Raw genomic sequence first — 115343 nt, 5'->3', positions numbered from 1 at the left:
CCGTACGCGAGGTCGAGCTCGATGTCCACCACCGGGTGGGTGATGACGGCCTCGGAGAGGTCCAGCTCGACGCCGCCGTACTTGGAGGCCACCCGCAGCCGCCGGGGGACGGCCCAGTCGCCGGCGCGCTTGATCTGGCCGTTCTTGGACTCCAGATCGACCACGTCGTCGACCTGCGGCTGGTCGGTGGGGAGATCCTCGATCAGGCCCAGCAGTTCGCCGTAGGTCCTCGCGGTGAGGGCGATCTCAAGGCGGTCTTCGAGCTCCAGCTGGGTGAGCCGGCCTTCGGCGAAGGCGTGCTGGAGCTGTTGCGCGGTGCGCTCTCGGTCCTCGTCGGACACTCGCATCTGCAATTGCGACATATCTTGAGCATAGAGTCGCAGCGCTCAGAACGGGAGTTGTCGGCCGGAAGGGGTGCGGAGATCAAGGGGGAGCGGCCCTCGGACGAGGCGGGGGCGGCGAACGACCCGGATTCGCTTCACGCCAATTACGTACCCACCGGATTGCTGTGAAGTCATCTTCCTTGGGTAGCGTGAATTCTGATGTTGGCGGAACCGTTCACGCACCCGGCGCTCCTCTATCGGGGCGACCGGGAATATGTGGCTGCCACCAGCGCATTCGTCCGCGCGGGGCTGGCCCTGGACGAGCCTGTCGCGATCGCGGTGCCGGCCCGCAATCTGGCCCTGATCGAGGCCGAGCTCGGCGACGACGCCAAGTCCGTGCACCTGCTCGACATGCAGGAGGCCGGGCGCAATCCGGGGCGGATCATCCCCGCCGTGCTGCGCGACTTCGCCGACCGGCATACCGGCGGGCACGTGCGGATCATCGGAGAGCCGCTCTGGCCGGGGCGCACCAGGACGGAATACGGGGCCGCCGCGCAGCACGAGGCGCTGATCAACCTGTCGTTCGCGGGACGGCGGGTCACGATCCTGTGCCCGTACGACGCCGACGGGCTCGCTCCCGAGGTCCTCCAGGAGGCGGAGCGCACCCACCCCGTGCTGTGCGACCTCTCGGGGGAGTGGGCCAGCGCCGAATACGCGCCCGAGCTGGTGGTCTCCGCGCACAACCGGCCGCTCGACGAGCCCGCCGACTTCGTCTCGCTGCGCTTCGACCGCACCAGCCTGTCGGCGGCCCGCGGCCTGGCCGCGCGGAGGGCGGCGGAGATGGGATTCTCCGGCGACCGGCTCGACGACATCCAGCTGACGGTGGCCGAGCTGGGCGCCAACAGCCTCGACCACGGCGGCGGCTCGGGCACGATCCGGGCCTGGGCCGAGGACGGGCGGCTGGTGTGCGAGGTCAGCGACGCCGGGCACATCACCGACCCGCTGGTGGGCCGCCGCCCGGTCGACCCGCGCCACGCGGGGTCGCGCGGGCTGCTGATCGTCAACCTCCTGAGCGACCTCGTACGCGTGCACACCCGCCCGGGGGCGACCGCCATCCGCGTCTACTTCGACGCGCCCGGCCCCGTCGCCTGAGCCCGGCTGGCTACCCCTCGATCTCTGACATATCCGGATAACGGGTGCCGGCGACGGCGTCCGCCGGGACGGCGCGGGCCAGGGCGGCGAGCTGGTCGGCGGTCAGCGTGATGTCGGCCGCCGCCGCGTTCTCCTCCAGGTACGTCAGCCGTTTCGTCCCCGGGATCGGCACGACGTCGTCCCCCTGGGCCAGCACCCAGGCCAGCGCGAGCTGCGCGGCGGTGATCCCGGCGGCGTCGGCGATCTTCCGTACCTCCGCGACCAGCCCGGCGTTGCGCTCGGCGTTCTCGCCCGCGAGGCGCGGCATCCACCGGCGGACATCGTCCTCGGACAGCTCCTCCACGGGCGGCAGCGCGCCGGACAGGAAGCCGCGGCTGATCGGCGAGTACGCCACCAGCGCCACGCCCAGTTCCCTGGCCGTGGGCAGGATCTCCGCCTCCAGCCCCCGGGTGAACAGCGAGTACTCGCTCTGCAGGGCCGCGATCGGGTGGACGGCCGAGGCCCTGCGCAGGGTGTCCGCGCTCACCTCCGACAGCCCGAGATGGCCTACCTTGCCCTGCTCGACCAGCTCGGCCATCGCGCCGACCGACTCCTCGACGGGGACGTTCCTGTTGCGGCGGTGCATGTAGTACAGGTCGATGTGGTCCACGCCGAGGCGCCGGAGCGAGGCGTCGCAGGCGGCCCTGATGTACGCCGGGCTGTTCTCGACGGAGCGGGTGCCGCCGCCGCGCTTGACGCCGAACTTGGTGGCCAGCACCACCTCGTCCCGCCGGTCCTTGACGGCCCGGCCGACGAGCTCCTCGTTGGCCCCGAGCCCGTACGTGTCGGCCGTGTCCAGAAAATTCATGCCCAGGTCGAGTGCGCGGTGGATGACGGCGATCGACTCCTTCTCGTCGCCCGGGCCGTAGAAGTCGGACATGCCCATGCAGCCGAGGCCCAGCGCCGAGACCTGAGGCCCGCCGTTCCCGAGAGTGCGCTTCTTCATGTTTCCAGGTTCACCCCTGGAGTGCGTTCCAGGTCAAACCGGGTCAGGCGCCCGGGACCCACCCTGAGGGGGGAGTCCCTACTCAGGGTCACGTCTGCGCAGGTGGCCGGGTGTTCTCAGGGTCGTTTCCGACCAAGGTATTAAGGGATCGTTCAGGTCACTTCAGGGTCGATCTCCGATATTCCGCGAGGCCGCGTTCCACGAGCTTTGAGGCATGAAGGCATTGCTTGTCAGCGGATTCGCGGCCATCGGCACCGGAAGCGGCGCCATGCTCACCCTCCACGCGGAATCCGACCTCGACCCGTTGCACAGCGTCATCAGCGAGTACGCCTTCCAGGCGTCCGGCTGGTTGCTGCCCGCCTCGCTGACGTTGTTCGCGGTGGGCTCCGCGTTGATCGCCGAGGCGATGCGCCGGGCCGGGATGAGCCGCTGGGTCGTCGCGCTGCTGCTGGCGTGGGGGGCGAGCATGTTCCTGATCGGCGCCTTTCCCACCGACCGGCCGGGAGTGCCGCTGTCGTTGTCGGGTGGCATCCACCGGTACGCCGCCTTCGCCGCGTTCCTGGTGATGCCCGCAGCGGGGATGCTGCTGGCCAAGGCCAGGATCCGGTACGCCAGGGCGGTGCGGATCCTCAGCGGGGTGGCGCTCGGAGCCCTGCTGCTGGTCGTGGTCCCGTACGTGGTGCGGATGTTCGGCATCCCGCTGACCAACGACGAGATCCCGGCCGGGCTGACCCAGCGGGCCGTGGTCGTCACCGAAATCGGCGTGCTGGCGCTGGCCGGGCTGTCGATGCTCAAGCCGCTGGCTCAGCGCTCCCAGGGTGGCTCCTCGCCCAGCTTGGCGTAGTAGTGCGCCAGGTGCTCCTTGACGCGTTCGATGTCCTTCTTCGGCAGATCGACCCCGCCCCTGGCGCCCTCCATGACCGCGGCCGCCGCGAACACCGCCCGGGGCACCGCCTTCAGTTCCCCGTTCACGACGTCGGCGATCGGCAGCTTGTACGCTCCGAACTCGTCGGCGTCGTCGGCGTCGTACCAGCTGAAGGCCTCGCGGTATTTCGCGTTCGGCTTGTCCTCGGCGTCCGCCCACTTGCGCACCCGCTTGTCCGCCGCGGCGGCGTCCCACTCGCGATCGCGCTGGGCGAGGGGCAGGTCGTGGAATCGCGTAACGGTCATATGAGGCGGCTACCCCTGCCGTAGGCGTGAAACGGCTTGCCCGGGATAGAGGTACGGGCCCGATCACGATGTGGGAGTGCTGAGATGGCGATTTTGATTGCGTATGACGGTTCCGACGACGCCAAGGCCGCGATCGCCTTCGCGGGCGAGCTCCTGAAGGGGGAGTCCGCCGTCGTGCTGACGGTGTGGGAGCGGGCGGCGATGGCCTCGGCCAGGGCCTCCGCCGGGCTCATGATGGCGATCGACCAGCTGGGCACGGAGGACGCGGCGATCGAGGGGGCGATGCGGGAGCTCGCCGAGCACGGCGCGGACCTCGCCCGCAAGGCCGGCCTGGACGCGACCCCGCGGTGCGATGCGGACTCGGTGGCGGTGTGGTCGACGATCGTGGACGTGGCCGACGAGATCGACGCCAGGCTCGTCGTGACGGGGACGCGGGGGTTCGGCGGGGTCCGTTCGCTGCTGCTCGGCAGCACGTCCGACCGGGTGTTGCACAACGCGGGCCGGCCGGTGCTGGTCGTGCCCGCCCCCGCCCCCGCCACCGACGCCGCCGCTGACGACGCGGAGATCTGACAGCGGGCGTTCACCCCGCCGTCGGCCGGGTTGTCGGTGCGATACGGCAGAGTGGGAGCCTCCTGAGGCGGGAGAGGAGGCGGGCGCGTGCCGGAGGAGCTGTCGCGGCGGCTCGGCACCACCGACGCGGTCGTGGTGGGGCTGAGCGCGATGATCGGCGCGGGCGTGTTCGCGGCCTTCGCGCCCGCCGCGGCCGCCGCGGGCGCCTGGCTGCCGGTGGCGCTCGTGCTGGCCGGCGTCGTGGCGTACTGCAACGCCACCTCCTCGGCCCGCCTGGCCGCGCTCTACCCCGAGTCCGGCGGCACCTACGTCTACGGCAGGCGGCGGCTCGGCCCGCTCTGGGGCTACCTGGCGGGCTGGGGCTTCACGGTCGGCAAGACGGCCTCGTGCGCGGCGATGGCGCTCACGTTCGGCGCCTACGTCGCCCCCGCGCTGGCCAGGCCGCTGGCCGTCGGCGCGGTCGCCGCGCTGACGGCGGTCAGCCTGTACGGCGTGCGGCGCTCGGCCGGGGTGGCCCGGGTGATCGTCGTGTTCGTGCTGGCCGTGCTCGCCGCGGTGGTGGTCACGGGGCTGCTCGGCGACGACACGGTGACGTTCGGCTGGTTCGCCTACGAGCCCCTGCCCGGGTCACAGGTCGAGGTCTGGGGCGTGTTGCAGGCGGCCGGGCTGCTGTTCTTCGCGTTCGCCGGTTATGCCCGGATCGCCACCCTCGGCGAGGAGGTGCGCGACCCCGCCCGCACCATCCCCCGGGCGGTCGGCATCGCGCTGGGCGTCACGTTCGTCGTCTACGCGCTGGTCGCGGTGGCCGCGCTGCGCGCGCTCGGGCCGGAGCTGCTGGCCAGGTCCCCGGCGCCGCTGGCCGGCGTCGTCAGGGCGGCCGGGGCCCCGTGGCTGGTGCCGGTGGTGGGCGCCGGGGCCGCGGTGGCGGCGCTGGGCGCGCTGATGGCGCTGCTGCTGGGCGTCTCGCGCACGGTCCTGGCCATGGCGCGCGAGCGCGACCTGCCCGGCGCGCTGGCCGTGGTGGATCCGGCGCGGCAGGTGCCGCGCCGGGCCGAGCTGGCCGTCGGGGCCGCGGTGATCGTGCTGCTGCTGGTCGCCGACCTGCGGGGGGCGATCGGGTTCTCGTCGTTCGGCGTGCTGGTCTACTACGGCATCGCCAACGCGTGCGCGCTCACGCTCGGCCGCGCGGAAGGCGCGCCGCCCCGGCCGGTCGCCGGGCTGGGGCTGGGCCTGTGCGTGCTGCTGGCCGCCACGCTCCCGCCGGCGTCGGTGCTGGCGGGCCTGGCGGTCTTCGCGGTCGGCCTGGCCGTCTGGCTGGTCCGCCACCGCGCCGGGCGTTAACGGGTGGCCCGGGCGGGTGCACGTCGTTAGCATGGGCGGCATGACGATCTCGCCGAAGATGATGGCCCCTTAGGGGGTTTCGTCGGCGACGTCTTGTCGAGGCCCTGCGAGCGGGGCCTCTCGTCGTGTTCGGGGCCCCTTGGAGGCACCTGATGTATCTCACGACGACCATCCCGTACGTCAACGCCCGCCCTCACCTCGGGCACGCTCTGGAGCTCGTGCAGGCCGACGTGCTGGCCAGGCACCACCGGCGGCGCGGCGAGCGGGTGCGGTTCCAGACCGGGACCGACGACAACTCGCTGAAGAACGTGCTGGCCGCCGAGGCGGCGGGCGTGCCGGTGCGGGAGCTGGTGGACCGGAACGCGGCCGCGTTCGAAGGGCTGCGGGGGCCGCTGGACCTGTCGTTCGACTCGTTCATCCGGACGAGCGTCCACCCCGGGCACCGGGCCGGGGTCGAGCGGATCTGGGAGGCGACCGGGCACGACCTCTACCAGCGGCACTACGAGGGGCTCTACTGCGTGGGCTGCGAGCAGTTCTACCCGGAAGGCCCCTGTCCCGACGGGCACGAGGCGCCGCTGCAGCGCGTCTCCGAGCACAACTGGTTCTTCCGGCTCTCCCGCTACCAGGACGCCCTGAGCGAGCTCATCCGCGGCGGGCGGCTCAGGATCGAGCCGGTCGCGCGGCGGAACGAGGTGCTGGCGTTCATCGAGGCCGGGCTGGACGACATCAGCGTCTCGCGCTCCGCCGCCCGCGCCCGCGGGTGGGGCATCCCCGTGCCCGGCGACCCGGACCAGGTGGTGTACGTGTGGTGGGACGCGCTGGCCAACTACGTCACCGCGCTCGAAGGCGACGACTACGACCGCTGGTGGGTCTCCGAGCGGCGCAAGGTGCACCTGATGGGCAAGGGCGTGATCCGGTTCCACGCGGTGTACTGGCCGGCGATGCTTCTCTCCGCGGGCGAGCCGCTGCCCACGGAGATCTTCGTGCACGACTACCTCACGGTGGGCGGCCGCAAGATCAGCAAGTCGTCGGGCGGCGCGGCCGATCCGGTGGCGCTCGTGGACGCGTACGGGGTCGATGCCGTGCGGTGGTGGCTGCTGCGCGAGGTGCCGCGCGTGGGCGACGCCGACTTCACCGAGGAACGGCTGGTCGCCCGGGCGGACGAGGACCTGGCCAACGGCCTGGGGAACCTGGTCAACCGGGTCGTCACCATGGTCCACCGCTTCCTGGACGGCCACGTGCCCCCGGCCGGGGAGGAACTGGCCGCGGTGCCGGTGGACGAGGCGCTGGAGGCATTCGATTTCCGGCGGGCGGCGACGGCCGTCTGGGCGCTCGTCGAGGAGGCCAACAGGTACGTCGAGCGGACTCAACCGTGGCGGCAGCCCCGGGCCGGGCAGGAGGCCGCGCTGGGGACGCTGGTGCACGCGTGCCGGACGCTGGCCGTACAGCTGGAGCCCTTCCTGCCGACGGCGGCGGCTCGGGTGGCGGCTGCGGTCGCCGGCGAGCGGCTGCCCCGGCCCGAGCCGCTGTTCCGCCGCCTCGCCACGGCCGGAGTGGCTGGTTGACGGAGGTCCGGAGGGAGCCTACGGTGGCGCACACCGACCAGCCGGTATGGAGGCGCCCATGGCCACCGTCCCCACCATTCGCGGCCCCGTAGACGTCGAGGAGCTCGGGCAGACGCTCATGCACGAGCACGTGTTCGTCCTCGCCACCGAGCACCTCGACAACTACGGCAGAGGTGCCTGGTGGGACGAGGAGGCCCGGGTGGCGGATGCGGTCGCCAAGCTGAACGCGGTGGCCGCGAAGGGCGTGCGGACGATCGTCGACCCGACGGTGTGGGGCCTCGGCCGCTACATCCCGCGCATCCAGCGCGTCGCCGAGCAGGTGCCCGGCCTGAACATCGTGGTCGCCACCGGCATCTACTCCTTCGAGGAGCTGCCCCACCAGTACGAGCACCGCGGCCCCGGCCTGTTCATCGACATGCCGGACCCGATGATCGACGACTTCGTCCGCGACCTCACCGAGGGCATCGCCGACACCGGCGTGAAGGCGGCGTTCCTGAAGTGCGTGGTCGAGCAGAAGGGCCTGACGCCCGGCGTCGAGCGCATCTGCCGGGCCGTCGCGCAGGCGCACCTGCGCACCGGCGCGCCGATCACCATCCACACGAACTCCTTCACGCAGAGCGGGCTGATAGCGCTCGACCTGTTCGCCAAGGAGGGCGTCGACCTGGCGAAGGTGGTCGTCGGGCACGCGGGCGACAGCAACGACCTCGACTACCTCATGCGCCTGGCCGACACGGGCGCGACGCTGGGGATGGACCGGTTCGGGCTGGATCCGTACAACCCGACCGCGCAGCGGGTGGCCACGGTGGCGCAGCTGTGCCGGCGCGGATACGCCGATCGCATGGTCCTCAGCCACGACACGGCGTGCTTCATGGACTACTTCGGCGGCGCCTGGGACGAGGCCCGCTCAACGCTCGCGCCGAACTGGCGCTACGATCACATCCACGACGACGTCTTGGCCGCACTCCTGGACTCGGGTGTGACCGACGACCAGATTGAGCAGATGCTGGTGTTCAACCCGAAGCGCTACTTCTCGTAAAGTAGGTGGATCGGGCAAGCAATGCAGGTAGGTGGAGCTGGGTGACTTCGGAGCAGGCCTTGTCGATAAGCCTCGGGCTCCAGGGACCCTGTGTCATCGCGCGACTGACGGGGGACTTCGACTTCGGGTCTGCCGCCGAGGTCCGTGACCGTGTCACCAAGGCCCTCGATCTCACCCAGCCCCCGATGCTCGTCATCGACATGCAGGCGGTCAGCGTCTGTGACTCCTCCGGCCTGTCCGTGCTGGTCTACCTGCACAAGGCCGTCACCGCCTCGGGCGGCCGGCTGCTGCTGGCGGGGCTGAACGGCCGGTGCAAGCACCTGTTCGCGATCACCGCGCTCGACAAGTTCTTCGACATCCGCACCACGGCCGAGCTGGCCATCGCCGAGCTCAACGAGCCCGGGAGCTTCACCGGGTAGCCCGCTGGCCTTGTGGGAGAACGGATAACCGTTTCGTATCGGATCTTCTTTGCCGCCGCCACCACCACACTCATGGCGGCGCCCGCCGGCGCCCAGCTCATCCGCACCAAGGTCTACTTCGGCCGGTGCAGAGACACGTGCCGGATCAAGGTCCGGGTCCGGAACATCTCGTACAGGACGCTCTACAACGTCAAGCCCAACGCGCGGCTCCGTGTCAAGCGGCCGCCAGGGGCCGGGCCGACCCCCGGCTGGGCCCCTGGCTCACGCGGTGACGAGGAGTGCCACCCCGATCAGCACCGCGACCGGAACGAGCCACATCACGGCCTCGACAGCGAACTCCTTGTACATCGCGCAAATCTCCTAACAACGACTCGAGTACGTCACTGCGCAGCATAGCGGCCCGCGCCGCCTGCTCGACCCGGATCAGGCGGTGACGGCGCCGTCCGAGGCGGAGGCCACCGTCGCCATGTACTTGGTCAGCACCCCCCGCTCGACCTCTCTCTCGGGCCGCTTCCACGAGGCGCGGCGCAGCGCCAGCTCCTCCTCCGGCACCACCAGCTCGATCGCCCCCGCCGCGCTGTCGATGACCACCGTGTCACCGTCGCGCACCAGCGCGATCGGTCCGCCGTGGTACGCCTCCGGCGCCACGTGCCCGACGACGCGCCCGTGCGAGACCCCGCTGAAGCGCCCGTCGGTGACCAGCGCCACCGAGGCGCCGAGGCCGCGGCCGACGAGCGGACCCGTGATCGAGAGCATCTCCTGCATGCCGGGACCACCCGCGGGGCCCTCGTAACGCAGGACGATGACGTCGCCCGGCACGATGTGACCCTCCTGGATGGCGACGTAGCAGTCGTGCTCCGAGTCGAACACCTTGGCCGGGCCCTCGTGGCGGAAGTCGTCCTTGCCGCCCAGCTTGAGCACGCAGCCGTCGGGCGCCAGCGAGCCCCGGAGGATGGCCAGCGCGCCGCGAGGCTTGAACGGCTCGGCCACGCTCGCCACCACCTCCTGCCCCGGCGTCTCCTCGGCGTCGGCCGCGACCTCCGCCAGCGTGCGGCCGTCCACCAGCGTGGCGTTCTCGCGCAGCAGCCCGGCCTCCAGCAGGCGGCGCACCACCAGCGAGGTGCCGCCGGCCCGCCACAGGTCCAGGGCCGTGTGGTCGCCGCCGCTCGGCTTGAGCCCCGTGATGATCGGGACCCGGCGGCAGACCTCGCCGATCTCGTCGATGCGCAGCGGCAGCCCCGCCTCGCGGGCGATGGCCAGCAGGTGCAGGACGGCGTTGGTGGAGCCGCCCATGGCGGCGACCGAGACGATCGCGTTGTGCAGGGCGTCCGCGGTCAGCACCCGCGAGGGGCGGGCGTCGCGGGCCAGCGCCTCCATGGCGATCTCGCCGACCCGCCGGGCCGCGGCGTTCTTCTCCTCCGCCACCGCCGGGATGTCACCCACCCCGAACGGCGCCAGGCCGAGGAAGTCGGCGACGCTGGCCATGGTGTTGGCGGTGTACTGGGCGGCGCAGGTGCCGGCGCCCGGGCAGGCGTGCTTGGCCAGGTCGTCCAGCTCCGCCTGGTCGAGGCGGCCGACGGCGCGCTCGCCGAGGGCCTCCCACATGTCCTGGATCGTGACGTCTCGTCCGCGCCACCTGCCGGGCATCATCGTGCCGCTGTAGAGGATGACGGCGGGCACGTCCAGGCGGGCGAGCGCCATGATCCCGGCCGGCACGGTCTTGTCGCAGCCCACGATGACCACCAGCGCGTCGAAGCCGTGCGCGCGGCCCATGAGCTCGATCGAGTCGGCGATGACCTCGCGGCTGACCAGCGACGTGCGCATTCCGGGGGTGTGCATCGTGAGGTTGTCGGAGACCGCGATCGTGTTGAACTCCATCGGCGTGCCGCCCGCCGCGCGCACCCCCTCGGCCACGTGGGCGGCCAGCTCACGGTGGGTGAGGTTGCACGGCATCGTGCCGGTCCAGGTGGAGGCGATGCCGACCACCGGGCGGCGCATGTCCTCCTCCGACCAGCCCATGGCGTACAAGTGGGAGCGGGCCGGTGCGCGGTCGGGGTCGTCGGCGATGCTCAAGGCGCTGCCCTTCGTCGTGCGGGTCGTTACGCCTCCATGATCTCGCGCTCACTGTTCGCGCATGCGCCAGGGTGACCCGTACTCCACCAGGAGGTCCAGGAACGGGCCCGGCTCGAACGCCTCGGGCCCCAGCACGCCCGTGCCCTTCCAGACCCCGTTCGCCATCAGTTCCAGGGCCACGACCGGGTTCACGGCGGTCTGCCAGACCACTGCCTGGGAGCCGTACTCGCGCATCGACCACTGGTTGTCCACCACGTGGTAGAGGTACACCTCGCGGGGCCGCCCGTCCTTGACGCCCTTCACCCAGGTCCCGGCGCAGGTCTTGCCCCGCATACGGTCGCCGAGGCCCGCCGGGTCGGGCAGCACGGCGGCCACCACGTCGCGCGGCGACACCCTGGCGGTGCCGTCGTCGGTCCGGACCGCGACCGGCTCGGTGCGGTCCACGCCGAGCGCGTGCAGGGTCTTGAGCTTGCCGATGAAGTCCTCGCCGAGCCCGTACTTGAAGGTGACCCGCTGCGCCGGGATCCACCGGGGGACCAGCATGACCTCCTCGTGCTCGACGTTGACGCACTCCACGGGGCCGATCCCGTCGGGGAAGTCGAAGATCTCGGGCTCGCTGAACGGCTCGGTGGTGTACCAGCCGCGGTCCTTCTCGTAGATGACCGGCGGGTTGAGGCACTCCTCGATGGTGGTCCAGATGCTGAACGACGGGGCGAACTCGTAGCCGTCGACGGTCAGGTTGGCGCCGTCCCTGATGCCGATCTCCTCGATCTCGTCGAAGAGCTCGTCGGCGGCGTAGCGCGCGAACACGTCGGCCAGGCCGGGCTCCACGCCCATGCCGACCAGCGCCAGCCGGCCCTGCGCGGCCCACTCGCCGGCGCGGGCGAACTGGTCGTCGCCCAGCTTGACCCCCACCTCCTCGTACGGGCGGTCGGGGTGCGGCCTGGACATCGACATGGCCATGTCGAGGTAGTCGGCGTCGGCCGCGAGGGCCGCGTCGAACAGCGGCAACACGAATCGGGGGTCGGTGGCGTTCAGGAGGACGTCGCACCGGTGCTCTTTCAGCAGCGCGGTGACCGCGGCCCGGTCGGCCGCGTCGATCTTGACAGGGGTGAACCGGTCCGCCTGCTCGCCCAGCGCGGCGACGGCGGCCTTGGCGCGGGGGAGATCGTAGTCGGCGACCACCATGTGGTCGAGAAAAGGGCGGCGGGCGGCGATCCGGGTGATGGCGGTTCCCACACCGCCGGCTCCAACGAGAAGGATACGCATGACGATAAGTCCCCTTTTAATGCTGTTTTGGGGGGTGTGTCGAGAATTTAACTTGGGTAGGCTCGTCAACGTCAATGGCGTTGGCATAAGGAGGCCGTACTCGTGGCCAAGCGAGTGGTGCCGGAGACGGCGCGCAGGCGGCGCCGCCCCACCAAACACGGGCAGGTCCTCACCCATCAGCTCATCGTGGAGACCTCGCTCCGCATGCTCCGCGAGCACGGGGCCGCGGGGCTGTCCGCCCGCCGCCTGGGCTTGGCCCTGGGCGCGGACGCCAGCACGGTCTACCGCTATTTCCGCGGCATGGACGACCTGGTGCTGGCGATCGCGGACGAGCTGTTCGGCACGGCGATGGCCGACTGGCGGCCTACTGGCGACTGGCGCGCCGACCTGCGCGAGCTGGGCCTGCGCATCCACCACGCGTACCTGGCGCACCCGCAGGCCGCGGTGCTGACCGCCAGCCGGGTCACCGGCCGGCCGAACGAGGTGGCGGGGGACGAGACCATCATCGGCATCCTGCGCGGTGCCGGATTCGCGGACGGGGACGCGGTGCGGATCTATCACGCGTTCATCGACCAGAGCCTGGCCTTCGCCATCCTCGACGCCGCCACGCTGGCCCTGCCCAAGGCGGCGCGGGAGGCGGACGAGGAGGTGTGGCAGGCCACGTACGCGCGGCTGCCCGCCCGTACGCACCCGAACATCGCCGCGACGGCGCCGCTGCTGGTGGCCGAGATGAACGACAGCGCCTACCCCACGGCCCTCGACATGCTCCTGTCGAGCGCGTCCGCGCAGCTCAGGTGAGCAGGGCCCGGATCTGCTCGGTGCCGCCGTCCCGGAGCCAGGTGCGGAAGTCCAGGAGACCGGGGTGGCGTTCGCGCAACGCCGCGATGTCGGCGCGCCACAGTCCGCGCTCGTCCGCGAAGGCGCTCTCGGCGTCCGGACCGAGCCCGAGAGAGCCGATGGGCAGCTGCCGGTAGGTGATCTCGCGCCCGAGGCTCCGGCTGATCAGCTCCACCGTCCACCTGGGGGTCAGCTCGTCCCCGGCGATCTCGATCGCCTGCCCGAGGTAGTCCCGCGGGTGGGAGAAGGCGAGGCGGGCGAAGACGCCGATGTCGGCGGCGGCGATGAGCTGCACCGGCGTGTCCGGGCCGAAGAGGTGCCTGAGCTCGCCGCCTGCGATCCCGCCGACGGGCAGGCCGGGAATGGTGTGGTTCTCCATGAACCGGACCGGCCGCAGGATCGTCGCGGGCAGGCCGGACGCGCGTAGGTGCTGCTCGATCTGCCACTTGCTGTCCCAGTAGGGCAGGCCGGCGCCTCGGTCGGCGCCGCCGACCGAGGTGAACACGAAGTGGGAGGTTCCAGCCGCGGCGGCGGCGTCGACGAGGGCGCGGCCACGGCGGATCTCCCGGTCGAGGTCGTCGTCGTCGGGCGTGACGCCGAAGACGCCGTACGCGCCGGCCGCCGCTTCCGCGAGCGAGCCGGTGTCGTCGAGGTCTCCAACGCGTAGCTCGGCGCCCTTCGCCTTCAGCGCCTGGGCCGCCGGGGCGTCCGGGTCGCGGACGAGGGCGCGGACCGGCCGGCCGGAGGCCAACCTCCTCGACCACCCGGACGCTCACGAGGCGATCAGCTGGGCGCGCGCGGGGATCGCGCATGCGGCGATGGACCGGGGGCTGGCCACCTCGCTCATGCGCAGCATCGAGGACGAGACCTCGGAGCTGCACGCCGCCTGCCAGGCCGTGCTGACCGCCGGCGAACGGCTGCTCGAACGCGCGCAGGCGGCCGGCGCCGTACGCCCCGCCACCGCCGCCACCGCCACCGCCACCGCCACCGCCTCGGACTTCTACCTCGATGCGGGCCAGTGCTCCCACTCTTAGGTGGGAGGTGAAGGCCCGCGCGGGAAGGCCCCTCCGGGGCCTGAGCACGCCCTGGACTGAGCGTGACCACGCGCCCGGTCTTGTGTCATTTCTGGGGTCGGTCCTGGGACTGGATGTACGCGCGGACGGTGGTCAGGTTCGCGGCGCCGGTCGCGCCCGCGTAGTAGGAGCGGGACCAGAAGTGCCCGCCCCACAAGTATGTGCGGACGTGAGCGGCGTATTCCTGGCGCAGGTAGCGGACCGACACCCCTTTGAGGCTGTTAACGAGGACGCTCAGAGCCACCTTGGGCGGGTAGCGGACGAGAAGGTGCACATGGTCGTCCTCGCCGTTGAACTTGGCAAGTTCGCATGCGAACTTCTCACACACCTCCTTCATGATCTGCTCGCAGCGGGTGAGCATCTCATCGGTGACGAAGTTACGCCGATATTTGGTGACGAACACCAAATGCGCGGTGAGCTCGTGAACGCTATGGCGACCCGTTCTGATTTCGGGATTCGGTTTCCACCTCGGTGACATACACCAAACGATAAAATGTGGTTTGTGGAGCTGGATAAACGCAACCGCGCTCATGCGGCGCGCCTGGAGCTGGACAGTCACCAGTCGGCCATCCTGGATGGCCAGGCGCACAACGCGCGGGCGTTGTGGAACCTGCTGCACGAGTACTACACCTTCCGGCAGGGCCGCTTCGCCACACTAAAAGACTGCGATGAGGCGATCCGACAGGCGCGCAGGGACATCGACTGGTTGAAGGACCTGCCCGCGCAAGCTTCCCAAGCTGTGCTCAAGACCTATCGGCAGGCGTGGGCGAACTTCTTCAACCCCGACCATCCCGCTGAGCGGCCGAAGTTCAAAGGGCGTTTTCGGTCCCGGATGGCCGTGGATGTTCCGCAGGGGCGGGATCTGCACATCACCCGGGTCAACCGGCGGTGGGGCGAGGTCAACATCCCCAAACTGGGCCGGGTCCGGTTCCGGTGGACCAAGGACCTGCCCGGCATCACCAGGTCCTCCGCCGACGGGAAGATCACCGGTGCTCGGCTGGTCAAGGAGAGCGACGGCTGGCACATCATCTTCCGCACCCAGACGATGGAAATGCCTCCGGTCCCGCATGCGGGGCCGGTGACCGCGATCGACCGGGGTATCACCGTCCCCCTGGCCCTGGCTTCAGGGGAGAAGATCCGCCACCGCGAGCAGTGGCTGTCGCACAAGGAGGCCGAGCGTCTGCTCCGGCTGGAACGCAAGGCCGCCCGCCAGAAACGGGCCGCCAAGCCGGGCCGGCCGACCTCGAACCGGTTGAAGAGAACCTATGACCAGATCGCCAGCCTGCGCGCGAGAGCCAAGCGCCGGGTGATCGACTGGCAACACCAGACCACCGCGGAACTCACCGACCGCTACAGCGTGATCGTGCTCGAGGACCTCAAGGTCAAGAACATGATGGCCGCCGCATCGGGCACCGTGGAGGAACCGGGGACGAACGTCGCCCAAAAACGTGGCCTGAACCGGGCCATCGCCGGTGAGGCATGGTCGCGCACCGCCGAGTTCCTCACCTACAAAGCCCTCGACAAGGGCGGAAAAGTCGCCTGCATCCCGGCGGTGAACACCAGCCGGGAATGCCACCAGTGCCACACGATCACCCGGGGATCACGGCAATCCCAGGCCAGGTTCGTGTGCAAAAACCCAGCTTGCGGGTGGATCGGCAACGCCGACACCAATGCCGCCCGTACCCAGGTGTACCGGTACAACTCAGCCGTCGGACAGGCGGTAAACGGACGTGGAGGCCTTGCGGTACTGGGGCCTGTGAAGCGTCAAGCCACTCATAGTGAGACCACGCCCGCCCCGCGAGGGGTGGCCGCGTAGCGGCCATGAGAATTCTCCCCGCTCACGGGGAGGAGCATGTCAAACCTTGATCAACGCGCTCGCTCTCGCGTGGGGCGAGCAGACGACGCCCGTGCAGGGCGAACGGCTGCTGACCTTTGCCATCCATGGACTACGCCCCTTCGCGCAACCGTAGCCGTGGATCACCGGAACGTCGGCGTCAGAGGCGGTTCTTGGCGATGCGCTTGCCGAGGCTCGCCAAGGACTCGTCGGCCATGAGGGCGGGCAGCCGCGGCGCGTCCGCCTCGACCTGGGCGAGCACCGCGGGATGCGCTCCGCAGAACCGGCTCCAGGCCCGCACCACCTCCGGCATCGCCGCGATCCCCGCCTCCGACAGGATGGCCTCCCTGGGCAACCAGGACGACAGGAACTGGGTGACCCGCGCCGGGCTCCACCACAGAGGACGATCGCCCACGAACTCGGCAAGCTTCTCGAACGCTTCCCGCGCCCCGGGCAGGTCCGGCAGTTCGCGGAACCGGCTCACGGTGTCGTCGGGCGCCGGGCGTACGAGATCGGGCACCGCGCGGGCCCTGGAGAGCGCGACCGGCCGCACGGCGGGCAGCGTGTCGGCGACCAGCGCCCCCATGATCCGGTCGCCCAGCTCGAACGCGTCCAGCACCCGCCCCGCGACCGCCCCCGGCTCCTCGGCCCGCAGGCCCAGGTCATCGAGGAACTTCACCTCCTCGACCACCGCGTCCACCGCCAGACCGCCGTTCACCTGGTCGATGGCGACGACGAGGAGGTGCGGCTCCTTGCCGTTCTCGTACCGGAACGACAGGGCCGCGAGGGCCTGCTCGCCGTACGGGTCCGCCTTGCCGTACCAGCCGCCCTCACATGCCACCCGCCCCATCCGCCGCACCCACCCGGGCAGCGTCGCCACGACGCCGTCAGCGGCCCTCACGTACACGCTCGCCACCGCCTGGCCCTGAGACCCCACCCCGCCCCGAGCACCTGCTCCGGACTCCGGGCTCACATCGGCCGCAGGACCTTCGCCGGACGCGGGCCGTGCATCGGATGCGAGGGGTGTATCGGATACGGGTCCTGCATCGGACGCGAGTTGCGCGTCGGACGCCGGGCGTGCCTCGGCGGCCGGGTCGACCGCCGCCAGGGCCGCGAGCGCGAGCCGCGCCTCCGTCCTGCCGTCCCCGGACAGTTGCCGCAGGAAGGGCTCCACCTGGTCCGGCTCGAGATCGGCGGCGAGCCGCGCCGCCCACAGCTCGGTCCTCAGCGGCGAGCACCATCGGAGGAGGTCGCGGGCCTGGGCGATCGCTGTGGTGAAGGCTGTCGTGCTCACACTTCGACCGTATCGCCCCGGCCGGCCCTCAGCGCGCGTCGGCACACTGCCCGGTCGCCCGGCCCAGGTCATCGACTCGCGCCGCACACGGCACCTCCACGCGAACGGCCCAGGTGGCCGCATCGGCGGTCCGCGTGCGGGTACGGCGCGCGCGGGGGATGTCCGGCGGGTGTGCGCGAGGCGGCGAGTCAGCTGCGCCGACGGGAGGACGGTGGGGTGGCACGCTCGTGGCCCCTTGCGCGGGTGGTGTCGGGTGGTGGGTGTGTGTGCGGCGGTGCGTCGGCTGCGTGGGAGGGAGGGCGGGTGGGTGGGACGCCGTGGCCCTTGCGCGGGTGGTGTCCGGTGGTGGGTGTGTGTGCGGCGGCTGCGCTGGCGGGAGGGGTGTGGGTAGGACGCGGTGGCCCCTCGCGCGGAGTGGTTCCGCGGAGGGGCCGGTGGGTTGGCGGTGGGTTAGTCGGTGAGGCCTGCCTTGCGGAGGGCTTCGGCCATGGCGCCGGTCGGGGCCGGGCGGTCCTGGCGGCGCTGGCCGCCGCGCTGGCCGTCTCCGCGACCGCGCTGGTCGCCTCCGCCGCCTCCGCCGCCTCCGCCGCGACGGCCGCCGTCCCCACGGCCGCCGTCTCCCCGGCCGCGCTGGTCGTCGCCGCGGCCCTGGGTGCGGTCGCGCTGGCCGCCGTTGCCCTTCCCGTCGCCGCGCCCGCCGTCACCGCGTGCACCATCGCCACGTGCACCGTCACCGCGTGCGCCGTCTCTGCGGCCGCCCTCGCCGCGACCCCCGTCACCGCGGTTGCCCTCTCCGCGGCCGCCGCCTCGGCGGGAGCCGTCGCCCGGTGACTGGGCGGGGGTCTCGTCGTCCAGGCGCAGGGTCAGGGAGATGCGCTTGCGGGGGATGTCGACGTCGAGGACCTTGACGCGGACGATGTCGCCGGGCTTGGCCACGTCACGCGGGTCCTTGACGAAGGTTCGCGACATGGCCGAGACGTGGACCAGGCCGTCCTGGTGGACGCCGATGTCCACGAAGGCGCCGAAGGCGGCGACGTTGGTGACCACGCCCTCCAGGATCATGCCCGAGGACAGGTCGGAGAGCTTCTCGACGCCCTCCTTGAAGACGGCGGTCTTGAAGGCGGGACGCGGGTCGCGGCCGGGCTTCTCCAGCTCGCGCAGGATGTCCGTGACCGTCGGCAGGCCGAACGTCTCGTCGGTGAAGGTCTCGGGCTTCATCGAGCGCAGGGCCGCGGTGTTGCCGATCAGCGACTTGAGGTCGGTCTTGGCCGAGGTGAGGATCCGGCGGACCACCGGGTAGGCCTCCGGGTGCACGCTCGACACGTCGAGCGGGTCGTCGCCCTCGCGGATGCGCAGGAAGCCCGCGCACTGCTCGAACGCCTTGGGCCCGAGCCGGGGCACCTGCTTGAGCGCGGCGCGCGTACGGAAGGGGCCGTTGGAGTCGCGGTGGCGGACGATGCTCTCGGCCAGCGTGGAGCCGATGCCGGACACGCGCGTGAGCAGGGGCGCCGAGGCGGTGTTGACGTCGACCCCGACGGCGTTGACGCAGTCTTCGACCACCGCGTCGAGCGAGCGGGAGAGCTTGGACTCCGCCAGGTCGTGCTGATATTGGCCGACGCCGATGGACTTGGGGTCGATCTTGACCAGCTCGGCCAGCGGATCCTGGAGCCGGCGGGCGATCGACACCGCACCGCGCAGGGACACGTCGAGCTCGGGCAGTTCCTGCGACGCGTACGGCGAGGCCGAGTAGACCGAGGCCCCGGCCTCGGAGACGACGATCTTGGTGATCGACGGCATGTGCTTGACCAGGTCACCGGCCAGCTTGTCGGTCTCGCGGGAGGCGGTGCCGTTGCCGATGGCGATCAGCTCGACCCCGTGGCGCTGCGCGAGCGCGCCCAGGACGGCCAGCGACTGGTCCCACTGCCGCTTGGGCTCGTGGGGGTAGATGGTCGCGGTCTCGACGACCTTGCCCGTTGCGTCGACCACGGCGACCTTGACCCCCGTACGCAGACCGGGGTCGAGGCCCATGGTCGCCCGGCTCCCGGCGGGGGCGGCGAGCAGCAGGTCGCGCAGGTTGGCCGCGAAGACCCGCACCGCCTCCTCCTCGGCCGCCTGCCACAGCCGCATCCGCAGGTCGATGCCGAGGTGCACGAGGATGCGGGTGCGCCAGGCCCAGCGCACGGTCTCGCCCAGCCACTTGTCGGCCGGCCGCCCCTGGTCGGAGACGCCGAACCGGGACGCGATGCGCATCTCGTATTCGGGGCTGTCGTCCGGCTCCAGCGCGACCGACAGCACCTCCTCCTTCTCGCCCCTGAACATCGCCAGGATCCGGTGCGAGGGCAGCTTCGTGAACGGCTCGCCGAACTCGAAGTAGTCGGAGAACTTGGCCCCCGCCTCCTCCTTGCCCTCGCGAACGTTCGACACCAGCTGCCCGCGGCTCCAGAGCTGCTCGCGCAGGCCGCCGATCAGGTCGGCGTCCTCGGCGAACCGCTCGATCAGGATCGCCCTGGCCCCCTCCAGCGCCGCGCCCGCGTCGGCCACGCCCTCGGTGACGAAGCCCTCGGCCGTGGCGGCGGGGTCGAGCGCCGGGTCGCCGAGCAGCTGGTCGGCCAGCGGCTCCAGGCCGAGCTCGCGGGCGATCTGCGCCTTGGTGCGCCGCTTGGGTTTGTACGGCAGATAGATGTCCTCGAGCCGGGCCTTGGTCTCGGCCGCCATGATCTGCTCGCGCAGCTCGTCGTCGAGCTTGCCCTGAGACTCGATCGACTCAAGGATCGCCGCCCGCCGCTCCTCCAGCTCGCGCAGGTAGCGCAGGCGCTCTTCGAGCGTGCGCAGCTGCGCGTCGTCGAGGGTGCCGGTGACCTCTTTGCGGTATCGCGCGATGAACGGCACGGTGGCGCCGCCGTCGAGCAGCTCGACGGCCGCCTGCACCTGGCCGTCGCGTACGCCCAGCTCTGCCGCGATCCGCTGGTGAATAGAGAGCACTTGCCTGCCTTTCGATGGTCCCGCCGGTCAATTGTGCAGGACGACGCCGTCTTTCATGACCAGAGTGCGCGCAGGGTGAACGACCACGGCCTCCGCCGCGCCCCCGCACGGCACCACGACCAGGTCGGCCCGGTCGCCCGGGGACAGGCCGTACGACTCCAGCCCGAGCGCGCGGGCGCCGCCGTAGGTGGCGGCCTCCAGCGCCAGTTCGATGTCCTCGTCCCTGCGGAACGTGCTGCGGTAGGCGACGTGCATCGCCCGCTCCAGCATGTCGCCGCTGCCGTAGGGCCCCCACAGGTCGCGGATGCCGTCGTGGCCGCAGGCCACGGTGACGCCCGCGGCCCGCAGCTTCTTGATCGGTGGCACGGGGAAGCTGTAGACGGCCGCGGTCGCGATGGCGACGCCCGCCTCGGCGAACCCCTGGACCAGGCGGTCCTGGCAGGCGTCGTCGAGCTGGCCGAGCGCGTAAGCGTGGCTGACCGTCACCCGGCCGCCCAGCCCCAGCGCCCTGGTGCGCTCGGTGATGAGCTCGAGCTCCCACCCGCCGAGCGAGCCGCCGTCGTGCAGATGGAGGTCGAGGTGGGCGCCGTAGCGCTCGGCCAGGCCGAAGACCAGGTCGAGGTGGCGTACGGGGTCGCGGTCGATGCCCGCCGGGTCGAGGCCGCCGACCGCCTCCACGCCGCTCTTCAGCGCCTCTTCGAGCAGCTCGGCCGTGCCGGGGTTGATCAGCACGCCGTGCTGGGGGAAGGCCACCTGCCGAACGTCGACGGGGGAGGAGGCGGCCGCCTCGAGCACGGCCTCCACGCCCCGCAGCCCCACCTGGGGGTCGATGTCGGTGTGGGTGCGGACGTGGGCCGTGCCCGCCGCGCTCATGCGCGCCAGCAGCGCGCCGATCCGCTCGGCGCTCGGCACGCCCAGCTCCGCGCGGCGGCCGAGATCGTTTCCGATGCGCCCGGCCAGCGTGTCGTCGGCCGAGTGGGGCACCCACGGGCCGCCGTAGAGGGTCTTGTCGAGGTGACAGTGCGCCTCGACGAGACCGGGCAGCACGAGCTGCCCGGCGATGTCCACGATCCGGGCGTCCGGCGCCTCGACGCCTGGGGCGACGAGGTGGATCCGGCCGTCACGGACGAGGATGTCGGCGGGGGCGTCGCGCCCCCAGGGGTGCCCGCCGCGGAGCAGCACGTCGGTCATGGCAAGCACCCTAAACGGCGATGCCGACGATTTCCGCCTCCCGGCCGGGATCGGCCGAGACTGGTCACGTTCACGGGCGGCGCCGCGCGGAAGATCTTGCCGTTTCTCGGCCGCGACCGGTCACGTTAAGTCACGGCCGGTCATGGACGGTCGCGCTCAGTCGCGGCGGGCCGCGAAAAGCTCCACGTGGTAGCAGTATCGGCAGCGGTAGGCGTCGATCTCCCACTTCGGCCGGCCCATCAGCTTGGCGCCGCCGAAGATCCCGCGCTCCAGCGCGCCCTCGACCCATCTGGCGAAGCCAGGAGAGTTCTCGCCCGAGTCTCGGATGAACCCGGCCTCGAGCCCCTCCTCACCGCAGTGCGTACAGTGTAAGTTCGGCATGCCTATACAGATTAGTCAGATCTCGTCCAGGTGGGAGATGTTCGCCACGTCGGCGGACTCGGCGCTCGGCCGTCCCGCCAGCCAGGCGTCGAGGATCTCGTCGAGCACCACCTCGGACGTGAGCCGCAGACTGAGCGCCAGCACGTTGGCGTCGTTCCACTTCCTGGCCCCGTCGGCCGTGTAGGCGTCCACGCACAGCGCCGCGCGGATCCCGGGCACCTTGTTCGCCGCGATCGAGGCGCCCGTGCCGGTCCAGCAGCAGACCACCGCCTGGTCGGCCCGCCCCTCGCGCACGTCGCGGGCGGCCAGCTCGGAGGCCCACGCCCAGTCGTCGCGCTCCTCCTCGCTGAGCGCGCCGTGGGTGACCACCTCGTGCCCCCGCCTGCGCAGCTCCGACACGACCCGCTCGGCCACCCCGTCCTTGCTGTCGGCGGCCACCGAAATCCGCATGTGCCCTCCCGTTCCGACCTCAGATGTATCAAGGGCCGTGGCCCAGGCGCCAGCACATGCCCTGGACTGGCTAAATGAGATGAAGTGTGCTTGGTTGTGTCGCCATATGAATATTGACGAGAGCGATATTCCGGCGCTCGCCCGCGGGTGCGCCGTCCTGGGCACCGGGGGCGGTGGTGACGTGCGTACCGGATCGCTGGCGGCGATCGGGGCCGTCCGCGAGTACGGCGAGGTCCCGCTGATCGGCCTGGACGACCTGGACGACGACGCGCTGATCGTGCCGCTGTCGGGCATCGGGGCTCCGACCGTGAGCCACGAGATGATCCACAGCGCGGACGAGCCCAAGCGCATCGCCGAGGAGATCGAACGCCTCTTCGGCCGTCCCCCGAGCGCGATCATGTCCTCCGAGATCGGCGGCTCCAACGGGGTCGCGCCCGTCGCCTGGGCCGCCCGGCTCGGCCTGCCGCTGCTCGACGCCGACGGCATGGGGCGGGCGTTCCCCGAGGTCCAGATGGTGTCGATGTACGTGGCGGGGCTCCCGGCCGACCTGGTGATCATGTCTGACATCGTCGGCAACGTGGTGACCATCCGCCCGGTCGACGGCCTCTGGTCGGAACGGCTGGCCAGGGCCGTCTGCGTGGCCGCGGGCTCGTCCGCGCTCATGGCCGACTACGTGCTCACCACCGTACGGGCCAGAGGCGCGGTCATCGAGGGCACGGTGACCCGCGCCATCGAGATCGGCAGGGCCACGGAGGGTGCGGCGGACCCGCTCGGCGCGCTCCAGGGGAGCCTGGGCGCCGCCCGGCTGATCACCGGCAAGCTGACGGACGTGGAGCGGCGCACCACGGGCGGGTTCGTCCGGGGGACGGCCACGATCGAGGGCACCGGCGAGGACCGGGGCCGCCGCCTCACCCTGGAGTTGCAGAACGAGAACCTGGTCGCCCTGGAGGACGGCCGGGTGCGGGCCATCGTGCCCGACCTCATCACCGTCGTGGACACCGAGACGGCCGCCGCCGTCCAGACCGAGGGGCTCAGGTACGGCCAGCGCGTCACGGTGCTCGCCTGGCCGTGCGACCCGCTCTGGCGCACCCCCAAGGGCCTGGAGACGGCCGGGCCGCGGGCGTTCGGCTACGACCTGGACTACGTTCCCGTCGAGGAGCTGACGGCGCATGGCTGACCTGCGGGTGGGGATCGACGTCGGCGGCACGAACACGGACGCGGTGGTGCTCGACGCCGACGGCAGAGTGATCGCCAAGGCCAAGCGGCCGACCACGCCGGACGTGACGGAAGGGCTGCGGGCCGCCCTGGACGCGGTCCTCGGCGAGCTCGGCGAGGACGGAGAGGGCCGAACGCGGATCGGCCGGGTCATGCTCGGCACCACGCACGCGACCAACGCCCTCCTCGAGCGGCGCAACCTCGGTCGCGTCGCCGTGCTGCGGCTCGGCGCGCCCGCCACCACCTCCGTCCCGCCGCTGTCCGGCTGGCCCGGCGACCTGCGCGCGGCCGTCTCGGCGGGGGAGGCGATCGTGCCCGGCGGCCACTACGTGGACGGCCGCGAGATCGGCCCGCCGGGGCTCGACGCCGTGCGCCGTTTCCTGGACGGCCTGGAGGCCGACGCCGTGGCGGTCACCGGCGTGTTCAGCCCGGCCAGCGGCGATCACGAGCGCGTCGTCGAGGAGCTGATCAAGGCCGAGTACGGCCTGCCGGTCTCGGTGAGCCACGAGATCGGCTCGCTCGGGCTGCTGGAGCGCGAGAACGCCACCGTGCTCAACGCCGCCCTGTACGGCGTCGCCGCCCACGTGACCGAGGCCCTGGTCACCGCGCTGGCCGAACGGGGCCTGGGCGCGAAGCCGTACCTGGCGCAGAACGACGGCACGCTCATGACGCTGGAGCACGCCGCCCGGCTGCCGGTCTCCACGATCGGCTCAGGTCCGGCGAACTCCCTGCGCGGCGCCGCGTACCTGTCGGGGGTCGCCGACGCGATCGTGGTGGACGTCGGCGGCACCTCCACCGATCTCGGCGTGCTGGTGGGCGGCTTCCCGAGGGAGTCGGCGGCGGCGGTCGAGATCGGCGGGGTGCTGACCAACTTCCGCATGCCCGACATCCTGGCCATCGCGCTCGGCGGCGGCACGGTTGTCCGCAATCCGGGCATCGGCCCCGACTCGGTGGGTTACCGGATCGTCAGGGAGGCGCTCGTGTTCGGCGGCTCCACGGTGACGATGACCGACGCGGCGGTGGCGGCGGGCCGGACCCCGGACGAGGCGGCCGGCTGGCGCGAGCGCCTCGAGGCCGCCGTCCGGGCGCGCGACTCGGGTGACATGTCGGAAAGAATGGCAGACACCCTGCAAAGAGCGGTGGCCGTCGCGGACGAGATGATCATCGACGCGGTGGACCGGATGGCGCTCGGCAAAACGGACAGACCGCTGGTCGCGGTGGGTGGCGGGGCCTTCCTGCTGCCCGACGCCATCCCCGGCGCGAGCCGGGTCGTCCGTCCCGAGCACGCCGAAGTGGCCAACGCCGTGGGCGCCGCCATCGCACTCGCGAGTGGCAGAGTGGATACGATCTTGCCTGCGGGAGATAGCCGGTCAAAAGCGATCGAAAGGGCCAAGGAGGAGGCGGCGGCGCGAGCCGTCGCGGCGGGGGCGGATCCCTCCGGCGTAGAGATCGTGGACCTCCTCGAGGTGCCGCTGAGCTACCTCTCCGAGCCCGCCGTGCGGGTACACGTCAAAGCAGCCGGACCACTCGCCCGGTGACAGACCGAAAGGATCCCCCCTTCATGAGCTGGCACAAGCGTCTGCTCGTCGCCGGGGTCACCGGTGTCCTGGCCTTGACCGCATCCGCGTGCGCGGGCGGTCAGGTGCGCGGGGCCGGCGGAACCCCCAAGCCGGCCGAGAGCAGCGGCAGCAGCCAACCGGCGGCCTCCCCGGCCGCGCAGGCCAACGACAGCACGTTCGTGTACGTGCCGAACCTCGACGTGGTCACCGACTGGGACCCCGCGACCTCGTACTCCAACGAGATCGTCGCCATGCAGAACATCTACGAGGGCCTGACCAGGTACAACTCCCAGGAGAAGAAGGCCGAGCCGCGCCTGGCCACCGAGTGGACCTCGGCGAACGAGGGCAAGGAGTGGACGTTCAAGCTGCGGCAGGGCGTCAAGTTCCACTCCGGCGCCGCGCTCGACGCCGAGGCCGCCAAGAAGGCCATCGAGCGGACGATCGAGAAGAAGGGCGGCGCCGCCTACATCTGGGACGCGGTCAAGACGATCGACGCGGTGGACGCGTCCACGCTGAAGTTCACGCTCAAGTACGCCACCCCGCTCGACCTGGTGGCCTCCTCCGGCTACGCGGCCTACATCTACGACGTGAACGCCGTGGACAAGGACGGCAAGTCGGACGCCGGCACCGGCCCGTACACGATCGGCTCCTGGCAGAAGGGCAAGGAGACCGAGCTCACGCTGAAGGCGTACGAGGGCTACTGGGGCGGCTGGAAGCCGGAGCAGTACAAGAAGGTCGCCTACCGCGTCACCCCCGAGATCACCACGGCCTGGCAACTGCTGCAGAAGGGCGAGGTCAACTTCGTCCAGCGGCTGAACCCGCAGCTCTTCCAGCAGGCCGGGACGACCCCGAACGTGCAGACCTCCGCCTCGCCGTCGTTCCAGAACCTGCTGGTGCTGTTCAACACCGCGAGCGGGCCCGCGAAGGACGTCAGGATCCGGCAGGCCCTGCAGTACGCGATCGACTACGACGGCCTGGTGGCGGCGCTGAAGGGCTCCGGCCAGAAGGCCAACGGCCTGGTGCCGCAGGGGCTGCTCGGCCACGCCAACGACATGGAGCCCAAGCAGGACCTCGCCAAGGCGCAGGCGCTGCTCGCCGAGGCCGGCTACGGCCCGGACAACCCCGAGCTCAAGCTCACCATGACCTACGCGCAGGGCGACGACGACCAGAAGTTGCTGGTCACGCTGCTCAGCTCGGCGCTGAAGGGCATGAACGTGTCGCTGCAGGCCAAGCCGATGACCTGGAGCGCGCAGTGGGACCTGGGCAAGAAGCAGGGCCAGGACATCTTCGTCATGTACTGGTACCCGGACTATCCGGACGCCTACTCCTGGTACGTCAACGTGTTCAAGAGCGCCGACAAACCGCAGTTCAACCTGTCGTACCTGAAGGACTCCGCCATCGACACGGCGATCGACGCGCTGCCGCAGCTCACGGCCACTGACCAGCTCAAGGCCGACCAGGCGTACAAGGACCTGCAGAAGAAGATCATCCAGGACCAGGCGGCGGTGGCCGTGCCGTACGTGCAGACCTACCAGCGCGCGCTGACGTCCGACGTCGAGGGATACGTGGACAACCCCGCCTATCCGAACGTGGTCTTCTTCTACGACCTCAAGAAGCGCGCAAGCTGACGATGTCGCGTTATCTGACCCGCCGGCTCGGCCAGGCCCTCCTGGTCGTGTCCGGCGTGGTCGTGCTCACGTTCGTCGTGATGCGGCTGGTGCCGGGGGATCCGGCGGTCGCGTTCGCCGGGCCGAAGGCCACGCCCGAGGAGCTCGCGGCGGCGCGCGCGCGGTTCGGGCTCGACGACCCGATCCCCGTGCAGCTCCTCAACTACGTGCGCGACCTGCTCACCGGCGACTGGGGCGTCAGCCTGCGCACCCGGCAACCGGTGCTCGACGACCTCTACGTGGCGTTCCCCGCCTCGCTGGAGCTGGTCGGCACGGCCCTGCTCATCGCGGTCGTCGTGGGCATTCCGGTCGGAGTGCTCGCCGCCCGCTACAAGGCGAAATTTCCGGATTTGGGGGTTCGGGTCGGCAGCATGCTGGCCGTCTCCGTCCCCGTCTTCTGGCTGGCCCTGGCCCTCCAGACGGTCTTCGCCAGCAACCTCGGCTGGTTCCCGATCGCGGGCGAGTACGACTCCTCGCTCGACACCACCAGCCCGCTCACCCTCTGGACGAACATCACGATCGTCGACGCCCTCATCACCGGCAACTGGCCCATCTTCACCAGCACGCTCCAGCACCTGGTGCTGCCCGCGCTGGTCGTGGCCGCCTACCCCACGGGCGTGATCGCCCAGATGACCAGGGCGGCGCTCATCGAGGAGTCCGGCCAGGACCACACCAAGCTGGAGCGCGCGCTCGGCTTCGGCGAGACGTCCATCCTGACCAGGTTCGCCCTCAGGCCCGCCCTGAACCCGGTCCTGTCGCTGATCGCCCTGGTCTTCGCGTACGCGATCGTCAACGGCTTCCTCGTCGAGGCGGTCTTCAACTGGCCCGGCCTGGGCCGCTACGCCGCCGAGTCGATCAAGTCGCTGGACACCCCGGCCATCGCGGGCGTCACGCTCCTGGTGGCCCTGGTGTACGTGCTGGCCAACCTGGTCGTGGACATCCTCCAGGGCTTCGTCGACCCGCGAGCGAGGGCCCGATGACGAGCGTCGAAGCGCCGCTGCGGCGCACCTTCCTGCCCAGGATCCCCGACCGGTTCGCCGCGTTCGGGGCGGTGCTCATCGTGCTGGTCGTCCTGGCCGCGATCCTGGCGCCGTGGCTCGCGCCGTACCCGGTGGACCAGGTCAAGCCGCTGGAGAACCTGCAGCCGCCGAGCGCCGCGCACTGGTTCGGCACCGACCAGGTCGGCCGCGACGTGCTCACCAGAGTCCTGTACGGCGGCCGCACCTCCCTGTTCATCGCCGTGGCCGTGCTGGCCGTGTCGGCGGTGGTCGGGGTCACGCTCGGCGTGGTCGCCGGGTACGCGGGCGGCTGGATCAGGGACGTGATCATGCGGATCACGGACATCTTCCTGGCCTTCCCCGCGCTGCTGCTCTCCCTGGCCCTGGCCGTGGTGCTCCAGCCCAGCGTGAACACGGTCATCCTGGCCATCGCCGTGACCTGGTGGCCCTGGTACACCCGGCTGGCGGCCTCCGTGGCGGCCTCGATCGCCACCCGCAGCTACGTGGACGCCGCCCGGTGCCTCGGTGTGCCCGCGCCGCTGATCATCCTCAGGCACGTCCTCCCCAACTCGCTCACGCCCGTCCTGGTCCAGCTCTCGCTCGACGCGGGCGGCGTGATCCTGACCTCGGCGGCGCTGTCGTACCTGGGGCTGGGCGCGCAGGAGCCGACGGCGGAGTGGGGGCTCATGGTGCAGCAGGGGCAGACGCTCTTCACCACGAACTGGTGGGTGGTCACGTTCCCCGGACTGGCGATCCTGGTGACGGCGTTCGCGTTCAACGTGCTCGGTGAGGGGCTGCGCAACGCGCTGGACCCGCGAAGGGTGGTCAGATGATCGAGGTGCGCGACCTCCGGGTGCGCTATGGCGGGCGCGTCGTGGCCGACGTGCCGGAGCTGGACGTGCGCGAGGGCGAGTGCGTCGCGATCGTGGGGGAGAGCGGCTCGGGCAAGTCGACCATGCTGATGTCGCTGCTGGGCCTCACCCCAGATGCCGAAATTTCAGGTCATGTACGGGTGTGCGGCGTCGACGTGCTCACGGCGCCACCCCGCAGGCTCCGCGAGATCCGGGGCGCCAGGGTGGCACTCGTGATGCAGTCGCCGCAGGCGGCCCTCAGCCCGGCCACCCGCCTCGGCGTCCTGATGCGCCGCGCCCTCAAGCTCCACGGCGTCGGCAAGCCCTCGGGCCCACGTCCCGGCCCGAAGGACGGCCCCTCTTCTTCTCCGAAGGACAGCACCCCTCCACAACCCGCAGCCGGGAAGGGACGGCTGGAGGAGATCATGGGGGAGGCCGTGGAGGCGGTCATGCTCGACCGCGAGATCCTGCGCCGCTACCCCCACGAGATCTCCGGCGGCCAGGCCCAGCGCTTCGCCATCGCGCTGGCCATCGCCCTGGGCGCCGAGGTGATCCTCGCCGACGAGCCCACGAGCGCGCTGGACGTGACCGTGCAGGCCGAGGTGGTCGGCGTCCTGCGCAGGCTGCGGGAGGAGCGGGGGCTGGCGCTCCTGCTCGTCTCCCACGACCTGGCCCTGGTCTCGACGATCGCCGACCGGGTGCTGGTCATGAAGGACGGCGCGGTGGTGGAGTCGGGACCGGCCGCGCGGGTGCTGGCCGAGCCGTCCCATCCGTACACGCGCGAGCTGCTGGAGGCGCTGCCGTGACCATGCTCAGGGCCGAGCGGGTGACGCTCGGCTACGGCCGCACCCCGGTCGTGCACGACGTGACCCTGGACATCACCGAGGGCGGCGTCGGGCTGATCGGGGAGAGCGGCTCGGGCAAGACGACCCTGGCGCGCGCGTTCCTGGGCCTCCTCACCCCCATGTCCGGAAATATCTGGTACGGCGACCAAACGCTGAAAAAAGCGGACATGCGGAAGTTCCGGAAAGACGTCCAGCCCGTGTTCCAGGCCGAGGCCCTCGACCCCAGGATGCGCATCGGCGCCTCCGTCGCCGAGGCCCTGCCGCGCGCCGCGCGAGGCCGGGTCAAGGACCTCCTCGAACAGGTCGGCCTGGACCCCGACCTGGCCACCCGCCGCCCCCACCAGCTCTCCGGCGGCCAGCGCCAGCGCGTGGTGATCGCCAGAGCCCTGGCGGTGGACCCCCGCCTGCTCATCCTGGACGAGCCCACCAGCGCGCTCGACGTCACCGTCCAGGCCAGGATCCTCGACCTGCTGGCCTCCCTCGACACCGAGCGCCTGCTCATCACCCACAACCTCGCCGTCGTGGACCGGCTGTGCCGCACCGCGCACGTGCTCTTCGCGGGCCGCGTCGTCGAGTCGGGGCCGACGGCCGAACTCCTCGCGAAGCCGGCCCACCCCTACACGCGGGCCCTGCGCGACGCCGTGCCGAAGCTGGGCGGCGCCCCGCCCGTGGCCAAGGGCAGGACGGAGGCCGTGCCCGCCCCGACCGGCTGCCCGTTCCGGCTGCGCTGCCCGCTGGCCGCGCCGGAGTGCGAGCAGCCGCCCGCGCTCAGGGACCTGGAAGGCCGCCAGGTCGCCTGTCACCGCGCCGAGGACGTGCTGCTCAGCTGACGAGGTTCTTGAGATGGGCGCAGAGGTCGCCCGAGAGCTTGCCCATCAGCCGGGACAGCTCCGCCCGGTCCTCCGCCGACCAGTCCGTGAGCGCACCCTCGAACAACTCGGTGGTCACCCGGCGGCACCTGCTCGCCACCTCGGCCCCCTCCTCGGTCAGCGCGATGCGCCAGGCCCTGCCGTCGTCGGGGTCACGTACCCGCTCGACCAGCATGCGCTGCTCCAGCGAGGCGACGTGCCTCGTCACGTGAGGGCTCTCCACCTGCAGTGCCTCGGCGATCGCGCCGATCCTGCGCGGCTCGGGCGCGTCCAGCAGGTGGACGAGGATCTTCACGTCGGGCCGGTCGAGCCGGACGCCGGCGGCCTCGGTCAGGCGCTCGTGCGTCTTGGCGCGGTTCAGCGCGTCCACCACTGAGCGGAACGCCGACACCGTCCTGTTGAGATCTTCGTCCATAACCGATTTGCTTACCTAACTTACGTATGTATTATCTTGCCCTGTTACTTACCTAACTTAGCTAAAGGAGCCGACATGGCGACAGTCGTCGCGTCCGCGGCACGTACGACGTCCACCAGAAATCCGTGGCCCGGGGTGGTCGCGCTGGCCTTCGCGGCCTCCATCGCCGCACTTCAGAACACCGCCGTGGTCCCGTTGCTTCCCGTGCTGCAGCGGGAGCTGAACGCCCCGCTCTCGTCCGTGACCTGGACGCTCACGCTGAGCCTCCTGGTCGCGGCGGTGGCCACGCCGCTGCTGTCGCGCTTCGGCGACATGTACGGCAGGCGCCCCATGATCCTCGGCGCCCTGGGCCTCCTGGTGGTCGGCTCGGTCATGGCCGCGCTGGCGCCCTCGCTGACCTGGTTGATGGTGGCGAGGGTGTTCCAGGGCGCCGTGGCCGCGCTGGTGCCGTTGTCGATCGGGGTGGCGCGCGACGTGCTGCCCAGGGAGCAGCTGGCCACCGGCATCGGGGTGATCAGCGCGACGATGGGGTTCGGCAGCGGCGGCGGGATGATCCTGGCCGGGCTCGCGTCCGGCGACTTCCACCTGGTCTTCTGGATCACGGCCGGCATCTCGCTGGTGGCCGTCGCGATCGTGGCCCTGCTCGTGAAGGACAGCGCCCCGGTGGGCCCCAAGGGCCGTCCCGACCTGGCCGGCGCGGCGCTGCTGACCGCCTGGCTGGTCGCGCTCCTGCTGGGCATCAGCGAGGGCGGCTCGTGGGGCTGGACCTCGCCGGGCGTGCTCGGCCTGTTCGCCGCCGCGGCGGCGCTGGCAGCGGTCTGGGTCGCGGTCGAGCGCCGGGTGGCCGAGCCGCTGGTGGAGATGGCGATGCTGGTCCACCGGGGCACGGTCGGCGCGACGGTGGCCTCGATGCTGCTCGGGTTCTCGTTCTTCACCCTCATGACGGGCACGTCCAGCTTCGCCCAGGTGCCGACGGAGACCGGTTACGGCTTCGGCGCCTCCACCCTCCAGGTGGGCTTCTTCCTGCTGCCGAGCACGATCTTCATGCTGGTCATCTCGCTGTTCGCGGGCCGGATCATGCGCCGCTTCCAGGCCTCGTCCATGGTGGCGGCGGGGTCGGCGGTCACGGCCCTGGCGGGGCTCTGGCTCGTGGTCGCGCACACCAGCCCGGCCCACCTGTACGTGGCGACCTCACTGATGGGCATCGGCCTCGGCATCGGCTACGCGGCGCTGGGCACCATGGCCGTGGAGCACGTGGACCCGGGCAAGACGGCCCTCGCGGCAGGCGTGAACGCGCTCGTACGCATCGTCGGCGGCAGCACGGCCGGCGCGGCCATCGCCGCCATCCTGGCCGCCCAGCCGGGCGTGGGCGGCTACCAGTGGGTCTTCGGGACGGCAGCCGTCGCCGGGGCCACGGCCGCGCTCTTCGCGGCCGTGTACGGGCGGCTCAACCGCGCGACGGTCACAGCGCCTTCAGGCCGCTGATCACCTCGAGCAGCACCTTCGCGTCGGGCGCGGGGGGCGGGTGCTCGACCTGCACGAGCTGCTGCGCGTGCAGGTCACCGACCAGCACCCGTACCACGCCGATGGGCAGGTTCAGCTCGGCCGCGACGTCCACGAGCCGGGTCGGTTTGGTGCACTTCTGCATGATGATCAGATGCTCGGGGCCCAGGCCCATCGGCGGCGCCAGGCCACCGGCCGTGATGATCACCGCGATGAGGTCGATGGCCTCGCTTGCGGGGACCGTACGGCCCCGGGTCAGTAGGTAGGCCGGGACGATAGGACCGGCGTCCTCGTCCAGCCAGCGTTCGTCACTCACTTCGCACCACCCGCATGGGTCGAGCGGGTTCCTTCACGTGGGCCTCCGGTTCGGGCTCTGCCACGTGCTCTTCCGGGATCAACACGATCGCGGTGGTCCCTCCATATGGTGAACCGCGTAACGTCACGCGGATGTCGTGCCTGGCGGCCAGGCGGGAGACGACGAAAAGGCCGAGCCGGTCGCTGTCGGCCAGGTCGAACTCCGGTGGGCTGGCCAGCCGCTCGTTGAGTTCGGCCAGCTCCTCTGCGCTCATCCCGAGCCCGCGGTCCTCGACCTCGAAGGTGAAGCCGCGGGCCGCCACCTCGCCGCGCACGATGACCGGAGTGTGCTTCGGCGAGTAGACGGTGGCGTTCTCGATGAGCTCGGCGATCAGGTGGATCACGTCGCCGACCACGGGTCCGGCCAGGCGCTGGCCGGACATCGGCTCGACGGTGACCCGCTGGTAGTCCTCCACCTCGGCCGACGCGCCGCGGGCCACGTCGAGCAGCGGCACCGGCCGGCTCCAGCCGCGGCCGGGGGTGGCGCCCGACAGGATGATCAGGCCCTCGGCGTGGCGGCGCATGCGGGTGGTCAGGTGGTCGAGCTTGAACAGGTCGTCCAGCGCGTCGGGGTCGGTGGCCCGGTGCTGCATGTCCTGCAGTTGGATGCGCTGGCGGTGCAGCAGGGTCTGGCTGCGCCTGGCCAGGTTGCGGAACACGTGCCCGACGCCCTCGCTGAGCTGCGCCTGGCCGACCGCGGCCTCGACGGCCGTCTGCTGGACGGTGGAGAACGCCTGGCCCACGTCGTCGATCTCGACCGTGGTGCTCGCCACGGACAGCTCCGGCATCTCGACCTTCTCGCCCTTGCGGAGCTTGGCGACCACGTGGGGGAGCCGCTCCTGGGCCACCTCCAGCGCGGCGAGCCGGAGCGCGCCCAGCTCCTTCGACAGCCGGTTGCCCATGCGCAGCGAGAACGCGATCGACACGACCACCAGCCCCAGCGTCGCGCCCGCCAGCAGGAGCGCCCGGGACAGCACCTGGTCGGCGATCGGCTCGGTCCGCGTGTTCAGCACCGCGCTGGCCCGCATCAGCGCTTCCTGGAACGACTTGGACAGCCCCTCCGTGAGGGTGAGCCAGCTCCGCGGCGCCTTCCCGGCGATGATCTGGTCCTCCATGATCCGCAGCCGTTGGTAGGCGGGGGAGGTGATCAGGGCCACCTGCTGGTCGCGCAGGCTCGGGTCGAGCTCGTTGAGCGACTGGTCGACCAGGAAGCGCCGGTTGCCGACGAGCTCCGTGAACAGCCGGCGCTCGGCGGGCTGGGTCGGCCCGAACGCGACGGCCTGTTCCCTGGTCAGCAGCTCCTTGGCGTACCCGAGGTCGATGACGATGCGCGACTGCTCGTAGATCGGGATGTCGTCGATCAGCGCGACCCGCTTGTGCAGGCCGAAGAGCGTGTCGTTGATCGCGCTGTAGGCCTCGACGGTGTGCAGACGGTCGGACAGGCCCGTGTCGATCTCGCCTCGGATCGCATCGAGCCTGTCGAGTTGCGTGTACACCGCGTCCACCTGTGTGCGGATCTCTTCCGATCGGTCCTTGGATGTGCTGGAGAGCTGCCTGAACGCGTCACTGGCGGCATCGGTGCGGGTGCGCTGCGCGGCGACGGCGGACTTGTCCCCCGAGTTGCGCAGGAGCCTGGCCGAGACTAGACGTTCACGCTGGATCTCGCTGATCAGTTTGTACGCGGGAAGACGGAGGTTCGTCCAGAGTGTCTTGTATTGACGCAGCTCCAAGCTCTCGGTGGCGGTGACGGCGGTAATGACCCCCCACAAGACCACCATGGAGGCCAGTGGCACGAGTAGTAGTCCGATGATCTTCATGCGGATCGTTCGGCTACGACCCATGACACCTCATTCCGGTCGGTCCCCTGCTGGCAACCCCGGACGGGACAAGCCCAGAGAATAGCAATTGGATCATCAAAATGCCCAATTTTTCGGGACTTTTGGACACCTGGGCCTTGATCCCATCGATCTTGGAGTAGGTTTCCCGAGTACATCGCCGACAGAGGGAGATGCGTTGCGCCGTCGTCTCGCAGCGGCCGCCGCGCTCTTACTCCTCGCGGCCTGCTCGCCGCCTCCGGAGCCCCCGCAGGCGCCGTCCGGGCAGTCCCCGTTCGTCTATGTCGAGAACCTGGACATCGTCACCGAGTGGGACCCCTCCAAGTCCTACTCCAACGAGATCGTCGCCCTCCAGAACATCTACGAGACGCTCACCTTCTGGAACCCGGTCACCAAGAAGTCCAGCCCCAGGCTGGCCACGTCGTGGCGCTCGTCGCCCGACGGCCGGACATGGACGTTCAACCTCCGCCCCGGGGTGACCTTCCACACCGGCAGGCCCCTGGACGCCGCGGCGGTCAAGTCGTCGGTCGAGCGCACCATGAGCGCCAAGACGGGCGCCTCCTACATCTGGGACGCCGTCTCGTCCATCAGGGTCGACGGGCCCACGACGGTGACGTTCGCGCTGAAGTACCCGGTCCCGCTGGACCTGGTGGCCTCCTCCACGTACGCGGCCTACATCTACGACACGCAGGCGGCGCCCGACCTCGGGAAGTTCTTCGCGTCGGGCAGGGACGCGGGCTCGGGGCCGTACACGGTGACGAAGTGGCAGAAGGGCAAGGAGGACGAGCTCACGCTCAGCGCGTACGACAAGTACTGGGGAGGGTGGGGCCGGCCGCACTACAACACGGTGAAGTTCCGCGTCGTGCCCGATCCCGACAGGGCGTGGCGGCTGCTGCAGCGCGGCGAGGTGAGCTTCGTGGCGCGGCTGAACCCTCGCCTGTTCGCCGCCGCCTCGACCGCGCCGGGCGTGCGCACCTCCGAGCGGGCGTCGTTCCAGACGGCGATGCTGCTGTTCAACACCGCGAACGGCCCCATGAAGGACATACGCGTGCGCCGCGCGGTGCAGAAGGCCGTCGACTACCAGGGCCTGGTCAAGGACCTGAAGGGCGCGGTCTCACCGGCCAGCGGCATCATCCCCGAAGGGCTCATGGGGTACGTGCCGGGCCGCGTCCCCCGGCAGGACCTGGTAGGCGCGGCGCAGCTGCTGAACAGGGCGGGGTACGGCCCCGGCGGCCGGCCGCTCCGGCTGCGGCTGACGTACGGGGAGGGCGACACCGACTGGCACCTGCTCGCCACGAAGCTCACCGCCGCCCTCAAGCCGCTCAACGTGACGATCGACGCCCGGGCGATGCCCTGGACCGCCCAGTGGGAGCAGGGCAAGAAGCGCGGCCAGGACATCTTCGTCATGTACTGGTGGCCCGACTACGCCGACGGCTACTCCTACTTCGGCAACGTCTTCCACAGCGGGAACCCGCCCGTGTTCAACCTGGCCTACCTGCGCGACCAGGGCCTGGACGCGCTGCTCGACACAGTGCCTGAGCTGACCGTGACCGACCGGCCGGCGGCGCAGCGGGTGTACGAGCAGGCCACGAAGCGGGTGCTCGACCAGCGGGCGGCCGCGGCGATGCCGTGGGTGGTCAACTACCAGCGGGCCTACCAGGGCGCGGTGCAGGGCTACAACGACAACCCGGCCTACCCGGACGTGGTCTTCGTCTACGACCTACGCCCCTCGGGCTGATTGGTCTCGATCCTTTCGCGCAGCCGGACCTTGATCTCCTCGGGCGTGTAGGCCCGGCGGCGGCGCTCGGCGCGCGCGATCACCACTCCCGTGGCCGCCACGCCCATGATTCCCGCCAGACCGAGCATCTTCCACCAGCGCATGTGCCTAGGCTAACGGTGTGCTGACTCTCGACGAGGCCGTAAGGGTGACGAGGACCGGCGATCTGTGGATTTTCCGCGGGCGCTCGGTCCCCGACCGCGCCATCCAGACGATGACCAACAGCCCGGTCAACCACGTGGGCATGGCGATCGTGGTCGAGGACCTGCCGCCGATGATGTGGCACGCCGAGCTGGGCAAGTCGCTGATCGACCTGTGGTCGGGCACGCACCAGCGCGGGGTGCAGCTGCACGACCTGCGCGACGCGGTGACCACGTGGGTCGGCCGCTACGGCCAGCGGCCCTGGCTGCGCCAGCTCGAGCCGGAGGCGACGCCCGAGATGGAGGACGCGGCCCTGCGCACGGTGGCCCGGCTCGACGGCACCCCGTTCCCCTCCACCGCCCGCCTGGCCGCCCGCTGGGCCAGGGGACGGCTGCCGCGACGGCGCCGCCGCCAGGAGACGCTGGAGAGCGCGTACTGCGCCGAGGTGGTGGCGGTCACGTACGAGGAGATGGGCCTGCTGCCCGGCGGTCGCCGGCCCAACTGGTACGACCCGGGGAAGTTCTGGAGCGGCGACGACCTGGAGCTGCTGATGGAGCGCCGGCTCGGCAACGAGATCACCGTCGGCGTCGAACGTCCGTGAGCTACGGCTCCGCGCCGGCCACGACGGCCAGCAGCGCGTCCGCGTGGCACTCCTGATCGGGGTCGCACCAGCAGGCCAGGTCCTTGCCGCGCAGCTCGCGGCGGGCCCGCTCGACGAGCTCGGGATGCTCGCGGAGGTGGGCCAGGTAGAGCTCGATCACCTGGGACCGCTGGTGGACCCGGCCGCCGCAGACCCGGCAGCCCTTCTCCGACAGGCTGTGCGGGTTGGCGAACGGGCTGCGCCGGTGACCGGGGAACTCGCGCCCGACGTACTCGGCGCCCTCGGGCACGCGGCCGTGGAACCGGTCGCCCTCGACCTTGACGCGGTGTGCCATGGGTCTTTAGACCTCCGCCGCGGCGGCCACGTTCATGCGCGCGATCTCCGGCGGCTCATTTCGCGAAGGCCAGCTGGTCGTTCTCGCGGGACACGACGGTCAGGACGAACGGCTGCCCCGGGCCCCCGGGAAAGGTGATCCGGATCCGGTCGGCTCCCTGACGCTCCCAATGGCCGACGATCTTCCTGGGCCGGTCGTCCGGCCCGGGAAGCCACTCGACGAAGGTGCCGTCGGAGTGGAACTCCATCCCGCGCCGGGGCCGCCGCGAAGGCCGGAACGCGAAATCGTCCGGCCGGTACACCGCCATCGCGTCGGTGTCCTCCTCGTAGGAGTGCGTCCAGGCTCCGACGACGTCCGGCGCTTCCTCGTTCATCATGACGACGCTCATCGGACCTGGCGGTTCCCGGCCACCACGTTCAGCGCCGCGCGGGTGTCCTTCAGCACCTCCTGGAGCAGCTGCTCCAGGTCGCGCTGCGAACCGTTGCCGGTGAGCCGCGTCTCGGCGGGGGAGGCGACGCCCGCGGGGATCCGCTCCTCGGCGCGCGCGGCCAGCTGCGGGACCAGGAAGGACGCCCGCGGGCCCTCCAGGCAGGCGTTCATCCGCGTCGACTGACCGCTGGTGAACATCATCATGCCGGCGTCGTCGGTGTAGTCCATGTAGTTCACGAACATGTCGCCGTGGGGGCCGTTGTTGCACGAAATATGGGGAAATATCGGTATTCCGGTGTTGTTGCCGGCCTGGTTCGGGGTGTCGGCCACCTTGTCGTCGCCGCTGCATCCCTCGCCGTCGTCGCCCCAGATGTGGAAGAGGTTCAGCCAGTGGCCGATCTCGTGCGTCGTGGTCCGGCCCAGGTGGAACGGCGGCGCCGCGGTGCCCGTGCTGCCGAAGGCGGAGTGGCGGATGACGACGCCGTCCGTGTCCGGCGGCCCGCCGGGGAACTGCGCGTAGCCGAGCAACCCGCCCGTCAGCTGGCACACCCAGATGTTGAGGTACTGGTCGCTGGGCCACGGGGCGGCGCCGCCGCTGGCGCTCGACTTCACCAGGTCGTCGAAGGTGAAGCCCATCCGCTGGGTCTCCACGCGGACGATCCCGTCCGTCGGCTCCCCGTTCGGGCCGCGGCTCGCGAGGTGGAACTCGACCATCGTGTCCGCCACCAGCGACCTCCAGACGGGCGGCACCTTCGTCACGTCGGGGTTGGCGGCCCGGAAGTCCTGGTTGAGGATCTCGATCTGGCTGTGGATCTGGTCGGCGCCGATGTTCTGTTCTGGGCGGGCCGGGTTGTGGACGACGTGCACGACGACGGGGATGCTGATCACGCCGACGCGGCTGACCATGCGGGTGCCGAGCCTGTACTGCGTGGCCTGGTTCTCGATGGACGCTCGCCGCGCGCGGTAGGACATGCTCTCGTTGAGCAGCCGGCGGTGCACGGGCATGGTGCCGCACAGGTCTCGCGTGAACGGTTCGGACAACTCTGACTCGTCCATCATGATTTCCCCCAGAAGTGAAGAGAGAGGCCGCCCGGCCGGATCGCAGAAGAAGGGCAGACCGCGATCCGGCCGGTCGGACGCTGATGCACTCGTACCGCGAACCGCCCGGTCGAAAGCCCAAAGGAGTGCAAGGCTTCCGGCTCGGATCCACGCGCACGCCGCTCTCCGTCCTGACCGGGAGCGGCCGGACCGCCGTTATGCTCGGGCCCGATGGACATCCGCGTGCTGGGCCCGGTCGAGGTCTACGACGGCGACGTCGAGATCCCGATCGACGGAGCGCAGCAGCAGTGCGTGCTCGGCCTGCTCGCCGCGCACCTCGGCGCGTACGTGCCGGTGGACCGGCTGATCGAGGCGCTGTGGGAACGCGACCCGCCCAAGACCGCCAGGACCATCGTCCAGCTCAAGGTGTCGCAGCTGCGCAAGACCCTGGGCGGGCGCATCGCGAGCACCACGGCGGGCTACGCGCTCGCCGTTCCGGAGGAAGAGGTCGATCTCGGGCGGTTCCGCACGCTCGCCGCGCAGGGGCGGGCAGCACAGCCGCGGGACGCGGCCGGCGCATGGGAGCGGGCGCTGGGGCTGTGGCGCGGGCAGCCGCTGCAAGGGCTCGGCACCGACTGGGTCGAGCGGCGGGTACGCCGCCCGCTGCTGCGCGAGCGGTGGGACCTGCTGGAGGAGCACGCCGCCGCGCTGATCGAGCTGGGCCGGCACCGCGAGGTCCCCGCGCTGCTGCAGGAGCTCAGGGACGAGGAGCCGCTCAGGGAGACGCCGCACGCGCTGGCCATGACAGCCCTGTGGCACGACGGGCGGCCGGCGGAGGCGCTGGAGCTCTTCCACGACGTGCAGCGACTGCTGGCGGGGGAGCTGGGCGTCGATCCCGGGCCGCGGCTGCGGGACCTGCACCAGCGCATCGTCGAGGGCCACCGGCCCGTGGTGCCGCGCCAGCTCCCCAGGGACGTCCCGTGCTTCGTCGGCAGGCAGGCCGAGGCCGAGCGCCTGAGGCACCTGTTGCACGGCGGCCGCGTGGCCGTGGTGACCGGCGCGGTCGGCATCGGGAAGTCGGCGCTGGCCGTGCACGTCGGCCACCAGGTGGCCGCCGAGTACCCCGACGGCCAGCTCCACATCGACCTCAACGGCTACGGCCAGGGCGAGCCGCTGCCGCCCGAGCGGGTGCTGCCCCGCCTGCTCGGCGCCCTCGGCGTGCCCGCCCCCAGCGGCGCCGCCGAGCAGCTCGACCTCTACCGCTCGACGACGGCCACCAGGCGGGTGCTGGTCGTCCTCGACAACGCCGCCCACGCCGAGCACGTACGCCCGCTGCTGCCCGGCGGCTCCTCCAGCGCGGTCATCGTCACCAGCCGCGACACACTGCGCGGCCTGGCCCTGCAGGGCGCGCAGACCGTACGGCTGGGCACGCTCACCCCCGGCGAGTCCCGCGACCTGCTGGCCGACCTCGTCGGCCAGGACCTGATCCAGGCCGACCCGGCGGCCGCCGCCGAGCTGGCCGAGCTCTGCGGCCACCTGCCGCTGGCGCTGGCCATCGCGGGCGCGAACCTCATCGGCCGGGCCGGCCTGCGCGAATACCTCGCGGAGCTCCTCGACGACCGCCTGAACACGCTGGCCGTCGAAGGCGACGCGCAGGCGACCGTGGCCACGGCCTTCGCCGGCTCGTACGCGGCGCTGACCCCGGACGCCCAGGTGCTGTTCCGGCGGTTCGGGCTGGTCCCCGGCTGCGACTTCACCGCGAGTTCGGCCGCCAGGCTCGCCGGTACGGACCCCGGCACGGCCAAGCGGCTCCTGGCCAGGCTCGCCTCGGCCCACCTGGTCGAGGAGCACGCGCCGGGCCGCTACCGCCTGCACGACCTGGTCCGCCTCTACGCCCGCGAACACTGCACGGACGCCGCCGACGACCCGGCCCGGCTGCACGCGTACTACCTGCACACCGCGCGGGCCGTCGCGCCGCTGCTGGCGCCCTCCATCGAGCTGCTCCCGCTGACGGGCGAGGACCCGCTGCGCGACGCGGAGGAGTTCGCCGACGCCGACGCGGCGCGCGCCTGGTTCCAGGCCGAGCAGCACAACCTGCTCACCGTGATCGACCACGCCCGCGGCCGGCTGCTCTGGCGGCTGGCCGAGACCCTGCGCGCCTTCATGTACGGCACCTACCAGCCCGACGTGATCATCACCGCGGCCCGCCGCGCCCTGGCCGCCGCCGAGCGGGCGGACGACCGCGCCGGCCAGGCCAGCATGCACCACACGCTGGCCAACGCCATGTTCGCGCTGAACGAGCCGCGGCCGGCCGTCCGGCACTACGAGCTCGCCTCCGACCTCTATGAGGAGGCCGGCTGGGGTACCGGCACGCTGCTCACGCTGACCAACCTCGCGGTGGCACGCTCCAGCCTCGGGGATCTCCAGCAGAGCCTGGAGAGCCAGGAGCGGATCATCCGGCTGTGGGAGAAGTTCGAGCCGTCCACGAAGCTGGCCGTGACCCTGGAGAACTACGCCATCAAGCTCCTGTGGGCCGGGCGTCCCCGCGAGGCGCTGGACCGGCAGCTCCGGGCCGTCCGGATCAGGGAGGAGCTCGGCGGGCAGCCGCCCTGGCAGGCCAGGGCGTACACCATCCTCGGCGACATCCGCGTGGCGCTGGGCGAGCTCGGGCCGTCCGTCGAGGACTTCGAGCGGGCGCTGGCCGTCGCCAAGGACCTCCAGCTCGCCGCGACGCTGTCCAGCGTGGCCTTCGCGCACCACCTGCGTGGCGACGGCGCCCGTGCCGCCGAACTGGCGCGGCGGGCCGTGGACATAACCCGGGTGCGCCCGCCGGCCCACGAGCACGAGGAGGCACGCAGCACGCTCGCCCGCGTGGACGAGTCGCTCGACCTCGGCGAGCGCGTCGGCATGCTCAACGAGGTGCTGGCCGTCTATCGGGACCGCACCTACCCCTACCTGGAGTCCCGGGCCCGGGTGTGGCTGGCCGAGGTGCTGGTGGACGGCGGGCGGTGGGACGAGGCCGCCGCCGTGGCCGGGCAGGCGCGCGAGGCGGCCGTGCGGTACGGGCTGCGGCTGCTCGAAGGCCAGGCGCTCACGCTGCTCGCCCGGCTCCACGTACGGGACGGCTCGGCGGGAGAGGGGCGCGACTGCGCCAGGCGGGCTCTGGAGGTGCACCGGGAGTTCGGCCACCGCCTCGACGAGGCCGCGGCCCTGGCGGTGCTCGACGAGGCCTGACCCGCCTCACCGGCGGGTGGCCCGGCTCACCGGCGGGGTGGCCCGGGTCAGGGTGGGCCGGCCAGCAGGGTCGCGAACGTGGCCTGAAGCTCCGTCCCCGGGTCCACGCCGAGCTGGTCGGCCAGCAGCCGGCGGGTGCGTTCGTACAGCTCGAGCGCCTCGGCCTGCCTCCCGAGCCGGTAGAAGGCCGTCATCAGCAGCGACACCAGCCGTTCCCGCTGCGGATCGGCCGTCACGCTCGCGCGCAGCGGCGCCACCGCGAGCTCCGGACGGCCCGTCCTGAGCCGCCTGCGGGCCAGCTCCTCGACGGCGGCCAGCCGCGCCTCGTCCAGCTCGACCGCCGCCACCTCCAGCGCCCTGCCGCCCCCCGAGCCGCCCAGCGCCGGGCCGCGCCACAGAGCCAGCGCCTCGTCCAGCAGCTCGGCCCCGGCCTCGTCGCCGAGGCCCGCCGCCTCGGCGACCAGGCGGCGAAAGCGCAGCGCGTCGACGCGTTCGGGGTCGGCACGCAGCACGTACCCCGAGGCGTCCCGTTCCAGGCGCACGCCCGGCAACGTCCGGCGCAGCCGGTAAACGTGTCCCTGCACGGTCATCCGCGCGCTGTCCGGGGGAGTTCCCTCCCATACGGCGTCGACCAGCCGCTCCACCGGGACCGGACGGTTCAGGTCCAGCAGCAGCGCGGCCAGTGCGTAACGACGCTTACGCGGCCCGATCTCCAGGCGGCGTCCCCCGACACAGGCGTCGATGGACCCGAGCAGGCAGTACTCCAAGTGATCCATCTGTCCCAGGATGCTCGGAACCGCTAAAACCCCGCTAAAGACGGCGATGGCACCGTACTCGCACCAACAGAACGCCAATGCGCTCTGCCAGGGTCTTTCACTCACGCTCTAGGCCTACACAGGAAGAGACCCAAGTTGATCACGAAGAAGGCCGCGATCGCCGTGCTGGCCGGCTCGCTCCTGGCGGGCCCGGTGGCCGCCGTCGCCCTGACACAGCCGGGCGCGGCCGTCACAGCCGCCCACACCGCAGCCGCCAAGGACCGGCTCGGGCCCGGCGAGTGGCTGCTCCCTGGGCAGTCGCTGACCTCGGAGGGCGGCCGGTTCAAGCTCGTCCAGCAGGCGGAGGGGAACCTGGTGTTCTACGAGGGCACCAAGGCGCTGTGGACCTCGCCCACCTCGGGCAAGCCCGGCGCCCGCGCGACCATGCAGAAGGAGGGCAACCTCGTCATCTACGGCGCCGACAACAAGCCGCTGTGGTCCACGCCGACCGCCGGCAACCCCGGCGCGTACCTGCTGCTGCCCAAGGAGAGCGGCAACCTGGTGATCTACAGCCGGGACAACCGGCCGCTGTGGTCGTCCAAGGCGTACATCGGCAAGCTGCCCTCGGGGCACGTGCTCCGGCCGGGCCAGGCGGTGCAGTCGAGCAACGGCCGCTACCGGCTGATCCAGCAGGACGAGGGCAACGCGGTCCTGTACGACGGGCAGCGCAGCCTGTTCACCACGCCGACGGCCGGTCACCCCGGTGCCCGGTCGATCATGCAGGCGGAGGGCAACTGGGTGGTGGTGGACAGCGCCAACAAGGCCCTGTGGACCACCAAGACGGCCGGCAACCCGGGGGCGTGGCTGGCGGTCAGTGATGACGGGCGGATCATCATCTACTCCCGCGACAACAAGCCCCTCTGGACCAGCCGCTGACCTGATCCCGGTCTCGCCGCCTTCTGGAGGGTCTGTCCGGCGGTCACGGGTTTTCCCATCCGATGGCCCAGAAGGCGGCGTAACGGCGCCCGGCCCCGCACACCTCGTGACCGTCTCCCTGGACAGAGCCCGGCCACGTGCGGGGGGTGGGTTGCCCGCCGTAAGCGTAAAAGCTGGAGGAGAGCACCACGCGCGGCGGGTGGACGGGCCGCCGTGAGCGGAAAAGCTGGAAAAGAGCACCACGTGCGGCGGGTCGGTGGTCCGCCGTGGGTGGAAAAGATGGATCTCCGGAAGAGTGGCAGGCTGGAAGGATGCGCCTAGCCACGTGGAACGTGAACTCCGTCAAGGCCCGGCTGCCCCGCCTGCTCGAATGGCTCGCCGAGGCGAAACCCGACATCCTCTGCCTCCAGGAGACCAAATGCTCCGCGCAGGCGTTCCCCACGGCGGAGGTAGCAGAGCTGGGGTACGCCGCCGCGGCCCACGGCGACGGCCGGTGGAACGGCGTGGCGCTCCTCTCCAGGGTCGGGCTCGACGACGTGATCCTCGGCTTCCCCGGCGAGCTGAACGGCGTGGAAGCCGTGGCCCCGGAGGCCCGCGCCATCGCCGCCACCTGCGCGGGGCTCCGCGTCTGGTCCCTGTACGCGCCGAACGGCCGCACCGTGGACTCCCCGCACTACGCGTACAAGCTCGCCTGGTTCGCGGCGCTCCGGGACGCGCTGGCGGCCGAGACGGCCATGCCGCTGGCGGTGTGCGGCGACTACAACGTCGCCCCCACGGACGCCGACGTATGGGACCCGGCGCTGTTCGTCGGCGCGACCCACGTCACCCCCGCCGAACGCCGGGCCCTGGCCGACCTGCGAGCCCTGGGACTCCACGACGTGGTGCCGACGCCGATGAAGGGCCCACACCCGTTCACGTACTGGGATTACCGGGCCGGGATGTTCCACCAGAACCAGGGCATGCGCATCGACCTGGTCTACGCGAGCGCGGACGTCGCCGGGCGGGTGCGGTCGGCGTACGTCGATCGCGAGGCCCGCAAGGGCAAGGGCCCTTCCGACCACGCCCCGATCGTCGTTGATCTCGGACCATAATTCAAATCACAAACCGCGTCCGTCCGAGTATCCTGTTTTCTCAAATGTCTCGGGGGATTGAGTAGCTTCACGGCCCACAGGGGGGATCTCCGTGGAACCTGCAGACGGTCGCGTCATTCTATTCATCATCATCGCTCTCGCCGTGTTCGCCCTCGGCCGCCGCTTCCAGACGATGATCATCATGCGTCAGGTGTGGAAGCAGAGCGCCAAGCAGGTCACAGCCAGGAAGGCGGTCGCGAACAGTGCAGCGAAGGCGATGATCGGCATCAGTTTGCTCGCGCTATTCGTGGTCTGGCTGGTGCTCAACCTCAACCGCGTAATGTGAAAAGCAATCAATAGCTGATTACCGCGCAATTGCGCGGCCGTCCGCAATCCTCCCGATGACCTATTTGCGGCGATTTCGCAGGGCCCAAGCCGTCAGCACGGCCGCTCCGGCGGCGGCCAGGCTGACGGCGCGCGTAAGACGTACCGCGCGGCGGATGTCCTTGACGTCGGGCTCGGGTCCGTCGCCCATGGTGGGCCGGTGCTCGGTCCTGCCCTGGTAGACGTTCGTGCCGCCCAGGGTGACGCCGAGCGCCCCGGCGAAGGCGGCCTCGCACCTGCCGGCGTTCGGGCTGGGGTGCCGGTGGCCGTCCCGCCTGAGCACCGCCAGCGCGCGGCCGGGGTCCGGCCCGGTCAGGACCGTGAGCAGCCCCGTCACCCTGGCCGGTACGTAGTTCGCCACGTCGTCGAGCCTCGCCGCCGCCCAGCCGAACCGTTCGTAGCGGGGGGAGTGGTGGCCGACCATGGCGTCCAGCGTGTTGATCGCCCGGTACGCCAGCAGCCCCGGCACGCCCGCCACCGCACCCCAGAGGAGCGGGGCCACGACGGCGTCGGAGGTGTTCTCGGCCAGCGACTCGACCGTGGCCCTGGCGAGTTCCTTGGCCTCGAGGTGGGAGGGGTCGCGGCCGCAGAGGTGGGGGAGGCGGGCCCTGGCCCGTTCCAGGTCGCCGCCTTCGAGGGCGTCCGCCATGTACTCGCCCTCGCGGGCGAGCGTGGTGCCGCCGAGCACGGCCCAGGTGGCGACGGCTGTGACGGCCGTACGGGCGTGGGGGATCCGCTGGGCGAGTACTCCGAGCGCGGTCGCGCCGCCGACGCAGATGGCGACATGTGCCACTCCGTGCGCCTTCTTGTCTGCGTACAGGGACTTCTCCACCCTCGCGGCGACACGCCCGAAGACCGCGACCGGATGGGCGGCGCTCCGCGGGTCGGCGATCAGCCGGTCGAGGGCCACCCCGAGGGCGATCCCCAGCGGGTCACACCAGGTGGGCATGGAGCTCGTCTTCGTGTACGTCCAGCCAGGCCGCCGCGCGGCGGATGCGCTCGCCGGCGCCGCCCGCCCACATCTTCGCCCAGTTGCCGCCCGCCGAGGCGCGGGTGCGCATGACGTCGTAGGAGCGGTGGAAGCGGAGCCTGGCCAGTTCGAGGAGGCGGCGGCGGTCGCGGGGCGGCACGCCGTACGCGTCGCAGAAGAGCCTCAGCCGCTCGCCCACGTCGAGGTTGCGGAGCAGCGGGGACCGGTCCACGGGGTCGGAGATGGGAGCCCAGTGGCGGAGCGTGGTGACGATGTCGAACAGCCGCGTGGTGGGGCGCGCAAGATCGAAGTCGATCAGCGCGTGGGGCCTGCCCTCGCGAAATATCACGTTGGCTGGCGTTAAATCACAATGTCCGATGATTTCTGGCGCTTTGTCATCATTCGACCCGCCTTCCCACCCCTCCAGGGACAGCGGGAACCCGACGGTCGCGTCATGAAATTCCCGAAGCAGCACCGCAAGCCGGGCCAGCGCCTCATCACTCACGCTCTCCAGCCGCAACCCGGTCGTCCCCGGCAGATACGTCAGGATCTCCCGCCCGAGCCCGTCCATCCCCACCACCCGCGGCGCCCCTCCGAACCCACGGGCCTCGAGGTGCCGGAGCAGGGCATGCACGGCGGGTGTCGACGTACTGGCCGGTCTACGCACGGTGTCACCGACCCGCACCACCCCGTCAGTCACGTCCCCGCCCTGCAACGGAATCTCATGCAGGAGCGTCGCGACCATGCCACGAGAGCTTAGACCCTTTTGCCCCACCCCCGCCCACCCTTTCCTCCAGCTCCAACCTTCCACCCACCCTCCACAACAACCTCCCCCATCACCCCTCCCCACCAGGCGCCCCCTCCTGCCTCTTCACCCACCGCACCAACCCCCCGCCCCATCCCCACAGCCACCTGCTCCTGCGTTGTGGGCTCTTACGCCGCGGGGCGCTGCGCGGCCGGGCGTCGTGTCGTGGGGTCCTGTGCCGCGGGGGGTCCTGGGCGGCCGGGCGCTATCGTGCGGGGTGCCGCGCCGCGGGGTCCTGCGCGGCCGGGTGCCGTGCGGTGAGGACCTGTGCCGCAGGGGTCCTGGGCGGCCGGGCGCTATCGCGCGGGCTCCTGCGCCGCGGGGTCCTGCGCGGCCGGACGCTGTGCCGCGGGGCGCAGCACCGCAGAGTCCTATGAGGCTGGGTCTTCAACGCCACCGCTGGCGCGATGCTCGGCGAGAACTCCTTCGACCTCCTCCCCAAACCCCTGGCGGAGGCGTTCGGCGTACCCTCGCCGATGCTGATCGTCGCCCCAGCGTTCCCGCCCATCCCTATCGCCGAACGCTAGATGACCAGGCCCGATACCCACGTCGCCCGCCACCACGTCACCCACCACGGCGCCTGTCCCCACGCCGATGTCGGCCTCCCCACCGACGCTCCAATCGCCCCCAGCCACCCGGACGGCCCCGCGCCCAGACGTACACCTCCCCGAGGCTGGCCGCAGCGACAGGATTAACCGCTCACAACTTCCCGAACGGTCACATTCCTCTACGACACGCCCGCCGCCGCATCCCGACCTTCCTGCTCCTGGACGCGTCGCTCCCCTGACCTCCCTCATCACCATCCCGGACAGCACCCGGAGCGCCTGCCCGGGTCTTTTCGCCGGTTTCCTCCCGTATCTGGCCACCTCCGATATCGTCCCAGAGACCCCCACGCCCTGCTCGGCCACTGGTTCGACCCTGACTCCTACCACCTTGGGGGCGCTGTTCATGGTGGGTGTGATCGGCCTGACAGACTGACACGAGGAAAACGTGTGCGTGACATGTCGCCGGATCATGCACAATAAGGCGGGAGCGCCCTTAGCTCAGCTGGATAGAGCACCGGACTTCTAATCCGACGGTCGCAGGTTCGAATCCTGCAGGGCGCGCTTTGATCATGTCCTGACCTGCTGTTTTGCGGGATCGGATGCGTTCTAGAATTTTCGTCTGGCGGTTGCGTGCTCCGTGCGTGCTCGCGCGCACCAACCCCGCACGCACCATGATCCACATCGGCGTTCTGGGGACTTCCTTGGCAAAGGAAACGGCCCCGTCTCGCCGTGCAAGCGCGGCGATCACGGGGCCGGTCTCCTGATGTTGCGGGTCAGGCCCGCAGCGGGATCACCTCTCCCGGCTCCTCCTGGTCCTCCTCCTCGGCGAGCAGCAGGGCCGCGGTCTTCTCCGCGGCCGCCATCGCCACCTCGGGGAAGACCGAGGTGTAGGTGTCGGCCGTGAAGGAACTGGAGGTGTGCCCCAGCGTCTCCTGCACGACCTTCATCTCTACCCCGGCGGCCAGCATCAGCGAGGCAGCACCGTGACGGAGATCGTGGAGGCGGACGGGTGGTAGCCCGGCGAGGTAGGCCAGCCACAGAAACTGGTCGGTGACGTGCTGGGGATGCAGCCGATCTCCATCCGATTGAGTGAAGACGAACCCGGTGTCCCTCCACGCCTCGCCCATGGCCAGTCGTTCCGCCAGTTGCCTCTGCCGGTGCGCACGCAGCGTCGAGGCGGTTTCGGCGTCCAGGGCGATGGTGCGTACCGAGGCGTCAGTCTTGGGCGTGCCTTCGTGGACCTGCCCGGCCAGCTGCACCAGTTGCCAGTTGATCGTGATGGTCTGGGTGTCGAGGTTGACCTCCTTCCAGCGCAGCCCGCACGCCTCGCCCCGGCGCAGCCCGCGCAAGGCGATCAGCCGGTACAGGGCGAAGAGGCGGTGCCGCTGGGCCTCTTCCAGGAACAGCCGGGTCTGGGCCGGCGTCCAGACCATCACCCGGGAGGGGCGCGGCGTGGCGGTGTAGGCGTCGATCGGATCCACCCGCCTCCCGTCACGGCACTGCTTCTCTGCACGCAGGCGCTCGTGGAAGGCGGTCTGCCAGTCCTGGACCCGGTCGTCGGTCCACACCAACGCTTTGGGCCGGGTCTTGGCCGGCAACTCCAGCACGGCGGCGGGATTGAAGTCGAGCAGCCGGTCTTGCCTGATGGCCATGTTCAGGGCGTGTCGCAGGGTGGCACGGATGCTGTGCATGGTGGCGATGCTGACCGGCCGCCGATACTTCACGCTGGCCCGCACGCTCGGGTCAGGGCTGGCGCGGCGTTCGGCGATAGCGTCGCTGAACTCTTCGATCTGCTCGAACATCACCACGATGTCGCTGACCTTGAGCCGGTCCAACGCCAGCCGGCCGAGGTAGGGGATCAGGTAAAGGCGGATGTGACCCTCGTAGGAGCGCCGGGTACTCTCCTCGATCTTCCGCTTCCGCTGGAGGAACTCCTCCAGCCACTGCTCCACGGTGATCTCCTGGGTCAGGTCCAGCCCGGTTTTGATCTTGCGGCGGACCATCTCCATATTGGGCAGCGTCTTGGTCTCGGCCAGCGTGCGCTTGATCAGATCGGCGATCTGGGTGCGGGTGGCGGGCTCGCGCGGCCCGGCCAACGCCAGCAGGGCCCGTACCTGTGCGAGTTCGGCTTCGGCGTCGTCTTGGCTGGTGAAGCCGCCGCGGCGGAGCGGGCCGCGGCGCTTCCCGTCGGGGGTGGGTGGTAGTTCGATCTGGTAGTGCCAGGTGCCGTGCCGGTGGTTCCATCCGCCGCCGGGGCGGCGCAGCTTGGGGCATTTCTGCCCGAAGTCCTTGCCGTCGCCGTCGCGGCAGCGTTTGAACGTGCTGCCTTCAGCCATCGGTTGTCCTGTTCTCCTCGATGAGGGTGTGATCGCCGAGCAGTGCGAGCAGGGCAGTGGTGGGCACCAGGTACCTTTTGCCGACGCGGATGATCCGGCAGGGTAAGTGGCCGTCCCTGGCGAGCTGGTAGGTCGTGGTGCGTCCCAATTCGAGCGCCCGTCCCGCGGTGACCACGTCGACCACGGCTGGTAGTTGCTGGATCTCGGCCAACGTCAGCGCGCCTCATCGCCGGTCTCCAGGCCGAGAAGGACGCGCGACTTCCGTGAGCCCGCCCGGTACGGTCGGAGCAGTGCAGGTGATCGGCTGAGCATGATTTCCACAGCTGTCCACCGCCCCGAGTGCGGTGCCGGGCACGACGTATCGACGCCCACCTCGGCGGCGGCACTCAAGCCCGATTCGATCGTCGCGACGGGAGCCACGCATCGCATGGCACTGTGAGGCGCGGCGACGATGATGAGCAGCCCGTCGGGGGTGCCAGCGTGGATCGGGAGGTTGTGCGCTCGGGGATGGTTGCGCACGGCGGACAAGCGAAAACAAGCCCCATCTGGTGACCGACCCTGGCCTGAGGTGCTCAGCAGACCCTTGATCGCGTTGAGGCAGCCCAGGCGAGCCGCTCGGCGGCGCATGCCAGGGCCTGTTCTGACTGAGGTCGTTAGGCCTGATGGGCGTGCTGAATGACGAACCTCGAAGGGTGATGTGGTTGGGTCGTGTCATGGTGATGTGGCCCGATCATCCGAGCCACCTGGTCCCTGTCACTCTTTAAATACCTGCCTCCAGGTACGAATCCGGACACGAGTGCAGGCAAAGAACGGACAAGATCGCGCTCCGTAACGCGGTGTATCTCTTTCCGGCGGGCCGCTGCTGCCCATGCACTCCGTTGCAGCCCGAGACTACGTGTCTGATTCGCCGGCGCCTGGTGGTGGCTCACAACCAACGATCGCCCTCATAGATCGGGGCGGGTTGAGCGTTCGACTCGCAGGCGCCCTTGACGCTAACAAGAGGGCTCGCATTAGGAGAGCGGTGGCTGTACGGCTGCCTTGCGTTCTCTGACCTGTGCATATGCTTCGCGTCCTTGGAGTCAGCTGAAAGATCATCCCGCACATGTCCCGCATTCGTCGTGCCAACGTGAACCTGTGGGGTAGTTCCTGTAGGAACTCGTACCAGCAGCGGTCAGGGTGTCGGGGTTGGGAAGGCAGTCAGGTCACGCGAGGCCGCTGGCAACGCGGATGAGGCGCACCAGACGTCCGCCTGGGACATTTTCAGGACTTTGAGGCCTGGCGGCGCTCCGCATGGACGACCTGCACGATCAGATTCTGAAGGCCTCGAGCCAGCGGATCCCGCGGGCAACTGCAAATGACCGGAAAACGCGCCTTGGCACCTCTACCCGCTGACGTCGGCAGGGTTGTTGCAGCAGTCGAAATTTCCTACGTTGAGGTTCATGAAGACGACCCTCGTGGAGATCCTTCCCCCTCAGCTCCGTGACTGGTACAAGGATCGGAACGGTACGGCTGCTCAAGGGGGTTGCAGTCAACACGGAACTCCTCCATGTCACGATGCCATCGTCGCGAGTGTGGTGCTTGCCAACGCTGGAAGCGAGAACATTCAGTGGGCTGTCTGCCAACGAGGTCTTGACGAACTCACAAGTACCCGGCAGGCAGGGGAGATCTGATCCGCAGCCAGTTCGAGATCTTCCACGGGAGGCGGCCGTTGCCGCAAGCCCCTGGCTGGCTCCCCTTCTCGCTTAATGGGCTTCCAAGCGGTGCTGTCAACCTGAAACCAGGGAGACTTGGTTATGCGGTGGCGGTCTCCTGGCGCCTCGCCTTGGCCGTTTCGGGGCGAGTTTACGGTCTTCCCGCAAACTATGGCCGGCTCGGCGAGTGCCGCTCGATATCGAGTGCTATCCGAGATGGGGCCACGGGCCTGCTCAGAGGCGAGTGGCTCTATGGCAGGTCAGGCCCGGCGCGCTGTGCAAGTGGAGCCCCGAATGCGAATAAAGCCACCTAGTGCTGATCCTTCACTTTGGGATAATCTCCTCGGCGATAACCTACACTGCTCGAAGTGATGGCCCGTTGAATATCCCCCCGCGCCCCGATGCCCATTGGTGCTTTAACCCTCCGCCCGGCTGGAGCGTTCCGGAGGGATGGGAGCCACCAGCAGACTGGGTTGGCCCCGACCCGCAATGGCCAGCCGCGCCACCGTACTGGCTGTGGTGGACTGAGCCTTCTCCGCCGGGCTCGGCGCTCAATTCCCGAGGTGTCTTACCGCTACAGCGGCATGATCCAGCGAAGGTGGGTCCGTACCAGATTGTCGGACGGCTGGGGGCCGGCGGCATGGGAATCGTCTACGCGGGCGTCGACGCCGCTGGACACAGAGCCGCGGTCAAGCTGATTCACGACATGCATGCCGCGGACCGGGAGTTCAGAATCCGGTTCCGGCGCGAGGTAGCAATGCTCCGCCGGGTCCAGGGTACGTGTTGCGTCCGGATTCTCGCGGCGGACGCTGAAGCCCACCAGCCGTGGCTCGCAACGGAATACATCGTCGGGCGGACTCTGGACGAGCATGTCAGAGTCTACGGACCGTTGAGCGGTGACGAGTTGTTCGGGCTTGCTGCCGGGCTTGCAGAGGCATTAGTTGCCGTTCACGCGGCAGGGGTGGTGCACCGGGATCTCAAGCCCTCCAACGTGATGCTGTCGCCGGAAGGTCCACGGCTGGTTGACTTCGGGATCGCCCGCTCGCTCGACGGGACGTACGTCACTGGAACCGGTCTGGTGATCGGTTCCCCAGGATGGGTGAGCCCAGAAGAATATGTCGGTGGCCCGACCGGCCCAGCCGCCGATGTCTACGGATGGGCGCTCGTCGTCGTGTATGCGGCGACCGGCAAACAGCCGTACGGGGTTGGTCGCCCTGAGGTTCTTTCCCTGAGGGTCGTGAATGAGGCAGTCGACACGAGCAAGTTGCCCGAAGGGCTACGGCCGACGGTCGACAGAGCGCTGGCGAAGGCACCCGATGCGCGCCCGAGGATGGACGAGGTCCTCGCGGTGGTTGCCAACGTATGGCGTGGTCAGCACGGAGAAGCGGGGACCAAGACGTGGGATCCCGCAGCTGATGTCACAGCTCGATTGGACCGCACCTGGACGTTCGAGGTGGGAGATAGTGTCGCCTGGCCATCGGAGCTCGCTCGGTCGCGCACAAGCCATTTACGGCGGGGTTTGCCTATCGTCGCCGCCGTAGCGGCTATCGGATGCACGGCTGCACTTCTGCTCAACGTCCTGCCAGACCTGACCAGTCAGCAAGATCCAAAATCATCTGTTGCGGCCGCGACCATTACCCCAGCCATCCAAACCTCGCCAAGCGCTGTGGCGACTCCGCCAGCGAGCCCAACTGCATCTGCCGTAGCAAGCCGCTCCGCCACACGACTCCCAGCACCGCGTACCGCGGTAGACCTTGCCGCCGCTCTCGACCTGGCGCTCAGCGTAACGCCCGCCGCAACATTTTCATTCGAAGGCGGCTTCACTCAGAGTAACGCCTCCGCGAAGGCGAGTGGTCAGCTCTCAAGCCGCGGTGCCCGTTACTACGACGACTTCAAGATGATGGTCAATCCCGCCGACGAGCCCGCTGGTCACTACGTTATTGCGGGCAACGGAGACTTGTACCTGGACAAGCCGCGAGCGTCCGCCATGGCTTTGGAGGAAGAGACCCCTGGGAAGGCGAGTTGGTACGCCCTCATGGTGGCCGGTACGGCGGGGCCGTCCGTTATCCACCATTTAGTCCTGAACACGACCCAAATGCACCGAGAAGGCCGCACCTATTCCGGCGCCCTCCCTGCGAGCGAGACAGGTGGCCGACTGCGGATGTTGCTCAGCTCTTGGTTAGGCGGAGACTTGGACGAGGGTCCCGGCGGCTCATACGTAACTTACAAACTTACAATCGACGCGAACAACCGTCCAAGGAAATTCAGCCTGGTCTGGAAGGTTCCCGTGGGCGACAGCGGCACCTACGAATCCGAGTTCACCACGACCTATCGTGGATGGAAGGAGTCGGGAGAAATCTCCAAGCCTGGGGGTAGATAGCACGCTTGACCTTACGATGAGCAACACTCGCTGCGGCCATAGACACATAGCGCCTCGAAGGTGAGGCTACGACCCAGGCTGAAGGCCATCTGTTAGCACGCCACGTCGAGGATCTCGCCTGTTAGGCGGGCGCCGTTTGCCGAGGCCAGTCGAGTGGCCTCCTCAATGTTCGAGGCGCATACATGCCCCCGCTGAGCGGTGACGTAGGGTTCAGACACCCATCGCCCTGGGTTGGCCAGACAGGCTGCTTCGCTAAAGTTGATACCCGAACATTGCGGAGAACGGATGTAGACCTGACGCGTCCGCGTTTGCGACCATTCGGTCTCATAGGCTAGGTCGGCACCGTTCGCCCCACCACTGTGCTCGTCTTCGCTGAATGGCTCATTCGTTACTGCCGTCGAACTATGGCTTGCGTCGCCGAGAAACCGAAACGTCAGCGCTCCCGCGGCGAAGGCCACCACCACAGCTAGAGCTCCGGCAAGCAACAGCTTCCGGTTCCTCGAAGAAGATGTCGCTGGCTTGTCCTGCGTGTTCGGTTGGACGGCCGTGTTCTGGAGGAGCTCGGGCGCTGAGACGGTACCTTCTGGAACGATCCACCAATCCCAGTACGGCGGTGCGGCGGGCCAGTCCACGTCCGGACCTCCCCACCCATCGGTGGGCTCCCAATCGGCCGGAACTGCTGGCCATCCAGGAGGCGGGTTGAACTGCCACTGGGTACCTGGACGAGGGGGAATGCGCATGAGTCGGCCGCTCCGAACAGAGGGATCAACAGGGTGCGATTATCCATAAATAGGGCAGCTGTTGTCCATCACACGGAACCTGCAACACGGATGGAAATAGGCATGGCAAGCGTGGATAATCTCCCTGAACCGTTCCAGTGATCTGAAGTGGGACCTCTTGAACATTCCCCCGCGCCCCGGCCCCGAGTGGCGGTTCTGTGCTCCACCGGGCTGGCCCACTCCCCCCGATGACTGGATTCCCACAGCCGCCTGGGCAGGGCCAGAGGATGACTGGCCGGAGGCGCCACCGTACTGGATCTGGTGGACTCGTGATCCCGAAGCCCTTGCACCGGTTGACGAATCGACCGCTTCGCTGCCGTCGCTCATCATGGCGCGACCATCCCGTCCGCTGCCACGCAGGCTCAGGGCACCGCTGATCGCGGTGGGCACAGCCGTTTTGGCGCTCATCGGAGCAATCGTCTTCATTAACCTCAACAACCGCGACGAGATCATTCCGACAGCTGACAGCCGGACGACCGAGCCTGCTCCTGCCGGCTCTGTCGTATCCCAGCCCTCCGCCCCAGTGGCTTCGACGACCCCGGCAAGCTCGGACGCCCATTATCAGGCAGTTGCGATCGACGACTTACTTGAGCTGAGCGAGCCAAGTCGAGGGGCGCTCCGCGACGCCTTGAGCCAGATGCTGCGCTGTTCCAAGACCGGCGCGGCCATAGCGGCGATCGAGCAGGTCACTAAACAGCGTGGCAAGCAGGCGAACCGGGCGAAGAGCCTGGACGTGAGTGGGCTTGCCAAGGGCGTGGAGCTTAAGGACGCGCTGGTCCAGGCGTTGTCCGCCTCACACCGGGCGGATAAGGCCTATCTGAAGTGGGCCAAGCGTTATCAGTCTCGCGGGTGCTCGGGCAAGACCGTGGGTGACCTTGACTACGACACGGGCAACAGCGCTTCCGAGGAAGCCACTGAGGCCAAGAGCACGTTCGTCGGTTTGTGGAATCCACTCGCTGAGCAGGAGGGGCTGCCCGGACGTACCAAGGACGAGATTTGATCACGATTACCTATCTGGGCTGCGCAGCTGGGCGTTCAGTGATGGCTGCTGCCCCCGCAGCTTGATTGACTGCGCACCAGGCTACTGCCGGCTTTGCGCTGGCTTTCTCGGAGCATGCGGAGGTACGGGAAGAGAACGGGCGGTTCGAGAACATCCCCTGGGCACTTCGGGTGATCAAGGCAGAGCCCGAAAATGGGATCGTCTACGGGCAGAGCCAGTTGCGTGCAGGATTCGAGTACTACGCCGATTCCCTCATACCGGGGATGTGCTGCTGGCCGGGAGTGCGCCCGATCCGGATGGGTTCGGGTACCCAGAGGGGGCGGGTGTCTCGAGGGCCTTGGAGGGGTGCGAGCGGGTTTGGGTCGAGTGGCGCGGGACGCAACAGTCGGGGCTGAAGGGTGACTCCGTCGCGCGGGTCGGGGAGATGGAGAAGGCCAGATTACAGCTCAGCATGGCCAAGCACTCCGGTGACCTGCCGAGGTTGACGGTGGTATTGCTCACTCGTCGGTGACCCGCTGGCTGGTCGGTACGATCCGGCCGTCGGCGAAGACCCGGAATCCGGATTTCCGGCTCATGCCCAGCAGCGCTGTACGGAACTGTCGCGTGACGAACTCGTTGGCCTGCAGCCTCCTGTTGATGCGCATGAACCGTCCCACCTGCTCGGCCGTTCCACGGCTCCAGCCGAGGCTCGCGGCAATGTCGTTGCGAGCCTGCGAGGTGCCCTCCTCGACGACATCCAGCGCCTTGTCGAGCAGTTCCTCTACGCACACCCCAGCCATGTATTGCCTCAGCGGTAGCGAGTGGGCGAGCAGTCTTAGCGCCCTACGGGAGTGAAGGACTGCGCGGGTGACCTCGACAGGCGTGCAGGGCACAAGCGCCTCCAGGAGATCCTTCAAGGGAAGCGTGCTCTCGCCCTGCCGCTCATCGGATATCTCGCGTAGTAGCCAGTCAGTGAGGGGAACAACCGGGTAGCGATCCCCCACCTCGGCCAGGGACAGGGCCAGTACTGAGCAGGCACGGGCGTCGGAGCGTGTCAGAGCGGCATCGAATGCGCGGCGGAGTTCGTGCGTCCCGCTCGGGTCCTTCCAACCCGCCAGGACCTTCGCTGTCAAGACCTTGAGTTCCGTGTCCTGCTCGTCTGACAGGCGCTGAAGGAAGAACGCATGCAGGTGTGGCACGGGCTTGCTCTTGTTCCAGGCGGCAAGCCCATTCAGGACCGAGATCCTGCCGGTTCGATCAAGCTCGTCGCCGCACATCATGTCCGCAAGGGTCGGCAAGACCTCCTCCGCGAGGATTTCCAGCCCCTCAACGAAGTTGGCCATCCACATAGGGGTGGCTTCTCGTTCGAACACAGCAAGCAGGCGTGGTGCGGCCGCGGGCCCTAGGCCGATGGCCGCAACGCGCATCAGTGCCACCGTCAACTGGGCGTTCCAGTATGAATTCTCCTCCAGCAGCCGCAGCGCCTTCTCGCCGGCAGCGGTATCTACGGGAAGCTCGGTGTGCGGAGGCAGCATCAGTTCGCAGTTCACGGTTCGCGCGGAAGGTCGCTGGAGATGATCGAGAATCACATGGACGACCTCACGGTTGCCCAACCGTCCGAGGGTGCTCGCATGCACGTATAGGTCGCCGTGTCGGTCGTGGAGTAGGCATTCTTTCAGTCTGGCGAGTAGACGAGGCTCGGCCTCGCGGTACTTGATCGCGCCCAGAGCCCATCCCAATGGGTGTTTGTCCAGGTCCAGTATGGGGCCTTCGCGGCAATACAGCTCCAGCAGGCGAGGACCGATTCCTTTCACCCTGCACTGGCTTAGAGCTTCGGTCACCGTGCGGCAGGCGTGCCGCCTTTCCTCGATCATGGTGAGCAGCTCTGATGTGGCCTCCGGGCTACTGATCTCCATCAGAGTTCGCGCGCACTCCTCGATCAGCACAACGGGAACATCTCCCCTGGCCAGGAGCGCGAGCGCATCGGGCAGGATCCTCTCCCGCAACCACGGCACCCGGATGCGCGGCGTCCCCACCAGGCAAGCGGCGGCCAGCAGCAGATCACTATGGAACAGATCGTCATCGGCCGCCACGGGCTCGCCTGGCCGCGGCTCGGTCTCCCGCCCGAGGATAGCCAGCAGCAGCGGCGACGCGTCCGCCATACGTCCCGCCAGCAGCGTGATGACCTCCTCCCACCACGGGTCGTGCCGATGTCGGACAATCTCTCTGATGGCGTCCTCGCCCCGCCCGTTGGCCGCTACTGCGGCGAAGTACTCCTGCAACGTCAGATGGAGGAACCCGTACCAGCCGTGCGCCTGAACCTTCAGCAGGCCGTACTGGGCGCAGATTTCCTGGAGCACGTCACGGGGAGACGCCTTGTTCAAGGCGACCGTGGGCAGGTATGTGGCGATGACGTCGAGGAGTTCGTCCTCCGGCAGGTAACGCTGACCGTGCCGGTGGAAGTGCCAGGCGATCTCCTCCAGCAGGTCCCGTTTCCGCTCGGTGGTGAAAGCCGAGTAACGCCGGACGCCCCGGTGGGCGTCCCATTCGCGGAGCATGACCTCGACACACCGGCTGTAGAGCTCGGCTCGCCGCTCGGGAAGCTCCAGGTCCTTCCCATAGACGATGGCGATGAGGGAGAGGATCAGCGGGTTGGCAGCTAGAGCACGGAGCCGTAGATTTCCGGACAAGGCGGCGCACAACCCCTCGGCCTTGCCCGGGTCCCCGACGAACCAGTTCGCGACGAACCGTTCGACCTGCTCCCAGGTGAAGTCCAGCACCTCCAGTGAGCTGAACGCCGTCAGTCCACCCCGCCACCCAGCCTTCCGGCAGGTGACCACGATGGGCGCGGTGCGGTAGCGATCGGCCAGACGTGAGATCTCGGCCGCCGTCCGCGTGTACGCTCGTGCCGCCTCCTCCGGCGTGGCCCCGCCGAGCACCTCGTCTAGCCCATCCAGCAGCAGCGCCGCCTCCCCCGCCGCCAGCCGCTCCTCTAGGTACGGACCCGCGTCCCTGAATCCATATCGGTGGTCGAGCAGATGCTCCGCGGCGTAGTCGAGCAGTCGCTCCTTCCCGCTGTCCACGAACTCACGCAGCTCGACATAGACCGGCAGCGCAGGACCGAGCTCCCCCCGCGCCATCCGGAACGTCAGGTATTTCAGCATCGTCGTCTTCCCCGCTCCCGGGTCGCCCACGACTGCCATCCGGTGGTACCGGGCCAGCGCCTCCTCGGGCGTGTGCGTCTCTGCCAGGCGAGCGGCGTGTGGCTCCTCTCGGGAGCGGAGGGTTTCGTCGGGACGCACGTAGAGGGGAGGCTCCTCCTCGCGCACCCGCACCTGTACATACAAGGACTCGAGGTTGAGGGGCTGCGACATATCGAGGATCTTCAGTCGGCGCAGGGCGTCGACGACGGCCTCGCGATAGTCGAGGGCGCGGCGTTCCAAGGAGTCGGCGTGCTCACGAGCGGCAAACATGCGCTCCCGGTACTCCCGCTCCGCCTTGCTTTCCTCCGCGACGAGCTCCTGCTGGGTCTTCTCCTTGTCCCAGGCGAGTTTGGCGCGCTCCACGTCGAGCTTGTCGCGCTCTACCTCACGGCTCTTGCGCCACTGCAGGAACCCGACGAGCAGCCCCAGGCTTGCGACCCCCGCCCCGACGAGCGCGGGCGCCAGAGTGGTCCAGAGGTTCGCGGCCAACGGCATGCCTGGAGTATCACGCAAAAGTGGGCCCTCCGCCGCGCGAAAGGCCCGCCTCACATAAAGGGCGATCAGGCGTAAAGGCAGCCGACCTTCACGCTGCCGATCGGCTTCTTGCCGCGCTCCGCACCACCTGGAAGATCAGCCCGTGCATGTGCCCGAACTCGTCGAGGGCTTTACGCTCGGACTCGCTCCGTGGGTGCCGCTCTAGGGAACAGTGATCTCAACGCGCCAAGTGGATGTCATCTTCGACAGGAGGCAAGGGGCGAAGAGGGTTGTCTCAAAGACGGCGTGTCCCGTGCTCAACGGAGATCGCTACGTCGACCCGTCTGGGCGTGACAGTGCAGTCGATGCGGAGGACGTTAGCCAGTGATTCCTTCGGAGCGGCCAGTGCTCGGTGCTACGGCACGTTCAACCGTAAGGCCCGTGTGTGCAGCTGGTCTGGCAATCAGATGTAGAAACTGTCGTGGATCGACCTTCCCTTCGTGTTCTAGTGTGCGCACGATTGACGATGGGGTGGATGCTGGTCACGGAGAGGCTGAACGAGTTGCCCGTTTTTCTTGCGTTTGGAAGCTTATGCGGGGTGAGTGGCGGTAGTATCCCCGATACGGATTCGTTGCTGATTGGTGGAGATTCTGGTGGGTGAAACGGTCAACCTTCGCATGAGCGGAGATTTTGCCGAGCAGGAGCTCCGGTCGCTCTATGACTGGCTGATGAGGGACCTCGACGCTCTTGACTATATGGATGTGCGCCTGCAGTCGAAAGATCCGGAACCCGGCGAGATGGGGGACACGCTCGATCTCATCGCCCTGGTCGTGACAAGTGGGTTGCAATGGCCGGCATTCATCGAGACACTATCGCGGTGGCGCGGAACGCGGCGTCATCGTCCACAGGTGACCATAGAGCATGGGGCGACCACTGTCGTGGTCTCTGAGGCAGAGTCGGAATTCGTTGTCCAAATCCTGAAGGCTTTGGAGGATCACGATTGAACCTCCCAGACCCATTAACATCGCGTGCCGTACTGATTGGCACGAGTAAATACACCTATTTGGGATCTCTCCCTGCTGTAGAAAACAACCTGAAGGCGTTGAGCGGTCTCCTGCAGCGGTCTGACCTGTGGGGTTTGCCGGCGGAGCACTGCACGATTGTTCATAACCCCACATCGGTAGACGCCATGATGGATCCGTTGTGGCAGGCTCGAGAAGAGGCTAAAGATACCCTTATCGTGTATTTCGCTGGCCATGGTCTGATGCATTCATTGGAGAGCGACCTATATCTCACGCTGGTCGACTCACACAAGGATCGCATGTACAGTGCAGTGGCCTACGACACCGTAAGAAATGAGCTTCGGGCGAGTCGCGCGCGGCGCAAGATTGTGATCCTTGACTGCTGCTACAGCGGGCTCGCGCTCGGGCTGATGGGTGCCGAGGATGGCACGGAGCGGGTTGCGAACAGCGCCCGTGTCACTGGCACATATCTAATGACAGCGACGGCCGAGAACAAGACCGCGCTCGGCGGTCTAGATACCTACACAGCTTTTACTGGCGAGCTGATTCACCTCATCCGTGAAGGAATCCCAGAGCAGCCTGAGTTCCTCGAGCTGGATGCGATCTTCCAGCATGCGCGTGAGTCGCTGCGAGATAAGGGTCTCCCCATTCCGCAGAAGCGTGAGTCGAACTTTGCAGCCCACATCGCGCTGGTCCGCAACCGTGCGCATAAGAGTCAGAAGCGCTTCGAAGTCAAAGAGTTCTATGGTGCCATTGAGGGAATCCAGCCGGACACCGTCTTCGAGAGCCGTCGGGCGTTGCACGACGCAGGTGTGCACAGGCCGCTGCAGGCGGGCATCTGTGGCACTGCTGAGCGGGGTGGCGCGGAGTCCATCGTGGTTTCGGGCGGTTACAAGGACGATGAAGACTACGGGGATGTGATAATTTACACCGGTCATGGTGGGCGTGATCCTAATACCGGCGTGCAGGTTAAGGATCAGTCGGCGGACGATTCGGGTAACGCTGCTCTCATCAAGAGCATTATGACCAAGCTGCCGGTGCGGGTTATTCGTGGCGCTGGGGGTGATGAGAGGTTTTCGCCGTCGGCCGGTTACAGCTACGACGGGCTTTTCATGGTTGCCGATTACTGGACCAAACGTGGTGTCGATGGGCCTACTGTGCTTCAGTTCCGGCTTGAGCAGCTAGATGATGGGTCACCGAAGAAGACCGCAACGCCCCATCTGAGTCGAAAGCTTCCCCCTGGGCGTCGGGAAGAGGTTGCGCCTGGGGTCTATGCGGACAGGTTGCTGGCGACTGATCTGAAGCAGGTGTACGACCATGCATGTCAGGTGTGTGGCACCGTGCTTGAAGTGCCAGGCGGTCTGCGGATCGCTGCCACTGTACACATCCGTGGGCTAGAGCGGCCGCACCTAGGGCCTGATAACAAAGCCAACATGCTCTGCCTTTGCCCCAACCACCGAGACCTCTTCAAGTACGGGGCGATCACCATTGAGGATAATTACAGCGTAATAGATCGAACGGATGGCGAGCCAATCGGCAAGCTCATGCTGAAGCATGAAATCGATCGTGACCATATTCAGTATCACCGTCAGCACCACAATCTCGGACACCAACGGCTGAGCGACGAACTGGACTAAATAGAGGGCGAATGTCCGTTGCGATTTCACGTTGCGCTGGAAAAATCCGACGTCAGGGCCGATGGGTGGTCCCTCGAGGACGAGGATGAAGACGTGCACGATATTCGCCCCTAGCACTCAAATCGCCGCGATGGCCCGGATCGGCGGCAGCCAGATTCGTCGGCGTGTAGACATGTTGTAATCTGCGCTGCTGTCAGCTCAACCGCGGCCATCTGATGCCGGCTCCCAGCGGGAAAGGCATCTACGTCCGCCCAAGCCACGGCCAGCATGCGGGAAGATGACCGATGTCTGGCAGCCGCAGCCAATCCAGGCATCCGCAGTAGGAGAGCGGAATCTAAGCCGTGTCCTTGGCTGGGTTGAGCTGGGCAGATACCTCATGCTGCGCGTGGGTCACGCAAGACCATCCCGTGAATGTCCCTCGTTGAACGCACGTCAGACTTCGGACAGGTACAGGCACCGGTTGATGAAGGCATGCTCGGCGGTGGAGGCGTGTAAATGGGCATGGGCGCGACCTGGCGCGACTTTGTTCCGTCAACCCTCGCCACCATGAGGAGGGCAGGGGCACAAGGCGGACCGACATGCGCTCGACGCGAGCACCCCATGATAGGTGGCAGGTGACTGTCACGCTGCCAAGTCTGCAATCGGCACCGTACTCCGGTCGCATGGTGGGGAAGCGCTGCACGCCTATTCATTGCACGGTGGTGGGGCAAGCTACGGCCCACCGGCGCCTCCTTGACCGACTTTTGGAAATTCAGCGAAAGCGGCGGTTCCGGAATAGCCGATAAGAAAACCAATAAGCATGCCTCCCCAAAAATCTTCTACAGTCACAAATGTCTGGGCATCGGATTTTCGTGCCGAGAATATTATGGCCGCGGCGCTCAGTATCAGCGAAAGAAAGAGACTGCCAAGGCTTGCGCCTAGGTGATCAGCGAAAAGGGCGTCTAGTGTCTTAGCGTTCTGGAGCGACCTTCCTATGCCGCCGATGGCGCCGCCTAGAATACCGCCTAAAATGATACTCCACAGCGCTGCCTTGACAGGCACTATGACTGTTGTCGTATTAGAGAATAGCGGGGCTAGCGAAGGGTCTATCTGCCCAGTTCGCTTGATGGGAGTCAGGCTGTATATAACGGTGAGCTGCAGCCGGTATTGGGCTGGAATAAAGAAGGGACTCCTGTTGCTGCCGAGTCGGATCGTCCAAACGTCCGTGCACCCGGGCTCCAAAGCAGCTCCTTCCGGCAGCGAACCACGCAGGGGCACCCGCTCGACATCGTCGAAGCCTGCGGTCGCGTTCCGAATAGTCACTGAAGATCCACCTGATACGTCGAGGTGTAAGCTTTTAACTACAGGCTCATCCAGATAGAGCTTCGACTCGCCGGAGATCTCTACGAACATGCCTCCATGAATGGCCTTGATCTCGTCTCGGTCTTCTTTCTGCTTGGCTAGGAGGGCGTGCAACTTCTCTTGCAGAGCAGTTTTGCGGGAATCGTCTCGCGAGAGATTGTTGAGCTCCTCCTCGACCTTGGAGATCTCCTCGGCCCTATTGCTGATCCGATCCTCGATCCTTTTCTCAGCATGTGAGGAAGCTTCCTGCTTTGTCTCGTGCGCTGCCGGTCGCCACGTAAGCTGTGTCGGCAAGCTCAATTCGACCGAGCGAATCCACAGCCGCTGCCCGAAGGGGTTGTTGACGTGCAAATATAGCGTGAAATCCGTTCCGGCGTACACTTCTGGCACCGAAAGGTCGGCAGACAGATCCAAGAGTCCCAGTTGGGACGAGCCAGCGTCAGGCAAAGTATCCATGTGACAGTACTTTACGAGCAAGGACTCGATGATGTGCGAGTAAGACGGCGAACGTTTGAAACGTGACCGTCGACGACGGGCTGGCTAGGCCACCGGTTAGGATCCTCGCCCAAGCGGACCCGCCGTCTCCAGATGGACCTCCCCATGGTCCTGACACCAAAAGCGGGAGGCGAATGGTCTCAGCGGCCCGCGACAGGTCGACCAGAAACCGCTGTGCGTTGGCAGGCAGGTCTAGCACTCAGTATGGTGGCTAAGGGTAGGGCGGTGAGGGTTCGAATCCCTCCATCCTGCCGAGAACACAGAAGGTCCCCTCAGAAGAGGGGGCCTGTCTAGACGACTGCATCACCCCCGTTCGGGGTGACGTTATCGCCGACAGCTGCTCGCGGTTTCTCTACCGCTCGTGTGTCGTCTTGCGCCTGTTCTAACGCCTCAGACTCTTCCTGTAGCTTCTCTTGGCTCCATCGGACTGAGATTTCTTTCCAAGAGATGCGGGCCTCGCCCTCACGGTGCTTTGTCTTGTAGGCGGCGACTAAGATCGTACATACACCTATGATCACAAAGAAGCACATCGCTACGAAAAGGAACTCACCAGCGGGACCCAAGCCCGAGAGCCATGCTCCCGGATTAGCTCCCATGGCTAGCCATCTCAGCCCACCAGCGAGGTGCAGCTAACCTCGATCTTTCGTGATCTTGGTGTGGCCGTCTGAACAGTTCGGCTGAGGGTTCAAATGCAGGCTGTGGTCAGCGCGCTGGCCCGGCTGTCGCGCCGGGTGGGCGGGGTTCCACGGGCCCGCGGGCGTTTCCTTCCTGGTCGTAGGGGCGGCTTGTGGCTGGTCAAGGTGGGGCTGGCAGGGCTTGCAGGCGGGCAAGTGCGGTGAGGATGTCGTGGGCCCAGGGCCATCGAGCGGCCAGGCGCAGGCGTAGCCGCCGGCCGCCGCGCACCAGCCGTCCGGCCACCGCGAACAGCCGCAGGCGCAGACGTTTGGGCTCGTAGCTGCGGGCGGCGGTGCCGGGCAGCGCGAGCATCTGCATCCAGGTCAGGAGTTCGCAGGCCAGCGCGACGAGCTCGCACCAGATCTGGTTGCGGGCAAAATGATGGAGCGGCAGGTTGGCCAGGCCGGTGTCCTTGGCGCAGCGGATGCGGTCCTCGGCGCGGGCCTGGCGACGGTGCCGCAGCTCCAGGTCGGCGAGTTGGCCGCGCTTGGCGTCGGTGACGAAGCAGGTGACGCGACATCCGTCGACGTCGGTGAAACGCAGCTGGGCGCCGGGGTGCGGGCGCTCCTTGCGGGCGATGACCCGCATCCCCTTCGGCCAGCCCGACAACTCCAGCAGGCCGGTCAGCTCGGCCACCCAGGCACCGGGCCGCACCTGCCGGTCGGCGTCGTAGGCGGGCGTCCACGCACTCTTCGGCAGGCGCAGCACGGCCTGCTGCACCTCCTCGGTGAGGGGGAACCCGATCGAGTACGACAGCCGTCGGCCGGGCTTGGTGAGCCAGGCCAGGAACTCGTGCGTGCCGCCGCCGGAGTCGGTGCGGATCAGCACCTGCCGCCGGCGGTGCCGGGGCAGCTGGGCCAGCGCGTGGCGGGTGGCCTCGATGTGGTCGGTGGCGGTGTTGGAGCCGGCGTTGCCCGGTCGTAGCACGATGGCCAGCGGTTCGCCCGAGGCGCCCGGGCCGTGGTCGGCGAAGACCGTCATCGGGTGGAAGCCGAAGGTGTGTTTCCAGGTCGGCGCCGCGTGCTGCTTGTCGGAGTGGGCGATGACGATGGTGGCGTCCAGGTCGAGCGGGATCAGCTCGCCGTCGCTGCCCGGCGCCGCGGTTGCGGCCAGTTCCCAGGCTCGCTCGCGGGCGAGGGCGCGGGCGGCGCGCAGGGCTTTGAGCGCCTTGACCTCGTCGCGAGCGAGCCGGTCGATCAGGCGGGAGACGGTCGGGTCCGAGGCGACGGGGCCGAACAGGTCGGGCTGGGCGCGCAGCACGGCGATGTCGGCCAGGCAGTCCCCGCCGAGGGCGAGGCTGACGGCCAGATCGGCCACGATCTTGCCGGGGTCGTGCACCGCGCGCCCGGGCCGCCAGCGCTCCAGCTGGGCCGACAGTGCCCGGTCCAGGCCGGTGACGTGCAGGGTATTGAGCAGCAGCAGGCTTCCGGCGTGGGACAGCAGCCCGGTGCCGTCGGCGGAGGCGGTGATGGGGCGGTGGGAGGCGATAGTCTTCACGTGAAAAGTGCTTCTTGATCTGGCGTGGACAGGACCTTAGACAAGCCCCATCCTCCCAGCTCAGAAGCACTTTTCTCATGTAGTCGATCAACTCGTGCGAAATTCACCGCGAAAGCACGAGGCTAACATCTACCCTCCCGCCTGCTCATCCAATCGTGCATACGGTCTGAGGGCCTCGGACTCGAAGCGCTACAGCGCCCACCGTGGGATCAGGCCTACGGCTGATCCGGCCCTGCTACCCACAGCACTATCCAATCCCTCTGGCCTTGTCAGGGCCCAACTACAAGCCCGTACGTGTCACGGGCAGACTCCAGGGTCTTGGCCCAGAGGGGTCACGACCACGTGATCCCACGCGCGTACCCGAACGGCATCCAATCCGAGCTCTTTGAAGAGAGGGCTATGGCAGGCAGAGGTCCAGCCCGGCCGGTTTCGAAGACGCCGTGCACCACACCTTCAGCCTGAGTGTGGACATGTTTAGTGACCTTGGGCGACTCGTCGAGCCTGACCGTTGGCCACGAGCTGTCACCAGCCGTCTGTGCCCGCGACTTGGCTGCTGAACTGCTGCGGCGTTTCAACGATCAGCATCGCACACCAGCAAACCGACGACCCCGCATCTTTGAAGGACCGTCTACGCGAAGATCTCACTCGGGCACTGATTCCGCCGCGTTGATTGCAGCAGTGGAGATGGCTCGACGCGGCCTTTTTGCCTGTGCATTCAGTTGCCCTCTATTCGGTATTGTGCATGGAGAGAATCACAGGCACGCACCACATAATGGAGCGATTGCTGTGGTGATTATAAGGATCAGCGACGAAAGGGCTAACTATTTCCTTCCCGTTCTGGCGTTGCGGGGGGGAAGGGAAGTGTCAAATATGCGTCTAAGGACCGTGTCGTGCTCTTGGAACAGAACGTATTCCGAGAGGCCATATGTTGCTTTCAGGGTCGGATTTATGAGCGAGCCGAGTGGTACTGCGGAAGGCTTTGATCCGGCCTCGGCGATCGTCTCTGCATCCATTGCGACCACCTCGGCGCCGTAATTTTCAGCAATGTAGGAGGCAACGTGGATACCGTCGGCGTCGAGGTCGCCAGCGTATCGTAGGGTGACAGCTCGTTGATCGTAGACGAGCTGAAGGAAGGCATGGTCCACGCCCCGTAGGTGCCCGCTGGTGCACGCGAGTGGAAGATCTTTGTCCCACACCATAGCCGCCTCCAGAACGGACGGGTTTTCGACGACGGTCAGGGTCTGTTGTGCCAGGGTCGGCGGATCAAGAATGAGATCAAGCAAGGTGACCGCGACAGGGGTCGTCGCGTCGCGAAGGCGGCGGTCCATCACGCCATTGCCCGTGACTTGCACTCGGTACAAGAGGACTGTGGATGACAGGCGATCAGCGATGATTCCCACGCTGGCGAGCAAAGCGCGGACACGATCGGGGCGTTCACATTCCGGCTCACCAACGAACTCTGCGATGGCGGAGATCAGCCGCGCTCCGTTCAATGTTTTCAGGTCGAAATAGTGAGGGTCCCCAGCGTAGTCGTGGGCAAGTTTGGGCAGGCTGATGGGAGGTTTGAAGGGCAGCTTGCTGATTACCTCGGCCAGGGCGTTGACAAAACGGCGAATCTCGGGCTCGTCGTCGCTGACGCCTGCTGACCGCATGCGTTCGACCAGACTGGACAACTGAGGAAGTCGGTCGTTGGCGTACGCCCACAGGTCCTGCCGCCGTTCGGAGGCCTCCCTGCGGGCGACGGCCCGGTTCACGATGCGTTTGCCGGTGGCCCTTTCAGCGAGAGTGACCAGATCCTCCGAGGATATCTGGAGCACAGATAGTAATTGGCGAACGGGGACGGTTGCGGTTGCGTCGGTTACGATGACTGCTGACCGGCCACGTCGACGCCGGGTCGTGGTGTCCAACCAGGAGCGAAGCTCAGCGATCGCGGCAGGCGAGAGATCGGACACCCTCACCATGGCGATGCGGTCAGCTGGTACTCCTGCGCACAATCGTTCGTGAATGCTGGCCCATAGCCGCGCGAAGTCAGGATCGTGCACGATCAGGTCGAGGTCGCGGTTCATGATGAGCTGCCCAAGTCGAGAGTCAGCGGTCGTGCCTCGCCATGTCCTTCCCACAGCCACGGAACAGTGATGCGGTGTCTTCCAGCGGCCACGACTTCATGGACCACGGCCTGGCCAGCCTCTCGTTTGATCATAGGCGCGAGGGACGGTGTGGTGGCCAGGATGTCGAAGTTCCACGATCGGAGGAGCCCAAGAACTTGGCGGAGGTTCGGCTCGTCGAAGGCAGCATCGATCTCGTCGATCGACAGCAGGCGCGGCCCGCAGTAGGTCTTGCCGGAGTACATGGACCATGCCGCGGCCAGTAGAGGGAGCATGGTGGCGAGCCGGCGCTCTCCGGTTGACAGTGATTCCAGCGGGTTGGACCGTGAGGAGATTTTCCTGAACGCCTCGCCGTCGCCGAATGAGGAGTGGGTTACGGCAATGTCCCATTCATGCCAGGCGCGGTAGTCGAAGGTGTGTGCTACGCGATCAGGCCACGGCTCGCCGACTGTTTCGTCCATGCGCTGCCGCAAGATCGTGTACATGCGCTCGAATGTCTCCTCGGACGGCGGGTGCTTGATCAGCTCGATCATGTGCTGAGCGTCCTTGTCGTCGCGAACATCCCAGTCGACCTGGACACCTACATTGGCCACGCCAGTGCGGACTTCTTGCAAGGTTGCACGGATCTGTTTGACCAGTTCACGTGCGGCGTCCAGGCGCAGTTGAATATCGCGCCGCAGCTTCGTGAACAGGCCCGTCTTCAAGGTCTGCTTCACGTCGTCGCGGAGGTCCTCTTCGAGTTGACCAATACTGGCGTGTAGGGCTTGGATGGCGAGATCGAGATCGTCGCCTCGGGCGGCGTCCGGTTCGGCGATGATAGCTCGTCGCCACTCGGTGTCTTCCACGGTGACAAGGACGATCTGTCGGTTGAAGCGGGCGAGCGCGGTACTGGCGGTACGGACCTTGTCCTCCAACGCGGCTAGGGCGCGGTTGCGGTTCTGGGTAAGGGTGTTCATACGTTCGGGGCTGGCAGGTTTGTCAGCTAGGAGGCGGCGGGCCCAGCGGAGACCAGAGGTGAGGTTCGCGGGTCGGCCGGCTTCGTCGGCTGGTAGGTCTTCAGGCAGGGCGGCGAGCCGTTCGTCGACCAGGCGGCCAAGCAGACGGAGAGAGCGGTCTCGGTGGTGCTCGGCCTCGGCACGATGGGGTTCGATGTTGTTGAGAGTGGTTTGGGCTACCACCGTCTCCCGTTCCGCGGCCTGCCATTCAGCTTGCAACGTTTGAACTGCATCTTTGGCATGCCGCAACTGGTCGGCGACGAGCTGGCGAGCATGAATCAGTTGTTGGTACTCGGCACCATGGAGCTCGCGGATCTTGGCAACCTTCGCAACAGCGTTCGTTGCCAGAAGCCGTGCGTTGGTTGCGGCATCGGCGGTCTTAACAGCGGCGGTTTGCAGCGTGGCGGCGCTGCCGGCATCCCGCCGGGCGATCTGTATCAGGTCGCGGCATCGTTGGGCAGCGGCAGAGCAACCGTCGATGGCGCGGGCGAGAGACGAGACTGCATCGAGGTGCTTGTCGAGCGCCTCGCGGGAGGTGGGCAACAGCGACCCGTCAGGCAAGGTCGCCGTTTGATTCAGCGCCCGAAGTCCTTCTTTGACCGCGCTACTGGCTTGCTGGTGTTGCTCGACTGCGTCGATTACGTCTCTACGAGCACGCCGCAATTCGTCGTCGGCTCGAGCTTCCGCCTCCTGTGCATGAACCACGCTGGTCAGCGATGCGTGGGGGAACCCTTCATGTTCCGCGTCAGCCTCTTCCTGCGCGCGGTTGGCCTCCACGTAGGCGATTTCGCTGTCGGCCGCGATACTGGCGAGATCGGCCGCTTCTGACTCCGCTTCGGTTGCTCGCGTGTCCGCAGCGTTCGCGGCTTGCTCGCAGTGGTGCAACTCTTGTTGAGCCTCGGCTAGCCGTGAAGCACGCTGGGCAGCCTTGGCAGCCAGATCCGCCACGATTTTCAGGAGAACGCGCTCTGCTTGGGCGGTCAGGCGGTCCGTCTGTTGTGTGGCAAGGTCCAGATCTTTGGTGAGCTGAGTCAATTGATCACGAGCTGCGCGAAGAGAGTAGTCCGTCGGGACGCCGTCACGTTCGTCGGTCGCGATCTGCACGTCCCGCTCTCGGGAGCTCAACTCTTCTCGGGCGAGGGCGAGTTCGCCTTTGAGTCGTGCGAGCCTGCCCTCAAGCTTGGCGATGCGCTCACGACGGGCGCGCTCGCGAGCCGTGTTGCCGATATAGGTGGCTCGATAGTCCTGGGGAGAGGACGCGGTTAGCACCCCATTGGCCAGCGTGCCGGGCAGGTGGCCGCTCATGGAAGCATCGACTGGTATGGCTCGCAGGATTCCCGCGATTTGGGCAGCAGGCACGTCATGGTGGATTTCAGGACGAAGGAAGTCTGCGAGTGTCCGCCCCGCAGCCGGTCGTCGGGCGGTGATGACGAGATCCCCCGTGGCCAGAAGCCCGTCAGCAGTGACCAACGCGTCAAGGAGCCCGGACACCAGCAGCGCACCTTCGAGCCGGTCGGCATCGGACGAGGACAGATTGTCAGCGAAGTCGACCAGAGCCCATAGCGGTACACCGTCTTCGGGATGGCGACTCCGCCACGTCGGCGCGTCTGGAATGGGAGGTGCCTGGCGCGCCTGTGCCAGGTCGGTTTCGAGAATGTCTATGCGATCAGCGATCTCCTTAGTTCGGTTGCGTGCGGCGGAGACTCGGCCGTGGAGTTCAGGGGCCGCGATCGCGTGGGCGTTGTGCGCCGCCAGCTGTACCGCAGCGGGATCAAGCGCTTCAAGCAAAGCCGGAGAGACATCTTCGGTGAGCTCAGGAAGGGTGATGGCTTTCTGATCTAGGAATCTCAGAGAACCTAGCCAGCGGTGGGCCTTCGCGAGCCAATCGCGTGCTGCCCGGGCTGCTGCTGCCGCACCTTCAGACTGGTGGTGCCGCGCCGCAGTCAGGCTCGCTTGGGCGGCCGCCAACTCTCTCGCATGGTCCTTATGAGCTTGTACACGTTGTTGCTCGTCTGCCTTGGCTTCTGCTCCGGTCTCGACGCTGACCTTTCGAAGATCAGTGGCTGCCTTCTCCACCCGAACGAGCTCCGCTGTGTGCGCGGCACGTGCTTGTACTGCAGCTTGGGCGGCCTGGGATGCCACGGCGGCGTCGGTAGTCGCTCGCTCCCGATGCCCCGCGACGTCGATGCGGACGCGAGCAGTGGCGACGGCGGATTCCAGCCACATGCTCACCGCCCCAGGAGACAATAGTTCGTCTGATGCCAGATCATCAGAGCTACCGAGTCTCTCGGGCGGCGAGTCGACGTGTCGAAGGGTCGCTGACCAGACGTCGAGTTCGTTACGGAGCGAAGATTCGGCCTTCCGACTCGATCGTGATCGGCCCTCGGCCATGACGCGGGCCTTATCTTCGTTCTGCTCAGCTCGGCGTCTGATCTGAGCCATCGCACGTTCAGAGTGCTGCGCCTCGCTGTGCTGGTGGAGGGCGGCCTTCACCTGGCTGATCTGCTTGTTGCGCGCCTCGGTCCAGGCGGTCGGCGTGGCGCCCAGCTGGGACAGGTCCAGGGCAGGAATCGACGCTGTTGCTTCTATGCTTGCGACCCCGTGGAGTGCCGTGAGGAGCCGATCGAATGCCGGTTCGCCCCCGAGGGCAGAAGAGTCACGTCGCAACTGGCCTGTCAGGTTGTCGAGGTGGCGCTGCGCATCAAGAGCGGAACCGGCTGATTCTTGGGCCTGCTCAATTGCGTGACTTGCACTTTCCTGAGCCTGCTCGGCTCTTATGTCTGCGTCATCTGCGGCAGTAGTCAGATCGTCGGCTCTCGTCTCCAAATGCGGCAGTTCCGCCCCGACATGTTCACCGAGTACTTTGTCAGCGGCCTCGAGCTCGCCTTCCAGACGGGAGATCGCGTTCCGAGTCGCCTTCAACCTAGTGTCGGCCGATGATCGTGCACTCTCGGCACTCTGCAGGCTTTCACTCGCTTCCCTGGCGAGCCGGGTCTGGTCGTCATAGGCATTGTTGGCGGACGATAGCTCGACCGCTTGAAGCTGGCTGACGGCGGTGAGATAGCGCCGGTAGTAGCGATGTGCGTCTTTCAAGAGCTGAGCTTCAGCGCGGGCCCGGTCGAGCTGGCTCTCCAACTCGGCGATGCGTTCCATTGCCTCGGCGATGAGCTTGAGCTGGTCGGGCTCGAGGGCAGGCAGAGCTTCGGTGAGGACCTCCCGCATTCTCGACGGCGATATAGCTTCGGCAGTGCGGACGCTACGCAGGCTGCGCAGCACGGCGATCAATGCCTCGAACTGTACTTCGTCCAGAGGTGCGAACAGTTGCGTTCGTATGGCTTGCCGGTAACCACACTCGTCGCCGACAGCAGATAGACGTGCCGATATCTGCTTCCTCAGGGTCGAGGACGAGGTGAATAGTTCCCCATGGAGCTCGACCAGTTGATCGACAAGGTCGGCTACCCGAATCGCCTCGCGATCGCGCTGCAGAATCAGATCATGTCCAACACGGCCGGGTGCGAGAAAGAACACGCGTTGCAGTTCGCTGCCGGTGGACCTCAGCCACAACCCGGTCGTCAGGTATGTCGTCTTTCCGGTAGCGCTGTCACGTAGGCCGTACTCCAGCCACCAGGCGCCTGTCCGGTCCTCACGTTCGTTCCGGTCGGTGTGTCTGCTGGTGAGAGTTCCGCTCGCTTTGCCCGAGACCGACAGTGCCGTTTGACTTGTTTCGGCGTCGAGCAGGACAGTGATCAGCATGGACGCGGTCAGAGACTTACCGGAGCCATTGGGGCCGGCCAGCGCGAGCCAGCCATCTGCGAACAGCAAGGTTTCCTCGGCCCAGGCCCACGAGTTGACCACGCCGGCGCGAGTGGGCTGCCAACGGTCGTCCGTGCCCGGAACCCCAAGCGTGGCGATGTCTCCCGCAGCGAGCAGATGAGCGGGGTGCTGAGTCTTTGTCATGACATGGTCCCTGGGTTCTCGTCGGTGTGAGGAAGGGGCGCTTGAACGAATCCGCAGGCATCAAGGGGCTCGCCTTGTGCCTTTGCGCTGGGGCGGACGCGCACGCGCCACATGTGGATTCCAGGGGTGGGAAGCCAGATGTCGGGCTCTTCTGGAGATTCCCGGAGAAGGCCCGCCGCCACAAGCTCGGCAGCGGCGGCTCGGGCGAGGACCGGCAGCCGCCCGAAGTAGGCGGCTGCCCAGCGGGGCAAGTCCTCCCGTGCCTGCTCCAACACACCGAGCACCTCCGCGACGGGTAGCGGCGCCGTGGAGTCCGCGCGGCGAGGTAGAACGGCAAGCAGCGCGAGCGCGGCCTGCCGTTCTGTGCGGCGACCGTTCGGGAACGTGGTATCGGTGCCTATTCCTGTCGGATCTGTGACCTGCCACCAATCTCGCCTGACCGTTGTGGTGTAGCCAAGGGATCCGACGATGTTGAGCGCGCGTTCCCGGCCCGACAGAGTATGCAGGTATGGCGAGCCATCCGTGTGATCGTCGATGGGGTCGGAGCCTGGATCGTCAACGAGTCGGCGAACCATACGTAGCCGTCGATCTTCCAAGCTGGACGGCACGTTCGAATGAGCCATCTCATCCGGATCAACCAGAGATTGCGCTGACAGAGCGGTGAAGTGTTGTTCGGGCGGGAGCGTGTCCAAGCCAAGCAGTACCGGCGATAGGGAGGAAAATTTGGCGGCCAGGCGATCACGGGCCGCACTGACCACTAGATCACTGTCCTCGTCATCCACAGCGTGATCCAGGTCGGCGTCCACCGCTATGGTGCCTTCCGCCACCAGCAGCTTGAGCGCGTCCACGAGATGCTGCCGATTTTGCCGTGCCGCCTGCTTGCCGACGCCGTTCGGCGCGACAACCGGAAACTCCGGAAGGGTGCCGTCCGGGGCTTCCGCAGCGCAAACCTGTGCGATCGCCTGGAGCAGTTCGCGCAGACTCATTCGAGATCGGCGCCAGAGCTGTTCGCACACTAGCGCGGTGCACACAAGCACCTCTTTGGGCGTCAGAGGCCCATCGCCTCGTCCGCGCTCCAGTCTTGGCCCTCTGTCGGCAGGAACGTCCATACGCCGCTTGTGAAGCCGGACGAGTTCGGCCACCTCCAGCACTTCCAAGGTCCACCCGAGCTGCTAGCGGAAGAACGCAGCCAGCTCATGACGACCCTTGACGGCAGCTCGGTAGCGTTCAGGGTCGCACTCGGCACGAAGTCGTCCGGTCGCGACCAGGGTCCGAGCAGCCTCCCGGAGATCCGCGTCGAGGTAAGGTCCGCTCATACGACCATCACCTTCCGATCAGCCCTTTTGCGAGTAGCTACTATGGTCAATTCGGATTGGATTGCGATGACGCGCACCCTAAGATCTGGGCCCGTCAGTCGCCCTTCGGCCAAGTCCACCGTCACGGTCCTACCGAGAACGCCTGGCCTGACTTCGACAAGGACATTCGCGCTATCAGCGGGAGCGATTCCGCAACCCGATTTCGGGTCGAACTGCGCGAGCGCAGTCTCGATGGCTCGGAACAGGACGACAGCTGTCTCAGAGTCCAAGCCCGCGAAATGGTCGAGCCCGACCTCCCCATTGGTGATCAGACGCGCGGCCAGACGCCGGCGGCGGGCGGCCTCAACCGACGCTTCTGCGACTGCGGCGGCACGTTCCATCGAAGTGTCAGGAACCTTGCGCGGGCGTCCGCTGGGGCGTCCTTGTCGTTCATGCTCGCGCAACGTCACCTCGACCTGACACGGCGAGCTGCCTGCAATCGCTGAGGTGCCATGGGCAACGTCTTCTTCTTCTGTTCCACCCGCCGTCGCGTGCCGTGCAGGCCAGTCGCCGAAGGCTGCAGCGAAGACTCGTCGAGCTTCCTCGTCGCTGGGCTGCCGGTACAAGCTTCGTGCGAGCACGTGAAAGTCTCGTCCGAGGTCCGAGCCGCGGCGGCGAGCTGAATACCGGCGCTCGATGGCTATCAGGAGCGTGTATACGGCTCCAGTCGCTGATGAGATCAGCCGTTGCACGGTGCCATCCGACGTGAACCATGCCTCAAGATCCGATATTCGGCGTACCCGCTCCTCTACCCAATACTGCTGGTCGCGGACGTCAATCAGTCCAGCATGAGGGACTGCTGCTTCAACGATCCGCCGGTGACCTGCGGCACGCAGGTCGGCCAATGCGGCCTCGACTCGCCGCAGGGCACGCTCGTATTCGCGAGGGAACTGCCGCAACGCCTCGATGACCCGATCCCGGTTGTCACCGAACAGCTCATCGTCAGTGACGTCTGACTGCACCAACTGCGCCAAAGCCGTATAGAAGTCGGCTGTGACGCGCTGCAGTTCTTCGATACGTGTCCGCACGTCATCCAGGTCCATAGGGAGGATGCCGTTTTCGCTCGACAGGTGCTCCAGCATGTTGCGTACGGTCAACTCGACGCTGTCAAGCAGCCTGCTGGGAAGTTGCAATGCTCGTCGTGCGTCGAGCACAGCTGCTCGAACAGCGGCGACTATGCCCCGGCCCTTGCGCGTTAGCGCCCACGCCTCCTGCCGGATGAGCAGACCTTGGTAGGAACGGACGGGCGCCGTGTAGTCGCGAAACGGCTCAACGAATTCCGTCCCCTTCTTGGCAAGCCTATCCAGCGCGTCTCGCAACTCTGACTCAGGCAGCGGATCATGGTAGCCGACGCTCCGCATTTGGGCGATGATCTCATCCAGGGTTGACATGGGTCCTCGAGTCGACAGCTCTTCGAGAGCAGCCAAGAGTGCGGTGTATCGTTCCCGCGCTAGGTCGTCCGACAGTGCGAAAACCGTCCAGTCGGCTGGAAGTACGGCTTGCCACCATCGTCGGGGCTGTTCCACGTCCGCCTCCTAAAAGCCACCGTGTGCCCACGCTTCACGGCAAAGTGTGGCGAACAGGTGCGACAAATTCCTCAAGATTGTCTGAGATTGGCCACTTCAGTGTCGAAGCATGTTTTTCGGTCTATCCCAAACGTAAATACGTATAGGCCGAGACCGTGTCTATGTTTCTATCGGGCGACATCGTGTGCACTTTCGGCCGCGATCGTCTCTTTGGTCACTTCCCTACCGTCTTCCTCATCAACCTCATCTTTCTCATCTATATGCGTCACCTAAGAGATCAAGGGATGTGCCCGCGGCGGGCCCTCTGGACGGAGAGCGGTCCTCCCTGGTGCGCCCTGTACTGCACGGGCCGCTCGGCAAGGAACCAGTCACGGAGATATGTCTGGTCACGCCCGCATGCGGCACGTGATGGAGGTGGGTTGGTTCGGCCGGCGCCTCCGCCGTGTAAACAGGTGGAGCCGACCTGCATGGTGCAAGCGTCGGCGCCGACATCGAGCCCACACCCATGTCTCTGCCGACGCTGTGCTTTGGCGGCACTCCGCTCGTCGCGGCGCACGTGTCGTGCTCGTTCACCAAACACCTAGAGCATCAGCCGTTACCCCGGCCAACAGGCTTTAGGGCTTTACTGCTGTGCGTGCCTGAGGTATGACCAAGTATGAGCGTGTACGCACCCACGCTTTGCAAGCCACCGGCTTCGACCGAGAGGTGCGTGATCCCGATGAGCATCAGTACCGACACCAGCACGCCCACCAAGGATCTAAAGGTTCAGTCGACGATTCCTGCTCCGCGCCCGTCAGCTGAGGCAACGGCGAGCGCTCAGGAGGCGGTAATGGTGACTGCGGAGATCGATCTGGTGGCCTTGCGTGAATCCCTCAGCCCTGCTCAGCGCAAGGGCCTCGCATGCGTTCAATGCGGTAATGACGACCGACTCCTCGAACCTGCGGGCACTCTGCTCGACGTCAAGGTCGTCGAGTGTTCCGCGCATCAGCGCGCTCGCCGTGAAGCCGCTAATCCGGCTGAATGGCTCGCGTTGAGTGCCTGCCCGTCGTGGTGCGACCGCGAACACAGCTCGTCTGATCATCCAGAAGACCGCCAGCACGGAAGCCATTGCCTGGACACCGTTCTTCAGGTGATGCCATACGACAACTACGGGATGCCGGACAAACCGCAGTACAAACCCGTCGTCTCTATAATCAACCTCGTCCAGCACTACCGGGAGGCGGAGCCGCGCGTCTGCGTGGGCGACACCGGGGATCACTGCAATTACGACCTGACGCTCGACGAGGCACAGGAGATCGCACTCAATCTCCTCGTGCTGGTCGTGGCGGGACGCGACCGGGCGGCAATCGCTGATTCGAAAGAACCAGCGAGTAAGACGCCGGGTTGCCGGCCCTGGTGCGCTCAGCACCGTCCCGATGACGTCTGTGACAGCGGCGTCATCGAAGGAGCATGGCTCACCCACGACGCTAGTGATGGCGCTCTGATCTGGTTCGACGGGCACGGAGATGACGGGATGAGCGTTCAGCACGCTGAGCGGCTCGTACGCTCGATCCTCAACCTCGCCGTATTGGCCCGCAGCAGCCGGTCGACCGGATTGCGGCATCGCTGAGCGGAGCAGTATACGCGCTCCAGGCCTTTTCGCACGGACGAGAGTCGGCGGTGTCCACTGACCGTAGCGGACACCGCCGAGCGTGGCCGGCGTCAGTCGACAAGCAGGGGCGGTGTTGGCGCTCAACCTTTGGCGGCTTTTGCGACGCGGTGGTTGAAGAACAGCGATGGCTTGCAGAGGCGGCCGGCCGTGGAGGGGGTGCTGCTGCGTAGCTTGCGGGACCTTGTTCATTCGAGTGCGAACCGCGGCAGCCGGTGAACGTGTACACGGTCAGGCGGGAGTTCTGTCTGGGCCAGCTCCACCAAGTGCTCATGGTGGGTGAAGACGATCGTCTGGAACCTGTCGGCCATGTCGTGCAACACACCGAGCGCGGCAATGGTGCGTTGGTCGTCGAAGGTCATGAAGATGTCATCGACGATGAACGGAAGCGGTCGATCCTCCTCGGCGTAACGTTCCAGAGACGCCAGCCGCAACGCGAGATACAGCTGATCACGGGTACCCTCACTGAGCTGGTCGGCGGAGAGCAACTCGGCACCGCGTCGTGCCAGCACGACCGGTGAATCTCCGTCCTGATCGAGTTCTAGCCCGCTATAGCCGCCGAGCGTCAGATGCCCGAACAGCAGGCTCGCCCGTGCGAGCACCGGGTCCTGCTGCGCCTGCCGATACTCCTCCATACAGGACAAGACGATGTTTCGGGCGATCTGCAGACGGAGATACTCTTCGCTCTCCTCCAGGAGCGCGGCTGCGGTGGTCTCTACACTTGTGGCGGCTTGCGTGGCGGTGGCGGAGCCGTCGAAGCGGGCGAACTCCGTCTTCTTCTCGCCGAGGTGCTGGACTTGGTGGGTGCGCTGGGCGTCAAGGTCGTCGACGTGGTCGGTGAGCGTGTGAAGGCGAGCCGTGAGCTGGTGCTCGTCGGTTTCAGAGAACTCCGCCAGCATTATGTCGGCGTCGGGCGGAAGCGCCGCCGTGACTTCGACTAGGCTCGCCTTCAGATCCCTGTAGGTCTCACTTCTCCGTACGGCCTCGCTCAAAGTGTCGAGGCTGTCCACCTTGGCTTTCTCGCACAGCTGCGTGAGTTCGGCTCGCAATTCCCTGACGGCGTCTCCAAAGCCACGAGTCTCGGTACGCAGCTTGGCCTGATCGTCAACGAGCGTATCTCGCCGGTCCGCAGCGGATCGGTTCTCCTTAACCTTCTTGTAGAGGTCGCCGACAAGCTGCTGACGTCCGGTTTCGTCGTCCGGCATCGCATGACCGCAGGCGGAGGCGGTGGCGGCCAGCCGGGTGTGGAACCGGTCGAGCGTTGCGGCGGCCTCTTCAGAGTCACGCTCGTTCTTGGCGGCCTCCGCTACGAAGGAAACAACCTGGCCGAGCCATTCCAGATCGGTGAGTGCACCGGTGGTGTCCCGGTCGGTGGGCAGTTTCGCCTGTATAAGCAACTGGTACCAGGCGGTTTCCCAGCTGGTCAGGCTCCGCTCGTGCTCGGCGACTTCGGCTTCGGCGGCGATCAGCTCGTCGCGGGCCGTGACGAGACGGCTTTCGTACGTGTTGTGCGTACGTGCCAGCTCGGCTTGCTCGGTCAGCCGCTGCCCGGCGATCTCGCATAGTTCGGGGAGTTCCGACAGGGCGTGCTCGGCGCTCAGGGGCGGAACTTCTCCCGGCGCCCGCAGCACTTCACGGAGCCGGGCGATGTGCAGGGTGGCGTGCTCACGGAGGGAGGAGAGGCGTGCTCGGGCATCGCCTAGATCCTTGAGACCGCCACGGAGCTTCTCGACAACGTCCAATGTGGATGGGGCGGCGCCTGGCTTGGGCACGGGGCCTGGAAAGGATTCCCACAGCGAGTCCCATTCGGCGTCCAAACGGTCGGCCCGGTCGTCCTGGGCGGCCTGCTCCTCGTCGAGCGCGGCTAGCGTCTTCTCGTCGTAACCGATCTCGAGCTCCAGCCGGTAACGTTCGGCGATCCGGGACGCGTCCCGGCGCATCCGGTCTGCGATCTGGTCGGCGCGGTCAAGGGACAGCTCGAAATCCCCTGCCTGGTCGTGCTGCCCGCCGCGGATCGCGAGCCAGAGCTCGTGCCGGACGGACCGGGCCCCCGCTAGCTCCGCCTCGGTCGGGGGCGGGTCGTCGCTCAGCAGGGTGTTCAGGTTGAGGCGCTTGTCATCCAGCCTGGCGGTCAGCGCCTTCCGCTGCTTGACCAGCTCGCGCCCGTCCCGTTTGAGGTCGTTCCGCGTCTCCACATGCTCGTCGACCTGGGCCCGGGTGGGCACGGTCATGACGCCGACTTGTGATGCCGAGATTCTCAGCTCCAGCGTGGCCCGCTTGACGATGTCGTCCAGGCGCCGGACGTCTTCGTCGGCGGCGGCCATGCGGGTGAGCAGGTCTTGAGGAACGGCGTTGAGCGCGGCCTGGAGCGGCCTCGTGTCTTCGAGCGGAGCAAGCTCGCTGAGCCGTTTCTCGGCTTCCTCCAGATTGCGCCGGCGCTGGGCCATCGCCTTACGATCCCGTGCCAGGTCCGCGTCGATGGCGGTGCGCTGGTCATGCAGCTCATGAATGCGCGTCCGCAAGGACGTCGGCACCATATAGAGGTCAGTGTCGTCCAGCGTCGCGTTTATGTGGACCTGAGCGAGGAGGGAGAACGCCCGGTCACGGAGGTCTGTTGCAGCGTCGGAAGAACTGGCCAGCCGATCTGCGGCTCCCGCAGCCGCCTTCCGCTCCTGATAGAGGGCATCAATTGCGTCCTCCACGGCGAGGAAATCGTCATCGACGACTAGCTCGATCAATTCGTGGCCGATAGCGTCCAGGCGCCGCCGCGTGTCAGCCAGTTTGCTCTCCGCCAGCCGCAGGTCCTCCCGCAGCTCAGGCAGGCGTTCCACGACCTCCGCAGGGGCGATCGCCCCTGCGGCTTCCAGAGCTGCGATGTTGGTCAGCAGGACGCCGCGACGGTTGAGCCCCGGCAAAGCCCGCACAAGTCGCTCCACACGGGATTGCTCGCTCCTGGCCTGCTCCAGCTCCAGGGTGAGCGTGTTCACGGCAATTCCTGCGTCCTTGACCTCCTGTTCCCCTTCGAGGTACTCCTGCGGGCGCAGAGTCGCCGCACGCACCTGGTTCTTCGCCTGCTTCAGCTCGCTCAGAAGGGTGTTGATCCGAGGGTTCTGGCCCCGCCGCTTGTACAAGACGCCAAGACGCTCCTCGATCGTGCGCAGAGCATCAGACAGGCGGCCTCCTGACCGGGCAGCGGCCAGCGCCTGCTTGAAGTCTCCGCCTCCGCGCGCCAGCGCCTCACCACCCTGGCGCAGCTCGGCACTGCCCAGAGCGAACACCGACGTGAAGGTAGATCGGTCGATGCCTCCCAAGATCGTGTTCAGCACCGACTGGTCCAGCGGCTCTCCATCGATGCGCCGGAGCGGCGTCTTGCGGGCCTTGACCCTGATGAACTCCACAAGCGTGCCCTCTGAGCCCCGCACCAGCGCACCGAGCCGCAGTGCCGCCTTGGCATGGACGAAGTCGTAGCGCGATCGCTCGTCGATGCCGTAAAGGAGCTGATCGATCGCGTGCAGTGCCGTCGATTTGCCGGCCTCGTTCGGCCCGGCGACCATATGGATGCCGGGTGCGGATAGATCCAGCGTCATCTCGCTGAAGGGACCGAATGCGATCAGGTCCAGCCGGTCGATCCTCATCGGGTCCGTTCCTCCGTGAGCATGGATTCCAGCAGATCGATGGCGTCGTTGCCGAGGCGTTGCAGCCAGTCCGGGTCATCGGGACGAATGCCGTCGCGATGATGCACTTCCGGCGGCAGTTGGGCGTAGAGAGGATCCTGGGTGATCATTCGGTGCAGGGCATGGGTGTCCGAACGGAGTGCCGCCGCCGTGCGCCGGAGATCGGCGAGCACCCCGATAGTTCCTTCGTCGGGCGTGTCGGGCAGCCGGGTGCCGATGCGTACCTTCTCCACCCACAGGTCGCCGAGGTCGTTGGCGAGTGAACGAACCTCGTTGACGAACCGATGCCGTCCGTGCCAAAGCTGTAGGTGAGCGCTGCTGCGGCCGGTGAGGCTGACCCGTACGGCTTGCAGCTTCCCGCAGGACAGAGCGTTGAGCCGGACCTGTACCAGGTCGGTGACGGTATTGAGGTCTTCGGCTCCGGAGACGTCGATGCGGAGATGCTCCCAGCGCGCCACGTCCAGGTCATGGTGGACGGCGGAACGCACTCGTAGGTCGTCGCCGACCGTGATCAGGGTGCAGCCCTTCGGGCCGGTCTCCCGGGCGTGGCGGCCCTGGATGTTACCGGGGAAGACGATCCACGGGTCCTCCTGGACGACCTCGCGATTGTGTACGTGGCCGAGCGCCCAGTAGTCATAACCCTTTCCTGCCAGGTGATCAACAGTGCAGGGAGCATACCTGTCGTGGCCGTCGCGGCCGGTGAGCGCCGTGTGCAGCAGCCCGACGTTGAAGAGGTCGCGGCAGGGAGGGGGATAACCGAGGGCGAGGTTGTCGGTGATGTTCCACCTTGGGAAACCTTGTCCGTGCACCGCCAGCCCGATCTTCTCGTTGAGGACGGTCTCGGGCTCGTCGACGTCGAGCGTATGAACGTTGTCCGGCAGCCGCAGCCGGTGCGTCATCGTGTTCTGGGCATCGTGGTTCCCGGAGACGACGTAGACGGGGATGCCCTCCGCCCGCAGCCGGGACATTTGCTTGCCGAAGAAGAGTCCGGTCTGGAAGTCAGGCCAGTCGCCGTCATAGATGTCGCCGGCGAGGAGGACGCCATCGACCGACTCGGAGATCGCAAGGTCCACCAGGCCCTGTAGAGCACGCCGGGAGGCGGTGCGCAGGTCCTCGGCCGGTGCCCCCTCATAGGCTGACAGACCGCGGAGCGGACTGTCGATGTGCAAGTCGGCGGCGTGGATCAGCTTCACGCGTTGTCCTCCGGAGCCAAGCAGATCTCTGATCACTGATAATGCCGTCTACGTAAGGCGATGGTGGGGCGATAGGGGAAATTGATGGGTACGTTCCAAATGGGACCCCTCAGGGGGAATGTGGGGGAGTTGCCGTCGAAGCACGACTGGCTTCGTGCTCTGGGAAGTAGGCCTATGAGCACCAGCGGCGAGGGCTGTACCTTCATGCGGGTGAAGGAACTGCAGGAGGGGCCGCTCTTCAAGTTCTCCGACTGGCCGAACGAGCAAGTGCCTGACGTCTCCATCGGCGTCTACACCGTTTGGCAAGAAGACAGGCTCCTCTACGCCGGCATGAGCGGGCGAGAGCTACAGCCAGAGCAGCTGAAGGTCCAGCCCGGCCAACCGCGGAAACCTCAGGGGCTTTGGGCCGGCTGAGAGCACACGCGTCCGGAAGACGGTCGGAAGACCAGTTCAACGTTTACGTCTGCGACCGTCTGGTCATCCCCGCCCTTACTCCAGAACAGCAGGCCGACATCGGCAGCGTGACTGCGTGACGGCTCAGCAACGTGGGACGCTGGACACCACCTCAGCCGCAACGACAGCCACGGCAGCGGCACCCTGCCAAACAGTCTTCCTTCTGGCCGCTCGTTCAGGTTGGCGGCTCAGCACCTGTGCCCAACGCTGGACGTAGTCGTAATCGAGACCAGAGAACCATTCCCTGCCCTCTCGTAACGTTCCCTCGGCATGGCACAAGTGAAGGAGCGCCCGCTCATGCTGTAGTGCCTTCGGATACGGAGGCGAAAACCACTCAGCGATATCCATATAGCCGTGCTTACGAGCATCAGAGCGGTGTTGACGTAGTCGGGTAACTGGATCAGCGCTTCGGCCAACCTTAAGAACCCCGCTGTCAAATGCGATCACATACAAAGACTGGAGATCCTTCATTACACGCCCCTTAGATTGATGACATGCTTGCAGCAACCTTCGGATCATGGCCTTCATTCCACCAGTTATCCCTGATGCGTTCCTTGCGACTGCCTGAAGCCGTACCCTCGTGACATGCGCAGGGGGAAGAAGCGACAGAGGCGCGAAGTGCGAGGTTACGCCAGGTCCACCGTTGCAGCTACGACAGTTCTTGCCTTTATGCTCGGCGTCGTCCCACCTGTCCCCGAGAGCAACGCAGTGACCAGCCAAACGATGGCTCTGATCATCGCCGTACTCGGCGAGACTGCCGTCATCCGGGACCATGCCCTCTCAAAAACCTCATTATGAGAAATGCCAGGATCTTGAACGCTCGACGGACCACCCCACGCAGGATCCCTTGATCACTCGGGAGATGTACGACGCCACACAGACGGTTAGCCGCGTTCGCAACACCTCCCGCGCCGGCTCAGAGGCCAACAGACACCCACAGACCCGCCGCACCTACAAGTTGCGCTCCTTCGTCCACTGCGACCCGTGCGACCGCCGCATGTTCGGCCAGACCGAAACCCGCCGCAAAGCCCAGGACGCCTATTACTGCTGCCAGCCCGACCGCAACAACCTCGGCCGCGAGGACCGCTTCCCCGGACACCCCAAGGTCGTCCGCGTACGCGAGGACGTCCTTCTCGACGCCGTCCACGACCTGTTCCAGCGACGCATCTTCGGCCACCACCGTCACCGGCTGCTCGCGGCAGACCTGCCGGAGACCATCGACCAGGCGCAGCAGGAATGGGAATCGCGCTGCCAGGCACTCAAGAACAGCATTGCCGAGCTCGCCAAGAAGCACGACCGGATCACCGTGCAGGTCGACGAGAGCGACGCCGACGATGCGTTCGCACGCCGCCTGCTCACCCGCTACTCCGAGCTGGAGCACCCAGCGTCGCGCCGAGGCACAGGAACTCACTGAGGTCGAGGCCGACTCGCCCTCACGAGACCACCAGACCGACCTGCTCCACCAAATCACTATGCTCCAGACCAGGATCGCCGAGTTGCCTGAGGAACTGCAGCGCAAGCTCTTCGCGGCCTTCCACCTGGAGATCCGCTACAACGACGCCGTCGGCGTCGCGCTGATCAGAGTCACTCTCGACAACGACACCATCGAAGGAGCCGCCACCATGGCAGAGGAAATCCACGGCAACGAACAAAGGCACCCGCAGGTCGCGAGTGCCGGTGCCGAAGATTTGGTGCGTGCCCCCAGCAGGATTCGAACCTGCGGCACCCGCTGTAGGAGAACGGATGATAATGACTACTTACGATAGTTTACATGCAAAACACCCTGTGCAGCATCCACCGTTCATATGATCATCCCGCGCATACCCCGCACTCGCCGAGACGGCCATGTGAGGCCTCAGCGGCTCTCGGACATACTTTAGCTCCATCGAAGTCGGAGTGGTTCACTCGTCCGCGACCGTCAAGGGTCGCAAGCGTTCCGCTTGTGGCGAAGATGGAGAAAGGCTGAGTTCAGAGTTGAATAAAGCGGTGAGGCTCTGCGAGGACCTCCGCCGCGCCGCGGACGTTTACGAAGCGGGCGGCCAGTGTTCTCTCGGCCATGTGGAGCGGTAGTGCTGTGCTGAATTTCAGGCCCGCGATCGCCTTGTCGTCAATCGAGGGCAAGCAGAGATGACCATCCAGATCTAGCAAGGCTGCCGTGAAGGCAGCCGGAGACAGGTCCATCCTGAGACGAATGTTGAGATCATCAACACGCTGGGCCTCGTCGGCGATCGGACCGAGGGTCGCCTTCAGAGTTGCGTTGGTTCGATATCCTGCCCATGTCCACCAGCAGAGATCGAATCCATCACGGACGATTACGGTCTCACCCGGGTGCACGATATCCCGCGAATCCTCTCGCGTGACCGCTAGCGCCGCAGCCGCTCGCTGCGTTAGCCGTACGAGAGGATCGGCCCCAAGGAGAACGTCACGCATACTTCGCACGAGTTCGAACGAGGCGCCGCCCATCCCAGAGGTGACCCATCGCGCTTTGCCGCCGGAGCCGTCGAATGGGTCCACGAAGCAGCGGCGGCGTTTCCAGTCGATCCAGGTCACTCGCCAGGTTCGGGCGCCGAGCAGGATCAGCCGGGGGCCGTCGATCTTCTCCGTTAGCAGGCCTGGATCTGTACGGCCAATCTCCTCCCGGCCACAGAGAACGGTGAACTCGGGCGCAGCAGTGAAGACCACCGTGAGGTCCATGAAGTTGCGGCGCCCGAAACGCTTCTCAGCGTGAGTGCCGATAAACAGCATCCCGCCGTCCTGTTCGAGAAACCCTTCGGCCACCAAGTGGTCGACGACTGCCTTTGCGTCACCGCCAAAGAGTCCGTTCCACCATTCCGGCCACAGATGGGAGCCGACACGATGCTCCTGCAGGCAGAGGGCGAGCATCTGCTGGGCCATGATGTGGCGGGGATCGGGTGGGGGATTGATCGGCTCGACGAAGCTGCGGCGCCAGAGCAACAGCAGTCCCGCGGCGGCCAAAAGGGAGTCTTGATCCAGAGCGAGGAATAGGCAATTCCGAATGCTCCCCGGCCGGCGTCCAGTACGTCCAAGCCGCTGGAGGAAGGACGCAACCGAACGTGGAGCGTTGATCTGAATGACGCGGTCCAAGTCGCCTACGTCAATTCCAAGCTCAAGCGTGGACGTCGCTACGATGACACAGTCTCGCGCCTCGGCGAAGGCTAGCTCGGACCGGCGACGCTCGTCGGCGGCTAGCGATGCATGGGATAGAAACGTGGTGACTCCCCGCGCTCGCAGCGCGGCGCCAAGTTCTTCGACGAGGCGTTTGGAGTCGGCGAACACCAGGCGCTTCTCGCCGATGTGGAGAGCGGCGATCACCTGCGCCGCGTTCGCAACGGAGCCGACGTAGTCAAGCTGGATATCGGGTTCTGCGCCTGCCGAGACAACAGGAGCTGTAACTGAGCCGTACTCTGCACGGGGCGGAGGAGAGGGTTGGGAATCTGGAGCGACGACTGCAGCTGAGCGAGCATCCTTGTTGGAGCCCTGGAGCCAGGACAGCAATTCGGGCGGATTCCCTACCGTGGCGGACAGCCCAACCCGCTGGATCGGACGTCCGACCAAGTGGGTCAGCCGCTCCAGTACGGCAAGCAGATGCCAGCCACGATCGTCTCCAGCGAAGGCGTGCACCTCGTCAACAACCACGGCGCGGAGCCCCCGGAAGAGGTGCCGGTGATCGACCTTCGTTGAGACCAACATGGATTCAATCGACTCGGGAGTGGTCAGCAGGATGTCCGGCGGATCCCGGAGGATCGACTGCCGGCGTGCGGTTGAAACGTCCCCGTGCCATAGGGCGACCCGACGGCCAGTCCAAGTCGCGTACAGCTCCAGACGCGGGAGAAGATTGTTGAGCAGCGCCTTCAAGGGGCAGATGTAGAGAACCGAGACACCGTTCCACTGGTCAGAAGCCATCGCCGAAAGGATAGGAAATACGGCGGCCTCGGTCTTACCTCCGGCAGTCGGTGCCAATAGAAGAGCATCCGATCCGTTGAGCACCGGCGCGACAGCGGCAGTCTGAAGTGGTCGCAACTCTGGCCAGCCCAGCGTGTTCACGATGTGATGGGCCAGGGATGGATGTAGCCGCTCGATCGTCACGGCAGATCGAGATCCACATCACCGGCATCGGCCGCGTGGACTACCAAGACGTTGCGCTCTTCCTCGGTTAGCTCGCCAGCAGACATTGTGAGCGCGTAATGCTGACGAGGAACGAAGTCGGGGAAATCGTTCACCCGGTCGAGTACGTCTGCAACGAGCTTCCGTAGGAATACGCGAGGTGCCACGCCAATCTTCCCCCCGAACCCGCCCGCGATGGCGGATGCGAGTGTGGCGATGTATGCATCGTCCACCTGCATTTCTACCCGTTCCGGGGCCTGTGCCCCCGCTGCATAGAGGTCTCGTACGGCAGAGCCAAGCTGCACCAACCGAGGTAGATCGAATCCGGGGAGCCGGATCTGCACCGCTCGGGGCGAGTCGAACCGCGAGTCTGTTCCGAAGTCGGTCGCGAGCCGTTGGGCCAGTGGGGTGAGCCGTTGCACTCCTTGCTGCCCGTCATAGAACGCTGACGTCCCGGTGATCATCAGATACAGCCCCGGAAAACGGCCGGAGTCCACCTCGTCGATCAACTGCCGAAGCGCGTTTAGCCCCTTCTCACGGACATCGGTTCGTACTCGCTGCAGCGTCTCAGTCTCATCAAGAACCACCAGCAGTCCCGGATGGCCGCAATCACGCAACACAGTGAGCAGTCCTTGTAGGAACCCGAGCGCGCCGAAGTGGTCCAGATCGCCGCGGATCCCGGCGGCACGGCGAGCCGATGCCGCTACGTTGGGTTGCCCTCCGATCCAGGCGAGGAGCGACTCGGCAAGCGCGTTGTCCTCGCTCAACCGAGCCCGGCGATAGGTGCGCAAGGCTGCGGCGAACGCTGGTGTGGTCCGTGCCACTCCGGCAAGCCGCAACTCCAGCAAGGCGTCGACCCCTGCGCTCAGGGCGACGACGTCGTTCGTCGTAACAGAGCCAGCGGCGAGGACGTCCTCCTCTAGCGTGAAGAACCAACCGTCGATCACGTCTCTCAGCGCGCTAGGGGGCGCGGAAGCAGTGGTCAGCCGTTCAACCAGGCGTCGGTAGACCGTCTCCAGACGATGCAAAGGTGTCTCGGTTTCGGAAATCTGGATCTCGGCAGTCGCTAGTCCGCGACGCTTGGCTCGCTCGGCGAGCCAGCGAGCGAAGAACGTCTTGCCCGAGCCGTATTCACCTCTTACGGCCTTGAAAATCGCGCCACCTGAGGCAGCAGCGGAGAGCTCATCATCCAGTGCATTCTCGAACCGCTCCAGCCCGACGGCGAACAGATCGAGGCCAGCGGATGGCACTGTACCCCGGCGGAGCGCATCGACCACCTCACGGCGACGGACTGCGCTGACCGACACGGGCGTGGTCACGACTTACTCCCGAGGAACTGTTCTCGCAGTAGCGCGATGTTCAGCTCGACCGTACGCCCGCCATCAGTCTCGGCGACGACGATGTACCCATCCACATTGAGCAGCTTGGCCACTTGGGCAACATAGCCGGACATGCGGAATACCGGCTGGTCCACAAGCGCCGCAGCGGCTGTGACCGGCAGCTTTCCTCCTGCCGTGACCAGCCCGTCAATCAGTTTGGCAATCTCAACACCGTCAGGCGCCCGCCGTACGAAGGTTCGCTGCGCGGCGAGCAGTGCTGAAGCAGCAATGGAAGCACCAAGTGTGGCAGCGGCCGGAACATCCGCTTCCTCGAAGAGGAAATCGCCAAGCGGAGGCTGCTGCATTTGGGGCTTCTTCTTCGTGGAACTCTTGGCAGAAGATATGGCTAGAGGCGCCGCAGCTACTGGGGTGTCCCACCACGCGGGAGCGTGAACGGGCGTGCTGTACCCAGTCCATCCCTTCGGCACAAGCTCTGCTGTGGGCACGAACGCCAATATCGGAATCACCATCTCCGCCGGAGACACCCCGCCGTGATAGCCCGCCTTACGTGGCGTGTATCGAATCCGCTCGTCCCAGGGCGCGACTACGGCTGACCCCGACAACACTCGCGGGCCTCGCACTTCGATCTCCCCGTCACCAGGAGTTCCCATGCGGTAGCGCGCGGAGTCGGCCGAAGCTGGGTGGATGTCGTCCAAGCGGTCGAGCACATGCCCGTGGTCGGAGGTGAGGAGAACCGGTCGGCTCACCCGCCAGGCCTCTTCCAAGAGCGAATTGAGGAAGGCGATATCGGTGAGCCCCCAATGAGGCAATCCATCCTCTCGCCCCCGATCCAATGCGTCGTCGATGGTGTTCAGCACTACACCTACCACCGTGGACACGTCACGAATCGCGGCCAACACTGAGTTGGAGATGTGCGAACCCGCACCCCCCCGCAGTTCACCCTTGTGGAAGAGAACCGAATTCCTGCCCCGCCAGAACGAGGTGAACCCGGCTTTCTCCTCCTGCTGTCCGCCGGCACGCAGCGTGCCACAGAGCAGGGTGGCTCGTGAGAAATGGGTGATCGATGGAACAGTAGCGATAGCGGGCTCACGCCCGTCGTCGCGCCGGCCTGTTTCGATCCAGCGCCGCCCGTTAACGATGTCCTCAGCGAGTTCGCAGGCAACGGCAGCGCTCATACCGTCCAGAACGATGATCAGAGGTGATCGGCGTTCGGCCAGTGGCCGGGCGATCCGCTCCAAAAGATTCTCGGCGAGGACGAGTTCCCCCGTCTCGCCGGAGAGCTCGTTCCACGCCGTGAGCCGCTCTGCGAACACTCGATCAAACTTCGCACGATGCTCACGAACCGCTTCGTAGAGCGCTCCGTACGCACTTCCGGCAGACGAAACCCGGGTGGTGTCCGCACCCCAGACCTGGGCAAGGGCGCGATCTACCCAGGCATGTTCCCGCAGATAGGCCGTTGCTCCGTCAAGCAACGTCCTTGGCTCCTGTGTGGTCATTGCAAGCCAGCGCATGAGCCGTACGGCAGCCGCCGCCGCCTCCACTTCGGCGGTTCGTGTGATCGTACGGCGATGCTCACCAAGCCGCGCCCACGCCTCTTCGATCACTGAGACATCGCTGCCGCGCGGCCCGGGTAGGGCCTGGGAGATCATATTGGCCAAGGTGGCCAGGCGAGCGTCGAAACCCGCGTCCAAAATTGAGCTGGCACCCGCCAATTGATCTGCGCCAAGCCCACGAAGTATCTGCTGGGCCCGGTCGCACATCTCGTCGGCCAGTTGGGGGTGTGAGCCCAAGCTCCATCGGATCACGAGGGACTCGCAGGCCTCGGCGAAGCTCTCAATGTCGGGTGCGGAGGGGGCCTGCCCACCAAAGAATCGCTCCTCCGCGCGGACCCCTGCGGTGATGCGGACGTGTGTAGGGCTTCCATCGGATTCGACGTCGCCATCCGATTTCTTGAACTTGGGTGCCAGCAGCTCCGATACTGCGAGCCCGAGCGGCACAGCCTCAGACGGTTGCCCACTCTTGACCATGCGGAAGATGACGCGGGCGACTGGCCCGACGGTTTCAAAGAGCCAGTCGCCCAACCCGTCTCGCTCCTCTTGGCGCAGGGCAGAGAACCGCATCAGAGCGACATCGTTGAGGGTCCACTCCAGCAGCGCTGCTGCGTCGAGCTGCTCTTCGTCGGAGGAGCCGCCGAACCTGACTGCTGTCAGCCGGTTGAGCGCGGTTTCCAGTGTGAGTAGCGGACCGGTGAGTCTGCGCCATCCAGTCTCTCGGGGCTTAGCATCCAGCAGAGACTCGGCGAGCCAGCGCCACTCTTTCTTGACCAGTCGTGGATCCAATCGCTTCGCCCCGAAGTCATCGGAGACCAGATCCCATCGATTGATCGGCCGGACCGCGTGTTCGATGGCTCCGGCCAGAACGGAGAGCCCGATCTCCTCTTCATCGCACGGTGTGAGGACGACCAGGAAGCTGTCGGGATCACGCGGGGTGCTGATCGCGTCCAGCACGGAGAGCACGGTTGGGCAGGCCGCCACTGTGGCGTCGATGCCGTCCGGGGAGATCTCGGCCTCACCGCGCCACTCCGGAGCGGCACGTAGGAGCAACACCCGCTCGGGTCGATTGCGCTTTTCAGTGAAGGACTTCGCCCGACGCAGTTCACCCTCGACGACCGCGAGGTTCGCCGTGGGGATATTCGACGAAACCGTCATCGTACGATCCGCCAAGTGATCTCGAATTCGGCGTCCGGGTTGCCTGCCATGACTTTGCGCAGTTCCTCAGCGATTTCTCGTGCCTCGGAGCCTCGTACTGTATGCCTGGTTGTTTCCGACGGCTTCGGCTTGGACTTCTCACCGCTACCGCCCGGACCTGGTGGGGGTGGCGACGGCTCGGTGAGTAGGTCTATTGCGTCCTGTTCGGCCCGTGTGAGTGCTTCGGCCAGCTGAACCTCGTGCTCATTGCGCCTGGCCGCGATTCGAAGCTGATCGAGGATCGTCCGAGCGGACTCTGCCTTCTCACCTCCGCCGTCGGCAAGGATTGGAAGTTGGTCGATCAGCCTCCAACGCACATTCGCGAGCGCCGTGGTCAGTGTCTTCGCACTGCGCAGACTCGCCCGGTAGATGACGGTCTCCTCAGGCAGCTTCGCGTCCGCGAGCGCCTGAATGGCCGTAGTGGAGTCACCAACGGTGAGGCGGTTTAGCGTGCTCGCCGTGATTTGGGCAGTCGTGAGCCGAGCCGAACCGTCTAATCCGAGCGTGGCGGCATGTCGCTTGAGCTCCGCCACATGGCTCTCGATCGCAGGCAACCATTCCGAGGCCCTCACTCGCAAGTCCGCAGAAAGAGCCTGTACGGCTCGGGCCGAAAGCACGGGAGGCACAGCCACCTCGAAAATGCTCCCCGCACGCTCGGAGGCCGATGCCCAATCAGTCTGGGATGGCAGCTCCTGGCGTCTGAGCACAAGATCGCGAGTGATCTTTCCGAGGTCGGGAGCGTTCCGCTGAGGTTGTCCGCTCCTGACCCATGCCCGGTCCGTCTGAACCGCGTAGCAGCAGATCAGAAGATCGGTTACCAAAGGGGGAAGACCTGGCTGTTCCTCTAGAATCCAGCGCCGGATATCGGAGACCTGCACCTCCGCAGCAACAGCTCCGGCTCGCCGATCAATAGTCTGCTTCCACTCGTCCCCGAGCACGAATGCGGCCTCGTGCATCACACCGACCTTCAGCGGATTGGCAATCCGCTTTAGAACGGCGACGTCGGTTCCGGAAATCTCAACTCTGCCGACCTTGTCTTGGGCGGCCTGTTCGACCGTCTGGAGCACGGTCAAGAGCTCCGATCTGGAGATCTCCTTGCGACGTCCCTGCACGTCGAAGTCTGGATGCTTGGGATATCGGTGATCCAAGAGGAGTAGGGACAGATAGCGGAGCGCCTCTGGGAAGCCTTGGCCCACTCGTGGCTTGGCCTGGAGCTGGGAGTCTAGGCAGAGAATGTGTTCCTCCGCCCTGGCGCCCAGGTCCGCGTCCCGCTCCCGGCCGCTGTCGATACCATACGCAGCCTTGATCGTCCCGATCAGGTTCGACCGGAGCGCAGCGCGCCGGTTGTCCAGCTGGGTGCGGGCGTGATGGCGATCTTCAAGGCTGAGTGTGGGGGTGTAGTCAGTGAGTAGATCTCGCTCCAGCAGAAACGAAATCTTGATGAGGTCTTCCAGGTCGCGGATCCGATCCGCGGAGAGGAAATGCGGCAACCACACTAGCGTTGGCGGGCGGTCAAGTTCGGCTTGGAGTTCTCGGACGCGGCGATGATCCTCGGCGGGGCTGTGAGTGCCCTCATCGAACGGATAGTCGATGACGAACCGGATCGCCTCCGGATCGGTCGGCGAGAACTCAGCGGCGGCGACCTTGTCGCGATCTCGCACGTTCGCGAAGGCCAACTCCACCGTCCGCTGAGTTCCGCGCCAGATCACCGAAGCCGTAGGGACGAACTGCCCCTTGTCCACGACGCCTAGCTCTGACCAGAGAAGTTCCTTGATCGTGGTGCGCTTGGCCGACTCGTCTGCCTTGTCGACGACCTGGGCGAGAATGGCCTTGGTATCGACGCCTATCAAAGCGACCTCGACTGTGGGGTCCTCGGCGTCGGAGACCCGGATCTCACCAAACTCGTTGGCCAACTTCCGCAGCGTCTCGGCAACCGCTCGTGGTTCGCGCCCGGCCAGCGAAGCGACGACCGCGCCGTGGTTGAGTGAGGCCAGCCGTGATGAGGTGAGACTGCGCAGAGCGGGGACACCTGGCACCAATGCAGCCAACAGCAGAGTCTTGGCAATCAGGTCGTCAGAACGGAATGCGTGCCGCGTGGGCAAGGCGCGAGCCTGATCCTCCGTGAGTTCGTGCTTCTTCAACAGATACGGCCTCAGCTTCACCTTGTAGAAGCGCTGCGCCTGGGCGAATTCGCCCTTGAGCTTGTCGGAGAACGGCTCGTCCTTGCCGTCCGTGAGGACGTCGTAAATGGCGCCGAGCGGCATGAGCTGGCCGACCATAAGCACGTCACGATAAGTGACCAGGAGTTGCTGCATTAGCCGTAGAGCTGAACGCTGCCGCTGTAGCGCACCGGACAGGTCGACCATGGCATGTAGGAAAGCGGGGCTGAATGGATAGGTAGCGCGAAACGATTCACGATCACCCACGCCGCCCTGCGCGTCAAGAAGGGTCTCCCATACATGGGAACGCACGGCCGTTGTCTGCTCGAATGCCGCATCCAGCTCAGACTTTGCTCCAGGCTTCTGGTGGAGCATCCGGTGCTTCACGATCTCGGGGAGATTGCGATCTTCAAGCTTGATCACATTAAAACGCTCGGCCCAGTAGTTCAACGTGTCGAACAAACTACCCGCTTGACCGCCGGCCAGGTCCCTGCCGACCAGATCCTTCAGGTCTCGCTGCCGAGGGATGAAGCTGACGATCGGCGCTGGACGCTCATTCTCTGCGGATTCCACCAACTTGGAGATCTTCTGGGCTTCCAGCGTCATGTGCTTGGTGTCACTGACCAGCCCGGACAGCCAGAGCACCAGCTCATCTAGGAGTAGGACGATCGCGTCGTAGCCGAGCACGCTCTTGGCGTGCTTGCTGATCACGGACAGTCCCTCGTCGAGCGAGATGTAGGACTCTACGTCGGCGCGAACTGCACGGGCGTACCGCTTGAATGGCCCCATCAGAAGGTCACCGATCAGGCGTCGCCGCTCCGCATCACTGGGTGGTGCTGCGAACGCTGTGTCCAGCAGGCTGGAGTCCCAGGACTTCTGCCACTGCGAGCCACTACGGGAGATCCGCGCAATGAAGGCATCGTCGCCGTCGTCAGCTCGCATCTGCGCCGCGTCCGCAATGAGCTCGTCATCGACGAATACCGCAGGCAGCGGCTTGTCCGGGTGAACCTTGAGCACATGGGCGACGTAGCCCCCGAGGACGGCCGCCTCCAACGACCTGGACTCGACCACGTGGTATGGGACAAGTAGAAACTTCCGCCCGGCCAGCCACGAGTCGTGTTTGCCGACGATGTCCGCAAGGCCCTTCTTGCCACGCGCTGCGGGATCACCCTTGAGGATCGCATGCAGCACCGCCATGAAGTGGCTCTTACCGGACCCAAATGATCCATCGAGGTAGGCCGCATGGGATCGTCGTCGCTCAACCGCCTCCTGGAGGAGCCCCAAGGCCCTGTCGAAGCTGGCGGCGAGCTGCTCGGTGACCACATAGTCCCGAATCGTGGCGTCCCTGAACCGCTCGTCCACTCCGTCGGAGATGGTCAGGACGTAGTCCCCGGAGGTCACACGTTCGGGAATTTCGATCAGGTCGCGCAGCAGCTTCGTCATCGTCTCTCAGTGCCTTGTCGTCTTCACAGTCCGCGCACTACACAAGCATTTTGACGGCGTAGTACGACGTCCACAATCACTCGCGATAGCAGGTAGCTCAGCCTATGAGCAGCACAGCCGCGGGTCCGCCTATTTGCCAGCCGAACGTCCGCGGGTGGCCTTCTTTGGCCGCCATGCAGCCAGATCGTCGTGTGTCAGCTGCAACTCACGTTGCTGCTCCTCTAGATATGCGGCGTATCCCTCCGCCGGGATCCGACCCTCCGCGTCGCGGTCGCCATGCCACTGCCACACCCAAGGCATCGCCTCGGCCAGGCCAGCTACCAGCGGTGCAAGCCGGTCACGATGCCAGCCTTCGCCGAATCGTCGCTCCTCGATCAGCGTAAAGAGCGCCTGAGCTTGCTCCAAGTGGTTCCACCCGGCCCAGCCGAGCAGTAGCGATCTGTCAGTGCCCGGAGAGGCCGTGGGGTAGGAGATGAACCGCTCCTTCGGTATGTCCAACTTGCCACGATTCCGCCAATACGACGCCTTGGCGAAGTCTCCCGAGCTGTACTTGTCCGGCACGTCGATGTTGAGCCTCTGTCCGGTCCGATCCTCTTCTCGCTGTTGCTCCCAGGTCTGCTCCCACCGCGCCCGCTTAACGAGCCCAGACTCCTTGTAACGAAGGGGAGCGAGGAACGGAACATGCTCGGCCTCGACGATCTCCGCGATCACATCGACCAGCTTCGCATCATCACCACCATAAAGGCGAGCCACCGCCACAACATCAGAGCCATCGGATGCCTTGGAGAGCCGGTCAGCCAGCCGGAATACTGTCATCGGCTTGGCCTGCTCTCCACCCGCTCCGTCTGGTGTGAACCAAAGCGACCGCTCCTCACATCGGTCCAGCAACCAGCTTCGGAGAGCTTCCCTCTCCTTCTTCTCCCACGATTCGCTGGCCCAACGCCGCTTGCACTCCGGCCGCTCAATTAGCCCCAGATCCCGTCGCCTCTCGATCGCCTCGATCCGCTTCTTGACAACCTTCCGGTACGCCTCCGGCCAGTGCACGGGTATCTCCGTAATGGGTGTAGACCCGTGCCGAGAGAACCACACAGTCTTTGCTTCGCCCTTAGCCACCTTCCGTGCGAGAACGATCTCAAAAGCTCGCTCCCCGAGTTGTAACTCCGGTATGGCCTCCACTGCCGCGATCAGTTCGGCTGCCTCAACGTCGTCAAGTAGCGCATAGATTCGGTATACCTCCCAGTCCAGCTCCTCTTGCAACCCGATCATCCGCCTTTTGATCCTCTCGCGCTCGGCTTGTGCCGCGTTCAGCCGTTCTCGACTCGGCACGGCAGCCGCACACACGGCATTGGGTTCTGTTGCAGAGAGCTGTTGCGAGAGGGAATCCAGTTCTTGCCCAATCTTCAACGGAAGTCGACTTGGCAAAGGGAATTCTTGAAGCTTCGTACCGGTGAATTCGTAGAACCGTTCCCATTCGTCATGCATGAATCCGCCAGTGCCGGACTGACTTCCTTTGTCGTGGCTAACTTGCTTGAGCCAGAAGCATGCTGTCGAGCTGTTGAGCACACCCAGCAGGGCTAGGTGCTCGTCCTTGCTTGCTTGCTCCCGCAGCTTGATCACCGGCGCGTGGCGATTGAGGACTGTCGAACCCGACGCCATACAGAAGTGGCCGTGAGTGGAGACGCACGCGAATGTGATCAGGCGCGTTGCATGGATTCGGCGCTGGTTAAGCATCGCATACTCGTGCCATTCCATCTCGCGCTCCTCGCGAGTTTCTCCAAATATCAATCCCGCGCGAAGCCTTGATCGATACGGCCAAAAGAGCGGACCCCTTTGAAGTGTGATATCTGGCCTGTTTGACGTGTCGTATGGCCAGATCACGCTTCTCTTCGCATGGGTCCAATCACGAACGGCATCCCCGGTGACAAATGGGCGAGAATTGGCGCCATTTCTGTTCCAAGTGGCGGGACGGTGGCCGTCTGCTACGTAAACCTCGTCGTCGCCCGTAATTGCATAAGGGCCGATCCCGCCATCGATGATTGATCTAAGCTTTGTAGGCAGGGTTATCGTCTTGAGGAGATTCGCAGCTCCGCCACCGCTAAGACTCCAAGGGTGCGTGAGGAGGCGGGCTCGTGGAAGGTCGGCGACGGATATCCATTGACTCTCAGAATTAGGGTGATCGACCTGTGTTTTGATGGCTTGCCAAACTCTGCCGTCCTCAGCGTTCTCGGGCTGGCTCGCCTCGCCTTGAATGCTCATTACTACTCGGACTGTATCTGTCGACAGTTGGATCCGATTGCGGCCGATGAGGATAACTGTTGGCGTGCCGTGTCCTGGAATATATGCTGCTGAGGTATCGATCACATGTGTGAGCTGCGGTGACCTCCTTTCGTCCGCGCCAGAGAGGTAATCTTCAATAAGCTTTCTTCCGAACTCGCGCTTCATGAAAGAATTTGCGGTAATTTGACCCACGTGGCCAGCGTTTCGATTGCTGCCGCCCGCTCGACGTGCGAGTTGAAAGAATCGGGCCGCAAACGGTACCGACAATGCGTACTTTCCGGAACACACTTCACGGTACGCCAACCGATAGCTTTTATTCTCCTGTCGGTCCTTGACCGTGATGTAGGGCGGATTTCCTACGACGACATGGTAGCTACCGACTTTGAGAATGTTGCAGGATTTCACATAGTCGAGCACATCCTCGGTCCGATACGTAAAGATCTCCGAGTGGGGGGACACTCCGGGAATCTCATCAGCTACCGCGGGACCGCCCTCACCGTGGAGAAGTGAGTCGCCGACGGCCACGTTGATGACGAAGTCGGCGCGAAGGTCGGCGAGTCGGTGGATGTCTCCGGCCTGCATAGCAACGAGGAGAAGTCGGAAGCGGGCGATAGCGGCAGCGAAGGGGTTCTTGTCAACGCCGTGGATTGAGTTAAGTGTCCGGGCGATGAGCTCCCAGCGGCCGACCCCAGGAGCAAGGCGCTCCCACTCGCGTAGCAGTCGTTGGAACGCGCCGAGTAGGAAGTGGCCGGAGCCGCAGGTCGGGTCGATCAGCCGGAACTCGCCGTCGAGGAAGTCGTCGGCGAACTCTTCCAGCGCAGGTGTCAGTGTGTAGTCGAGGATGAATTCTTCGACGAACTCGGGAGTCTGCCTTAGAGCATACGTGTCCTGCGCATGCTGGGAGAGGTCCTCATAAAGGTCACCGAGGAAGCGGGCGTTCCAGACGGGATCGGTGAAGTCATGCCGGATTTCACCTGTCTCATCGGTTTCACGCCAGAATGCCAGCAACCGCTTCGCCGCCTCGTGTGACGGCGTGATCGTCCACATGGGGTTGTGCGCTTGGTCAAAGAGCCCGGCGGTCACCTTGGTCACCGCGAGTGCGTCGCATGCGCGCTCAATCCAGCCGCGGTCGGTCGGGTCGTCGGCGGTGTGCCAGTAGCTCTCCTGGAGCTCCTTCGCCACGGCCAGGCGGGAGCCATATTCCACCGAAGCGCGTCCTGCGAGGTAGGGATGTTCGAGCAGCCCGTTGTCCTCACAGAAACGGACAAACACCGTGCCGAGCACCCAGGCGACTGCGGCCTGGGTGACGCGATCGTCAAGCCAGGAGTTCTTCAGCCCTGACTCGTACGGCGCCTCCGTACGCTCAGCTTCGCGGGCCGATCGCCATTCTGTGCGGAGGGTTTCATCGAACTCGCCCATAGCCCGCGCGCGAAGATCCGCTTCGAGTTCGCGAACCTGAACCTTCAGGTCTCTGACGAGGGCGAGGCGGTCGATCACGAGACTCTCCTGAGGTGGTCTGCGCGGGTAAAGCCTGACGGGATGGCGATGTGCTCAGCGTCGCCGGGCAACACACCGATGCCGTGGCCATCAAGGGTAGGCGGTCTCTTAGGGTCGCTCATGGGGCAAAGTAGCCACAGCCCGTGGGGATTCTCAGCGGACTGCCGTGCCCTGAAGGCCAGCCGAGCAAGGAGCTCCGGGCCGCCGGTGTAGCGGGCAAGGGGAGTTGCGTCGGTGAGCAGCACGACGCCGTCAACGGAGTTGACCCGCTGTTCCAAACGGTGTAGTGCCTCGGTGACCATGATGCCGAAGCCGGCGCGAGCGTCGGGAGCAGCGTTCTCCATGTCGGCGTCCACTACCACGCCCCAATCGGGCCAACCCTGCCCATCTCGGATCGCATGTAGTTCGCGCATGAACTCTGCCGTCACGTTCACTGGAGTCACCTCCGGGTGTACGTGTAGAGCATTCCGTACAGCTACCGCCTCGCTGACCCCAGCCTTCAGCACAAGGAAGCCACCATTACCGGCGGCGGCATCGAGGCGCTGCCAGGTTTCATCCCGGGAGGGCCCACCATCCCCAGCGGAAGGAAGCGTGCCGACTCCGCGGCTGCGCACGAGGGTTCCGGTTCGTGTGCCGTCGGGCAGCACATATCGGCCATCGGCGATCTGGACGGTGTAGCCCATCTTTGCCAGCAGAGGGCGCAGCTCAGCTGGCTCGGGGGGCGTGGCAAGCTCGGGGAACCGGGCCAGGACCCGCTCGACGAGCTGTTCGGGAGTAAGACCTGGAGCGCCCAAATAGCCCACGACCTGAGCGAGATGCAGTGCACGCTCGGGGTCGAGATTCCTCGGGTAAAGCTCCAGACGTGGCGAAACGGCGGCTGTCCTGGAGGCAGCACCCGCGAGCGCGACTAATCCGGTGTCAGAGAGCGACACCATGCCTTGAGGCTTCTTGATGCCGCGCAACCCCGCCAGAACGCTCACTGTTCCGGGAAGGGGATTACGAGTCACGAGAAGCTCCGCACGCTCGCCGAGCCTTACGGCATATTCGAGCAGCTCGGCTTCGCTGGGCGCGTCCCTATCCTGTCCGGAGGAGACCGCGACCAACATACGGTCGGGGAGGTCTCCGTCAGTCTCGCGGCGGCGTTTCTTGAGCTTTGGGTTGTCGAGCTTTTCCTCGGTTTCGATCGCCGCGCGGACACAAGCTGCCGCATGCGCAAGCCGTACAGCTTCGTCTTCGAGATTGGAGCCGCGACGGGCCAGCAGCGCGACGGCGACTTGCCCGACCTCCATGACCCGCCCGCTCTCCCGGAGGATCTCAGCCACGTCCTTGCGCAGAGCAGTGGTCACCCGGACGGTCTTCGCCCAGCGCTCACGGGTCTCAGCCAGGACGTTCGAGACGTATGCTCGGTCGAGCCCAGCGAATTCAGCGATCTTATGCGCGGTGGACCAGGGCGCGAGTGCCGGAAGTGTGCCATCGATGGGCAGCAGGAGGGCGAGCCGGACGACATTGACCCGCCCCTCGCTCCGCGCGGTGAGTTTGGGGACAAGCTGCTCGGCGGCCTCTTCGACTGTCAGATGAGCTAGGTCGTGCTCAACGACGGGTGTCGCACCTGGGGCGGGTTGGAGCAAGCCGAGGCTACGCCGCCATTGGCGGGCCCGCCTTACCAACTCGTTCTTGGGGCCGAGGCCGACGCCACGCAGACGCATGATCTGCGAGGCGGGGATTCGGATCAGCTCTCCTACAGTGCCGACTTCGAGCTGGTGCAGCGCGACGGACTGGGCACGCTCGGTCAGCCCAGCCGCCTGTACGGGGGTGTCAAGCCGGGCGACCAGCGCCGCAGCCTCGCGGATCTCGGTGGGATCGTCGTTCGTCGCCTGGATGGTATCGGGCGTGGTCAGCGGCGTGGTCTTGTCGAGGTCGCGGAAGACGTCCGACCAGCCACGTCGCAGAGCCCGCAGGTCGGTGTAGCGCTTGGCTACATCCCGGTGGAGAGCCTTCTCAAAGAAGGGGACCAATCGGTCCCGGAGGACCGGGTTGAAAGCCGCCTCGGCAAGTTGAGGAGTCTCTTCCTGCAGCATGCCGGGCTCGGTCGCGCCGTCGCCCCAGCTCGGGAGCTCTCCCGCGGCCATATTGTGCAGAGTGACCGCAGCCGCGTACCACTCGGCGTGCTTGTCGAAGTATGGCCTGCGGTCCTCGCCGAGAAACGGGTCGAGGTAGGGGGGAGTGCCAGCTCGGGTGGCGCTCCCTGAGGCATCTGCAAGCGAGAAGTCGAACAGCACCAGGCGGCGTGCCTTCTTAGTCAGCTCTTTGACCCCGATATTCTCCGGCTTGATGTCGCGGTGCCAGACTCCTTCTCCTTCGAGATAGACCAGGGCGTCAAGAAGGTGGTCACCGAGGCCTTCCAGCTCGTCCAGGCCAAGACGTCCCTCGTGGCGCAGATGCTCGGCGAGGGTGCGTTCTCCGGCACGATCTAGAACGATGAGGGTCCGGTTGGCGATCTCCAGGGGACCGTCGATAAGCCGGACGATGTGCGAATCGCGGAGCTGGCGGAGCTGATTGGCCTCGCGGATGAGACGGGCGGCGCTGGAGTCGCTGAGCGCGACCTTCAAGACCTCGCCGGTCGTGGTCAGGAAGGCGCGGGCGGTGGAGCCCTTGCCGAGGACCTTCTGCACGGTCCAACGGCCGATCGCACTGCCTCGTACGGCCTCCAACGGGTCTGCGACGGGTTCGCCTGGTTCGGTCACTTCGGCCTCGACGACATCCAGGCGCTCAAGGAACTGCCGAACCGTCTCGAATCGGTCTACGGCCTGAGTATGTGTTGCGCTGCGGACCAGATCGTCCATGCTAGGCGTGATGGCATCGCTTACTGCGCTGGGCACGAGGGCGAGTTCGCTCGTGAGCCGGGTGGCGAGCCCTGCCCGATCCTGGGCAGGCGGCTGGCCAGTTAGGATCAGGTGACTGAGCGCGCCAAGTCCGAAGATGTCGAGAAGGACGCTGTCGGCATCAGCCGTACCGAACTCGGGCGCGAGATAGGGCGCCGCAGAAAGCTCCACATGCTGGGCGAGTGAGGTGCCGTCGCTGCCGAGCAGCGTGGTGCTCTGCGGGCGGGAGGCTGCCTGCCAGTCTGCAATCATCAACCGCGGGAACCGGCCGTCCATCGTCACCCAGACGCACCGCGCGGCCAGAGCACGGTGGTAGAGGTGCCGGCGGTGGGCGTGATCGATGGCCTCCGCAAGCTGGCGGATCATCTCGACGCGAGTCTCCAACTCAAGGGTCTCCCCTTGGGCTGCCATGAGGTGATCGAGCCGCTGCCAGTCCTTGCCGTGCTTGAAGACGATCGATGGGCCAGCGTCATGCTCGTCACTGAACAGGTCTGCTGTGACGATGCCGTCGTGGTTGATCCCCCGCAAGGCGAGGTACTCGCGATGAGCCGCGCGGCGAGTGGAGTTTCGTGCCTCCTCAGTGGCGCCCAGTTCGGAGAGATACACCCGGACGCGGCGTGGCTCGTCATCGGGCATCGCCCTGTTGGTGGCAAGGAAGTCGGTCCAAGTTGGGCCAGTGTCGAAGGAGCGCCGGTCAAGCTGGTACGGGCCGATCTTGTAGCGCTTACGTAGGCCAGCGACACCGATGTGAGCTAGCAGGCGATGCAGGTCCCTAGAGATCTGCGGCGTTACCCCACCCCTGCCGCGGTGAAGGCCGTCCCAGATGCCGGGCAGATCTGTCTGTTCGGTCAGCTCTTGGCGGCCGTAGACCTTGGCCTTTTGAATGTCGTCGAACCGACACTCAAGGTTGGGTGCCGATAGAAAGACGGCGGGCTCGATCCAAGGGATCGTCATCTTTAGTTTGAGGTCGCGTGCAGCTTGCTCCAGGCGGCCCTTGAGCTCCTTAGCCTTCTGGTCGGTGAAATGGAGCGGGTTGTCGATCGTCCGGATCCGCTCGTCACGGAAGATCCATTTGGAACCTTCGTTGACGGCCTGGCCGGGGTGGCTCTTGACCTCGACAAGGAAGAGGCCGCTCGGAGTGGCGATGAATAGGTCGACTTCGCGGACATGGCCAAGCTGGCCTGTGAAGGTGAACGTGCTCCAGGCGCGGTAGGGATCCCTGTCGGGCATGAGGTCGCGAATGTGCTTGAGCGCGTCCTCTTCCCATTGGAAGTCGGACCTGTGCCCCACCCATCGTCCCGGCCCTGTGTTCATACAGCTCTGCTTCTCCTTGATCAGCCCTTATCCCAATGGCATCTTGCCAGCTTCCACCGCAGCCGGTACGGCAGTACACAGTGCCGTACAGACAATCGGGACAGACGTGACGATATGCATCAGGCAATAGACGCATTGTGACACTACTGCAAGCTGAGAGTCGTGCAATGCCTATGAACGCGGGGGAATCGTAGAGACAGCACCATCGCTCGCGGCTAGAGTTTTTGATCAATACCGGCGGCTACGCCTGAGGAGCGTCATGCCCTTCCAGAACCCGAGCTACCCCCTCGGAGAGTTGCTGACCATGGTCGCTGAGGGAAAGGTCCAGCTCCCAGATTTTCAGCGGCCATGGAAGTGGGACGACGAGCGGATCAGGTCTCTGCTGGCCACAGTGACCATGGACTACCCGCTGGGCGTCATGATGACCCTGGAGACCGGGGGGACCGGCGCCCGGTTCAAGCCACGGCCGCTCGCTGGGGTGACGCTGGACTCGGATCGGGAACCCGACGAGTTGCTGATGGACGGGCAGCAGCGGATGACATCCCTTTACCAGGCGCTCAAGTCCGGCCAGCCCGTAGAAACCATGGATGCGCGGAAGAAGAAGTTGCGCCGCTGGTACTACATCAACATCGAGGCAGCTATTTCGCCAGATGGTGACCGCGAGGAGGCGGTGATCTCCGTCCCGGTCGACCGGATCGTCCGCGACGACTTCGGGCGCGGCATCGCTCTCGATCTCAGCACCCGCGACCAAGAGTGCACTGAAGGCTACTACCCTCTCCGTCTCGCCTTTGATATCCCAGGGACCCAGAAATGGATGCGGCGGTACGCAACTGACGATGCGCGCTGGGAGCGATGGACAACCTTCATGGAGACGGTCTTGGAGATCGTCAAGCAGTACCAAGTTCCGATGATCAAGCTCATGAAGACGACCCCGAAAGACGCGGTCTGCATGGTCTTCGAGAAGGTCAACACCGGCGGCGTCCCCCTTAATGTGTTCGAGCTGCTCACCGCGACGTACGCAGGCGACCTGACATACTCGGGCAATCACGATCACGACTTCCAGCTGGTCGAGCACTGGGAGGAGACGCTTGAGGAGTTGTCGGGGCATCCAGTTTTCAACGGACCTGACCCAGGCGAGCGGCTCGCCAGCAGCGACTTCCTGCAGGCAATCTGCCTCTTGGCCACCCATCATCGGAAACGAGGTAGCGCGGACCCATTCGTCGCCCCTGCAGCAAGTTGTAAACGCAAGGACATCCTCGAGCTGCGTCTTGCGGACTATCTCACCTGGGCCCCGCAGGTCATCGAGGCGCTCCACTGGACCGCGCGGTTCCTCAACACCCAGGGTGTCTTCGCCTACCGCGATCTGCCCTACCGCACCCAACTGGTCCCGCTCGCAGCCATCAGGACCCTCCTCGGTTCAGCAACCGATCAACCCGAGATCCTGGACAAGATCACACGCTGGTACTGGTGTGGAGTTCTTGGCGAGCAGTACAGCGGAGCCCTGGAGAGCCGATTCCCGCGGGACCTTGAGCAGGTCGCCGGATGGGTACGCGGCGGCAAGGAACCGCAATCGGTCACCGCCGCCACCTTCCGCGCCGCCCGACTAGACACCCTTCTCAGCCGCAACAGCGCGGCCTACAAGGGGGTGTACGCCCTTGTACTTCGGCAGGGGTGCTACGACTGGACCCACAGCAAGGACATCATCGACGCGACCATCTTCGAGGAACAGCAGGTCGACGTCGTACGGATCTTCCCTAAGGCGTGGTGCGAGAAGAACGGCATCCCGGCGGATCGCAAAAACAGCATTGTGAATAAGACCCCGCTGACCAGCCACACTGCTCGGTTGATCGGGGCACGCGCACCGAGTGTCTACATGAGAGCGTTGGAGACCGAGACCGGCTTGCCCGGAAACTGGCTCGACGATGCTGTCGGCACCCACCTGATCGATCCCGCTGACCTGCGAGCTGGGGACTTCAAACGCTTCTACGCAACCCGCCACAGGGAGTTGGTCGCGCTGATCGAAGACGCTATGGGGCGTCTCACTATCCCGGCCGAGGCAGCACCCGAGAGCACCTCCGACTACCAGGATCAGGGGGCGGCGTGAGTGACAAACTCAAGCATTTCCTAGACGATGCAGCCTCGGAGCCGATCCACCTGACGGTCCGTGACCTCCTGGCCAAGTGGGATTTCAAGATCCGGAACTTCACCACGGTCCCACGTGTCGCCGCAGACCTCGCCAAAGCGGGTCTGAAATGCGAACCCGCATTCGACGATGTCAGTATGACCACCTCAGTATGCATATCGTCCAAGGCACTAGCTGCAGATGAGGAGCAGATCGAAGATTCGGTGGGGCTACTCTTTCCGCAAGCTGCCCTCCTCATCAGCGACATCCCCTCAGCTAACCGTGAGGTGATGTCTATCCCCCCGGACGCCACGCTGGCGCAGGCACATGCTGTGATGATGGATCACGGGTACTCGCAACTCCCTGTGATTACCAACGACGGGCGTCTTGTCGGCGCCGTCAGCTGGGAGCGGATCGGTCATATCCGCGTGGGCTCTCCAACCGCCGAGCTGAGCACCGTGATTGATCGGGATCCAAACATCGTCAAGCTCAACGACGACCTGCTCAGGAAGATCCCTATGATCTATGACGCTGGCTTCGCGCTCGTCCGCGACCAAAGCGATGAGATCTGCGGGATCGTCACCACAGCTGACCTGACTGAGCAGTTTCGCCTGCTCGCGGAGCCGTTCTTCCTCGTCGGCGAGATCGAGAAGCGGCTGCGCCGGTGTATCGGGAAGGTCTTCTCCGTCGAGGACCTTCAGTGTGTCGGAGGGAAGATCACCTCGGTAAACAGCATGACCTTCGGACAGTACGTTCGCTTCCTTCGCATGCCCGGCATCTGGCCGCAGCTCCAATGGCACATTGACTGCACCCTCTTCACCGAACGACTCGACCAGGTCCGTGTAGTCCGTAACGAGATCATGCACTTTCGCCCCAACCCACTTACCCCCGCACAGCGCGATCGCCTGCGTAACTTCACCTCCTGGATGCACAGCCTCGATCCACAACGCTGACAGGAACGGTTCGCCTGCAGACTGATCCGCTCAGGCCGCTTTCGTGGTTTGGCATTCCTTGTGGTGCTGGCGAGGAGATGGACACGCTTCCGCCTAAACCACCCAAGCCCCATCTCCGAGGAGGCCTGGCGCCCGTTCACCGTTCACCACGTCCCTGGCGCAAGTCGTTACATAGGCCGCTCTCGATGATCGACCCTCGTCTACAGCCGTCCGCTTGGCGGTCACAGCGCGTGGCCGGCGCTGGCCGCGACCGGCCGAAGAGCCGCAGCGCGGCCAGCGACCGCCCAACGCGCGGCGGGCCGCTGGAGGCGGGCCGCCCTTGATGACGTGTTGATATTTGGCTTTCTGATCTTGGTCGAGGTGCTGGTGATCATCACGGGTCGCCTGTGCTGATTCAGCCTGAGATCGTGACTCCCCTTGCCGTTGCCCATACGTCTTCAAAGCTCGCCATGTATGTAGCTGCTGCTCCCGATGGCTCGGTGGCTTGCAGGTGTACAACGGGCGCATCAGCTGCTGGAGTGCCGTAGACGTGCGCATTCACGAGTAGATGTTCGTCCGCTCGGTAGATCGAGTTATAGAGCACAGTCTGGTGCAGCCGGATCTCGACCCCGTTCTCGTGGCTGAGAGCTCCGTACAGGGGGAGGGCTGTCCTCATGCGCGCTCCCATGAGGTCGGGACCAATGCCTTCCTCGACGCCGCGGGTTGCGATCTGAGCTGCGTCAGGGTCGCCCAGGAGGATGCGTACGGTTACGCCGGCGCGAGCTTGTTGGGCGAGGAGGCGAATGATGCCGTTGTCTTCGGCCAGGAACAGGCCGCTGTACGTAAGGATGCCGATCTCCCGCTTCGCTGACTGGAAGAGGACACTCCAGGCGGCCCGTGGGACGGCCCAGCGGTGCGGATAGATGGTCTGCACTTCTTCGGTCAGTGCACGGTGCCCCTGAGTGAGGTCAGGCCATAGGTCGGCTTCGTCCACTTGAAGGAGGTCGGCGACGGCCCAGCGGTGGCGTGGGTGGGGAGTGCGGCCCTTGAGCCAGCGGCTGACGGTCTTGGGGTCCACTGAGAGGCGCGCGGCGACGTCCACGGGCTGGAGGCGGGCGGTGGTCATGGCGTGGCGCAGGTTGTCGTTCATGTGCCGTCCCTCCTGCTGGACCAGGCGTTATGCCTCGGAAGTTAACACGAGACGTCCCTAGACGTCCCCGAGTTGCGGTGTAAAGGTTCCGTGCTGCGCGCGAACCTCGATGTACACGCACCGTGACGGAGAAGGGACGGAACGATGACACGTGAGACCGAGGAGCGGCAGCGCGCATGCCAGGAGACCTTGCTCGCGGCGCTGCGCAACGAGCTGGTAGAGCGCGATACACCCGCGTCGTTCCTCATCGAGGACAGCGGTCGCCCTGCAGTGGAGGTGCTCGACGTCGAAGGCCGGCCGCGGCGGATCTATGTCCATCTACAGTTCCGCTGGTTCTACTGGGGTGACGAGCCGAACGAGCGGATCTCCTGTCTGCAGCTTCTCGGGGCGGTCGACCGAGTCCAGCAAGCGGCCGAGGCGGGCTGGCGGGAGGGGGACCAGGGGGAACAGGCCTTCAGTCTCCACACGATCGCTGACGCGTACCGATTCTGAGGCCTGCATCAACCGTGACCACCTGGCTGACTGGTTGGCGGGTCTTCACTCAGATCGTCGACCGGCTACGAGAGAGGATCGAGATGAGTTTGTATCCGGTGGGTTCGCTAATGCCGTCCGAGGCGGCGCTGTGTAGAGAGTTCGGGGTCGCGCGCAACACCGTGCGTCGAGCGATGGCCGTGCTGGAGGCCGAGGGGTTGATCCTTACGATCCCGGCTAAGGGGCGGCTGGTGCTGGGTGGCGAAGCGCCGGCTGAGGATCTGTATCTGTATCAGACGATCGCCCGCGAGCTGCGTGGGGAGATCGAGCGTGGCGATCTGGCGCCTGGTAGTGCTCTGCCCAGCGAGTCGCAGTTGCGGCGGCGTCACGAAGTCTCGCGCAGCACGGTTCGGCAGGCACTCGCCCTGCTCGAAAAGGAGGGCCTCATTGTGGCTGAGCACGGGAGAGGGCGTTACGTGCGGAGATGAGACGTCCTGGGACGTCCTGGCGCGTGCACTGGATCGATCCTGGCACCTCATGCTTATCGTGGGCAGTGTGGGACAAGCTGAATGGGCTTATGACCTCGCCAAAGACCTGCTGGAGACGACGCTTCCGCGGCGTTGGGCGCACACGCGAGGCGTTGCCGCACGGGCCATGTCGCTGGCACCTGTCCTCGGTGACGAGGCCGACACCCTGACCGCCGCCGCCTACCTGCACGACATCGGGTACGCCCCGAATCTTGTCGACACCGGGTTCCATCCCCTCGACGGTGCGCGTTACCTACGCGACGTCCACCAGGCTGACGACACCATCTGCCGCCTTGTCGCCCATCACTCCTGTGCTGTGAACGAGGCGCTCGAACGGTCGCTGTTCACACAGCTCACGGTGGAGTTCGACGAAGAACGGCCTCTGCTCGTGCAGGCGCTGACCTACTGCGACATGACCACCGGCCCGGATGGAGTGCATTTCGACGTGACCGAACGGCTCGCCGAGATTCATTCCCGCTACGGGCCGGAGCATCTCGTGTCTCGATCGATCACCGCGTCTACGCCTTGCATACTCGCGGCGGTACGGGAGATCGAGGGGCGGTTGGCTCAGAGCGGTTAGCTCTGGCGAACCACCTGCCGGTGGTAGGCGACGTTCGCGATGTTGATCGTGTGTTGCGGGGCCAGGCGGAGACTGCCTCTGATCTGGCCGGCGACCTCGTCGAAGACCTGGAGATCGTCCGTGAGGGTGAAACCTCCCCGGTCGAACAGAACGTGATCGTTGGGGCACAGGCAGAGGAGGTTTCCCGGCTCGTCGGGGCCGTTGTGTGGTGTGCCGACTGGGCGGATGTGGGCGCCTTCGGCGTAGGAGCCGTTGGGAAGTCGGAGCCGCTGGCCGCAGATCTGGCAGTGGTGTCCATGGAGGTCCTTGATCTGCTGCGCGAGGGCTGAGTCGCGGATCACGCGCATGATGGTGGACTGACGGCGCTGCGGTGCCGGCGAGTCTTCAATCAAGGGCACATTGGCGTCAGGAACGCTCGCCAGGCCGACTGCGGTAAGAAGCGCTTCGTGATCGTCGCCCTGGAAGTACTTCTCCAGGAGCCGCATCACGATCTGTGCACGCACGTCGGCGTTCTGGGTGACGATGGTGTGGGCCCGCGGTCGCAGACCGCTTGTGGGGGCGTGGTCGCGCATCCATCGCTGGGCGGTGCTGGTGCTGGCGGGCGGAACGTCGGCCTCGTCGAGCTCCCAGAGACCGTCGTGGAACAACCGGAGGATGGGGAACTCGGGGTTCGGTCGGTCGTCGACATGGCCGAACGTGCTTATGAGCGAGGAGAGTTCGGCGCTGGTCTGCTGCCAATTCTCCAGGCGTGGTTCGCCCTGTGCGGCCCGTCCGAGCGCCCACAGCAGCGTCAACGGCTGATGTCGGCGAGGCTGGCCGGTGAGTCTGGATTGATCCGTGCGAAGGGAGTTGATCTTCAGGAGCAGGTTCTCGATCGTGTGCTCGCCGATCGTCAGCCCGGGAGCGGTGACCTCGAATCCAAGACGGATGAGCTGGCGTGCCACAGTCTCCCTGCCGCCGGAGAAGTCCTGTGCGAGGAGCGGCCGGCCGGTGACTCCTCGGTGGGCTACTCCGGCGATGGCCTTGGAGTCGTACCGTCGGCCCTCATGCACCAGGAAGTAGTCGCGCGCAGGCCGATACCCGTAGGTGCTCAGGAAGGCGTCCCGGCCCATAGCGTCGTACTCAACGATGGCGGCGAGGATCATTTCGCGACGAAGATCAGATAATCCCACGCCGACAGCTTATGAGGCGATTTATCGCTGCACACGCTGCTCGGCCACCTCAAGCGGGCGTGTCTGCCAAGGGCTCTCGACCGGACGCTTGCCCCCGATGGGTTGGAGAAGTCAGCCGATGTGGGGCCGTGTGGCGCCGGCGAGGTAGTGGTCGATCCGCATCCGCATCGAGCGGTCCATGTGCAGGGATGTGAGCTGCTCGCGCGGCACCCAGATGACCTCGCGAGATTCGTCGCTGAGGGTTGGCTCCCCGCTGACGGCCTGGCCCCGCAGCACGATGGAGAACTCCTGACGAGCCTCGCCGTTGGAGGTGTAGAGGATCACGTGCCGCGGGTCGCTGTAGGTGCCGACCAGGCCGGTGATCTCGCACACGATGCCGGTCTCTTCGAGCGTCTCCCGAATGGCGGCTTGGGGGATCGACTCGCCCAGGTCGATGGCCCCTCCAGGAACCGCCCAGTTGTTGTTGTCGGTACGGCGGATCATCAGCACGTCGCCCCCGGCGTTGGTGACGACGACGTTCACGGACGGCACCAGGCTGTTGGGCGCTGGAGCGTCGGGGTCGTCGTAGTAGTCGATCCGCTTGGCCACGGTTCAGGACCCTATCGGTCGGGCGCCATCCCAGACGCGTTCGAAACTGTCGGAGTAGGTGGTGACCATGTCTCCGCCGATCACCCTTCGCAGGTGGAAGACCGGAGCGTTACCGGCGGGCACGCCATACACATGGGTGTTGACGAGGAACTGGTCGTCGGCACGGTAGATCGAGTTGTAGAGCACGGTCGCATGGAGGCGGAACTCCACGTTCTCCCGCCCGATCAGCGACCTGTAGAGCACGAGGACGTTGCGAATCTTGAAGGACATGCCGTCCCCAATGCCCTCGTCCGCGCCACGCTGCGCAACCTCGGCGCATTCCGGATCTCCCAGGAGGATCCGGACCCGCACCCCGGCGTCGGCCTTCTCGCCGAACATGCGCACCATGCCTGCGTCATCGGCGAGGAACAAGCCGCTGTAGACCAGCACGCCGATCTCTTCGGACGCGCCGGAGAACAGCCGTCCCCACACGTCCCTCGGTACGGCCCAGCGGTGCGGGTAGACGGTGACGATCTCGCTCTCCGAGGCTGAGGCGACCTGGTCACGGGTCAGGGCCTCGGGCCACAGGTACGTCTCCTCTATATCGAGGTACGAAGCCACCGCATAACGGTGCTTTCGGTACGGCGGACGCCCCTTCGTCACCCACCGTTCGACTGTTTTCGGATCGACGGCGATCGCCTCGGCGAGCTGGGTGATGCTCACGCCGCGCTGAAGAAGAGTCGCGCGCAACCTCTCGTTAGCCATCTCACCTGCCAGGAGGGACGTCCGGGGACCTGCACATCGTAGGCCGGACGTCTTGAACATGTCCCGTCGTGTAGTGATCTCGTCCTCACTCTCCGTCGCATTCTCGGTATCGCAAGGCAACGCCGACCCCGACCGAAAGGACAGGTGATCACATGACCGACGAGATCTACCCCGACCCCACGTGCGAGTGCCGCGCACTCCTCCCGCAGGGCCAGGACCGCTGTCAGAAGTGCCGGGCCCGTGACCGCTGGATCAAGAGGCAGGCCGCCAAGCGTCGGGATGGCAGGCGTCGCGGCGAAACCCGCCGCCCTCCGCGCAGGTCCCGCCGCGAGGCTATGGCGGGGGTGACGTGGACGTGATCGCGCTGATCATCGCCCTGGTCCTGGGGGCGACGCTGCTCGTGGGTTACGCCGTCGTTCTGATCGGCATCCGCCGTGAGGACAAGGCGCTGAGCCTCCGCCAACGTCCCGCTGGGGCGTCGGCGGCACTCGCCAGGAAGGTTACGGGGTGCTACGTCCGGAACGGGGTTTCTTGGACGTAGCCAACTGCTCCTCGACCCGTGCCAGTCGCACCGACATCTCTTGTACGGCGGAGCGCAGCTCCGCCACCTCGCTCACCAGGTCCTCGGCCGCTGCGGTGTCCTCGGGATCGCTGACGAACACGCCCTTTCCCTGCTGCCCGATGACCAGGCCCTCGTTGCGCAGGATGCCGACGGCCATCTTCACCACCGACAGCGACGCGTCGTACTGCTCGGCGAGCCGGGCCGTGGACGGCAGGGGAGTTCCGGGCGCGAGGGAGCCGCCGCGGATCTGCGCGCGCAGATCGTCGGCGATCTGGAGATAGCCGGCCCGCCCGGTGTGCTTGACCATCCGGACCATCTCACCACACCAAGTTGGCCACGCCAACATTGACAACTGAGCCAACTAGGTTAACTATGTTGGCTACGACGAATAAGGAGGACACAGCTCATGCGTACGATCCCGATTCCTGTAGACGTCCACCGACTCCGCTTCACCTGCGCCAAGGCGCCTCGTCCGCGACTGGCCAACCAGGACACGGGCGAGATCAAGATCGACAAGAACGGCCAGACCATCTACGAGGTGATCCTCATGGCCGAGGACGAGTTCGGCCGGATCGAGCTGGTCCGGGTCAACATCGCGGGCGAACCGACCATCGCTCAGGGACAGAACGTCGTCCCCAAGGGCATGGTCGGCTACGTCTGGGAGATCTCCCAGGGCGGCCAGCAGCGCTGGGGGATCAGCTACAAGGCCACCGACATCGTCGATGTCTCCGCCGTACCGGGTGGAGGCGAACGTGTCTGACAGCCTGCGCCTGGTGCTCACAGTCCTTTCCCTGATCGGGGTGGGACTGTGGGCCTGGCGCCGCGGCCATCCCGCCTCCTTCTGGCTCGTGGTCGGCTCTCCGCTGACGGCGCTCAGCGCCCGGGGGTCCTGGAGGCGGGTGGCGCTGGGGTGCGGGCTCACCAAGAAGCGGCAACGCTGGTGGTTCACCGTCGCGCCTGGCGCGGTGACCTCCACCGGTCTGGTCAGGGTTCGCCGGCGTTTCCAGCGCGTGGCGGTCGACACCAAGCCCTTCATGTGGCTGCCGCGGCCTACTCGGTACGGCTGGCGCGTCACGCTGTGGACGCTGGAGGGACAGGTGCCCGGCGACTATGCCGAGGCTGCAGAACGGCTCGCGCATTCGTGGGGAGTGCACGCCGTGCGCGTCTCATCCCCGCGGCCCGGTCGCGTCGTCCTGATGGCAACCCGCCGCGATCCGCTGGTCAAGATCGACGAGATTCCGGCCAGTCCGGAGCTGTTGAAGGTGACCGTTGGGCGGCTCGAGACCGGGCGGCCTTGGACGATCGACTTCCGTGCGGTGCCGCACTGGCTGAACGCTGGCGCGACACAGTCGGGCAAGTCGAACCTGGCCAATGCCCTCATCGTCGGCCTGGCGCCACAGCCGGTGGCGCTGGTCGGCTTCGATCTCAAGGGCGGGGTCGAGTTCACGCCGTACAGCCCGCGGCTGTCGGCCCTGGCCACCTCGCGAACCGAGTCGGTCACGTTGCTGGATGACCTGGTCGCGCTGATGGTCGACCGCATGGGGTTGTGCCGTCAGGCCAGTGCCCGCAACATCTGGCAGCTTCCCCCAGGAATTCGTTCGATGCCCGTCGTGGTCCTGGTCGACGAGTTGGCTGAGCTGTACCTCATGGCCGACAAGTCAGAGAAGGACGAGATCGCCAAGACCTCGACCGCGCTGCTGAGAGTGGCGCAGCTCGGACGAGCCTTCGGGATCTACCTGTTCTGCTGCGGCCAACGCATCGGCTCCGACCTCGGTCCCGGTGTCACAGCACTACGCGCCCAGTGCTCGGGACGCATCTGCCATCGGGTCAATGATCCCGAGACCGCCACCATGACCCTCGGCGATCTCGACCCTGCCGCTCTTGCGTCGGCTCGAACCATCGCCGCGGAAACGCCCGGTGTCGCGATCGTCGCCGGCCAGGACGGTCAGTGGTATCGCGCCCGCTCCTTCTACGTCCGTGAGGCGACCGCCGAAAATGCCGCCCGTACCTACGCCCACCTCGCTCCGCCCTGGGACGAGATCACCGCTCACCTGCCTGGCTACGACCCGTCCGAACTGCTCGACGCCTGACCCGGAAGGAGGGATCGACGATGCGACGCCATGGCTTGTGGTTGCTCGACACCGGGCCAGTCCTGGTGTTGGCCGCCATTGCGGGCGCTGGATCGTTCACCCACATCCGGGACACCGCCGTCGAACACGGCCAAACCGGCTGGATGTCCTGGGCCATCGCCATCTGCGTCGACCTGACCTGCGTCATGGCCGCTCGCGAACGCCAGCGCGACAAGAAGACGGGCCGCGCTCGACGAGGTCCTGTCTCTTGGCCTGTCCTCGTCTTGGCAGGCGGCGTCGTCCTGTCCCTGGCCGCCAACCTGCAACAAGCGGATCCAAGCGTCTGGGGCTGGATTACGGCGGCGACACCTGCAGGCGCGTTCCTGATCGCGGTCTCGATGCTCGAACGCCGAGCTTCTGTAACTCCGCCCGTCCCAATTCCGACCGAAGTGGAAGCCGTCGAAATGGAACGTTCCATGGCGACAGAGCCAGCCACTCAGGACGGCAGCGCCGGTCCATCCCAGGTGCTCGTCGACTACGCCCACCGCGTCGCAGCCGAACACCAGGCCGCCCATGGCAAGCCCATCACCTCCGACGCTCTCCGTGCCCGGCTCGGCGTCTCCAACCAACTCGCGTCCGACCTGCTCCGCACCATGCGGGCAGCTTGACCAGAAGGGAATCCGCACTATGCCGTTCAACCACCGTGACGCCTTTATTACCGGCCTCTACGAACTGGCTGGCTTCCTGGAGACCAACACGGACATCCCTGTCCCCACATGGGGCGCCGTCCACCACTTTCCGCAACTCGACACCGATGACGAGCTACGCACCGCGATAGACAAGATCGCTGCCTGCCTCGACGCACCAATCGACGAGGACGACACCCCGTACGGCCGCTACGCGACCTCACGCTTCTTCGGACCCATCGAATACCGCGCCGTGGCCATCCCGGCTGAGGCCCGTGCCCGGCATGCCGCCGACAACAGCTACTACGGCTGCGTCCTGCCCGACACCGACCCGGAAGACACCACCTGATCAGAAGGCAGACACCATGCGCATCCGCCTCGACGGCACTCGCCCCGAACTCGTGGACGCCCTGTTCCGGCTACGCCAGACCTTCACCGTCTCCAACGTCTCCCGCGCATACCCAGACCGAGCCCGACCGCACCACTGGCGGATCTTCATCACCACCGCGCCCAAAGAAAGGAGGTGAGCCCCATGGACGACCAGCTACCGCAGCACTACCGGTGCTGGACCTGCGGGGGCACCGGAGTCGACTCCAACGCCGACACCTGCCCCGACTGTGACGGACTCGGCTTCGACTGACCGTCAGCGCTCCCGGCCTGGCCGCACATCCGCCAAGACACACGCCAGGTCGGGAGCCATCCCTCCACCCCAACGAGTGAAAGGAGGATTCCATCTTGCCTGCACACCTGGCCACTTCGCACGCCATCACGGGCATGATCACCCGACTCAACCACCCTCAGTACGACCGCTGGGCCGGCCAGATCAAGCGCACCGGCGGCTGCCGCCAGCCGATCCACCTACGAGGCAAGGTCGAGCACTACGACCGCTCCACAGGCCAACTCCTGCACCGCTACAGCACCGTTCATGAGCCCGATGGCATCCTGCGCGTCCCCTGCAAGACCCGCCGCGCATCCCGCTGCCCATCCTGCGCCGAGACCTACCGCGCGGACACCTACCAGCTCATCCGCGCTGGCCTGATCGGAGGCAAGGGCGTCCCAGAAACCGTCACCGCCCACCCTTGCCAACTCGTCACCCTGACCGCTCCCTCCTTCGGTGCGGTGCACCTCCGTCGCGAGCGGGACGGAAAGGTCCTGCCCTGCCACGCTCGGCGCGATGCGGAAACCTGTCTGCACGGCCACGTCATGTCCTGCACCGAGCGTCATAGCGCCGAGGATCCCCGCCTCGGGGAACCGCTCTGCCCCGACTGCTACGACTACTCAGGCTCTGTCCTCTTCAACGCCCTGGCCCCGCTGCTCTGGAAGCGCTTCACCAACTCCGTCCGTCGCCACCTGGCCAAGCTGGGCGGTCTTAGAGGTCCTAACAAAGTGAATCTTGACCGGCCGTGCATCCATGCTTCGATGGCCATCGAGATGTCTGGAGCCTAGGTTGCGTTCCGGAGCCGTTG

87 protein-coding genes, 1 tRNA gene and 1 pseudogene (1 of these 89 running past the window's edge) are annotated in these 115343 nt (G+C 66.5%); 44 read left to right on the top strand and 45 right to left on the bottom strand.

Annotation, left to right across the window (positions count from 1 at the left end; genetic code table 11):
• On the bottom strand, positions 1–362 hold the 5' portion of the coding sequence (locus ACWDRB_RS29985; RefSeq protein ID WP_449899166.1) for a DUF1707 SHOCT-like domain-containing protein. Its footprint begins 193 nt before the window's first position; 362 of the gene's 555 nt are visible here — the first part of the coding sequence; its start codon is at positions 360–362; its stop codon lies beyond the left edge, outside the window.
• Between the two features lie 180 nt (positions 363–542).
• Here ACWDRB_RS29985 and ACWDRB_RS29980 point away from each other — a divergent pair, with 180 nt between their 5' ends.
• Positions 543–1475, top strand: a complete 933-nt coding sequence (locus tag ACWDRB_RS29980) for an anti-sigma factor RsbA family regulatory protein (protein WP_449899163.1) — start codon at positions 543–545, stop codon at positions 1473–1475.
• 10 nt (positions 1476–1485) lie between these two features.
• On the opposite strand, the gene ACWDRB_RS29975 is transcribed toward ACWDRB_RS29980, so the two are convergent.
• Positions 1486–2460 carry an aldo/keto reductase gene (locus ACWDRB_RS29975; protein WP_449899160.1) on the bottom strand — a complete coding sequence of 325 codons (975 nt, stop codon included), beginning with the start codon at positions 2458–2460 and terminating at the stop codon, positions 1486–1488.
• 214 nt (positions 2461–2674) lie between these two features.
• Between ACWDRB_RS29975 and ACWDRB_RS29970 the strand changes: the two genes are divergently transcribed.
• The gene (locus ACWDRB_RS29970; protein ID WP_355199451.1) at positions 2675–3304 is read left to right on the top strand and encodes a DUF998 domain-containing protein; all 630 of its coding nucleotides are present in this window, start codon (positions 2675–2677) and stop codon (positions 3302–3304) included.
• On the opposite strand, the gene ACWDRB_RS29965 is transcribed toward ACWDRB_RS29970, so the two are convergent.
• Positions 3265–3630 (bottom strand): hypothetical protein, encoded by a 366-nt coding sequence (locus ACWDRB_RS29965; RefSeq protein ID WP_397365703.1) that lies wholly within the window; start codon positions 3628–3630, stop codon positions 3265–3267. The genes ACWDRB_RS29970 and ACWDRB_RS29965 overlap by 40 nt on opposite strands.
• Before the next feature lie 84 nt (positions 3631–3714).
• Here ACWDRB_RS29965 and ACWDRB_RS29960 point away from each other — a divergent pair, with 84 nt between their 5' ends.
• The 5 genes from ACWDRB_RS29960 to ACWDRB_RS29940 all read left to right on the top strand — a co-directional run bounded on the left by ACWDRB_RS29960 (position 3715) and on the right by ACWDRB_RS29940 (position 8561).
• Entirely contained in the window at positions 3715–4200 is a 486-nt protein-coding gene (locus ACWDRB_RS29960) for a universal stress protein (protein WP_449899157.1), read from the top strand.
• An 87-nt stretch (positions 4201–4287) separates the two neighbouring features.
• Positions 4288–5541, top strand: a complete 1254-nt coding sequence (locus ACWDRB_RS29955) for an APC family permease (RefSeq protein WP_449899155.1) — start codon at positions 4288–4290, stop codon at positions 5539–5541.
• A gap of 152 nt (positions 5542–5693) precedes the next feature.
• Positions 5694–7106 (top strand): methionine--tRNA ligase, encoded by a 1413-nt coding sequence (locus ACWDRB_RS29950; RefSeq protein WP_449899153.1) that lies wholly within the window; start codon positions 5694–5696, stop codon positions 7104–7106.
• A gap of 58 nt (positions 7107–7164) precedes the next feature.
• Positions 7165–8142, top strand: a complete 978-nt coding sequence (locus ACWDRB_RS29945; protein ID WP_350728101.1) for a phosphotriesterase family protein — start codon at positions 7165–7167, stop codon at positions 8140–8142.
• Between the two features lie 41 nt (positions 8143–8183).
• Entirely contained in the window at positions 8184–8561 is a 378-nt protein-coding gene (locus ACWDRB_RS29940; RefSeq protein ID WP_449899150.1) for an STAS domain-containing protein, read from the top strand.
• Between the two features lie 423 nt (positions 8562–8984).
• Here ACWDRB_RS29940 and ilvD read toward each other — a convergent pair whose 3' ends face one another.
• Complete coding sequence (ilvD, locus tag ACWDRB_RS29935) at positions 8985–10634, bottom strand: dihydroxy-acid dehydratase (RefSeq protein ID WP_449899147.1); 1650 nt, start codon at positions 10632–10634, stop codon at positions 8985–8987.
• 48 nt (positions 10635–10682) lie between these two features.
• Positions 10683–11903: a saccharopine dehydrogenase family protein gene (locus ACWDRB_RS29930; protein WP_449899145.1), complete on the bottom strand. Its 1221-nt coding sequence runs from the start codon at positions 11901–11903 to the stop codon at positions 10683–10685.
• A gap of 102 nt (positions 11904–12005) precedes the next feature.
• On the opposite strand from ACWDRB_RS29930, the gene ACWDRB_RS29925 reads away from it, so the two are divergent.
• Complete coding sequence (locus tag ACWDRB_RS29925; RefSeq protein ID WP_449899143.1) at positions 12006–12701, top strand: TetR/AcrR family transcriptional regulator; 696 nt, start codon at positions 12006–12008, stop codon at positions 12699–12701.
• On the opposite strand, the gene ACWDRB_RS29920 is transcribed toward ACWDRB_RS29925, so the two are convergent.
• Positions 12694–13491, bottom strand: coding sequence for an NmrA/HSCARG family protein (locus ACWDRB_RS29920; protein WP_449899141.1), 798 nt, complete (start codon positions 13489–13491; stop codon positions 12694–12696). The two genes, ACWDRB_RS29925 and ACWDRB_RS29920, sit on opposite strands and share 8 nt — an antisense overlap.
• Here ACWDRB_RS29920 and ACWDRB_RS29915 point away from each other — a divergent pair.
• Positions 13382–13774 (top strand): SbtR family transcriptional regulator, encoded by a 393-nt coding sequence (locus ACWDRB_RS29915; RefSeq protein ID WP_449899139.1) that lies wholly within the window; start codon positions 13382–13384, stop codon positions 13772–13774. The two genes, ACWDRB_RS29920 and ACWDRB_RS29915, sit on opposite strands and share 110 nt — an antisense overlap.
• A gap of 85 nt (positions 13775–13859) precedes the next feature.
• On the opposite strand, the gene tnpA is transcribed toward ACWDRB_RS29915, so the two are convergent.
• Positions 13860–14291 carry an IS200/IS605 family transposase gene (gene tnpA / locus ACWDRB_RS29910; RefSeq protein WP_449899136.1) on the bottom strand — a complete coding sequence of 144 codons (432 nt, stop codon included), beginning with the start codon at positions 14289–14291 and terminating at the stop codon, positions 13860–13862.
• A 24-nt stretch (positions 14292–14315) separates the two neighbouring features.
• Between tnpA and ACWDRB_RS29905 the strand changes: the two genes are divergently transcribed.
• Positions 14316–15629: an RNA-guided endonuclease InsQ/TnpB family protein gene (locus ACWDRB_RS29905; protein WP_449899134.1), complete on the top strand. Its 1314-nt coding sequence runs from the start codon at positions 14316–14318 to the stop codon at positions 15627–15629.
• Positions 15630–15807: 178 nt separating this feature from the next.
• Here ACWDRB_RS29905 and ACWDRB_RS29900 read toward each other — a convergent pair whose 3' ends face one another.
• From ACWDRB_RS29900 to ACWDRB_RS29880, 5 genes are all read right to left on the bottom strand, one after another.
• Entirely contained in the window at positions 15808–16941 is a 1134-nt protein-coding gene (locus tag ACWDRB_RS29900) for a hypothetical protein (RefSeq protein WP_449899133.1), read from the bottom strand.
• 450 nt (positions 16942–17391) lie between these two features.
• Positions 17392–19923, bottom strand: coding sequence for a Tex family protein (locus ACWDRB_RS29895; RefSeq protein WP_449899130.1), 2532 nt, complete (start codon positions 19921–19923; stop codon positions 17392–17394).
• Between the two features lie 27 nt (positions 19924–19950).
• Positions 19951–21114, bottom strand: a complete 1164-nt coding sequence (locus ACWDRB_RS29890) for an amidohydrolase (RefSeq protein WP_449899128.1) — start codon at positions 21112–21114, stop codon at positions 19951–19953.
• 156 nt (positions 21115–21270) lie between these two features.
• Positions 21271–21495, bottom strand: coding sequence for a hypothetical protein (locus ACWDRB_RS29885; RefSeq protein ID WP_350728090.1), 225 nt, complete (start codon positions 21493–21495; stop codon positions 21271–21273).
• A 15-nt stretch (positions 21496–21510) separates the two neighbouring features.
• Positions 21511–21945, bottom strand: coding sequence for an RpiB/LacA/LacB family sugar-phosphate isomerase (locus ACWDRB_RS29880; RefSeq protein ID WP_355199435.1), 435 nt, complete (start codon positions 21943–21945; stop codon positions 21511–21513).
• A gap of 106 nt (positions 21946–22051) precedes the next feature.
• On the opposite strand from ACWDRB_RS29880, the gene ACWDRB_RS29875 reads away from it, so the two are divergent.
• The 7 genes from ACWDRB_RS29875 to ACWDRB_RS29845 are packed head-to-tail and all read left to right on the top strand — an operon-like array spanning position 22052 to position 29910.
• The gene (locus ACWDRB_RS29875) at positions 22052–23122 is read left to right on the top strand and encodes a DUF917 domain-containing protein (RefSeq protein WP_449899125.1); all 1071 of its coding nucleotides are present in this window, start codon (positions 22052–22054) and stop codon (positions 23120–23122) included.
• A complete protein-coding gene (locus tag ACWDRB_RS29870) occupies positions 23115–24698 on the top strand; it encodes a hydantoinase/oxoprolinase N-terminal domain-containing protein (protein WP_449899123.1) in 1584 nt (527 codons plus the stop codon). The genes ACWDRB_RS29875 and ACWDRB_RS29870 overlap by 8 nt, the downstream gene beginning before the upstream one ends.
• Positions 24699–24721: 23 nt before the next feature.
• Positions 24722–26347 carry an ABC transporter substrate-binding protein gene (locus ACWDRB_RS29865; protein ID WP_449899121.1) on the top strand — a complete coding sequence of 542 codons (1626 nt, stop codon included), beginning with the start codon at positions 24722–24724 and terminating at the stop codon, positions 26345–26347.
• A gap of 2 nt (positions 26348–26349) precedes the next feature.
• Positions 26350–27366 carry an ABC transporter permease gene (locus ACWDRB_RS29860; protein ID WP_355199431.1) on the top strand — a complete coding sequence of 339 codons (1017 nt, stop codon included), beginning with the start codon at positions 26350–26352 and terminating at the stop codon, positions 27364–27366.
• Complete coding sequence (locus tag ACWDRB_RS29855; RefSeq protein ID WP_449899119.1) at positions 27363–28217, top strand: ABC transporter permease; 855 nt, start codon at positions 27363–27365, stop codon at positions 28215–28217. The genes ACWDRB_RS29860 and ACWDRB_RS29855 overlap by 4 nt, the downstream gene beginning before the upstream one ends.
• Positions 28214–29041, top strand: a complete 828-nt coding sequence (locus ACWDRB_RS29850) for an ATP-binding cassette domain-containing protein (RefSeq protein WP_449899117.1) — start codon at positions 28214–28216, stop codon at positions 29039–29041. Before ACWDRB_RS29855 ends, ACWDRB_RS29850 begins: the two co-directional genes overlap by 4 nt.
• A gap of 2 nt (positions 29042–29043) precedes the next feature.
• Entirely contained in the window at positions 29044–29910 is an 867-nt protein-coding gene (locus ACWDRB_RS29845) for an ABC transporter ATP-binding protein (protein WP_449899533.1), read from the top strand.
• On the opposite strand, the gene ACWDRB_RS29840 is transcribed toward ACWDRB_RS29845, so the two are convergent.
• Positions 29903–30364: a MarR family winged helix-turn-helix transcriptional regulator gene (locus ACWDRB_RS29840; protein WP_449899114.1), complete on the bottom strand. Its 462-nt coding sequence runs from the start codon at positions 30362–30364 to the stop codon at positions 29903–29905. The two genes, ACWDRB_RS29845 and ACWDRB_RS29840, sit on opposite strands and share 8 nt — an antisense overlap.
• A gap of 75 nt (positions 30365–30439) precedes the next feature.
• Here ACWDRB_RS29840 and ACWDRB_RS29835 point away from each other — a divergent pair, with 75 nt between their 5' ends.
• A complete protein-coding gene (locus ACWDRB_RS29835; protein ID WP_449899112.1) occupies positions 30440–31849 on the top strand; it encodes an MFS transporter in 1410 nt (469 codons plus the stop codon).
• Here ACWDRB_RS29835 and ACWDRB_RS29830 read toward each other — a convergent pair.
• Positions 31827–32183, bottom strand: coding sequence for a DUF742 domain-containing protein (locus tag ACWDRB_RS29830; RefSeq protein WP_185067699.1), 357 nt, complete (start codon positions 32181–32183; stop codon positions 31827–31829). The two genes, ACWDRB_RS29835 and ACWDRB_RS29830, sit on opposite strands and share 23 nt — an antisense overlap.
• Positions 32176–34062 carry a sensor histidine kinase gene (locus ACWDRB_RS29825; RefSeq protein ID WP_350728080.1) on the bottom strand — a complete coding sequence of 629 codons (1887 nt, stop codon included), beginning with the start codon at positions 34060–34062 and terminating at the stop codon, positions 32176–32178. The genes ACWDRB_RS29830 and ACWDRB_RS29825 overlap by 8 nt, the downstream gene beginning before the upstream one ends.
• Before the next feature lie 172 nt (positions 34063–34234).
• Between ACWDRB_RS29825 and ACWDRB_RS29820 the strand changes: the two genes are divergently transcribed.
• Positions 34235–35794: an ABC transporter substrate-binding protein gene (locus ACWDRB_RS29820; protein ID WP_449899107.1), complete on the top strand. Its 1560-nt coding sequence runs from the start codon at positions 34235–34237 to the stop codon at positions 35792–35794.
• On the opposite strand, the gene ACWDRB_RS29815 is transcribed toward ACWDRB_RS29820, so the two are convergent.
• Positions 35770–35937 carry a hypothetical protein gene (locus ACWDRB_RS29815; protein WP_397365685.1) on the bottom strand — a complete coding sequence of 56 codons (168 nt, stop codon included), beginning with the start codon at positions 35935–35937 and terminating at the stop codon, positions 35770–35772. The two genes, ACWDRB_RS29820 and ACWDRB_RS29815, sit on opposite strands and share 25 nt — an antisense overlap.
• Positions 35938–35957: 20 nt before the next feature.
• On the opposite strand from ACWDRB_RS29815, the gene ACWDRB_RS29810 reads away from it, so the two are divergent.
• Positions 35958–36575: a hypothetical protein gene (locus tag ACWDRB_RS29810; RefSeq protein ID WP_350728296.1), complete on the top strand. Its 618-nt coding sequence runs from the start codon at positions 35958–35960 to the stop codon at positions 36573–36575.
• A gap of 1 nt (position 36576) precedes the next feature.
• On the opposite strand, the gene ACWDRB_RS29805 is transcribed toward ACWDRB_RS29810, so the two are convergent.
• Genes ACWDRB_RS29805 through ACWDRB_RS29795 form a run of 3 tightly spaced genes read right to left on the bottom strand, consistent with a single transcriptional unit; the run spans position 36577 to position 38397 of the window.
• Positions 36577–36909, bottom strand: a complete 333-nt coding sequence (locus ACWDRB_RS29805) for a DUF4326 domain-containing protein (RefSeq protein ID WP_350728078.1) — start codon at positions 36907–36909, stop codon at positions 36577–36579.
• Between the two features lie 55 nt (positions 36910–36964).
• Positions 36965–37285, bottom strand: coding sequence for a hypothetical protein (locus ACWDRB_RS29800; protein WP_350728077.1), 321 nt, complete (start codon positions 37283–37285; stop codon positions 36965–36967).
• Between the two features lie 8 nt (positions 37286–37293).
• Positions 37294–38397 carry a zinc metalloprotease gene (locus ACWDRB_RS29795; protein ID WP_449899101.1) on the bottom strand — a complete coding sequence of 368 codons (1104 nt, stop codon included), beginning with the start codon at positions 38395–38397 and terminating at the stop codon, positions 37294–37296.
• Positions 38398–38607: 210 nt separating this feature from the next.
• Between ACWDRB_RS29795 and ACWDRB_RS29790 the strand changes: the two genes are divergently transcribed.
• Positions 38608–41610 (top strand): BTAD domain-containing putative transcriptional regulator, encoded by a 3003-nt coding sequence (locus ACWDRB_RS29790; protein WP_449899098.1) that lies wholly within the window; start codon positions 38608–38610, stop codon positions 41608–41610.
• A gap of 47 nt (positions 41611–41657) precedes the next feature.
• Here the strand turns inward: ACWDRB_RS29790 and ACWDRB_RS29785 are convergent, their stop codons facing one another.
• The gene (locus ACWDRB_RS29785) at positions 41658–42386 is read right to left on the bottom strand and encodes an AfsR/SARP family transcriptional regulator (RefSeq protein ID WP_449899095.1); all 729 of its coding nucleotides are present in this window, start codon (positions 42384–42386) and stop codon (positions 41658–41660) included.
• Between the two features lie 135 nt (positions 42387–42521).
• Here ACWDRB_RS29785 and ACWDRB_RS29780 point away from each other — a divergent pair, with 135 nt between their 5' ends.
• The 3 genes from ACWDRB_RS29780 to ACWDRB_RS29770 all read left to right on the top strand — a co-directional run bounded on the left by ACWDRB_RS29780 (position 42522) and on the right by ACWDRB_RS29770 (position 44717).
• Complete coding sequence (locus ACWDRB_RS29780; protein WP_449899092.1) at positions 42522–43301, top strand: hypothetical protein; 780 nt, start codon at positions 42522–42524, stop codon at positions 43299–43301.
• A gap of 311 nt (positions 43302–43612) precedes the next feature.
• Positions 43613–44392, top strand: coding sequence for an exodeoxyribonuclease III (locus ACWDRB_RS29775; protein ID WP_449899089.1), 780 nt, complete (start codon positions 43613–43615; stop codon positions 44390–44392).
• Between the two features lie 91 nt (positions 44393–44483).
• Positions 44484–44717 carry a hypothetical protein gene (locus ACWDRB_RS29770; RefSeq protein WP_449899086.1) on the top strand — a complete coding sequence of 78 codons (234 nt, stop codon included), beginning with the start codon at positions 44484–44486 and terminating at the stop codon, positions 44715–44717.
• A 60-nt stretch (positions 44718–44777) separates the two neighbouring features.
• Here ACWDRB_RS29770 and ACWDRB_RS29765 read toward each other — a convergent pair whose 3' ends face one another.
• Together ACWDRB_RS29765 and ACWDRB_RS29760 are read right to left on the bottom strand one after the other, a co-directional pair.
• A complete protein-coding gene (locus ACWDRB_RS29765) occupies positions 44778–45704 on the bottom strand; it encodes a cobalamin biosynthesis protein (RefSeq protein ID WP_449899084.1) in 927 nt (308 codons plus the stop codon).
• Positions 45688–46470: a phosphotransferase gene (locus ACWDRB_RS29760; RefSeq protein ID WP_449899081.1), complete on the bottom strand. Its 783-nt coding sequence runs from the start codon at positions 46468–46470 to the stop codon at positions 45688–45690. The genes ACWDRB_RS29765 and ACWDRB_RS29760 overlap by 17 nt, the downstream gene beginning before the upstream one ends.
• A 1092-nt stretch (positions 46471–47562) precedes the next feature.
• On the opposite strand from ACWDRB_RS29760, the gene ACWDRB_RS29755 reads away from it, so the two are divergent.
• Positions 47563–47636: transfer RNA gene (locus tag ACWDRB_RS29755), tRNA-Arg, on the top strand.
• A gap of 212 nt (positions 47637–47848) precedes the next feature.
• On the opposite strand, the gene ACWDRB_RS29750 is transcribed toward ACWDRB_RS29755, so the two are convergent.
• Positions 47849–49411 (bottom strand): tyrosine-type recombinase/integrase, encoded by a 1563-nt coding sequence (locus ACWDRB_RS29750; protein ID WP_449899078.1) that lies wholly within the window; start codon positions 49409–49411, stop codon positions 47849–47851.
• Entirely contained in the window at positions 49404–49622 is a 219-nt protein-coding gene (locus ACWDRB_RS29745) for a helix-turn-helix domain-containing protein (RefSeq protein ID WP_449899075.1), read from the bottom strand. Before ACWDRB_RS29745 ends, ACWDRB_RS29750 begins: the two co-directional genes overlap by 8 nt.
• Before the next feature lie 1793 nt (positions 49623–51415).
• On the opposite strand from ACWDRB_RS29745, the gene ACWDRB_RS29740 reads away from it, so the two are divergent.
• Together ACWDRB_RS29740 and ACWDRB_RS29735 are read left to right on the top strand one after the other, a co-directional pair.
• A complete protein-coding gene (locus ACWDRB_RS29740) occupies positions 51416–53482 on the top strand; it encodes a serine/threonine protein kinase (protein WP_449899072.1) in 2067 nt (688 codons plus the stop codon).
• 897 nt (positions 53483–54379) lie between these two features.
• On the top strand, positions 54380–55261 hold the full coding sequence (locus tag ACWDRB_RS29735; protein ID WP_449899069.1) for a hypothetical protein: 882 nt from the start codon (positions 54380–54382) through the stop codon (positions 55259–55261).
• A 497-nt stretch (positions 55262–55758) separates the two neighbouring features.
• On the opposite strand, the gene ACWDRB_RS29730 is transcribed toward ACWDRB_RS29735, so the two are convergent.
• A complete protein-coding gene (locus ACWDRB_RS29730; RefSeq protein WP_449899066.1) occupies positions 55759–58938 on the bottom strand; it encodes an NACHT domain-containing protein in 3180 nt (1059 codons plus the stop codon).
• A 620-nt stretch (positions 58939–59558) separates the two neighbouring features.
• Here ACWDRB_RS29730 and ACWDRB_RS29725 point away from each other — a divergent pair.
• Together ACWDRB_RS29725 and ACWDRB_RS29720 are read left to right on the top strand one after the other, a co-directional pair.
• Positions 59559–59921: an effector-associated constant component EACC1 gene (locus ACWDRB_RS29725; protein ID WP_449899063.1), complete on the top strand. Its 363-nt coding sequence runs from the start codon at positions 59559–59561 to the stop codon at positions 59919–59921.
• Positions 59918–61576 carry a caspase, EACC1-associated type gene (locus ACWDRB_RS29720; protein WP_449899060.1) on the top strand — a complete coding sequence of 553 codons (1659 nt, stop codon included), beginning with the start codon at positions 59918–59920 and terminating at the stop codon, positions 61574–61576. The genes ACWDRB_RS29725 and ACWDRB_RS29720 overlap by 4 nt, the downstream gene beginning before the upstream one ends.
• Before the next feature lie 711 nt (positions 61577–62287).
• Here ACWDRB_RS29720 and ACWDRB_RS29715 read toward each other — a convergent pair.
• From ACWDRB_RS29715 to ACWDRB_RS29690, 6 genes and pseudogenes are all read right to left on the bottom strand, one after another.
• Entirely contained in the window at positions 62288–63394 is a 1107-nt protein-coding gene (locus ACWDRB_RS29715; RefSeq protein ID WP_449899057.1) for a hypothetical protein, read from the bottom strand.
• A gap of 813 nt (positions 63395–64207) precedes the next feature.
• Complete coding sequence (locus ACWDRB_RS29710; protein WP_449899054.1) at positions 64208–65584, bottom strand: IS1380 family transposase; 1377 nt, start codon at positions 65582–65584, stop codon at positions 64208–64210.
• Positions 65585–66405: 821 nt separating this feature from the next.
• Positions 66406–67650 carry a TIGR02679 domain-containing protein gene (locus tag ACWDRB_RS29705; protein WP_449899051.1) on the bottom strand — a complete coding sequence of 415 codons (1245 nt, stop codon included), beginning with the start codon at positions 67648–67650 and terminating at the stop codon, positions 66406–66408.
• Entirely contained in the window at positions 67647–72641 is a 4995-nt protein-coding gene (locus ACWDRB_RS29700) for an SbcC/MukB-like Walker B domain-containing protein (RefSeq protein ID WP_449899048.1), read from the bottom strand. The genes ACWDRB_RS29705 and ACWDRB_RS29700 overlap by 4 nt, the downstream gene beginning before the upstream one ends.
• A pseudogene (locus tag ACWDRB_RS29695) lies at positions 72638–73801 on the bottom strand (DUF2398 family protein); the annotation flags it as partial. The pseudogene ACWDRB_RS29695 and the gene ACWDRB_RS29700, both read right to left, overlap by 4 nt.
• 152 nt (positions 73802–73953) lie before the next feature.
• A complete protein-coding gene (locus ACWDRB_RS29690; protein WP_449899046.1) occupies positions 73954–75522 on the bottom strand; it encodes a DUF2397 family protein in 1569 nt (522 codons plus the stop codon).
• 718 nt (positions 75523–76240) lie between these two features.
• On the opposite strand from ACWDRB_RS29690, the gene ACWDRB_RS29685 reads away from it, so the two are divergent.
• Positions 76241–77131, top strand: a complete 891-nt coding sequence (locus ACWDRB_RS29685; protein WP_449899043.1) for a DUF6907 domain-containing protein — start codon at positions 76241–76243, stop codon at positions 77129–77131.
• Positions 77132–77358: 227 nt separating this feature from the next.
• Here ACWDRB_RS29685 and ACWDRB_RS29680 read toward each other — a convergent pair whose 3' ends face one another.
• Both ACWDRB_RS29680 and ACWDRB_RS29675 read right to left on the bottom strand, forming a co-directional pair.
• Complete coding sequence (locus ACWDRB_RS29680) at positions 77359–80805, bottom strand: AAA family ATPase (RefSeq protein ID WP_449899040.1); 3447 nt, start codon at positions 80803–80805, stop codon at positions 77359–77361.
• Positions 80802–82037, bottom strand: a complete 1236-nt coding sequence (locus ACWDRB_RS29675) for a metallophosphoesterase family protein (protein ID WP_449899038.1) — start codon at positions 82035–82037, stop codon at positions 80802–80804. Before ACWDRB_RS29675 ends, ACWDRB_RS29680 begins: the two co-directional genes overlap by 4 nt.
• A gap of 174 nt (positions 82038–82211) precedes the next feature.
• On the opposite strand from ACWDRB_RS29675, the gene ACWDRB_RS29670 reads away from it, so the two are divergent.
• Positions 82212–82451, top strand: a complete 240-nt coding sequence (locus tag ACWDRB_RS29670; RefSeq protein WP_449899035.1) for a hypothetical protein — start codon at positions 82212–82214, stop codon at positions 82449–82451.
• Positions 82452–82574: 123 nt separating this feature from the next.
• Here ACWDRB_RS29670 and ACWDRB_RS29665 read toward each other — a convergent pair whose 3' ends face one another.
• Positions 82575–82961, bottom strand: a complete 387-nt coding sequence (locus ACWDRB_RS29665; RefSeq protein ID WP_449899033.1) for a GIY-YIG nuclease family protein — start codon at positions 82959–82961, stop codon at positions 82575–82577.
• A 301-nt stretch (positions 82962–83262) separates the two neighbouring features.
• On the opposite strand from ACWDRB_RS29665, the gene ACWDRB_RS29660 reads away from it, so the two are divergent.
• Complete coding sequence (locus tag ACWDRB_RS29660; protein ID WP_449899030.1) at positions 83263–83904, top strand: hypothetical protein; 642 nt, start codon at positions 83263–83265, stop codon at positions 83902–83904.
• 58 nt (positions 83905–83962) lie between these two features.
• Positions 83963–84256, top strand: a complete 294-nt coding sequence (locus ACWDRB_RS29655) for a hypothetical protein (protein ID WP_449899028.1) — start codon at positions 83963–83965, stop codon at positions 84254–84256.
• A 202-nt stretch (positions 84257–84458) separates the two neighbouring features.
• Here the strand turns inward: ACWDRB_RS29655 and ACWDRB_RS29650 are convergent, their stop codons facing one another.
• The 6 genes from ACWDRB_RS29650 to pglW all read right to left on the bottom strand — a co-directional run bounded on the left by ACWDRB_RS29650 (position 84459) and on the right by pglW (position 102274).
• Positions 84459–86591, bottom strand: a complete 2133-nt coding sequence (locus tag ACWDRB_RS29650; RefSeq protein ID WP_449899531.1) for a DEAD/DEAH box helicase — start codon at positions 86589–86591, stop codon at positions 84459–84461.
• 2 nt (positions 86592–86593) lie between these two features.
• Positions 86594–87934: a BREX system ATP-binding protein BrxD gene (gene brxD / locus ACWDRB_RS29645; RefSeq protein ID WP_449899026.1), complete on the bottom strand. Its 1341-nt coding sequence runs from the start codon at positions 87932–87934 to the stop codon at positions 86594–86596.
• Positions 87931–90663, bottom strand: coding sequence for a BREX-2 system phosphatase PglZ (pglZ, locus tag ACWDRB_RS29640; protein ID WP_449899023.1), 2733 nt, complete (start codon positions 90661–90663; stop codon positions 87931–87933). The genes brxD and pglZ overlap by 4 nt, the downstream gene beginning before the upstream one ends.
• On the bottom strand, positions 90660–94304 hold the full coding sequence (locus ACWDRB_RS29635) for a phage resistance protein (protein ID WP_449899021.1): 3645 nt from the start codon (positions 94302–94304) through the stop codon (positions 90660–90662). Before ACWDRB_RS29635 ends, pglZ begins: the two co-directional genes overlap by 4 nt.
• Before the next feature lie 129 nt (positions 94305–94433).
• On the bottom strand, positions 94434–98078 hold the full coding sequence (pglX, locus tag ACWDRB_RS29630) for a BREX-2 system adenine-specific DNA-methyltransferase PglX (protein ID WP_449899018.1): 3645 nt from the start codon (positions 98076–98078) through the stop codon (positions 94434–94436).
• Positions 98075–102274 carry a BREX system serine/threonine kinase PglW gene (pglW, locus tag ACWDRB_RS29625; RefSeq protein WP_449899015.1) on the bottom strand — a complete coding sequence of 1400 codons (4200 nt, stop codon included), beginning with the start codon at positions 102272–102274 and terminating at the stop codon, positions 98075–98077. The genes pglX and pglW overlap by 4 nt, the downstream gene beginning before the upstream one ends.
• Positions 102275–102533: 259 nt before the next feature.
• Here pglW and ACWDRB_RS29620 point away from each other — a divergent pair, with 259 nt between their 5' ends.
• Both ACWDRB_RS29620 and ACWDRB_RS29615 read left to right on the top strand, forming a co-directional pair.
• A complete protein-coding gene (locus tag ACWDRB_RS29620) occupies positions 102534–104378 on the top strand; it encodes a GmrSD restriction endonuclease domain-containing protein (RefSeq protein WP_449899013.1) in 1845 nt (614 codons plus the stop codon).
• Positions 104375–105349, top strand: a complete 975-nt coding sequence (locus ACWDRB_RS29615) for a CBS domain-containing protein (RefSeq protein WP_449899011.1) — start codon at positions 104375–104377, stop codon at positions 105347–105349. The genes ACWDRB_RS29620 and ACWDRB_RS29615 overlap by 4 nt, the downstream gene beginning before the upstream one ends.
• A 394-nt stretch (positions 105350–105743) precedes the next feature.
• Here ACWDRB_RS29615 and ACWDRB_RS29610 read toward each other — a convergent pair whose 3' ends face one another.
• Positions 105744–106478, bottom strand: coding sequence for an XRE family transcriptional regulator (locus ACWDRB_RS29610; RefSeq protein WP_366310076.1), 735 nt, complete (start codon positions 106476–106478; stop codon positions 105744–105746).
• Positions 106479–106622: 144 nt separating this feature from the next.
• Between ACWDRB_RS29610 and ACWDRB_RS29605 the strand changes: the two genes are divergently transcribed.
• Genes ACWDRB_RS29605 through ACWDRB_RS29595 form a run of 3 tightly spaced genes read left to right on the top strand, consistent with a single transcriptional unit; the run spans position 106623 to position 108056 of the window.
• The gene (locus tag ACWDRB_RS29605; protein WP_366310074.1) at positions 106623–106970 is read left to right on the top strand and encodes a hypothetical protein; all 348 of its coding nucleotides are present in this window, start codon (positions 106623–106625) and stop codon (positions 106968–106970) included.
• Between the two features lie 14 nt (positions 106971–106984).
• Positions 106985–107437 (top strand): GntR family transcriptional regulator, encoded by a 453-nt coding sequence (locus ACWDRB_RS29600; protein WP_366310072.1) that lies wholly within the window; start codon positions 106985–106987, stop codon positions 107435–107437.
• A gap of 49 nt (positions 107438–107486) precedes the next feature.
• The gene (locus ACWDRB_RS29595; RefSeq protein ID WP_449899007.1) at positions 107487–108056 is read left to right on the top strand and encodes an HD domain-containing protein; all 570 of its coding nucleotides are present in this window, start codon (positions 107487–107489) and stop codon (positions 108054–108056) included.
• On the opposite strand, the gene ACWDRB_RS29590 is transcribed toward ACWDRB_RS29595, so the two are convergent.
• The 4 genes from ACWDRB_RS29590 to ACWDRB_RS29575 form a co-directional block, all read right to left on the bottom strand.
• A complete protein-coding gene (locus tag ACWDRB_RS29590) occupies positions 108053–109201 on the bottom strand; it encodes an HNH endonuclease (RefSeq protein WP_449899004.1) in 1149 nt (382 codons plus the stop codon). The genes ACWDRB_RS29595 and ACWDRB_RS29590 overlap by 4 nt on opposite strands.
• 138 nt (positions 109202–109339) lie before the next feature.
• A complete protein-coding gene (locus ACWDRB_RS29585) occupies positions 109340–109816 on the bottom strand; it encodes an NUDIX hydrolase (RefSeq protein WP_449899002.1) in 477 nt (158 codons plus the stop codon).
• A gap of 3 nt (positions 109817–109819) precedes the next feature.
• On the bottom strand, positions 109820–110560 hold the full coding sequence (locus tag ACWDRB_RS29580; protein WP_449899529.1) for a helix-turn-helix domain-containing protein: 741 nt from the start codon (positions 110558–110560) through the stop codon (positions 109820–109822).
• A gap of 500 nt (positions 110561–111060) precedes the next feature.
• Positions 111061–111429 (bottom strand): GntR family transcriptional regulator, encoded by a 369-nt coding sequence (locus ACWDRB_RS29575; RefSeq protein ID WP_449899000.1) that lies wholly within the window; start codon positions 111427–111429, stop codon positions 111061–111063.
• 99 nt (positions 111430–111528) lie between these two features.
• Between ACWDRB_RS29575 and ACWDRB_RS29570 the strand changes: the two genes are divergently transcribed.
• The 6 genes from ACWDRB_RS29570 to ACWDRB_RS29545 all read left to right on the top strand — a co-directional run bounded on the left by ACWDRB_RS29570 (position 111529) and on the right by ACWDRB_RS29545 (position 115323).
• Positions 111529–111882, top strand: a complete 354-nt coding sequence (locus ACWDRB_RS29570) for an SCO3933 family regulatory protein (RefSeq protein WP_449898997.1) — start codon at positions 111529–111531, stop codon at positions 111880–111882.
• Positions 111875–113212, top strand: a complete 1338-nt coding sequence (locus ACWDRB_RS29565) for an FtsK/SpoIIIE domain-containing protein (RefSeq protein WP_449898995.1) — start codon at positions 111875–111877, stop codon at positions 113210–113212. The genes ACWDRB_RS29570 and ACWDRB_RS29565 overlap by 8 nt, the downstream gene beginning before the upstream one ends.
• A gap of 20 nt (positions 113213–113232) precedes the next feature.
• Positions 113233–113859: a DUF2637 domain-containing protein gene (locus ACWDRB_RS29560; protein WP_449898993.1), complete on the top strand. Its 627-nt coding sequence runs from the start codon at positions 113233–113235 to the stop codon at positions 113857–113859.
• A 19-nt stretch (positions 113860–113878) separates the two neighbouring features.
• The gene (locus ACWDRB_RS29555; RefSeq protein ID WP_449898990.1) at positions 113879–114226 is read left to right on the top strand and encodes a hypothetical protein; all 348 of its coding nucleotides are present in this window, start codon (positions 113879–113881) and stop codon (positions 114224–114226) included.
• A 16-nt stretch (positions 114227–114242) separates the two neighbouring features.
• Positions 114243–114404: a DUF3970 family protein gene (locus ACWDRB_RS29550; RefSeq protein WP_449898988.1), complete on the top strand. Its 162-nt coding sequence runs from the start codon at positions 114243–114245 to the stop codon at positions 114402–114404.
• A 208-nt stretch (positions 114405–114612) separates the two neighbouring features.
• Entirely contained in the window at positions 114613–115323 is a 711-nt protein-coding gene (locus tag ACWDRB_RS29545) for a replication initiator (protein WP_449898986.1), read from the top strand.
• Positions 115324–115343: the final 20 nt, after the last annotated feature.

The organism is Nonomuraea sp. NPDC003707 (genome assembly GCF_053587055.1).
Note: the sequence above shows the minus strand (reverse complement) of the source record. Positions and strands in the feature narration are given on the sequence as shown.

Excerpts from the sequence above, each read along its gene's own strand:
- ACWDRB_RS29965 (WP_397365703.1), bottom strand. The coding sequence starts at position 3,630 with ATGACCGTTACGCGATTCCACGACCTGCCCCTCGCCCAGCGCGATCGC.
- ACWDRB_RS29865 (WP_449899121.1), top strand. The coding sequence starts at position 24,722 with ATGAGCTGGCACAAGCGTCTGCTCGTCGCCGGGGTCACCGGTGTCCTG.
- ACWDRB_RS29960 (WP_449899157.1), top strand. The coding sequence starts at position 3,715 with ATGGCGATTTTGATTGCGTATGACGGTTCCGACGACGCCAAGGCCGCG.
- ACWDRB_RS29800 (WP_350728077.1), bottom strand. The coding sequence starts at position 37,285 with ATGATGAACGAGGAAGCGCCGGACGTCGTCGGAGCCTGGACGCACTCC.
- ACWDRB_RS29860 (WP_355199431.1), top strand. The coding sequence starts at position 26,350 with ATGTCGCGTTATCTGACCCGCCGGCTCGGCCAGGCCCTCCTGGTCGTG.
- ACWDRB_RS29580 (WP_449899529.1), bottom strand. The coding sequence starts at position 110,560 with ATGGCTAACGAGAGGTTGCGCGCGACTCTTCTTCAGCGCGGCGTGAGC.
- ACWDRB_RS29885 (WP_350728090.1), bottom strand. The coding sequence starts at position 21,495 with ATGCCGAACTTACACTGTACGCACTGCGGTGAGGAGGGGCTCGAGGCC.
- ACWDRB_RS29930 (WP_449899145.1), bottom strand. The coding sequence starts at position 11,903 with ATGCGTATCCTTCTCGTTGGAGCCGGCGGTGTGGGAACCGCCATCACC.
- ACWDRB_RS29555 (WP_449898990.1), top strand. The coding sequence starts at position 113,879 with ATGCCGTTCAACCACCGTGACGCCTTTATTACCGGCCTCTACGAACTG.
- ACWDRB_RS29795 (WP_449899101.1), bottom strand. The coding sequence starts at position 38,397 with ATGATGGACGAGTCAGAGTTGTCCGAACCGTTCACGCGAGACCTGTGC.
- ACWDRB_RS29730 (WP_449899066.1), bottom strand. The coding sequence starts at position 58,938 with ATGCCGTTGGCCGCGAACCTCTGGACCACTCTGGCGCCCGCGCTCGTC.
- ACWDRB_RS29840 (WP_449899114.1), bottom strand. The coding sequence starts at position 30,364 with ATGGACGAAGATCTCAACAGGACGGTGTCGGCGTTCCGCTCAGTGGTG.
- ACWDRB_RS29670 (WP_449899035.1), top strand. The coding sequence starts at position 82,212 with ATGAGCACCAGCGGCGAGGGCTGTACCTTCATGCGGGTGAAGGAACTG.
- ACWDRB_RS29765 (WP_449899084.1), bottom strand. The coding sequence starts at position 45,704 with ATGCCCACCTGGTGTGACCCGCTGGGGATCGCCCTCGGGGTGGCCCTC.
- ACWDRB_RS29815 (WP_397365685.1), bottom strand. The coding sequence starts at position 35,937 with ATGCGCTGGTGGAAGATGCTCGGTCTGGCGGGAATCATGGGCGTGGCG.
- ACWDRB_RS29665 (WP_449899033.1), bottom strand. The coding sequence starts at position 82,961 with ATGAAGGATCTCCAGTCTTTGTATGTGATCGCATTTGACAGCGGGGTT.
- ACWDRB_RS29890 (WP_449899128.1), bottom strand. The coding sequence starts at position 21,114 with ATGACCGACGTGCTGCTCCGCGGCGGGCACCCCTGGGGGCGCGACGCC.
- ACWDRB_RS29610 (WP_366310076.1), bottom strand. The coding sequence starts at position 106,478 with ATGAACGACAACCTGCGCCACGCCATGACCACCGCCCGCCTCCAGCCC.
- ACWDRB_RS29855 (WP_449899119.1), top strand. The coding sequence starts at position 27,363 with ATGACGAGCGTCGAAGCGCCGCTGCGGCGCACCTTCCTGCCCAGGATC.
- ACWDRB_RS29790 (WP_449899098.1), top strand. The coding sequence starts at position 38,608 with ATGGACATCCGCGTGCTGGGCCCGGTCGAGGTCTACGACGGCGACGTC.
- ACWDRB_RS29560 (WP_449898993.1), top strand. The coding sequence starts at position 113,233 with ATGCGACGCCATGGCTTGTGGTTGCTCGACACCGGGCCAGTCCTGGTG.
- pglW (WP_449899015.1), bottom strand. The coding sequence starts at position 102,274 with ATGAACACAGGGCCGGGACGATGGGTGGGGCACAGGTCCGACTTCCAA.
- ACWDRB_RS29590 (WP_449899004.1), bottom strand. The coding sequence starts at position 109,201 with ATGATCCTCGCCGCCATCGTTGAGTACGACGCTATGGGCCGGGACGCC.
- ACWDRB_RS29785 (WP_449899095.1), bottom strand. The coding sequence starts at position 42,386 with ATGGATCACTTGGAGTACTGCCTGCTCGGGTCCATCGACGCCTGTGTC.
- ACWDRB_RS29750 (WP_449899078.1), bottom strand. The coding sequence starts at position 49,411 with ATGGCTGAAGGCAGCACGTTCAAACGCTGCCGCGACGGCGACGGCAAG.
- ACWDRB_RS29945 (WP_350728101.1), top strand. The coding sequence starts at position 7,165 with ATGGCCACCGTCCCCACCATTCGCGGCCCCGTAGACGTCGAGGAGCTC.
- ACWDRB_RS29950 (WP_449899153.1), top strand. The coding sequence starts at position 5,694 with ATGTATCTCACGACGACCATCCCGTACGTCAACGCCCGCCCTCACCTC.
- tnpA (WP_449899136.1), bottom strand. The coding sequence starts at position 14,291 with ATGTCACCGAGGTGGAAACCGAATCCCGAAATCAGAACGGGTCGCCAT.
- ACWDRB_RS29775 (WP_449899089.1), top strand. The coding sequence starts at position 43,613 with ATGCGCCTAGCCACGTGGAACGTGAACTCCGTCAAGGCCCGGCTGCCC.
- ACWDRB_RS29655 (WP_449899028.1), top strand. The coding sequence starts at position 83,963 with ATGCTCCAGACCAGGATCGCCGAGTTGCCTGAGGAACTGCAGCGCAAG.
- ACWDRB_RS29660 (WP_449899030.1), top strand. The coding sequence starts at position 83,263 with ATGCCCTCTCAAAAACCTCATTATGAGAAATGCCAGGATCTTGAACGC.
- ACWDRB_RS29575 (WP_449899000.1), bottom strand. The coding sequence starts at position 111,429 with ATGGTCAAGCACACCGGGCGGGCCGGCTATCTCCAGATCGCCGACGAT.
- ACWDRB_RS29835 (WP_449899112.1), top strand. The coding sequence starts at position 30,440 with ATGGCGACAGTCGTCGCGTCCGCGGCACGTACGACGTCCACCAGAAAT.
- ACWDRB_RS29980 (WP_449899163.1), top strand. The coding sequence starts at position 543 with ATGTTGGCGGAACCGTTCACGCACCCGGCGCTCCTCTATCGGGGCGAC.
- ACWDRB_RS29605 (WP_366310074.1), top strand. The coding sequence starts at position 106,623 with ATGACACGTGAGACCGAGGAGCGGCAGCGCGCATGCCAGGAGACCTTG.
- ACWDRB_RS29680 (WP_449899040.1), bottom strand. The coding sequence starts at position 80,805 with ATGAGGATCGACCGGCTGGACCTGATCGCATTCGGTCCCTTCAGCGAG.
- ACWDRB_RS29845 (WP_449899533.1), top strand. The coding sequence starts at position 29,044 with ATGCTCAGGGCCGAGCGGGTGACGCTCGGCTACGGCCGCACCCCGGTC.
- ACWDRB_RS29825 (WP_350728080.1), bottom strand. The coding sequence starts at position 34,062 with ATGGGTCGTAGCCGAACGATCCGCATGAAGATCATCGGACTACTACTC.
- ACWDRB_RS29805 (WP_350728078.1), bottom strand. The coding sequence starts at position 36,909 with ATGGCACACCGCGTCAAGGTCGAGGGCGACCGGTTCCACGGCCGCGTG.
- pglZ (WP_449899023.1), bottom strand. The coding sequence starts at position 90,663 with ATGACGGTTTCGTCGAATATCCCCACGGCGAACCTCGCGGTCGTCGAG.
- ACWDRB_RS29870 (WP_449899123.1), top strand. The coding sequence starts at position 23,115 with ATGGCTGACCTGCGGGTGGGGATCGACGTCGGCGGCACGAACACGGAC.
- ACWDRB_RS29635 (WP_449899021.1), bottom strand. The coding sequence starts at position 94,304 with ATGACGAAGCTGCTGCGCGACCTGATCGAAATTCCCGAACGTGTGACC.
- ACWDRB_RS29700 (WP_449899048.1), bottom strand. The coding sequence starts at position 72,641 with ATGACAAAGACTCAGCACCCCGCTCATCTGCTCGCTGCGGGAGACATC.
- ACWDRB_RS29685 (WP_449899043.1), top strand. The coding sequence starts at position 76,241 with ATGAGCATCAGTACCGACACCAGCACGCCCACCAAGGATCTAAAGGTT.
- ACWDRB_RS29620 (WP_449899013.1), top strand. The coding sequence starts at position 102,534 with ATGCCCTTCCAGAACCCGAGCTACCCCCTCGGAGAGTTGCTGACCATG.
- ACWDRB_RS29970 (WP_355199451.1), top strand. The coding sequence starts at position 2,675 with ATGAAGGCATTGCTTGTCAGCGGATTCGCGGCCATCGGCACCGGAAGC.
- ACWDRB_RS29550 (WP_449898988.1), top strand. The coding sequence starts at position 114,243 with ATGCGCATCCGCCTCGACGGCACTCGCCCCGAACTCGTGGACGCCCTG.
- ACWDRB_RS29760 (WP_449899081.1), bottom strand. The coding sequence starts at position 46,470 with ATGGTCGCGACGCTCCTGCATGAGATTCCGTTGCAGGGCGGGGACGTG.
- ACWDRB_RS29850 (WP_449899117.1), top strand. The coding sequence starts at position 28,214 with ATGATCGAGGTGCGCGACCTCCGGGTGCGCTATGGCGGGCGCGTCGTG.
- ACWDRB_RS29975 (WP_449899160.1), bottom strand. The coding sequence starts at position 2,460 with ATGAAGAAGCGCACTCTCGGGAACGGCGGGCCTCAGGTCTCGGCGCTG.
- ACWDRB_RS29570 (WP_449898997.1), top strand. The coding sequence starts at position 111,529 with ATGCGTACGATCCCGATTCCTGTAGACGTCCACCGACTCCGCTTCACC.
- ACWDRB_RS29595 (WP_449899007.1), top strand. The coding sequence starts at position 107,487 with ATGCTTATCGTGGGCAGTGTGGGACAAGCTGAATGGGCTTATGACCTC.
- ACWDRB_RS29880 (WP_355199435.1), bottom strand. The coding sequence starts at position 21,945 with ATGCGGATTTCGGTGGCCGCCGACAGCAAGGACGGGGTGGCCGAGCGG.
- ACWDRB_RS29705 (WP_449899051.1), bottom strand. The coding sequence starts at position 67,650 with ATGAACCGCGACCTCGACCTGATCGTGCACGATCCTGACTTCGCGCGG.
- ACWDRB_RS29875 (WP_449899125.1), top strand. The coding sequence starts at position 22,052 with ATGAATATTGACGAGAGCGATATTCCGGCGCTCGCCCGCGGGTGCGCC.